Below are 96,936 nucleotides of genomic sequence, written 5' to 3'. Positions count from 1 at the left end.
TCTCGAGCACGAGGAAGACGATGACCGAGGCGCCGATCAGGGTGCCGATCAGCGTCAGCGTGCGCTTGAGCAGGAACAGGCCCATCTCAGCCTCTCAGGTCGCTAGGGGAAAGGCAGGGCGTCATGCTGCCGAGATGCATTCGGCGATCGCGCGGCCCACGTCCACCGTGTTGGCCGTGCCGCCCATGTCGCGGGTGCGCGGGCCTTCGCTCAGCACGGTCTCGATGGCCGAGAGCACGGCGGCGGAAGCCTGCGCGTAGACGGGATCGTCGCCGCCGAGGTGGTCGAGCATCAGCGCGGCCGACCAGATCTGGCCGATCGGATTGGCGATGCCCTTGCCCGCGATGTCGGGTGCCGAGCCGTGCACCGGCTCGAACAGCGACGGGAACTTGCGTTCGGGGTTGAGGTTGGCCGACGGCGCGATGCCGATGGTGCCCGTGCAGGCCGGGCCCAGGTCGGACAGGATGTCACCGAAGAGGTTGGAGGCCACGACCACGTCGAACCAGTCGGGGTGCTGCACGAAGTGCGCGCACAGGATGTCGATGTGGAACTTGTTCGTTGCCACCTCGGGATAGCGCTTGGAGATCTCGGCCAGGCGCTCGTCCCAGTAGGGCATGGTGATCGAGATGCCGTTCGACTTGGTCGCGGCCGTCAGGCTCTTGCGCTTGCGGCGGTTGGCCAGCTGGAACGCGTAGTCGATGATGCGGTCCACGCCGGTGCGGGTGAAGACCGCTTCCTGGATCGCCATCTCGCGCGGCGTGCCCTCGAACAGGCGGCCGCCCACGGAGGTGTATTCGCCCTCGGTGTTCTCGCGCACCACCAGGAAGTCGATGTCGCCGGGCTTGCGGTGCGCCAGCGGGCCGGGCACGCCGGGCATCAGGCGCACGGGGCGCAGGTTCACGTACTGGTCGAAGTCGCGGCGGATCTTGATCAGCAGGCCCCACACGGCGATGTGGTCGGGCACCTTGTCGGGTGCGCCCACGGCACCGAAGTAGATGGCGTCGTGGCCCTGGATCTTGTCGGCCCAGTCGGCCGGCATCATCAGGCCGGTGCGCACGTAGTGGTCGGAGCCCCAGTCGAAGTGGTCGTAGGAGAAGTCGATGCCGAAGCGGCGGCCGACCGCGTCGAGCACGCGCAATCCTTCGGGCATGACCTCGACGCCGATGCCGTCTCCTGGAATCACGCCAATCCTGTGCTTTTTCTGCATTGACTCAACCTGTTCAAAGTTCGTTCGTTTCGGGGGACACCGGCGCTCGTGACGCGGGCTTTCGAAAAAATTCTAGAAGCGAGAAACGGGCCCGCGCAGGGGGTTCGCACCCAGTTGGCCTTGACAAAATAAGAAGGTCATGCAGCTGCGTTTTCCTCTGTGGATGGAGGAATCTCGTGTCACGAAACCGACTTCGAATTCGAATAATTAGAAGGCTGAAGCTCCCGATGGCTGCCGCGCAAAGGCCCTTGAGCCTCCTTCATGAAGGCTTTCTGAAGCAGGCCGCGCGGCCCTGCCGGATACTCCGCGCGCTCGCGAGGCGCTCCGCAGAGAACGCTCGCCAGGAGAACCATGAACTTCTTGTCCGTTGCCGCGAAGGCGATCGCACGCCGCATCCGACGGTGGCTCCAGCCCTCGCTGGTGCGGCGCCTGCTGTTCGCGCAGATCGCGGTGGCGGGGCTGCTGTGGAGCGCCACGCTGGCGTTCTTCCTCTACGACTCCAATCGCCTGCCGGAGCTGGTGCGCTACGACAGGATATTCCTGAGCATCATGGCCTGCGCGCAGAACCTCGCCTTCGACCCTGCGCGGCAGCAGCAGACGCTCAAGGCCTTCGACATGGCGCTGCAGGAGACGTCGAGCGACTTCAAATCCGATCAGGACCGGGCGCCCGTGCTGCAGGTGTGGCAGCAGGGCCGGCTCATCTACAACTCCACGCCGAGCGTGCCGCTCATGCACACGCAGATGCCCGGGCGGGTGGAGCGGGTGCGTGCCGGCGAGCGCGTGTGGCGCGCCCGCGCAATGACATCGCCGCTGCTGGACACGCGCGTGCTGTTGGCCGAACCCGACGTGCTGCGCTTGAACTTCACCATCGAGCACCGCAGCTACTACCTCCTGCCGCTGGCCATCAGCCTGCCGTTCATCGTCTTCCCCGCCTGGCTTTCGGTGATGCTCGCGCTGCGGCCGTGGCGGCCGTGGCGGCAGGTGACGAAGGAGACCGCGGAGCGCGGCCCGGCCGATCTTTCCCCGCTGACCTTCGAGCCGCCGCACAAGGAGCTGCAGCCGCTGGTGAACGGCATCAACGGCCTGCTGCGCAGCGTGCGCGACCGGGCATCGCGCGAGCGCGGGCTGATCGCCGACGCGGCGAACGAGCTGCGCACGCCGCTCGATGCGATGCGGATGAACGTCGAGGCGCTGAAGGCGCAGACCGCCGACCCCGGCCAGCGCGAACTCATGGCCAACCTGCTGCGAAGCAACGACCGCGCTGCGCGGCTGGTGGGCCAGCTGCAGCAGCTGATGAGAAGCGACGAGATGCCGCGGGACGCATCGCCCGCGACCCTGGCCTTCGACGAACTGGTGCAGTACCGCATCCGTCTCGTCGAGGCGCTCGCTCGGGCACGCGGCATTGCGCTGGAGTTCACGCACGACGAGGCAACGCCTGTGGCGGTGCATGGCGAGCGCGAGAGCCTCATATCGATGGCGGGCAACCTCGTGGAGAACGCCATCAAGTACAGCCCCGATGGCGGCATGGTCAAGGTACGCGTCTGGCGCGAGGCATCGGAAGCCGTCCTGCAGGTGACCGACGAGGGGCCGGGCATCCCGCCCGCGCTGCGCGAGCGCGTCTTCGACCGCTTCTTCCGCAACCCGGACCAGACGCAGTCGGGCAGCGGCCTGGGGCTGGCCATCGTCAGGTCGGTGCTGGAGAAGCATGGTGGCCGCATCGCGTTGTCCGATGGTGAGGGCGGACGCGGCCTGTGCGCGACGGTGTGGCTGCCTTCGTCCGGCTGACAAGCGGGCGCATCCCTCTTAGGATGGGCCGATGCGAACACTTCAACTCCCCACCGGCGGCGAGATGCCGGTACTCGGCCTCGGCACATGGCGCATGGGCGAAGACGCGAAGCGCCGCGCCGACGAGGTCAAGGCCGTGCGCGAAGCCATCGCGCTGGGCTATCGCCTCATCGACACCGCCGAGATGTACGGCGAGGGCGGGGCCGAGACCGTGATCGGCCAGGCGATCGGCGAAGCACTGCGCGCAAACGACGCGCGGCGCGACGAGCTCTTCATCGTCAGCAAGGTCTATCCGCACAACGCCAGCCGGCGCGGCACGCGCGACGCCTGCGAACGCAGCCTGAAGCGGCTGGGGCTCGACGCCCTCGACCTCTACCTGCTGCACTGGCGCGGCAGCCATCCGCTGCGCGAGACGGTGGCGGCGATGCACTCCCTGGTCGCGGATGGGCGCATCGCCCACTGGGGCGTGAGCAACTTCGACGTCGACGACATGGAAGAAGTCGAGGAAGCCATCGGCGCCGAAGGCCCCGGCTGCGCTGCCAACCAAGTCTACCTGTCGCTGGGCGAACGTGGACCCGAGTTCAGCCTCCTGCCCTGGCAGCGCGAGCGCGGCATTCCGCTGATGGCCTACAGCCCCATCGACCAGGGGGCGCTGGCGGAGGACGACGGACTGGCCGAACTTGCCGCCAGGCTTGGCGTGACCGCCGCGCAGCTCGCATTGGCCGCCGTGATCGCGCGGCCCGGCGTGGTTGCCATTCCGAAGGCGGTGCGCAGCGCGCACCTGAAGGAGAACCTGGCCGCTGCCGAGTTGAAGCTCGACGCGGCGACGCTGGCGGAACTGGATCGCCTGCATTCGCCCCCGCGACGCAAGACGCCGCTGGCGATGATCTGAGGGCTCAGAGAAAGGCAGAACGGTCGTAGGCAGAGGGCGCCAAGGTTTCGCCAAGGGCCCGAAAGAAATACCAGGTAGGTCTTTCTTTGTGTTTTTTGCGCCCTTTGCGGATTCTTCGCGTCCTCTGCGTCCGGCCAACCGATCCCGTATTCAGTGAGCGTCCGCATGCTTGGCCGCAGCGATCACCGCCTGCTCGTCGTGCTTCGCGCCGTTGAGGAACAGGTTCAGCAGCACCGCGGCGACCGACGCCAGCAGGATGCCCGATTCGATCAGCGAGTGGATGGCATGCGGCATCCACTGCTTGAAGTTGGGGGCGATCAGCGGAATCATGCCGATGCCCAGCGACACCGCGACGATCATCGCGTTGTGGCGGTTGTTCTTGAAGTCCACGCCCGACAGGATGCGGATGCCAGTGGCGGCCACCATGCCGAACATCACGAGGCCCGCACCGCCGAGCACCACCGTGGGCAGCGATTCCACCAGCGCCGCCATCTTGGGCAGCAGGCCCAGCACGATCAGGATGATGCCGCCGGCCACGCACACGTAGCGGCTCTTGATGCCGGTGACGGCGACGAGCCCCACGTTCTGCGAGAAGCTGGTGTACGGGAAGGTGTTGAAGATGCCGCCGATCAGCGTGCCCAGGCCGTCGGTGCGCAGGCCGCGCGCCAGGTCCTTCTGGCTGATCCTGCGGTCGGTCATTTCGCCCAGCGCGAGGAACATGCCGGTCGATTCGATCATCACCACGATCATGATCAGCGTCATCGTGAGGATCAGGATCGGGTCGAACTGCGGCATGCCGAAGTGGAAGGGCAGCACGATGTCGACCCAGGCGGCCTTGCCGACCTTCTCATACGTCATGAGGCCGGTGAGCGAGGCCACGACGGCGCCGATCACGATACCCAGCAGCACCGAGATGTTGGCGACGAAGCCCTTGGCGTACTTCACGATCAGCAGGATCGAAACGAGCACCAGTGCAGCCACGCCGAAGCCCGAGAGGTCGGCGTACTTGGGGTTGGGCACCGTGGGCAGGATCGCGAAGCCCTTGGGCACGGCGGGAATGGAGCTGCCGGGCGAGGTCACTTCCGCAAGCCACTTCGCATAGACCGGGTCGACAAGCGCCGGCGCGGTCGGGCCCACGGGGTTGCCGAAGATCCAGTTGATGCCCACGCGCATCAGGCTGATGCCGATGACCGCGATGATGGTGCCGGTGACCACCGGCGGAAAGAAGCGCAGCATGCGGCTGACCAGCGGCGCGATCAGTATCGACACCACGCCCGCGCCGATGATGGCGCCGAAGAGCAGCTGCGCGCCGTTCTGTCCGGGGTTGGCGTTGGCGATGGCCACCATCGGCGCGACGGAGGCGAAGGTCACGCCCATCATCACCGGCAGCTTGATGCCGAAGAACTGCGTGGCGCCCAGCGCCTGGATCAGCGTGGCGATGCCGCAGCAGAACAGGTCGGCCGAAATCAGCAGCGCGACCTCGTCGGGGCTGAGCTTGAGCGCGCGGCCCACGATCAGCGGCACCGCGACGGCGCCCGCATACATCACCAGCACGTGCTGAAGGCCCAGGGCCGCGAGCTTGCCGGTGGGAAGCCGCTGGTCCACGGGATGGACTGTGGAGGGAGTGGTGTCGGCCGTCATCGTGTGTCTCCTGCTGCGGCGAGAGAGGGATTGATCGAGGAGAGGCGGGCGACACGGCTGGGCATGCGCACACCTCATTGTGTACGCCAAACTGTATACAACTTATGCAACAATCCGGATTCAGGAAAACCCGCATCCGGTGCGGGGCCTTGCCCCCATTTGTTTCAGTGCGTTGCGACGGGGTAGGGGCCTTCGTCGAAGACTTCGGCGTGGTAGCCCTTGCTGCCCACGTCGAGCGCGAGCTGGCTGCGGAAATCGCGGCCCTCGCGCAGGCAGCGCAGCACGTGCGCGAAGTCGTGCTGCGGCTTCCATCCGAGCTCGCGCCGCGCGAGCTCGTTCACGTAGACGCGGTCGAGCTGCCGCGGCAGCGTCCAACCCCGCTTCGCATAGAGTGCCTCCGCCTCGGGGAAGAGGCGGCTCAGCACGGCGGCCGCGTCCTCGCGCAGCATCGGCAGGTCGCCGCGCGTGAAGGGCGTGGTGGCCGAGACGATGTAGCGGCCGAAGCCGATGCGCCGGGCGTGGCGGACGGCCAGAAGATGGGCTTCCACCACGTCCTCGATGTCGGCGCGGCGGTGCAGCAGCTCGTTGGCCTGCGCGTTGTCCAGCGAATGCAGGCTGCGCGCCGCCGCGTCGTCGTCCTCCTCGGGGAAGAAGCGCGATGTCTTCAGCACCACGACGGGCAGGCGCTGCCTGCGGTGGAACAGCTCGCACAGGCTCTCGGCCGATGTCTTCGTCACGCCGTAGATGTTCTTGGGCACCGGCACCACGTCTTCGGTGATCCATGCGGCGGGCATGCCCTGCGCGGGCGTGAGCGCGGAACCGAAGGTGCTGGTCGTGCTCGTGAACACGAACGACTCGACGCCCGCGGCGACAGCCTCCTCCAGCAGCCCCAGCGTGCCCGTGATGTTGGTGTCGACGAACGCCTGCAGGCTGTGCGTCGCCACGTGCGGCTTGTGCAGCGTGGCGGCGTGGATGACGCTGCGCACGCCCCTCATGCAGTCGCGCACGAAGGCGCGGTCGGTGATGGAGCCGGTACGGTCGGTGAAGGCGGAGGGTGCGATGTCGATGCCGCGCGCGTCCTGCGAGGTCGAGCGCAGGGTACGCATCAGCGCCTCGCCGAGGTGTCCGGCGCTGCCGGTGATCAGGATGGTCATGGCCGCGAGACTATCGCCGGTCGCCTGGACCGTCCACGCATAAGTTATGCGCGATTCTCAGCCTCGCGGCCTGGCCTCGCGCACCGTGAGCCCGGAGGCCGCCTGCTTGGCGTCGTGCTTCGCGATGGAGGCCTCGCCCGCCACGTCCTCGGCATGCCTGAACATGCCCGGCGGGATGCGTACTGCGCCGATGGCCAGCGTGGCGAAAGGCGTGAAGCGGACCACGCCGTGCCGGTCTTCGCCCTCGATGCCGCCGGCCTGCCGGTCGGCCTCGTCGTAGAGGCCGGGTGCCTGCTGGTTGAAGGCCTCGATCAGCCGCACGCAGCGCTGGTGCCAGTCGGGGCTCTGGAACAGCATCAGGAAGTCGTCGCCGCCGATGTGGCCGACGAAGTCGCGATGGGCATCCGCATGCAGCGCCGCGAGCCGCGCGAGCAGCAGGATCATCTCGTCGCCGCGCCAGTAGCCGTAGTGGTCGTTGAATACCTTGAAGCTGTTCAGGTCGGCGTAGCAGGCCGCGAACTCGGCACCCCTGTCGAGCAGCCGTTCGATGTGGATGTTGATGGGGATGTTGCCCGGCAGCGATGTCAGCGGATTGGCGTGCCGCGCCGCCTCGATGCGCGCCTCGGTGACCGCGCGCACGAGCTGGTCGCCGGTGCCCAGGCCCGCATAGCGCTTCTTCTCCGTCACGATGAAGCCTTCGTTCAGGTAGCGCTGGTCCTCCGACATCAGGATGCCGAGCAGGCTCTCGACGTTCTCCTCGCGCTCCACGATCAAGGGCGTGCTGCTGCCATAGGCCAGGCAGGGACGCCGGCCATGCACCTCGCGGAAATACAGCCGCGCATAGTCGTTCATGAACGACTGCCGGTTGATCAGCGCGACCGGCGTCGCGCCCTCGACCACGGCCAGCGCATGCAGCTGTGGGTGCTTCTGGAAGACGGTCGCGACCTCGTCGACCGGCGTCAGCGGGTGGAGTGCGGGCGCCTGGATGATCGACAGGCTGCGCAACACATTGGGCTGCGAGGTTTGCGATGCGTGCGGCATCACCGCGATGCGGCTGTCGGTGATGGCGGCCGATACGGGCTCGGGCAGCGCCGGCAGCAGCCGCGGCGCCGGCGGGCCGAACAGGAAGCCCTGGCCGTGGGCGATGCCGAGGTCTCGCAGCACGCGCAGGTCCTTGGTGTTTTCCACGCCTTCGGCGATGAGTTCGCTGCCCATCGCGGTGCCCAGGGCGACGATGGCACGCACCATCGCCACGCTCTGCGGGGAGTCGCAGATGCCCTGGGTCAGCAGCTTGTCGAGCTTCACGAAGTCGGGCTGCAGGTCCTTCCAGCGCTGCAGGTTGGAGTGGCCCTGGCCGAAGTCGTCGAGCGCGACGCGCGCACCCAGCGCATGCAGCGCCTTGACCGCATCCTGCAGCGCTGCTGCATCGGCAGCGGCAGATTGCTCGGTGAGTTCCACTGTCACGTCGCGCGCCGCGATGCCGTGGTCCGCCGTCATGCGTTCGAACCGGCAGGCGCCGCCGGAGGCGTCCATGGCTTCGATCAGGGTGTCGGCGCTCATGTTCACGAAGAGCCGGCCCGGCTTGTCGAGCCGACCCCAGTGGGCGAACACCGCCTCCACGCAGTGCAGCTCGAAGCCCGTCAGCCGGGATTCGGCGGCCGCCTGTGCGAGCATCGCCTCGGGGCCGGGAAGGGCGATGCCGGCGCCGCTGCGGATCAGGGCCTCGTGACCGAAGATCGTTCCCTGGCGCAGGTCCACGATCGGCTGGAAGAACGGAGCGATCGCAGGATGCGACGGGGCGCTGGGCGGGGAGGGCCGGGGCATGCTGTGGAGGTTGTTCGTCGGCGGCTCTCGCGCGGAAGAAAACAAGCAAGTAGCCTTTTTGGGCTACAGAATGCCGTATTTATATGACAGGTGCACGGGCCGCCCTGCCACCGCCAGGGTCAGGCGACGGTGGTGACGATACGCCCCGCGCGCCCGTCGGACAGCGCGATGCGCTCCCACAGCACACGTCCGGGAAGGATCGGCACGACGCGGTCGGTGTTCGGCCCGGTGGCGATCTCCAGCGACGACAGCTCGCCCGCGTGCCAGCCCAGAGCGTCGAGCGTGGCCTCGGCTTCGAGAATCTCCTGCGAGGCGTAGCCGATCAGCGAGCGGCCCATGAATTCGCTGGCGTCGGCGCGCCATTCGGACTGGCGCGAGGGCGATGCGGCCAGCAGCCGGTGTGTTCGGTCGCAGATCAGGTGCACCTTGCGCGTGGACGACTCGACCAGCCGCTTCAGCGCGGCGTCCTGCGCCGAATCGCACGCTGCCGCAAGCAGCCGGTGTGCCACGGCCTGCTGCGCCGGCGATAGCGCAAGCTGTCCGCGCTCCCAGCGCGACACGGTCGCCTGGCTCACGCCCATCAGCTGAGCGAAGTGAGCCTGCTTGATGCCGCGCAGCAGCCGCATCTGACGCAGCGCGAGGCCGAGGTTCCTGCGCATGTCAGGCCAGCAGCGCCTTGACCAGGTCGAGCTGCCGGTCGGGTTTTTCGGTGCCGAGTTCGAGGCTGGCCTCGATGCGCTCCAGGTGCTCGGTCATGCTCTTCACCGCGGCTTCGACGTCGCCCTTGCGGCACAGGCGCAGGAACTCCGCGTGCTCGTCCGACGAGCAGTGCGGGTCGTTCGAGGAGTGGTAGAGCATCGCGATCAGCGAGCTGCGTGCCACCAGTTCGCGTACCAGTTCGGCCAGCGTGCGGTTGCCCGTGGCCTCGGCCAGGGTCACGTGGAAATCGCCCAGCAGCTTCTCGCGCACCGTGCCCATGGTGGTGCTCTGGCGCAGCGCGGTGCGTTCGAACTTGATGTGCTGCTCGAGCGCCTGGTAGTCGCGCGCCCGTGCACTGGCGATGAAGAGGCGCACCACCTCGCTCTCGAGGATGCGGCGCACCGCGAACACCTCGCGGGCTTCCTCGACGGAAGGCTGGCTCACGAACGCGCCCTTGTCGGGAATCATCTCGATGAGCTTGTCCTTCGACAGCATCAGCAGCGCCGCTCGCACCTTGGTGCGGCTCACCGAATACACGCGTCCCAGCGCCTCCTCGCGCAGCCAGGTGCCCGGCGGCAGGCGCTTCTCGACGATCGCGGTGGCGATGTCGTTGGCGATGCTCTCGATGGAGCTGTTCTTGTCGGCCGGTGCCGCGCCGTTCTCTTCCGGAACGGCGGCGGTGGCAGCAGGGGCAGGAGATCTGGTGGAACTGGCGCGGGGCATGCGCGGATTGTGGCCTACCGCGCGAGGGTGAAGCCTTCGAGTGCGCCAATGATGGGCTTTGGCAGGGGCTTTGCGAGTTCGCCGCGCTTGCTGGTGCGCAGCTTCAGCGTCACCAGCGACTCGATGAGCTTGGTGCCCGCGGCCACGCCGTCGATCACCGGTACGCCCAGTACGCCCTCGATGTGCTCGCACAGGTCGGTCATGCCGGCGCAGCCGAGCACGATGCAGTCGCTGCCGTCTTCTTCGAGCGCGCGGCGGCACTCCTCGACGATGCGCTCCCGGGCGCGCGAGCCGGGCTCCTCCAGTTCCAGCACCGGCAGCTCGCAGGCGCGCACGTTGGCGCAGAAGCGCTCCATGCCGTAGATCTCGGCCAGGTGCCAGGCCTGCCCGATGGTGCGGCCCAGCGTGGTCACCACGCTGAAGCGGCTGCCGATCATGCTGGCCAGGTGCATCGCGGCCTCGGCGATGCCCACCACCGGGCCGCGCGCCAGTTCGCGTGCGGCCTTCAGGCCCGGATCGCCGAAGCAGGCGATCACGTAGCCGTCGATGCCGTCGCGCTCGCCCGACGCGATCTCCTGCAGCAGGCCCGGAACGGCGAGCGCCTCGTCGTAGTGGCTCTCGATGGACACCGGCCCCATGGCCGGGCTCACCGCGACGATCTCGGTGCCGCCCTGCGCCACCGCGCGGGCGCAGGCACCGATCTTCTCGGTCATGCTCCAGGTGGTGTTCGGATTGATGATCTTGATGCGCACGGCGCGGTCCCTTTCTTTCTGTCTATCTGACTAACCGGTGGTTCAGGTCTTGTTGCTGCGGTTCAGCACGGCATAGATGATGAAGCCCAGCGCCATGCCGATGAACCATGCATAGTTGGCGGCGCCGCGCAGCGTCGGCACCATCACGCAAAGAATGGGCACGATGGCCGCCGGCACCAGCGCCTGGATCGCCTTCGGGTTGTAGCCGCCGCTGTACCAGTATTCGCCCTTCGGGCTCATGCTGTAGAGCGCGTCAACGTCGATGCGCTGCTTGCGCACGATGTAGTAGTCGGCAATGAGGATGCCGAACAGCGGGCCGATGAACGAGCCGAGCACGTCGAGCGTGTAGTGGATGACTTCGGGGCTGTTGTAGAGGTTCCATGGCGTGAGGAACACCGAACCCACCGCGGCGATCATGCCGCCCGTGCGCCAGCTGATGTGCTGCGGCGCCACGTTGGAGAAGTCGAACGCGGGCGAGACGAAGTTCGCGACGATGTTGATGCCGATGGTGGCGATCATGAAGGTCAGCGCGCCCAGCACGACGGCGGTGGTGCTGTCGATCTTGCCCACGGTGTGCACCGGGTCTGTGATGAGCTCGCCGAACACCGGCAGCGTGGCGGCGGTGGTGATGACCGTCAGCAGCGAGAAGAACACGAAGTTCACCGGCAGGCCCCAGAAGTTGCCCTTCTTCACCGCCTCGAAGCTCTTGCCGTAGCGCGAGAAGTCGCCGAAGTTGAGCATCGGCCCGCTGAAGTAGCTCACCACCAGCGCGATGGCCGAGAGCATCACGGGCAGCGCGTCCCAGCCCTGGAACTTGATGCCGCCCAGGTTCAGGTCGATGTTGCTCCAGCCGGCCTTCCACACCAGCCAGCCGCACAGGATGGCCATGACGACGTACACGGCAGGGCCGGCCCAGTCGATGAACTTGCGGATCGCATCCATGCCGTGCCAGAACACGAAGGCCTGCAGCACCCACATGACCATGAACGCGACCCAGCCCAGGGCGGACAGGCCGGCGAAGCCGTACTTGGTGACCTCGGCGTAAGGCGCCAGGCCGGGCGCCATGTGCAGCGCCAGCACCATGAAGGCGGCAGAGGCGAGGTAGGTCTGCACGCCGTACCAGGCCACCGCGATCAGTCCGCGGATGATGGCCGGAATGTTCGCGCCCAGCACGCCGAAGGGTGCACGGCACACCACGGGGTAGGGCACGCCCGTCACCTGGCTGGGCTTGGCCACGAGGTTGCAGAAGATCTGCACGATCACGATGCCCACCAGCAGCGACACCAGCACCTGCCAGCTCGAAAGGCCCAGCGCGAAGAGGCTGCCCGCGGTGATGTAGCCGCCCACGCTGTGCACGTCGGACATCCAGAAGGCGAAGATGTTGTACTGCCCCCAGGTCTGCTTCTTCAGCGGGGCGAGGTCTTCATTGGTCAGGCGCGGGTGGTATCCGGGCTTGATGACGGCATTCGATTCTGCGTGCGGCGCAATGCCGGCTTCGCTCGCCCCCGTGGGGGCCTGGCTGACGACTGTGCTCATGGTCTTACCTCTTGCGGGTGGGTGGATCAGAACCTGTTTTGACGCAAATTTCGCGCCGGATTATCGGGTGCGTTATTTGTATACAAAAAACGAACGCAATCAAGGTCATTCGAGAACTCATATATCGGTGTAATCCCTGAGGTCTTCGCGTTGGCGTCGGGCGCGGCGCGGGCTCACGGGCGTGTCCGTCCCTGCGCTGCTGGCCGTGGGCAAGCGCGGACCGAGGGAATAAGGGGGCGGGGAGGCGGATGCCTCGGGATGGGGCGAGACCGCGTAGCGGCGCACCCGGGAGGTGCACCGCTACGCGGCCAGTGCTGCACGATGCGGCGGCGTGCAGTGGGAAAGCTTGACCGGCCTTACTGGCGGTGCTCCTTCTTGTGCGGGGCGGCGGCCTGTTCGTGGGGAGCCGGAGGATGCTCGGGATGCCCATGCGAAGGCCCGGGCGGGTGCGGTCTCGGTGCGGGAGCAGGTGCCGACACCGGCCTCGGTGGCCGCTGGGGCCTCTGCTCGCCTCCCTCGTGCACTGCAACTGGCGGGCGCCCTTCATGCGCCATTCGCGCATCGTCGGCGGGCGGCTTCGGTCGTTGAGGCAGCTCGGCGCGGGCCTGCGCCGGCGTCGGTGAGGCCACTGCAGGCTCGGGCCTCCTGGCAGGGGCCTCGGACATGAGCGGCTCTGGACGCGACTGCGGTGCAGGGTGCGAAAGAGGCTCGCCATGCGCCTGCGCCTGCGCCTCGGCGCGGCCCTGTGGTTCAGGGCGCGACTGAGGCGCAGAGGCCGGCTGCGGTTGCGAAGGTGGGCGAGCCGCAGCAGCCTGTTGTGCGGCAGGAGTCCCGGGAACCGCAGGGCGGAGCGCCTCCGCCGACCGTGCCGCGGGCGGCGGTTGACGGTCGGCCGGCAGCGCGGCGACCGGCTTCGCGCTCGCCGGAACCGGCGCCATCGCGCGCACGACGGGCGGGAGCGCAGCGGCAAGGTGGGCACTTGCCGGAATCGCGGCTTCGAACGGCCTGCCGCTCGCGGTCGCGCTGGCGGGCGCCACCACCTTCACTGCCTGGCTGTTGTTGTTGATGTTCGTGACGTTGGTGATGTTGTTGACCGTCGTGTGGTTCGTCACGCTGTTGATCGTGGTGTTCTGCACGCGCATGCCGACGTTGTTGACCGGCGGCGCGCTGACGACCACCGCCGGCGGCGTACCGATCGGGGCAGGCACGATCAGGCCGAGCCGCGAACCGGGAGGCGCGGGAACGAACACGCCAGGCGGCCCGATCGGAGCGAGCCCTGCCACCACGCCGGCCGCCGCCACCGACACTGCAAGGCTCAGCCCCAGCGGCGGCGGCACGAACGCGACGCCCGGCGGCGACCAATGGCCTGCGACGAAGACCACCACGTTGTCGCGGTGCTCGTAGTAAGGCTGCACCCATCCATAGCCGGGTTGCGGGGGTGCGGACCAGCGGCCTGCGGCCCACACCCAGTTGCCCTGCCACGTCCAGTAGCCGCCGGTCCACACCGCGCCCGCGAAAGGCGGGGGCGGCGGCACTTCCACGAGCATCGGCGGCGGAGCCCATGCCACCGCGATCGGAGGAGGCTGATACAGCGGCGGATCGACGTACACGCTCACGACAGGCGGTGCGGCGACAGCGACGTGCGCGGGCTGCACGACGGTGCGGACCACCGGAGCCGGCGGTTGAACGACACAGCCTGCAGTCAGGCTCACCACCAGAACTCCTGCAATCTGAAGTGCGGGGAGAGAAGAAGGTGCTTTTCTCATTCGATATTCCCGAGGACGTGCACGAATGGCACAGGGAACGACCTAACGGGCCCTCGAAAACAGTCGATGACAGCGCCAGGATGAATTTCATGCGGTAACGATATTTCGTTCGTCGAGTCGACCCATGTCAGGCTGCACTCAGGCCGAATATCGTCCGTGAATGAAGGGATGAACGACTCAGGTGCAGGAAGACGAAAAGACCGATCGTCTTCCTAAGTAATGAATTAGATCAATGATCTACAGCAAACATATAAGAACACGGTAGCTCCACTCTGGCGCGTTGGAAGGAGAAACCGTGCGGCTTCTGGATTCAAAACTTTCTCTCGACCACGCATCGAGCAGTGAAATCGTCGACACCGAAAAAGGACGAGTTAAGGAGGGCGTCGAAGATATCGATGCCACCCGGATACTGCTCGTCGATCACCGTGCCAGCTTTTGCGATTCGATGAATCAGGCGTTGCAGCAGAAGGGTTTGCTCATCGACGTATCGCGCGGTGCCAACGCGGCAGCGACGCCTGCGCTCGCGCGGGACTACTCGCTGGTTCTGTTGAATTCCATGCAGCCCGGCATCGCTGGCCTGAGCGCTGTGCGATCGATCCGGCGCAAGACGAACGCGCCCCTGCTCGTTCTGACCGAGCGCGACAGCGTTGCCGTGCGCCTCGCGGGCCTGGAGCTCGGAGCGAGCGACTACCTGGTCAAGCCTTTCACGATGCCCCAGCTGCTGTCGCGCATCAGGGCGTTGGCACGCAACTGCGCTGCGCGCCCACAGCCGATACTGTGGCTGGGCGATCTGGAGATCAACGAATGCGATGCGACCTGCTGCCGCGACGGCAAGGACCTCGGCCTGACCAGGATGGAGTTCGTGCTGCTGCTGGTGCTGCTTCGCAATCAGGGTCAAGTGCTGTCGCGCGATACGCTCGCCCGCGAAGTCTGGGGCACGGAGTTCGATCCCGCCACCAACGCGATCAACGTCGCCATACTGCGCCTGCGCAACAAGCTCGATTCACCGTTCGAAGTGAAGCTGCTGCATACGGTGCGAGGCAAGGGCTATGTGCTCGAGCAGCGGACGCGGTCGTGAAGGGCCCGATCGCCACCTGACGGATCGAAGCGCTGGCGGCCAGCGAACCTGGTTCGTGCTAGGGCAGTTCGCGCGCACTGACCGGGTCCGCCGTCGGCGGCAGCGCGCCGCGCAACGGGCTCGGCGGTGCCAGGTTGCGATCATCGATGGCGGGTCGCGGTGGCGGGATGAGTTCGGTGCCCTCCATGCGCGTGCTGCCGCCTCGGCTCGGTGCGCGCGCCAGCGGCGCATCGGGCAGCAGCGGCGCGGCATCCACCGCACGCAGCATGATGTTGCCGGTGTCCGGCTGCGTGCGCTTCTGCATGCTGCGGATCTCGTCGTAGCGGCCGTAGGAGAAGGACTCGATGGACTCCGCATCGCGCATCACGGCGGGGCGCAGGAACATCATCAGGTTGCTCTTGGCGCGCGTGCGGTTCTCGTTCTTGAAGAGGTTGCCCACCACCGGCACGTCTCCTGCCAGCGGCACCTTCTCGATGGTGTTGTTGTAGGTGTCGGAGAGCAGGCCGCCGAGCATGACCAGGCCGCCGTCTTCCACCAGCACGTTCGACTCGATCGAGCGCTTGTTGGTGGTCGGACCGTTCTGGTTGTTGACCGTGTTCTGGTCGACTGTCGATGCCTCCTGGAAGATGGTGAGCTTCACCGTGCCGTTCTCGTTGATGGTCGGGCGCACGCGCAGCGTGAGGCCCACGTCCTTGCGCTCCACGGTGGTGAAGGGATTGACGCCGACCGAACCGGCGGCGCTCGCGTACTGGCCCGTGACGAAGGGCACGTTCTGGCCGATCACGATGCGGGCCTCCTCGTTGTCCAGCGTCAGCAGGTTGGGTGTGGACAGGATGTTGGCGTCGCCGTCGCTGCTGAAGAAGTTGGCGATGGCGCCCAGCACGTACAGTCCGCCGATCCTGCTGCCCACGCCGATGTTCAGGCCCGGCGCGATCTGGCTCGCCACGCCGGCGGCATCGCGCGTGGCCAGCGCCTGGGTGAGCGCGAGGATGTTGTTTCTGTTGAGGCTCGAATTGGTGCCGATGACGGCGTTGCCGCCCAGTGCATTCTGCCACTGCACGCCGAAGCTCGAGGCCTTGCTGGCGTTCACCTCGACGATCAGCGCCTCGATCATCACCTGGGCCCGCCGGCCGTCGAGCCTGTCGATCACCGCTCGCATCTGCCGGTATTGCGGCTCCGGCGCGGTGATGATCAGCGAGTTGGTCGACGGATCGGCCTGGATCTGGCCCCCGGTGGAGGGCTGGTTCGCGTTGTTCAGGGGCGCGTCGGCCGCGCTCGAAGTGCCGCCCTGGCCTCCCCCGTTCGGGCCCGCCTGCGAGGCTGGCTGTTGCCCCTGCGCAGCCGCGCCGCCACCTGCAGCCTGGGCCGCGTTCTGCTGGCCCGCCGCCATCGCGGCACGCAGCGTGACCGCGAGCCGCACCGCGTCCGCGTTCTTCAGGTAGACCACGTAGATGTTGCCGGCGGCGCCGTTTCCGGTGTCCGCCGGCGGGCGGTCGAGCTTGTCGACCAGCGCGCGCACGAGCTGCATGCGCGCCGGGTTGGCCGCCCGCATGAGCACGGAGTTGCTGCGCGGGTCGGCCATCAAGGTGGTGCGGAACGACGTGTCCGGCGCGTTCGAGATGGGTGCCGCATTCGGCGACTCCGACATGCTCGACATGCCTGATGCGGCCGACAAGGCCGATGCACCCGAACTGCCGCCGTCGATCAGCCGCTGCAGCATCGGCACGATGTCGGTGGCGAGCGCGTATCGCAGCTGGATGATCTCGACGTCGGACGCGTTCGGAACATCCAGCGACGCGATGACGCGCGCGAGGCGACGCATGTTGTCTGCGTAGTCGGTGATCACGATCGAGTTGGTGCCCGGGTTCACGTTGATGCTGTTGTTCGGCGCGATCAGCGGGCGCAGCACCGGCAGCAGGTTGTTCGGCGACTCGTAGTTGAGCCTGAAGATCTGCGTGACGACCTGGTTGCCGGCGTTCGCCGGGATGGCGCCGATCGAGGTATTGACGGTGCCGCTCTGCAGCTTGGCGCTGGCCTCGGGCACCACCTTGTAGAGCCCCTCGGCTTCCACCAGGGCGAAGCCGCGCAGTCGCAGCGCGAGGGCGAACTGGTCGAAGGCCGCGGCCGGAGGGATCGCTCGCTCGGTGACGAGGTTCATCGTGCCCTTCACCCGCGGGTCGACCGCCACGTCGCGGCCGGTGACCACCGCCATGGTCCGCGCCACCGCCTCGATGTCTGCGTTGAAGAAATTCAGCGTGACGGGTTCGCTGCCGGCAGGCACTGCCCTGGCGCTGGCAGGCGGGCGAGCCTGCGTCGGTGAGGCTGCAGCGCCGGCGGACTGCAGCTTGACCCTGAGCGTACTGCCTTGGATCTCGGTCTTGTACGAAGCGGGTTGCCAAAGATTCAGCACGACCCGGCTGCGCTCTCCCGCCTGCACGACGTTGATCGAACGCAGGTTGGCCTGGTTCACTTCGACGGCCGCGCGGCCCACCTCGCTGGCGACGCCGGGAAAGTCGAGCGCGATGCGCGCGGGGTTCTGTATGGCGAATCCGCCGGGCAGCTCGTCGAGCGGTTGCGCCAGCTCGATCTGAACGACCGTGGCTCCATGCTGAACGTAGCCCGACACGGCCTTGATGGTGTTCTGCGCTTGGGCCAGCCCCAATGCGCTGCAGAGCAGCAGGCCGAGGCATGCGGCGCGAACGCTTCGCGCGCCATCGAACCGTGCGCTCATGCGTCAGCGCCTGCACAACCTGCGGTGGCAGGGGTACCTGGCAGGGACAAGGCTCCTTCGCCCGCGCATGGCGCGGGCCGGAACGAACGGCCGCGTTCGGGGCTGACGGCCGACCGGTTCATCGTGCAGGTTCGAATCGCAGGGAAAAACGGCATCAGGGGCCGACAACGATGGTTTGAGTTTCCGCACCGATCCACATCGTTGCTGCTAAAGGCTATGCCGGAAGAGGGATGCGCCGTCAGGTGCCTCCGGGCATGCATGCTCGCTGATTCGCTCTGCGGCCACTAGCCATTCAAATGAGATGGAGAACCTCATTTTTGTATGCAATCGTTGGGCGCCTGGCGTGGCCCAGGATGACCGGCGATGCCTTCAAGGACTTCTTTACGGAATGCGGCAGCGACGGGACGCTCGCGGTATCGGCCGGCGTTGCGGCCCTCTGGCGCGTAATGGCCCATGAGGCGAGGGGACGCTGGCGCCCGGCGCGCGGGGACCCGTAAGATGCGCTCGCCCGCAGCGGCCGCCGGCCGCACGTGCTGCAACCGCGCCGTTCCATGCTCGAACTTCTTACCGACCCTCAGGTCTGGATCGCCTTCGCCACCCTGACCGCGCTGGAGCTGGTCCTGGGGATCGACAACATCATCTTCATCTCGATCCTGGTCGACAAATTGCCTCTCGCCCAGCGGGAGTTCGCGCGGCGCATCGGCCTTTTCATGGCCATGTTCATGCGCATCGGGCTGCTGCTGGTGCTCGCCTGGATCGTGGGGCTGGTGGCGCCGCTCTTCACCGTCTTCAACCAGGAGATCTCGGGGCGCGACCTGATCCTCATCCTGGGCGGGCTGTTCCTGATCTGGAAGAGCACGAGCGAGGTCCACCAGTCGCTCGAAGGCGAGCAGGAGCACAAGCAGAGCGCCGTCAAGGCGACCTTCGCTTCGGTGATCCTGCAGATCATGATCATCGACCTGGTGTTCTCGCTCGACTCCATCATCACCGCTGTCGGCATGGTGGACGACGTGCGCGTGATGATCGCGGCGGTGATCGCCTCGGTGCTGCTGATGATGCTGTTCGCCGGCCCCATCGGCCGCTTCGTGTCGGCCCATCCGACCATCAAGATGCTGGCGCTGTCCTTCCTGGTGGTCGTGGGCGTGGTGCTCGTGGCCGAGGGCTTCGACCATCACGTGCCCAAGGGCTATGTGTACTTCGCGATGGCGTTCTCGCTGATCGTGGAGATGCTCAACATCCGCATGCGCACCAAGGCCGCCCGGCGCGTCGAGCTCAACCCGCCGCGCATGCCCGGCGATTGAACCGCGGGCCGCACGGCGTTCGTCCGCCGCTCTACTGTGCAGCGACTTTCACGAACACCGGGTTCGAGTAGAACCACAGGTCGCTGTAGTTGCGCGCATTGATCGCGTTGAAGCGGGCCACGTTGTCGGTGCCCGTGGTCTGCGCGTCGGGCAGCGGCTCGCCGCCGGCGGTCTCGTTGGGCACGTCGGTGCCCAGGTTGGTGCCGCGCAGGCGGAAGTACTGGTTGTTGCCGGCCTTCACCGTGTAGCTCACCGCGAAGTAGCCGTCGGCGTCGAGCTTCCAGTCGCTGCGCGTGAAGCGCTTGAGCACGCGCGTCGACGGGTTGGTATCGCGCGAATAGCCCGCCGTGCCGGGCTGCTCGGGGCCGGTCACGTCGCCCGCGATCAGGTCGATGTGGTCGACCACCGGCTTCACGTTGGCGAAGATGCCGCTGCCGAGCTGGTATTCGAAGTTGTTGCGCTCCGGGCTCTTGAAGCGGATGGTGATCGTCAGGTCTTCTCCGGCCTTTGCCGCCACTTCCGAGCCCATCTCGCCGGCGGCCTTGGCACTCCGGACCTTGAAGTCGAGCGCATCGATCAGGCCGCCGTTCACCGCGAAGAGCTTGCCCGAGCGCATGGCCGCGAGCAGCGACTTCGGGTCCTTGATGTCGCCGAACAGGTGGTTCTTCGCATATTCGCCCGGGGCATAGCCGCTGCTGTACTGGCCCTTCGAGATGGTGAAGTGGTAGTCGGAGTCGGCCACGTTCCAGATGTGGCGGCCTTCGGAGAGCAGCGCGTCCCAGGTGCCGCCGAGCCTGGCGACCAGGTAGTCCACGCCCCCGTAGGTGCGCGATGGCAGGTTGGCGTCGGTATAGGCGCTGTTGTAGCCGCCGCGGTCGGGCTCCATCTGGTTGCCGACCATGCCTTCGAGCGAGAACACGATGTTCGGCGCCAGGTCGTTCATCTCGCGCAGCTGGGCGATGGTGTACTTGCCGGGGTTGCGCGAGGGGTGGTTGATCTGCAGGTAGCTGGTGTCGGGGTAGTTCTTCTTGAGCCAGGCGATCGCGGCCAGGGTCTCGGCGTGCGTGTTGTAGCCGGTGCCCGCTTTCGGGCCCCAGGCCGCCACGTCGGCGGCCGGGAAGAGCGCCGCGTCGCGGTTGGTGAAGAGGTATTCGAACTGGCTCGCCGCCTTGAGGGCGGCGTCGGACATCGGGTTGTCGGTCAGGATGCCGACGTTGCCGTGGTCGTGCGAGGGCATGTCCCATTCGAAGGCCGCGAAGATGGTCTTGTCGGCGTACTTGCCGCTGGCCTGCAGCGCCTTGATGCGCGGCACCTGGTACTTGGCCATGCCTTCCGAGAAGGGGATCGAGGCGGCCAGCTTGTTGCCGTCGTTGTCGTAGGAGGACAGGCGCAGGTGGTCCGAGATCGCGGCCCAGTCGAGGCCGAACTTGTCGAAGGCCTTGGACAGCACCTGGTCGAGCGTGGTGACCTGCTGGGTGTCGTCCGACTGCATCGTGTGGACGTGCAGGTCACCGACGGTCCAGCGGCCGGCCGGGGCGGGCGCCGCCGGCGGAGCCGCAGCGGGGGCGGGTGCCGGCGCCGGAGCCGGGGCGACCGCCGCGGGGGTGCCGGTCGCCGTGGGGAAGAATGCGGGGATGCCGGAGCCTCCGCCGCCGCTGCCGCCGCAGCCGGTGAGCATCAGGGTGCCGACGGCGAGCGTGGAGAACAGGGTGCGGCGCAACGGAAGCGCGGGCGTGAAGGGAGGCGGGGTGGTCGGAAGCTTGGACATGGCGGGCTGAAAAGGGCGACGCGCACCTGGGTGCGCGCCTCGCAAAAAGCCGCGAGTCTGGGCAGAGGCGATGACGCTCTGATGAAACTCGAACGAAAGTTCGTTGTCACCACGCACCATCCAGGCGCGAAGAGGGCCTTCGCTCTATAAACTGTGCCCTTTCATGATTCCCAGCGCACCTTCTTCACCGATCACCGCGTCCGTCGACGATCAGGTGCTCTCCCGCATGGTGCGCACCGACCAGTTGGTGGCGGTGCGCCGCAGCGTGCTTGCGGCCATCCCCATCAACATCGTGCTCAGCTGCGTCGTGGCGCTGGTCGCCCTCAACGCCGGCCGTGCCTTCGAAGGCCTGTGCTGGCTGCTGCTGTCGCTCATGGTGAACGGGGTGCGCAGCTATATCTGCCGCTGGCCCTTCGCGCCGTGGCCGGGCGTGGCGCCCGAAAGCGGCGTCGCGACGTCGCCGCAGGCCCGGCCGGTCGAGTGGCACCTGCGGGTCACGACCGCCATGGCCGCCTTGTCGGGCTGCGTGTGGGCGCTCATTCCGCTGCTGTGCGACGGCTATTCGTCGCCGCAGACCGTGTTCTACCTGACGGTGGTGTGCGGCATCTGCGCAGGGGCCGTCACCTACGGCATCGCCTATGCATTCGTGCCCGTCGCCTTCATCGTGCCGGCGCTGCTCTCGGTGGCCGGCTGCCTGGCCTATGCGGGCGGCTTCGACAACCTGAGCCTGGCGGCAATGGTGCTGCTGTACCTGGCGGCGCTCGTGCGCGGCGCGCTGCACAGCGACAGGAACTTCCGCGAAAGCAGCCGCATCCGCAACGAAGCCACGGCCATGGCGGTGCAATTGCGCAAGGCGCACACGCAGTCGCTGGACGCGACCCAGCAGCTGGCCTTCCGCGCCTCGCACGACTCGCTGACCGGCCTGCTCAACCGCGAGGGCTTCACCGACGCGGCAACGCTGCACCTCGCGGCCCCCGACGGCCGCCGGCACGCGCTGCTGCTGCTGGACCTCGACGGCTTCAAGGCTGTGAACGACGCCTTCGGCCACAAGGTCGGCGACCGCGTGCTGCAGGACGTGGCCCACTGGCTGCAGCGGGAGACCGCCGAGATGCAGGCCGTGCTCGGCCGCTGGGGCGGCGACGAGTTCGCGCTGCTCTACTGCCTGCGCGAGGAGCGGCAGGCACCGCCCGAGATCGCACAGGCGCTGATCCGTTCCATCTCGTTCGCCACGGCGCACTACGGCGGCCACCTGGGCGTGAGCATCGGCATCTCGGTCTCGAGTGAGGCCGAGGTGGCCGACATGATCAGCTTCGCCGACGAAGCCCTCCACGAGGCCAAGCGCACCGGGCGCAACCGCTACCAGGTCTTCGACGGCGCGCTCAACCAGCGCCTGGCCACGCGCCGCGACGTGGAGCGCGACCTGCTGCAGGCCATCGGCTCGCGCGACATCGGCGTGTGGTACCAGCCGATCATGAGCAGCGACGGCAGCGAGGTGCACAGCCTCGAGGCCCTGATGCGCTGGAAGCATCCGCGCCATGGCTACATCTCGCCGGAGGAGGTGATCTCCGCGGCCGCGAGCACCGGTGTGGCCGAGCCCCTGCTGCGGCACCTGGTCGATGAAGTCTGCCGCGGCATGCGGCAGCTGGAAGCCGAGGGCTCGAGCCTGGCGGGCGTGCCGGTGGCGATCAACGTCTCGCCGCGCGAGATGGCGCAGCTTGCGGTCGACGACATCGTGCTGGGCATGCTGAAGCTGCGCAGCATCGCGCCGCGGCGGCTGCAGCTCGAGATCACTGAAGAGGTCGCGCTCGACACCCACGCCACGCGCGGCCGGCTGAGCGCGCTCTCGGCCGCGGGCATCGCGATCGTGGTCGACGACTTCGGCGTGGGTTTCTCTTCGCTGGCGTCGCTGCGCAGCGAATATGTGCGGCAGGTGAAGATCGACCGCAGCTTCATCCTCGACCTGTCGTCCTCGCCGAGCAACGAGGTGCTGGTGGATGCCATCGTGCAGCTCGGCCACTCGCTGGGCGTGCAGGTGGTCGCCGAGGGCGTGGAAACCCAGGCCGAACTCGACGTCCTGCGCAGCCTGGGCTGCGGGCTGGTGCAGGGCTATCACCTCGCGCGGCCTGCGCCGCTTGCCGAGGTGATGGCGTGGGCCGCCGCCCGCTCGGCGCCTCCGTCCGCAGCGGCACCCGCGCCCGTTCCGGCAGGCTGAACGGCCCGCCTCTTCAGTGGGTCAGGCCAGCAGGTCGCTGAGCGTGCGCGCGATCACCTTGGTGGCGCGGCGCAGGTCTTCGAGCACCACGCGCTCGTCGCTGCGCTTGGCGTGCGATTCGAGCACGGTGCGCGGGCCGGCACCATAGATCACGCCGGGAATGCCGGCTTCCACGTACAGGCGCACGTCGGTGTACAGCGGCGTGCCCATGGCCTTGATCGGCTCGCCGAAAAGCTCTCCGCCGTGCTTCTGGATCGCGTCGACCAGCGGCTTGTTGCCCGCCAGCGGCTTCATCGAGTTGGCCAGCAGCAGGCGCTTGATCTCGACCGTGATGCCTTCGCTCTCGGCGGCCGCGTCCGCGATCACCTTGCGGATGGTGGCTTCCACTTCCACCGGGTTCTCCTCGGGGATCATGCGGCGGTCGAGCTTGAACACCACCTTGCCCGGAACCACGTTGGTATTGGTGCCGCCCTCGATGCGGCCGACGTTGAGGTACGGGTGCGTGATGCCCTCGACCTTCGAGGTGACCTGCTTGTAGAGCGTGTTCTGCGCATACAGCGCATTCAGGATCTTCGTCGCGCCCTGCAGCGCGTCGATGCCCGTGGCCGGCACGGCGGCGTGCGCCATCTTGCCGTGCACCGTCACTTCCATCTGCAGGCAGCCGTTGTGCGCGGTGACCACTTCGTAGCTGAAGCCCGCCGCGATCATCAGGTCAGGCTTGGTCAGGCCCTTCTGTAGCAGCCAGCCCGGGCCCAGGATGCCGCCGAACTCCTCGTCGTAGGTGAAGTGAAGCTCGATGCTGCCCTTGGCCGGCTTGGCCACCGCTTCGAGCGCGCGCAGCGCGAAGGTGAAGCTGGCGAAGTCGCTCTTGCTCACCGCCGCGGCACGGCCGTAGAGGCTGCCGTCGACGATCTCGCCGCCATACGGGTCGTGCGTCCAGCCCTCGCCGGGGGGCACCACGTCGCCGTGGGCATTGAGGGCGACGGTTCTTCCGCCGTCGCCGTACTTGCGGCGCACGATCAGGTTGGTGATCGACTCGAGCCCGTAGTCCTTCACTTCCTGCGCGGGCACCGCGTGCTTCTCGGCCGTGAGGCCGAAGTCGTTCAGCAGCTCGGCGGTGCGCTCGGCATGGGGCGCGTTGTTGCCCGGCGGCGTGTCTGTGGGCACCTGCACCAGTTGCTGAAGGAACTTCACTTCCTCGTCGAAGTGGGCGTCGATCCAGGCATCGAGCTTGGCGTAATCGGTCATAGAGAGCCTCTTCAAATAGCTGATTCAGTTTCGGATCGCTGGTCGCTTGCCGAGAATTCTTTTCGCGAAACACCGTGGAACCGGCCTTGCCGGGCCACCGGTGTTACTCCCTCGAGGGGGTGAGCTCATTCAGCGGCGAGGTTTTCCAGCAGGAGCTGGAAGGCCTGCACGGCGAGCTGGATGTCGTCGTTGGTGCTCGATTCGAGCGGGTTGTGGCTGATGCCCGAGTTGATGCCGCGCACGAACAGCATCGCCTGCGGCATCACCTCGTGCAGCTTCATGGCGTCGTGGCCTGCGCCGCTGGGCATGCGGAAGAGCGGGATGCCCAGCGCGTCGACGGCCTTCTCCCAGCGCTGCTGCCAGGCAGGATCGCTCGGGGCGGCGGATGCGCGCATCGTTTCCTCGAGCTCGTAGCGCACGCCGCGGCGCTTGCAGATGTCCTTCAGCGCCGCGACCACGTCGCTGGCCAGCGCGTCGCGCTGCGCGTCGTTGGGCGCGCGCAGGTCGAGGCTGAACTTGCAGCGTCCCGGTACCACGTTGATCGAGCCGCTAGGCACTTCGAGCATGCCGACCGTGCCGACCGAGTCGCCGTCCTTGGCCGCGCGCTGCTCGGTGTAGAGGATCAGCTCGGCCACGGCCGCCGCCGCGTCGCGGCGGCGGTCCATCGGCGTGGTGCCGGCGTGGCTGGCCATGCCGATCACCTCGCCCACGTAGCGCACGCTGCCGTTGATGGAGGTGACGATGCCCAGTGGCAGGTCGAGCTCGCTGAGCACCGGCCCCTGCTCGATGTGCACCTCGACGAAGCCGAGGTAGCGTGCCGGATCGCGCTGGATCTTCGGGATGTCTTCCAGCTTCAGGCCCGCATGCTGCATGGCCTCGCGCATGGTGATGCCGTCGGCGTCCTTCTGGTCGAGCCAGCGCGGGTCGAAGTGGCCGATGAGCGCGCCCGAGCCCAGGAAGGTCGCCTTGTAGCGCTGGCCTTCCTCCTCGGCGAAGCCCACCACCTCGAAGGCGAAGGGCAGGCGCTTGTTCTGGCGCTTGAGTTCGCGCACGCAGGCCATCGGCACGAAGATGCCGAGGCGGCCGTCGTACTTGCCGCCGTTGCGCACGGTGTCGTAGTGGGAGCCGGTCAGCAGGGTCCTGGCGTCGGGCGTGGCGCCTTCATAGCGGCCGACCACGTTGCCGACCGCGTCGATGTGCACCGAATCGAAGCCCACGTCGCGCATCCAGCCCGCGATCTGCGCGGCACAGGCGCGGTGCGCGTCGGTCAGGTAGGTGACGGTGAGCTGGCCCTTCTCGGCATAGCCGGGGTCGGTGTGCACCGAGAGCTGCTCGTGCCAGTCCCACACGTCGTTGCCGAGCGTGATGTCGGCGGCGAACTTGTCGTCCAGGCGGATCTCGGCGATGCGGTGGATGTTGCGCAGCGCCTCGCCGAGCTCGAAGTCGGGGTGGTTGTGCAGCCGGCGCGCGAAGGTCTCGATGATCTCGCGCTTGGCCAGCCCGGTGCCGCGCGGGCCGCGCACGGCGAGGATGAAGGGGAAGCCGAACTTCGCGTTGTAGTCCGCGTTGAGCTGCTGGATCTTCGCGAACTCCTCGGGCGTGCAGTCGGTCAGGCCGGCCTTGCTCTGCTCGTTGGTCGATTCGGCCGTGAGCGTCTTGCTGACCATGGCCTTGCCGGCGAGCTCGGGGTGGGCGCGGATCAGGCCGACCTGCTCTTCGGCCGACGAGGCGGCCAGCGCCTGCACCAGCGCGTGCTTGAGGTGCGGCAGCGAGCGGAAGGGGCGCGCAGCGAGCGCACGTTCCGCGATCCAGGGCGAATGCTCGTAGATGCCGTCGAGCAGTGCGACGGCCTCGGCCGGCGCCGCGGCGTTGAGTTGGGCGATGGTGAGGCTCATGATGCGGCTCCGGCTTCAAAGGGATGCGCCTGCTTCCAGTGGCGCGCGATGTCGACGCGGCGGCAGACCCACACCTTGTCGTGGCTGGCGATGTGGTCGAGGAAACGCTGCAGCGCGGTGATGCGTCCCGGCCGTCCGAGCAGGCGGCAGTGCATGCCGATGCTCATCATCTTGGGGCTGTCGTCGCCGTCCGGGTCGCCTTCGGCGTAGAGCGCGTCGAAGCTGTCCTTCATGTACTGGAAGAACGGGTCGGCGTGCGAGTAGCCCTGCGGCAGCGCGAAGCGCATGTCGTTGCAGTCGAGCGTGTAGGGCACGATGAGCTGCGGCACCACGGTGCCGTCGGTCTTCTGCACCTTCATCCAGAAGGGCAGGTCGTCGCCGTAGTAGTCGCTGTCGTACTCGAAGCCGCCGTAGTCGGCCACGAGGCGGCGGGTGCGGGGGCTGTCGCGGCCGGTGTACCAGCCCACGGCGCGCTCGCCGGTGAGCTTCTCGATGGCTTCCATGCCCAGGCGCATGTGCTCGCGCTCGGTGGCCTCGTCGATGTTCTGGTAGTGGATCCAGCGCCAGCCGTGGCAGGCGATCTCGTGGCCCAGTTCCTTGAAGGCGGCGGTCAGCTCGGGGTGGCGCTGCAGCGCCATGCCCACGCCGAACACGGTCAGCGGCAGGCCGCGCTTCTCGAACTCGCGCAGGATGCGCCACACGCCCACGCGCGAGCCGTACTCGTAGATGCCTTCCATGCTGATGTGCCGGTCGGGAAAGCTCGCCGGGTTGAACATCTCGGAGAGGAACTGCTCGGAGCCCGCGTCGCCGTGCAGCGTGGCGTTCTCGCCGCCTTCCTCGTAGTTCAGCACGAACTGCACGGCGACGCGCGCGCCGCCGGGCCAGCGGGCATGGGGCGGGTTGCGGCCGTAGCCGATCAGGTCGCGCGGGTAGGGCAGGGTGGAGTCGTAGACGGTCATTGTGTGGATCAGGACAGCGCCAGCGAGATGTCGTTGGTCGGGACCTTGCGGTCGAAGGTGAGGTTGGCCTCGACGTGCTCGAGGTGTTCGGTCATGAGGCGCACGGCGCGCTCCTCGTCGCGTGCCGCCAGGGCCTTCACGATGTCGGCGTGCTCGTCGTTGGAGTGCTCGGCCGCGCTGGCGCTCTGGTACATCAGCGTGATGAGGGCGCAGCGCGAGATGAGCTCGCCCAGGATCTGCGCCAGCACCTGGTTGCCCATGAGCTCGGCCATGCGCACGTGGAAGTCGCCGAGCAGCTCGGTGCGCCCGGAAACGTCTTCGCCCGACACGGCGGACTTCTCCAGCGCCACGTGCTCCTTCAGCGCCTTGATCTTGGCGGGCGTGACGGTGCGCACGAACTCGCGCGTCATTTCGGCCTCGAGCATGCGGCGCACGGCGAACACCTGCTTGGCCTCGTCGACCGCGGGCGCCGCCACGAAGGCGCCGCGCGCGGGCTCCAGCCGGATGAGCTTGTTCTGCGAGAGCTGGAACAGCGCCTGGCGCACCAGCGTGCGCGAGACGCCGAAGTGATCGGCCAGCTTCTGCTCGGCCAGCTTGGTGCCGGGCTGAAGCCGGTGCTCGACGATGGCCTTCGTGAGGGCATCGACGATCGAACGGGTGGTGGAGGACTCCATGTTTTTCATGATAGACCCAAAGCCGGTAACTGTATACACTTTTGTCCACCGGAATTTCCCGCACCCACCGATCCGAGTTCTTCGGACTTTCAAGGAGCGCCCCATGGGCCTGAGCACTCACGTACTGGACACGATGCATGGCGGCCCCGCGGCCGGCATGGAGGTCGCGCTCTACACCACCGACGGCGAAGCCGCCACGCTGGTGAAGCGCTTCACGCTGAATTCGGACGGCCGCAGCGACGGGCCCCTCTACGACAACAACTCGCTGAAGGTCGGCACCTACCGCCTGGTGTTCGACGTGGCCGGCTACTTCAAGGCCCTGGGCGTCAAGCTGCCGGAGCCGAACTTCCTGAACAAGGTCTCGCTGGACTTCGGCGTGGCCCACACCGACCAGCACTACCACGTGCCGCTGCTCGTGAGCCCGTGGAGCTACTCCACCTACCGCGGCTCCTGAGCCGGGCGTCAGTCGCCTTGTTGCTGGCCTTCGGTCAGGGTGTCGAGTTGGAAACGTCCGCTCTCGTCCCACAGCCAGGTGTCCGTCCAGGTGACGGAACCCAGGCGCGTTGCCGGAGGGAAGGGCGACGCCTTCAGCACCGTGCGCTCGATCTCGGCGATCACTTCGGGCGCATGCTTGGGCGCGCGCAGCCAGTGCATCGAACGCACCTTGCCGCCCGCGTCGATGTTCACCTCGAGCGTGCCGACCGCGTACAGCACCGGCGGCAGCTGTCCCTTGTAGATGCGCGAGCGGTTGGCGTCGTAGACATGGCGCGCGGCATCGCGGCGATAGGCGCGCGCGGAAGAAGCGCTGGACGCGGACGGCACCGGCCCGGCCCCGACATCGGCGCTGGCCCCGCTCAACTGGCCGGGAACCGACCCGGTGGAACCGCAGCCTGCGAGCCACAGGGCCGAAACAACAGAAGCTGCAAGTGCGAGGCGGCGAGGCGTAAGCTGGCGATTCATGGCCGGGTTTATACCGTGAGTCGTCGCGCGCCCGGCAACCGAAGGTATCGATGACGATGAGCGGTGCGGTCGATCAATTGCTGGCGCGCCTGCGCCACGAAGACGCGGTGCTGGTGCGCGTCGAGTCCACGCAGGGCTCGGCGCCGCGCGAGGCCGGGACCTGGATGGCCGTGTGGGCCGAGGGCCTCACCGCCACCATCGGCGGCGGGCAGCTGGAGTTCCAGGCGACCAGGGAAGCGCGCGAGCTGCTGGCCGGCACGCGCAAGCCTTTCGACGGCATCCAGCGCTATCCGCTCGGGCCCAGCCTGGGGCAGTGCTGCGGCGGGGTGATGTTCCTCTCCTACGAGCGCATCACTGCCGCCGATGCGCCGAGGCTGCAGCAGGCTCTGGTCGCGCAGCTCGAGCCCGTGGCCCTCTTCGGCGGCGGGCACGTGGGCGCGGCGCTCGCCCGGCTGCTGTCGGCGCTGCCGTTCTCGGTGCGCTGGATCGACAGCCGCGACGGCGTCTTCCCCGACGAACTGCCCGTGCAGATCGACACCGAGCACTCCGAGCCGGTGCAGGACGCCGTGGCCTCGCTCGCGCCGGGCAGCCGCGTGCTCATCATGAGCTTCAGCCACGCCGAAGACCTCGACATCGTCATCGCCTGCCTGAAGCGCCTGCGCGAGCGAAACGACCTGCCCTACGTCGGACTGATCGGCAGCAAGACCAAGTGGGCCACCTTCAGCCACCGGCTGGAGGCGCGCGGCTTCACGGCGGACGAACTGGCCCGCATCACCTGCCCGATCGGCGTGCCCGGCATCACGGGCAAGGAGCCGGAGGTCATCGCCGTGGCGGTGGCGGCACAGTTGTTGCAATCGCTGGGCTGAACAGGGTTTTCCCGGCGGTCGCGCCCTAAAAAAGCACCCCGTCTCTTGCCAAAACTGTATACACTTCCGGTCCACAACAAGCCGCAGCGGAGCGAGGCCCATCTTTCCATGGAGCCTGCGTTCGCGGCACTTTCTCTGCTTACAGCGCCCGCGGTGGTGAGCAGGCTGAAACCCGTTCCTGGCGTCCCCACGCGCCAATCGGGTTGAGAGAGAAGCATATGGAAAGCTACTACCTCGACTGGGCCAACCTGCTGCTGCGCTGGGTCCACGTCATCACCGCCATCGCCTGGATCGGCGCCTCCTTCTACTTCGTGATGCTGGACAACAGCCTCGAGAAGCCGCAGGACCAGGAATCGCTCGACAAGGGCGTGGGCGGCGAGCAATGGGCCGTGCACGGCGGCGGCTTCTACAACATGCAGAAGTACGCGCTGGCGCCCAAGAAGCTGCCGGACCACCTGCACTGGTCGTACTGGGAGAGCTACTCCACCTGGATCACGGGTTTCTCGCTCTTCACGATGTCGTACCTGTGGAACGCGAGCACCTACCTCATCGACAAGTCGAAGATGGACTGGCAGCCCGGCGCCGCCATCGCGGTGGCGCTGGCCTTCTTCGTCGTGTTCTGGATGGTCTACGACGGCATCTGCCAGATCTTCGGGCGACGCAAGCACGGCGACACCATCGTCGGCGTGCTGATCGCCGTCTTCATCGCCTTCGCGACCTGGCTGGCCTGCCAGTGGTTCGCGGGCCGCGCGGCCTTCCTGCTGGTGGGCGCCATGATGGCCACGACCATGAGCGGCAACGTGTTCTTCTGGATCATCCCCGGCCAGCGCAAGAACGTGGCGGCGCTGCGCGAAGGCAAGCCGGTCGACCCGGTGCACGGCCAGCGCGGCAAGCAGCGCAGCGTGCACAACACCTACTTCACGCTGCCGGTGCTGTTCGCGATGCTGAGCAACCACTACAGCTTCGCCTACACGCACAAGTACAACTGGATCGTGCTGCTGCTGATCATGCTCGGCGGCGCGGCCATCCGCCAGTTCTTCGTGGTGCGGCACCGCTTCAAGCTGGGCAATGCGGGCAATCCGCTGCCTTACGCGCTGGTGGGCATCGTGGTGCTGGGCCTGACCATCGTCTGGATGAAGCCCGAGCCGGTCGCCGCGCCCGCAGTGGCCGCCGCCGCACCCGCGGTGCAGTTCAAGGACGTGCAGAAGGTGCTCGAGCAGCGCTGCTTCATGTGCCACGGCCCCGCCGTGCAGATGAAGAACGTGCGGGTCGATTCGCCCGAACAGGTTGCTGCCCACGCCCAGGCCATCTACCAGCAGGTGGTGGTCACCAAGATCATGCCGATGAACAACGCCACGGGCATCACCGACGAAGAGCGGGCACTCATCGGCCGCTGGTTCCAGGGCGGCGCAAAGACCAACTAGTCAGACGGAAGTTGACCGGCGGCAAGCGGGGCCGGTCGCGGTCCGCAGCACAATCGCCGGATTGGAGACAAAGCAGCAATGACGACCGCATCGACCCCGGCCCCCGATCCGCGCGAAGCCCCGCGCGCCTTCCTCGAACATCTCTACCGCGTGGCGGTGGACCGCGCGCTGCCGCTGTCCACGCTGGGCGCCCATCTGCCGCCGCCACCGAAGAAGGGCCGCACCCTGGTGCTGGGCGCCGGCAAGGCCGGCGGCTCTATGGTGCATGCGCTGGAGGCCCTGTGGCCGGCCGATGCGCCGCTCTCCGGCCTGGTCGTCACGCGCTATGACCACATTCCGCCGCGCCCCGAGGGCGTTCCGCAGCGCATCGAGATCGTCGAGGCCGCACACCCCGTGCCTGACGAGGCGGGCCAGCAGGCGGCGGAGCGCATCCTCGCGCTGACGAAGGGGCTCACGGCCGACGACCTCGTGCTGTGCCTCATTTCCGGCGGCGGCTCGTCGCTGCTGGTACTGCCGGCCGAGGGGCTGACGCTGGCCGACAAGCAGCGCATCAACAAGCAGCTGCTCGAAAGCGGCGCGAACATCGGCGAGATGAACTGCGTGCGCAAGCACCTCTCGCGCATCAAGGGCGGCCGTCTGGCCGCGGCATGCGCGCCGGCACGGGTGGTGACGCTGACCATCAGCGACGTGCCCGGCGACGATCCGGCCGTCATCGCCAGCGGCCCGACCGTGCCCGACGCCACCACCTGCGCCGATGCGCTCGCCATCCTCGACCGCTACGGGATCGAGGTGCCTGCCCCCGTGCGTGCACGCCTCGAAAGCGGCGAACTCGAGACGCCCAAGCCGAACGACGCAGTCTTCAAGGGCCACGAGACGCACATGATCGCCACCCCGCAGCAGTCGCTCGAAGCGGCGGCCAGGGCGGCGCGCGAGGCCGGTGTCGAGGCGCACATCCTCAGCGACGAGATCGAGGGCGAATCGCGCGAGGTCGGCAAGGTGCACGCCGCGCTGGCGCGCGCGGTCGCGCATCGCGGCGAGCCTTTCGCACGGCCCTGCGTGATTCTTTCGGGCGGCGAGACCACCGTCACGATCCGCCCCCGCCAGCCGGGCCAGGCCAAGGGCCGGGGCGGACGCGCGGGCGAGTTCTGCATGGGACTGGCCGGCGCGCTCATGGGCCAGCCGCAGGTGTGGGCGCTGGCCGCCGACACCGACGGCATCGACGGCGTGGAGGACAACGCCGGCGCCTTCGTCACGCCCGACACGCTGGTACGCGCCGGTGCTGCGGGAAAGAAGCTGTCCGATCACCTCGACCGCAACGACGCCTATGGCTACTTCGACGCGATCGGCGACCTGTTCGTGACCGGCCCGACGAACACCAACGTCAACGACTTCCGCGCGTTGCTGATCCTTTAGCGGGGGTGTTCGCCGTCCTCCGGCGGCCTTGCCGAACTCGGGTTAATCTATGCCCCTGGCGGCCTTCGGGCCGCCGCTTGTCGCCTGCGCACCGCTTCGGTGCCGCGCCGGACATCCAGATTCCCCTTTCAATCTCCAGTCTTCGAAGGAAAAGCTCGCCATGACCTACACCGACACCCGCCTGCTGATCGACAACGAATGGGTCGACGCCACCGGCGGCAAGACGCTGGACGTCGTGAACCCTGCCACCGGCAAGGCCATCGGCAAGGTGGCGCATGCCAGCATCGCCGACCTCGACCGCGCCCTGGCTGCCGCGCAGCGCGGCTTCGAAGCCTGGCGCAACACCCCCGCCAACGAGCGCGCCGCCGTCATGCGCCGCGCCGCGGGCCTGATCCGCGAACGCGCCGCCGAAATCGCCAAGCTGCTCACGCAGGAGCAGGGCAAGCCGCTGGGCGAGGCCAAGGTCGAGACCATGGCCGCCGCCGACATCATCGAATGGTTCGCCGACGAAGGCCGCCGCGTCTACGGCCGCATCGTGCCCTCGCGCAACCTGGCCGCGCAGCAGCTGGTGCTGAAGGAGCCCCTGGGCCCCGTCGCCGCGTTCACGCCCTGGAACTTCCCGATCAACCAGATCGTGCGCAAGCTCGGTGCCGCGCTGGCCACCGGCTGCTCCTTCCTGGTGAAGGCCCCCGAGGAGACCCCGGCCTCGCCCGCCGCGCTGCTGCGCGCCTTCGTCGACGCGGGCATCCCGCCCGGCGTGGTCGGCCTGGTGTTCGGCAACCCCGCCGAGATCTCGAACTACCTGATCGCCCACCCGATCATCCGCAAGGTCACCTTCACGGGCTCGACCCCGGTCGGCAAGCAGCTGGCCGCGCTGGCCGGCCAGCACATGAAGCGCGTGACGATGGAGCTCGGCGGCCATGCCCCGGTGATCGTCGCCGAAGACGCCGACGTGGCGCTGGCCGTGAAGGCCGCCGGCGCCGCCAAGTTCCGCAATGCGGGCCAGGTCTGCATCTCGCCGACCCGCTTCCTGGTGCACAACAGCCTGCGCAACGAGTTCGCGAGCCTGCTGGTCAAGCACGCCGAAGGCCTCAAGCTCGGCGACGGCCTCGCCGAGGGCACCAACATCGGCCCGCTGGCCAATGCGCGCCGCCTCACCGCCATGGCCCACGTGCTGGAAGACGCCCGCAAGAAGGGCGCCACCGTCGCCACCGGCGGCGAGCGCGTCGGCGATGCCGGCAACTTCTTCGCGCCCACCGTGCTGACCGACGTGCCGCTGGACGCCGACGTGTTCAACAACGAACCCTTCGGCCCCATCGCTGCCATCCGCGGCTTCGACACGCTGGAAGAAGCGATCACCGAAGCCAACCGCCTGCCTTTCGGCCTGGCCGGCTACGCTTTCACCAAGTCGATCAAGAACGCGCACCTGCTGAGCCAGAAGCTCGAGCTGGGCATGCTCTGGATCAACCAGCCCGCAACCCCCTCGCCGGAAATGCCTTTCGGCGGCGTGAAGGATTCGGGCTACGGCTCGGAAGGCGGCCCCGAGGCGCTCGAGGCCTACCTGAACACTAAGGCGGTTTCGATCCTCGGCGTCTGACGCGCTTCACTCCTCGGCGGTGGCATTCCAGAAGGCCTGCTGCACGCCGTCGAGCGCTTCCAGATCCGCGATGACGCGGTCGAGCTCCGCGGGCTCGACCGCCGTCGCATAGAGCGTCGCGCCGATCTCGGTGTCGGCCGGCCCGAAGGGGTGCTGGTCGACATCGCGCACCGGATAGTTCGCGGCCTCCAGCAACACCAGCAACTGGTCGAGCACCTCGGGCCGCGCGGCGCGCGAGCAGATCACGCGCACCACGTAGGTCGCTTCGCTGCTTTCCTCGCTGATCGGCTGGCGGTTGATGCGGTTCACCACCGGACGCAGAAGCGTATTGCTCGCCAGCACGAAGAGCGCCGCGATCAGCGCCTCGCCCAGCAGGTCGGCGCCCGCGCAGGCGCCCACCGCCGCCGACCCCCACAGCGTCGCCGCCGTGTTCAGCCCCGTGACGTTCGCGCCCTCTTTCATGATCGCACCGGCGCCCAGGAAGCCGATGCCCGACACCACGTAGGCCACCACGCGCACCGCACCGCCGCTGCCATCGAGCCGGTAGGCCATGTCGACGAACACCGCCGCGCCCACGGCCACCAGCGTGTTGGTGCGAAGACCCGCCGTGCGCTGCCGTATCTGGCGCTCCAAGCCGATCACCGAGCCGAGGATGAACGCAGCGGCCACGCTGACCAGGGTGTCGAGCAGCGAGGCCAGGTTGATGTTGTGGATGACTTGCATCGATGGGTTCCTTCTTCTTGTTGATGTCGGTCCGCAGTTTGCAGCCGCCCGGCTTCATGAACATGTCATGAAACCGGACGGCCTCGATAGGTCACTGCCACCCATACCTGCGCGCATACCACCCCTTCACCGCCTGCGTCAGCAACGCGTACCCCACCAGCATCGCCACGAGCCACGGGAAGTACGCCAGCGGCAGCGCCTGCAGCTTGAAGTAGTGCGACAGCGGCCCCATCGGCAGCCAGATGCCCGCGGCGGCGATCGCGGCGCCCATGATGAGCAGCGGCCATGCGGCGCGGCTTTGCAGGAACGGGATCTTGCGGGTGCGGATCAGGTGCACGATCAGCGTCTGCGACAGCAGGCCTTCGACGAACCAGCCCGACTGGAAGAGCGTCTGGTGCTCCACCGAGTTGGCGGCGAAGACGAACCACATCACCGTGAAGGTGAGGATGTCGAACACCGAGCTTAGCGGGCCGAAGAACACCATGAAGCGGCCCAGGTCGGCCGGGTTCCAGCGCTGCGGGCTCTTGAGGAACTCGTCGTCGACGTTGTCGAACGGAATGGCGATCTGCGACACGTCGTACAGCAGGTTCTGCACCAGCAGATGCAGCGGCAGCATCGGCAGGAAGGGCAGGAAGGCGCTGGCCACCAGCACCGAGAACACGTTGCCGAAGTTCGAGCTCGCGGTGAGCTTGATGTACTTGAGCATGTTGGCGAAGGTGCGGCGGCCCTGGACCACGCCTTGCTCCAGCACCATCAGGCTCTTCTCCAGCAGGATGATGTCGGCCGACTCCTTGGCCACGTCCACCGCGCTGTCCACCGAGATGCCGATGTCCGCGGCACGCAGCGCGGGCGCGTCGTTGATGCCGTCGCCCATGAAGCCCACCACGTGCCCGTTGGCATGCAGCGCGTGCACGATGCGTTCCTTGTGCGCGGGCGTGAGCTTGGCGAAAACCTGGTGCGCCTCGACGACCAGCTTCACGTCGGCATCGACCATTTCCTCGATCTCAGCGCCGAGAACGATGCGGCCCACTTCGAGGCCCACGTCGGCGCAGACCTTGCGCGTGACCAGCTCGTTGTCGCCCGTCAGCACCTTCACCGCCACGCCGTGCTCGGCCAGCGCACGCAGCGCGGGGGCGGTCGATTCCTTCGGCGGATCGAGAAAGGCCACGTATCCGAGCAGCGTGAGCCCCGACTCGTCGGCCACGCCGTAGGCCGGCTTCTGCTCCTCGACCTTCAGCGAGCGGCTGGCCACGGCCACCACGCGCAGTCCCTGGGCATTGAGCTGCGAGGCCACGCTGTGGATGCGCGCGAGCACGTCGGCGTCGAGCGACAGCACTTCCGCGCCGCGTTCGACCGAGGTGCACACCGAGAGGATTTCTTCCAGCGCGCCCTTGCAGATCAGCAGGTGCTCGCTGCCGCCGTTGGCCACCACCACCGACATGCGGCGGCGCGAGAAGTCGAAGGGCACTTCGTCGATCTTGCGATAGGCGGTCTGCAGGCGGGTTTCGAGCTGCATCTCGGCGTGGCTCAGCACGGCCTTGTCCAGCAGGTTCTTCAGCCCCGTTTGGTGGAAGCTGTTGAGGTAGGCCAGCTGCAGCACGTGGTCGGACTGCTCGCCCCATGCGTTGGTATGGCGCTCGAGCACGATGCGGTCCTGCGTCAGCGTGCCGGTCTTGTCGGTGCACAGCACGTCCATGGCGCCGAAGTTGTGGATGGCCTCCAGCCGCTTCACGATCACCTTCTGGCGCGACATCACCACCGCGCCCTTGGCCAGCGTGGCGGTCACGATCATCGGCAGCATCTCGGGCGTGAGGCCGACCGCGATCGACAGCGCGAACAGCGCCGCCTCCCACCAGTCGCCCTTGGCCACGCCGTTGATCACCAGCACCAGCGGCGCCATCACCAGCATGAAGCGGATCAGCACCCAGCTCACGCGGTTGATGCCGGCCTGGAAGGCGCTCGTGCCGCGGTCGGTGGCCGTCACGCGCTGGGCCAGCGCGCCGAAGAAGGTGCGGTCGCCCGTATGCACGATCACCGCGGTGGCGGTGCCGCTGATCACGTTGGTGCCCATGAAGAGCAGGTTCTCGCGTTCGAGCACGCCTGCTGCGTGGTCGCCGCGGTCGACCACGAACTTCTCGACCGGCATCGCCTCGCCCGTCAGCGCCGACTGGCTGATGAAGAGGTCCTTGGCCGTGATCAGACGGCAGTCGGCCGGGATCATGTCGCCGGCCGAAAGCGCGATCACCTCGCCCGGCACCAGGTCGCGCATCGGCACCTCCACGCGCACCGTGCCGGCGTGCGTGGTGTCGAAGCCTTCGTCGCCCGCCGCGCCCGCCTTGTGGCCCGGGGCGGGGCGCAGCACGGTGGAGGTGTTGCTCACCATCGCCTTGAGCCGGTCGGCCGCCTTGTTGGAGCGCGACTCCTGCAGGAAGCGCAGCACCGTCGACAGCACCACCATGCTGCCGATCACCAGCGTGGCCTTCATGTCTTCGGTGACGTAGGAGACCAGCGCCAGCACTGTCAGCAGCAGGTTGAACGGATTGCGGTAGCACTGCCAAAGGTGCTGCCACCAGCGAAGCGGCTGCTCGTGGCGCACCTCGTTGCTGCCGAGGCGCTTGCGCAGCACCTGCGCATGGCCTTCGCTGAGGCCTCGCGGCGAACTGCCGAGCTTGACCAGCATCTCGCCGGCGTCGGTGCGCGAGGCGGCGTTCAGCGCCTTCGCGATGTCGGGCGGCATGCTGACGGAGCCGGTTCCGACTGGCTTCGAGCCCAGCAGCGTCTGCCAGCGCTCGAAGTGGTGCAGCATGTGGCGGCTGCGCAGGAAGCTTTCGAAAAAGGACTTGAGGACGTTCTTCATGATGTTCTCCTTCGGGGCGGCCGCCACTGCCGCCCGCGGAAGGAGAACCCCGGCGTCGATCAGCCGGCCGGGCGCACCCCTCTGCAAGGCGCGGCAGCGGGCCGCGTCATTGTTGGAATAGGTCTGGACGAAGGGGGCGCGCTATGGCGCCAACAAGAGGCGGGGTCCATGGTGTGCTCCTGGGTTGCTTGCGAGTTGCTTGAAAGTCAGAGGTGTGAAGCGCGGATCAGCGGCGGGGCACGCAGATCGGCTGCAGCAGCAGATAGCTGCGGATGCGGCGCGTGGTCCAGAGCGCCGCAGCCTGGTCGAGCTTGGCATCCACGGCAGGCGCGGCTTCCGCCGCTGTCGGGGCGGCGTGCGCAGGCACGTGCGCCGACGGACGAACACGCGGCTGTTCGTGCGGCTGACGACGAAGATGAAAGTGACGCATGACAAGGCTCCTTCGCACAGAAGGGCCTCGCGCACGGATGCACGCAAGCTGACTGAAATAGTCAGTGACGAAGAACGAAGGGAATCGGGAGGAGGGAGCCGCTCGCCAGGCCGGCAAGCGGGTCACGCTGTGTGCAACGACCGGCACGCAGCGCGGGAGAAGCCTGCGCTAGAGGGCCGGATGTGTCACGCCTGCCGAGGCACGCGTCTTGTCACTGATCCAACTGGCACTGTCCACGCACGGGGCTCCGAAATGAAGATTTCCAGATTGTTGCACCGCGTCACGGATGCGTCAACCATTGGGAATGGCTTCTCGCAATGCGGAAGGGTCTTCTCTCGATCGAGTCGCGATCCGCACAAGACCCTCCGGGCACGTCTATGCCGTCGCCGCTCGCTTTCTCCATGCCAGACCGCCCGCCACTGCCAGAACGAGGCCCAGGCCCAGCAGGAACATGCCGAGGGCATTGCCTCCGATCTCGCTGTTGTTGCTCGCACTGATGGCACGGGCCGCGGCATTGGCATCGGTCGCCGTCATGGCGGTGGCGAAGGCCGACTCCTTGCACCGCCCGAGCATCTCTGCGCCCTGATCTTTCATGCGCTCCTGGCATTTCGCCACCGTCGTGGCATCGGCCGCTGGCGCCGTGCCCCCGAAAGTGAGCAGCGCGCCTGCAATCAAAAGGATCGCGCCGACCACAAGCAGTACCAAAGGGTTTTTCCTCACCTGACCTCCATCGAGTTTTTTCGCGCTCTGTACATCGTTGGCTGCAGCGCGCGACCTCAGCATATCCAGCGCGCGCCGTTCGAGGCGGCCCGGAATGAAGGCCGGAAACCCGTGCGCTTGTAGTCTTCCGGCGTCCGGTGCAGGCACCTGGACGCGATCGATCTCCGCGCAGCCTGCGGATGCGTCGCGGCAAGGTGCTAAGGACTTTGAGGTCGCAGGTAGCCCGCGTAGCACTCGGGACTCTTGTCGCTGCCCTGTACGCAGTCGGAGTGTCGATACAGCGCTTCGATCTCCATCACGGGAACCGGCTTGTCCAGAAGCATCTGTTGCCCGGTCACATGGCCTTCGAGGCTCACCAGCGTGAACTGGGCCACCAGATCCCGGTCGTAGTGTCCCGGGCCGCAGGCAACGAAATTCTGCGCATCGCGCGGCCACTGCAGCACGCCTCGTGCGTCGAAAGTGGCATGCAGCAGGGTGAAGCACTGGCGAGCGTCGTCACGCGACTCGATGGCGTTGATGCCGCCGCTCCAGCGTACCCGGGCACCCCGCGCCCCAGGTGCCAGCGCCTGGGCCGGAGAGAGATCGACGACCGGGTCCTTGGACGCCAGCGCAGCTCGACCGCCATCGAGACCCGCGGTGGCCGCGGAATGCCGTGCGGTTGCTGCCTCGCGATCGGCAGGGGTCGCACAGGCCGCCAGAAGGGCGGCGGTGCAGAGCAGGGCGGCGATGTGCAGGGGGCGATGCAAGGGCATCGTTCCATCCTACTGGCAACGCAGATCGCCGGCGCGGTCGCGGGTCCGGTCGGGCGCGGGAAGTGCTCCGTCTCCGTGGGATGAAAATACCGTTCCACCTTCCTTCTTGCCGCAATTGAAAACTCCGTCGATTCTGTTCATCTGTACTGGCAACATCTGCAGGTCCCCCACGGCCCACGTGCTGCTCATGCACAAGGCCCGCGCGACTGGCTTGGATGTCGAAGTCGACAGCGCCGCCATCTCGGACGAGGAGCGGGGCAATCCACCGGACCGGCGCTCCGTGGCCGAGGCGAAGCGCCGCGGCATCACGATGCACGCTCATGTCGCGCGGCAAGTCCGCAAGTCCGACTTCGATCGCTTCGACCTGATCATCGGCATGACCGCCCAGCATTGCGCCGCGCTGCGCAGGCTGGCTCCTGCTGGAACAGAAGACAAGATCCACCTGTTCACCGAGTACGCCGAGGGCATCGAAGGCGACGTGCCCGACCCGTGGTATGGCGGGCAGAAGGACTTCATCGAAGTCTTCGACCTGATCGACCATGGCGTCGCCGGCCTGCTCGCGAAGCTTCAGGCCGAGGCGCGCTGAAGCCTATTCGCAGAGCGCTCGTATCGATGGCGGAATCGCCACGGCCCGTATCCCGCCGCCCTCGCGCTTCGCCGCGAAGATGCGCACCTCCTCGCACTCGAGGATCAGGTCGTCCCCGCGCGTCACGCGGTAGGTCTGCACGAAGCTCTTCTCGCGCCACTCGATGATGCGCACCGCGACGCTCAGCGTGTCGCCATAGCTTGCGGACTTCACGAAGCGGGTGTGCGTGTCGACCAGCGGCGTGCCGATCACGCCCAGCGTCTGCGTGGTTTCTTCCCAGCGCGGCACGCCGCATTCGGCGAAGAAGTGGCGCGAGGCCGCGTCGATCCAGCGGAAGAAGTTGGGAAACCAGACGATGCCGGCGGGGTCGCAGTCGCCGAACTCCACGCGCACGGTGTAGACGACTTCCTTGGTTGAAGTGGTGCTTGTATTGCTCATCAGCCCATTCTCGTCGGCAGCCACAAGGCGATGATGGGGAACGCGATCAGGATCACCAGCCGCACGATGTCGGTCACGATGAACGGCAGCACGCCCTTGAAGATGGTGGTGAAGCTCACGTCCTTCACCACGCTCTTGATGACGAACACGTTCATGCCTACCGGCGGGTGGATCAGGCCGAGCTCGACGGTCATCACGATGATCACGCCGAACCAGATCGGGTCGAAGCCCAGGTGCACGATCACCGGATAGATGATGGGCACGGTCAGGATGATCATCGCCATCGCATCCATCAGGCAGCCCAGCACCAGGTACATGAGCATGATGAGCGCCAGCACGCCGTAGCGGCCGATGCCCAGGCCGGTGAGGAATTCGGTGAGCTTCTGCGGGCTCTGCGTGATGGTGAGGAAGTAGCCGAACAGCAGCGCGCCGATCAGCACCGTGAACACCGCCGCCGCCGTGCGCGTGGCCGACAGCAGCGCCTCGCGGATCTTCGGGCCGTCGAGCTTGCGCCGCACCAGCCCGAGGATGAAGGCGCCGCTCGCGCCGACGCCGCCCGCCTCGGTCGGCGTGAAGAAGCCGCCGTACAGGCCGCCGATGACGAACACGAACAGCACCAGCGGCGCCCACACGTTCTTCAGGTCCTTCAGGCGTTCCGACCACGGCTTGACCTCGCCGCCGGGCAGCCAGCCGGGCCGCGTCTTCACGATGACCGCGATGGTCAGCACGTACATCGCCATCGCGAGGATGCCCGGCACGATGCCCGCCATGAAGAGCTTGCCGATGTCCTGCTGCGTGAGGATGGCGTACACCGCGAGCACGGTCGATGGCGGCAGGATCGCGCCCAGCGTGCCGCCCGCGGCGATCACGCCGGTGGAGAACGACTGCGGATAGTTGAAGCGCCGCATCTCCGGATAGGCCACCGCCGAGAAGGTGGCGGCCGTGGCCACCGACGATCCGCAGATCGCCGCGAAACCGCCGCAGGCCACCACGGTGGCCACGCCCAGGCCGCCGCGCAGGTGGCCGATCATCGAGTTGGCGGCCTTGAAGAGCTCGCGGCTCACGCCCGAGACCGACACCAGCGCGCCCATCAGCATGAACATCGGGATCACGCCGAAGGTGTAGTCGGTCACCGTGCGCATGGAGGTCTGGCCCACCAGCTTCAGCGCAGGCCCGGGGCCGACGAGGTAGCTGTAGCCCACCACGCCCACCAGGCCCATCGCCATGCCGACCGGCACGCGCAACAGCATCAATACGAAAAGGGCGACGAAGCCCAACACTGCGACTGCATCGGGGCTCATTCGTCGGCCTTCTGTTCTGCGTGAACTTCTTCGAGTTGTTCGGGATGGAAGATGAGCCGGTAGGTGCGGATGGCGATCAGCAGCACGGCGCAGACGTCGCCGGCCCAGGCCACGGCGTAGAAGGGCCAGGTCGGGATGTTGAGGTCGTAGGTCTGCACGTTGTCGACATAGGTGCCGCGCACCTTGTCGAACAGCATGATGGTCTGCACCGCCACCACGAAGAGCAGTACCAGCGTGGCGAACACGTCGATGGCGCGCTTCATGCGCGGGCCCGCCGCCGTCCACACCAGGTCGACCGTGATGTGGCCGCCGCGGTAGCTGGTGGCCGCGATGCCCCAGAAGATCAGGATGCCCAGCAGCATGCGGCCGAAGTCGTAGGCGTCGGGGATCGAGGTGTCGAAGAACTTGCGCAGCACCACGGCCACGAAGATGTTGAGCGCGACGATCCCCACGAAGATGGCGGCAAGCCATTCGATCGTGTTGATCGCACGGTCCATAGCGCTTCGCTTCATTGGCTCGCCCCCCAGGCTTCGCGCACTTCGTGTCGCTTCGCCAACCCCCCTACCGGGGGGCGGGCCGGCCGCTTCGGGCGGCCGTGCGCGGCGGCCCCTTGAAAGAAGACGCCCGACATCACAGGGCTGACTTGTATTTGGTAAGGCTGGCCTTCAGCGCATCCATCACGGCCTTCGGGTCTTCGCCGACCTTCTTCACGCTGTCGGCCCACTGCGCTTCGGAAGGCGCCGCCGCCTTGCGCCATGCGTCCAGCTGCTCGGGCGTGAGCTTGTAGATCTCGTGCCCCGACAGCGCAGCCATCTTGGCGCGGCCGCCGAACTCGAAGTCGGCCCACGGGCCCGCCACCTTCTGCGCCCACTCGCTGGTGCAGTGGTCGTCGATCACCTTCTTCTGCGCGGCGGACATCGCGTCGTACTTGCCCTTGTTCATCACCCACACGAAGGGCGTGACGTACAGCGGCACGTCCATGTGGTACTTCACCACCTTGTCGATGCCGAAAAGGCCGATCGAGCCCCACGGGAAGGTGATGGCGTCGGCCACGCCGCGCTCGAGCATGTCGCGCGACTCGGGCGCCGAGGCCTGCACGTTGGTGCCGCCCAGCGAGGTGATGAGCTGGCCCACGGTGCTGGTGGCCGGGCGCACCTTCATGCCCTTGATGTCGCCGGGCACGGTGATCTTCTTGCGCGAGTGGAAGGTGCCCGGGTCGTGCACGAAGGCGAAGCAGTACTTGACGTCCTTCATCTCCTTGGCCGCGTAGTTGCGGTACCAGGCGTCGATGGCGGCCGAACCTTCCTTGCCGTTGGCGAACAGGAAGGGCAGTGACGCACCCGCCATCACCGGGAAGCGGCCCGGCTGGTAGCCCGGGTTCACGTACGAGAAGTCGGCGATGCCGTCGCGCGCCATGTCGTAGTGGTCGAAGGCCTTGCCCAGCTGCTCCGAGGGGAAGAGGATCGCGGTGATGGTGCCGCCCGACTCCTTCTTGATGTCGTCGGCCCACGCCTGCAGCGCGGGGTTGAGCGGGTGCTGCGCGGGCACCCAGCTCGACAGCTTGAGCTGCACCGGCTTGTCCTGCGCCTGGGTGGCGGGAACGGCCAGCGCGAGGGCTGCGGCGGCCGCTGCAAGGCCCAGGGGCATGCAGCGGGACGGACGGGGTTGGCGAGTGGCTTTCATGGTCTCCTTCGTTGTGTTGTGTGTCTCTACGAGCGAATCCGCAATCTAGGCAGCCGCGTGCGCGGGGTAAATGGAGGCTTTCCCGTGCGTCGGCACGGATGCGTGCGTCGCGTGCCCGACTTGTTCGATCTGCGAACGCGATGCATGCATCTCGACATGCCTGCGCCCGAGTTCGGCGACGCGCAAGGCGCCCAGCAGAGTCATCGTGCGTTCGGTTTCCTGCGCGAGCAGCTGCAGCACCGAGAGCGCGCCCTCTTCGCCGCCGCAGGCCAGGCCGTAGACCGGTGCGCGACCCACCAGCGCCGCGTTCGCCCCGAGCGCGAGCGCCTTGACGATGTCGCTGCCGCGCCGCATGCCGCTGTCCACCAGCACCGGCATGCGCCCGCCGACCGCATCGAGCATGGCCGGCAGTGCGGCGATGGTGGCCGGCGCGGCATCGAGTTGCCGCCCGCCGTGGTTGGAGACCACGATGCCATCCGCGCCGTGGCGCAGCGCACGGCGCGCGTCCTCGGCGCCCAGCAGGCCCTTCACGAGCAGCGGCCCGTCCCAGAGCTTGCGCAGCCAGGCCAGGCTCTCCCAGGTGAGCGTGCGGTCCATGGCGCGCGAGAGCAGCGCGGCCTGGGTCTGCGCCGAGACCGGCGCCCCGTCGTCTTCATCCGGCAGCAGGTTCGCGAACTGCGGCATGCCGCCGCCGGCCAGCCGCAGCAGCCATGCGGGGTGCCGCGCCATGTCGAGCACGGTGCCGGGCGTGAGGCGCATCGGCACACGGAAGCCGTGACGCAGGTCGCGTTCGCGCAGGCCGCTGACGGGCACGTCCACCGTGAGCACGAGCGCCTCGAAGCCCGCATTGCGCGCGCGGCGCACGATGCGTTCGGCGATGGCGCGTTCGCCCATCACGTAGAGCTGCATCCACAGCGTGGCGTCGGGCGCGGTGCTGCGCACCTCCTCGATGCGTGTGTTCGAGGCCGTCGAAAGAATGAAGGGCACGCCCGCCGCCTGCGCGGCGCCGGCCAGCAGGGCGTCGGCGCGCGGCCGCACGAGGCTGGCCAGCCCGATGGGCGCGATGGCGAAAGGGGCGCGCCAGCGGCGGCCGAAGAGTTCGGTGCCGATGTCCACCTTGCTGGTGTCGCGCAGGCATTCGGGGATCAGCGGCAGCGCCTCGAGCGCCTCGCGGTTGCGCCGGAGGCAGCGCTCGTCTTCCGCGCCGCCGTCGATGTAGTCGAACACCAGCCGCGGCAGCGCGCGGCGGGCGCGGCGCCGGTAGTCCTCGACGTTGAGCAGCTGGGCCATCTGCGCTCAGTCCGCGACGATCCGGCGTTCGCGGATCAGCGCGCCGAAGCGCTGGGAGTCGGCCGTTGCGCGCTGCTGGAACGCTGCCGGCGAGCCGGGCTGCGCCTCGCCGCCGATCGACGCGATGCGCTCCTGCACCGCCGGCAGCGCGAGCGCGCGGTTGATCTGCGCGTTGAGCTGCGTCACCACCTCCGGCGGCGTACCGGCGGGTGCGTAGAAGCCGAAAACCGTGTCGGCGTCGAAGCCGCGCAGGCCGGCCTCGTCGAGCGTGGGCACGTCGGGAAAGAGCGGCGAGCGCTTCGGGCTGCCCACGGCCAGCAGCCTCAGCTTGCCCGCGCGCACCTGCGTGAGCGCGATGCCGGGGTCGAAGGCGTAGTCGATCTGGCCGGCCAGCAGGTCCTGCAGCGCGGGCGCGGCGCCTCGATAGGGCACATGCAGCGCGAACAGCTCGGCTTGGGTCTTGAACATCTCGCCCGCGAGGTGCGGGGAGCTGCCGTTGCCCGGCGAGCCGTACGACAGCTTGCCGGGGTTGGCCTTCACGTACGAGATGAACTCCTTCACGTTCGCAGGAGGCAGCGAGGGCCGCGTGACCAGGAACACCAGCACGCGCGCGGCGGCTGCCACGGGCACGAGATCCTTCGCGGGGTCGAAGCTCATGCGCGAATAGAGGTGCGGGTTCACCGACACCATGCCGCCCGAGCTCATCAGCAGCGTGTAGCCGTCGGCCGGCGCGCGCGCCACGGCCTCGCCGCCGAGGTTGCCGTTGGCGCCGGCGCGGTTCTCGATCACCACCGGCTGCTTCAGCGACTCCTGCAGCGGCTGCGAGATCGCGCGGGCGATCTGGTCCGCGGCACCGCCTGCGGGGAAATTGACGATCACCTTGATCGGCTTGGCAGGCCACGCGTTGTTGGCGTGCGCCGGGGCCAGCATGGCGGCTGCTGCCAGCAGCAGGAGGCATCGTCGCCAGGGAAGGGCGGGGCGGGTCATCGGTCTTGTCTCCTTTTCTTGTATCCGGCTGCGTCCGCTCAGGCCTTGGCCGGCGGCGGCCGCTTCATCCAGCGGATCGGCTGCGCCTGCACCGGCCGCGGCGCTGCGCCGTGGGCGGCCAGCGCGGCGTCGAGGGCCTTGCCGCCCTCATCGGCCAGTGCAGCCTCGCGCGCCGCGGCAACGGCCGTGGCCCGCTCGGAGGCCGCCAGCGTGCTGCGGCCGGCCAGTTCGTCGATCACGTGCAGCAGGTTGTGCTTGCCGCGCTCGTTGGTGCTGCCGTAGCCCTTGATGAGCCGTCCGCACAGCGCGAGTTCGTGGCCCAGCGCCCAGGCCTGGCGCGTGCCGGTTTCCACGGCGGCCAGCCAGCGCTCGATGAGGGCCTGCTCTTGCGCAAAGCGGCTGCCGCGCCGGCGCAGCCAGCGCAGCGAAGCCAGCAGCCGCAGCGAGGCCATGCCGAACACCGAATGGCTGCCCACCTTCAGCGGCAGCGCCCACGGCGCGAGGCCGCGCGACTGGCGGCGGCGGTCCCAAGCCGTGACGCGGCTGGCGAGCGACGCGGGCAGCAGCGCCGCGAACTCGGCGGCGCCGGGCTTGAAGTGGTCGTAGACCTTCACGATGTCTTCCTCGCCGGCGCGCACCTCGCGCCGAACGCGCTGCGCACGGCTGGCGCGGCCCTTGAGCGCGGCCACGCGCACGATGTCGTCGAAGGCCATCCACAGCGCGAGCCAGCGTGCGGCCTCGCGGGTGACGGCGAAGTCCCGCGCGCCGGCCGGATCGGCGGCACGCTCCGCATCGAGGACGCGGCCCAGCCGCTCGGCGTAGAGCGAGGCATAGGCGGCGTCCTGGTAGTCGAGCACGCGGGCATGGCCCAGCGCGAGCATGTCGTGCACGGCCGGCGGAAAGCGCCGCGCCAGGTCGGCGGGCAGGGCGGCGACCGGTGGCGGCGCGTCGTTGCCCTCGCCGGCCATCACGCTGCTGACGAAGGCGGCCTGCGTGCGTGGCGCGTCGACCGCCTCGAAGGCCGAGGCGAAGCCGCGCAGGCTGGCGGCGGCCATCCGGTTGAGCTTCTCGGGCGCGCTGCTGTCGCCGCCGCGCACCACGTGCTCGTAGGCCTCGCGCGGGAACGGGAACAGCCCGCTGCCCGCGATGGCGCCCAGCATCACCGCGCTGACCACCGTGCCGCTCTCGCGCGCGACGGCGTTCATGTCGAACACATGGTGCTCGCGGCTGAAGGCCTTGACCACGTCGAGCAGCTGCTGCGCGTCGGCGCGGCCGTCGCCGAGCTGCATGCGCTCGGCCGTCGTGAAGATGCGCGCCGAGGAGCTGATGACCATCGTGCGCTGCGGCGCGCTCATGCCGTTGCCGATCTGGCGCGCGGTCTCCAGCAGCTCCGAGGAGACGATGGCCTCCAGCGCGCCCGGCACCGGGCTCAGGCTGAACACGGGGCGCCTGCCGCCGAGCTGCGCGAGCGGCACGGGAAAGACTTCGATGTAGTAGGTGGTGGCGCCGGTGCGCTGCGCCACGCCGGGGATCGAGGTGCTCTGCGCCGCATAGCCGGCATGGCGCGCGGTGTCGACCAGCCATTCGGTGAGCACGCCGCCGCCTTCGCCGCCAAGGGCGCAGACGAGCAGGGTGATGGGGCGGGTGTGGTCCATGGTTCGGTTCATCGGGTCGCTTCTGTTCTTGTTATTTCCGGATGGCTGTTGCTCCCTCTCCCCCAAGGGCGAGGGAGAAGGAAAGCGTGGTCATGAGGGCTGCAGCGCGCGAACGAACGCGCCGCGCAGGCCATGCAGCAGCCGCTCATGCCACTTCGGGTTCTGCACCACCTCCGCCCGGTAGAAGCTCGGGCACAGCGTGGCCGCATGCGCATTCGCGCCGCACAGGCCGCAGCCCACGCAGCCGTCGATCACGGTGGCCACGGGGTCCACCTTCAGCGGATCTGGGTTGTCGCGCAGCGTGAGCGTGGGGCAGCCCGACAGGCGGATGCAGGCGTGGTCGCCGTTGCACACGTCCTCGTCGACGCCGTACTTCACGCGCACCACGCGCTCGCCTTTCTTCAGCAGGCTGGCGATCCAGGGCTTGATGCGGCGCTGGCGCTCCAGCTGGCATTCGCCCTCTGCGATCACCACCTTCAGGCCGTCGAAGTCGCTGGTGAGCGCCTCGGTCAGCGTCTTGCGCATGCGCTCCACGTCGTAGGTGGTGACGGTGCGCATCCACTGCACACCCAGGCCCTTGAGCGTGGCCTCGATGGTCTGGTTCTTGTCGACCAGGCTCTGCTGCTTGTCCTCGGCGCGTTCCTTGATCTCGTCGTCGGGCGTGGAGATGATGTCCTGCGTGCCGGTGGCCGAGGTGTAGCCGTTCTTGAAGATCAGCAGCACCGCGTCGTCGCCGTTGAAGAGCGCGCTCTGCACGCCGGTGAGCAGCCCGTTGTGCCAGAAGCCCCCGTCTCCCATGATCGAGAGCGTGCGCCGGTTCATCATCGGCGCCACGCCCGCGCGGCTCGCGAGGCTCATGCCGTAGCCCAGGATGGAGTGGCCCATCGAGAAGGGCTCGAAGGTGCCGAAGGCGTGGCAGCCGATGTCGGCGGCCACGTGCACCGGCCCGGTCTCCTGCTGCGCGAGCTTGAGGGCGGAGAACACCGGCCGCTCCGGGCAGCCGACGCAGAAGCTCGGCGGCCGGTTGGGCAGCGGCGAGCTCAGCCGGCGCGCCACGGCCTCGCGGCGCTCGCGGTTGCCCGCCAGCCAGGCCTGGGCCGAGGAGGATGCCTCGTCCGCCTCGATGTACTTCGCTGCGAAGGCGCCGATGCCGCCGGAGAGCACCTCCACGCCGTACTCGCCCGCGGAGGGCAGCATGTCCTTGCCGTGCAGCGGGGTCTGGATGTCGCGCCGGCGCAGCAGCGTGGCGATGTCCTGCTCGATGTATTCGGGCTGGCCTTCCTCCACCACCAGCACCGCGCGCTTGCCCACGCAGAAGTCGGCGACCTGCTCGGGCACCAGCGGGTAGGTCACGTTGAGCACGAGGATCGGGATGTCCGTCTCGCCGAAGGCATCGGCCAGCCCATGCTGCTGCAGGCTGCGGATCAGCGCGTTGTAGAGCCCGCCTTGCACCACGATGCCGAGGTCGGCATGGCGCCGCCCGGGCATCAGCTCGTTGAGGCCGTGCTCGGCGATGTAGCGGCGCGCGGCCGGAATGCGTGCCTCGCCCTTGAGTTTCTCGTGCCTGAAGGTGACGGGCGGGTGTGCGAGGCGCATGTAGTCGAAGCCGGCGGGCTCCTCCATCAGCGCACGGGTGGAGACGGCGGGCCGCACGTTGTCCTTGCACTCGAAGCTGCCGCGCACGTGGCAGGTGCGGATGCGCAGCTCCATCAGGCAGGGCATGTTCGAGCTTTCCGAGAGGCGGAAGCCCTCCTCCACCATGCGCACCATCACGCCGAGGTCGGGCCTGGGGTCGAGCAGGCACATGCTCGACTTGAGTGCGTAGGCGTGTGTGCGCTCCTGGATCACGCTGGCGCCTTCGCCGTAGTCCTCGCCCACCACGATGAGCACGCCGCCTGTCACGCCCGGCGACGACAGGTTCGACAGCGCGTCGGCCGCCACGTTGGTGCCGACGATGGACTTCCACGTCACGGCGCCGCGCAGCGGGTAGTGGATGGAGGCGCCGAGCATCGCCGCGGCCGAGGCCTCGTTGGAGCAGGCCTCGACATGTACGCCCAGCTCGTCCATGTAGGCCTTGCCCTGGACCATCACGTCGAGCAGGTGCGAGACGGGCGCGCCCTGGTAGCCGCCGACGTAGGCCACGCCCGACTGCAGCAGGCCCTTGGTGATCGCGAGGATGCCCTCGCCGTGGAAGGTGTCGCCCGCGCCGAGGCGCAGCATCTCCACTTCCTTGCTGAATGAAACTTCCATCTTGTCTCTGTCTCTTCTTTGTTCTGGGGCCCGATGGGGTTCTGGGGGGCCGGTGGGGAAACGGGAGTGTGGTCGGCGGTGCGCCATACCTCAATAAAATGAGGCAGCTATCCAATATGAACACGGTGCATATCGACACGGTCGACCTCAACCTGCTGCGGCTCTTCGACGCGGTCTACCGCGCGCGCAACGTGAGCCGCGCGGCCGAGGCGCTCGGCCTGACGCAGCCGGCGGCCAGCCACGGCCTGACCCGGCTGCGCCTGCTGCTGGGCGATGCGCTGTTCACCCGCACCCCCGGCGGCGTGGCGCCCACGCCGCGCGCCGACCGCCTGGCGGTGGCCGTGCAGGCGGCGCTGGCCACGCTGGAAAGGGCGCTGCACGAGCCCGACCGCTTCGAGCCGCAGGTGTCGCGCAAGACCTTCCGCATCCACATGAGCGACATCGGCGAAGGGCGCTTCCTGCCCGCGCTGATGGCGCGGCTGCGCGAGCTGTCGCCCGGCGTGCGGGTCGAGACGATGCCGCTGGCGCCGGGCGACATCGCCGCCGGCCTCGACAGCGGCAAGGTCGACTTCGCCTTCGGCTTCCTGCCCGGGGTGAAGGACACCCAGCGCGCCCAGCTGCTGAAGGACCGCTACATCGTGCTGCTGCGCAAGGACCACCCCTTCGTCAGGCGCAGGCGCAGCGGGCAGGCGCTGCTGGAGGCCCTGCAGGAACTCGACTACGTGGCGGTGCGCACGCATGCCGAGACGCTGCGCATCCTGCAACTGCTCAACCTGGAAGACCGGCTGCGGCTGACGACGGAGCACTTCATGGTGCTGCCGGCCATCGTGCGCGCGACCGACCTCGCGGTGGTGATGCCGCGCAACATCGCGCGCGGCTTCGCGCAGGAGGGCGGCTACGCCATCGTCGAGCCGCCCTTTCCGCTGCGCGACTTCACCGTGTCGCTGCACTGGAGCAAGCGCTTCGAGTCCGACCCGGGCAACCGCTGGCTCAGGCAGGTCATCACCGAGCTGTTCTCCGAGCGGGCGTAGCCGGCTCCCGCCTGCCGCGGGCCGGCAGAAAAGAAGCGGGCGACGGCCAACGTTTTTCCGGGGACGGACGTTGAACGTTCATTCCCTGGTCAGGCTCGCCGTGCCACCATCCGCCCCACATGAAGAAACTCATCCCCTCGTTCCTGCGACACGTAGGCCCCGGCGTCGTCACCGGAGCGGCCGACGACGACCCGTCGGGCATCGCCACCTACACCCAGGCCGGCGCCCAGTTCGGCACCGGGCTGCTGTGGACGGTGTTCCTGTCGCTGCCCTTCATGGTGGCGATCCAGCTGGTGTCGGCGCGCATCGGGCGGGTCACGGGCAAGGGCGTGGCGGCCAACCTGCGCGAGCACATGCCGCGCGGCTTCCTGATCGTGCTGGTGTCGCTGCTGGTGGTGGCCAACACCATCAATATCGCGGCCGACATCGCCGCGATGGGCGAGGCACTGCAGCTGGTGGTCGGCGGCGGGGCGCACTTCCACGCGCTGGTGTTCGGCATGGTGACGGTGCTGCTGCAGGTGTTCGTTCCCTACCGCAAGCTGGCGCACATCCTCAAGTGGCTCACGCTCACGCTGTTCGCCTATGTGGCGGCGGTGTTCTCGGTGCAGGTGCCCTGGGCGCAGGTGCTGCACGACCTGGTGGTGCCCAGGCTGCAGTGGCGCGGCGACTACTGGATGATGATCGTGGCGCTGCTGGGCACCACCATCTCCCCGTACCTGTTCTTCTGGCAGGCCTCGCAGGAGGTGGAGGAGCTGCGGCTCAAGGGCGGGCGCAAGGGCTCCGAGCAGGAGGTGCGGCACGACCTGAAGCGGGTGCGGCTCGATACCTGGATGGGCATGACCTTCTCCAACCTGATCGCCTTCTTCGTGATGGTGGTGGGCGCGGCGGTGCTGTATGCGGGCGGGGTGCACGACGTGACCTCCGCCGCCCAGGCCGCCGAGGCGCTGCGCCCGCTGGCCGGCGACTTCGCGTTCCTGCTGTTCGCCGGCGGCATCATCGCCACCGGGCTGCTGGCCGTTCCGGTGCTCGCGTCCTCGGCCGCCTATGCGGTGGCCGAGGCCTTCGGCTGGGAAGAGGGGCTGGAGCGGCACTGGCGCGAAGCCAAGGAGTTCTACGCGATCATCGCCGTGGCCACGCTGGTGGGCACGGCGCTCGACTTCACGCCGATCGACCCCATGAAGGCGCTCTACTGGAGCGCCGTCATCAACGGCGTGGTGGCCGTGCCGATCATGGCGGCCATGATGATCCTCGTGACCCGCGAGAAGGTCATGGGCGTCTTCACCTCGGGCCGCCGCACCCGCTGGCTGGGCTGGGGCGGCACCGCGCTGATGGGCTTCGCCGCGCTGATGATGGGGTGGGACCTGGTGCGCTGAAGAGGGCCCCGGACGCGGCGCGGTATTCTCGGAGCCCGCTTTCTCGCGTTTTTCGCTTCCCGTTCCCCGCTCCCGCCGCCTTCCCCGCTCCCGAATGTCCGTTCCGTCCGTAGCGCTGCGCGTTGTCCGCGCGCGCCTCTCCCACCCTGCGCTTCCTTCCGCCGCACCCTGAGGCCTCCTGCGGTGCAAGCGATCCTTTCCCAGGCCGGCCCCGTGCTGGTCTTCATGGCCTGCGTGGCGCTGGCCACCTACGCGCAGAACCTCACCGGCTTCGCGTTCAGCCTGATCCTGCTCGGGCTGGTGTCGGTGCTGCACGTCGCCAGCGTGAGCGATACCGCCAACGCGGCCACCGTCCTGAGCCTCATCAATGCCTGGACGTATTTCCGCGCCCGGCCGGGCGTGGTGCCCTGGCAGCTGATGAAGCCGGCGCTCAACGGCAGCACGGTGGGCGTGATCGTCGGCCTGATGCTGCTGACCTGGCTCAGCGGCGGCGCGGTCGACTGGCTGCGCGGGCTGCTGGGCGTGTCGATCCTGGGCTGCGCGGTGCTGCTGGTACTGCAGGCCAGGCCTCTGCCGGCGGTGTCGGGGCGCGCGAGCTTCGCGCTGATCGGGGGGCTGTCGGGCGTGCTGGGCGGGCTGTTCTCGAGTTCGGGGCCGCCCATCGTCTTCCACATGTACCGCCAGCCGCTGGACCGCGAACTGGTGCGGCGCGCGCTGCTGCTGATGTTCGCCTTCAACTCGCTGGTGCGGCTGGTGATCGTGGTGCCCACGGGGCATTTCTCGCTGCGCTCGGCACTGCTGGCCGGCTGCGCGATGCCCGTGGTCTACGGGGTGACGCGGCTGCACCACCGCCTGCCCAACAGGCTGCAGCCGCGCACGCTCAAGTGGCTGGTCGGCGGGCTGCTCGCGGTGGCTGGCTCGACGCTGGTGGCCACCGCCTGGGTGGCCATCGTGCAGCGCTGAACCCCGCCCCGGTGCCGCGCCAGGATCGCCGAGTGGCCCGGGAATTGCAACCCCCACGCAAGGGTTTCCCCGTACGTGGCATACCGGCCCCCACATACGCGTTATGGGCACCCGCGTATGCAAGAGGCCGGACAAGCCGCTAACGTCCATGACTGACCCACGAAGGGTCGCCCACGAGCCCTAAAAGCATGAGCACCGACAGCAGCAAGATTCAACCGATCCGCTTCTTCCATCGCGGAAAGATCGTCGACGTCACCGGCGTCCATCCGACCCGTTCCGTGCTCGACTGGCTGCGCGAGGACGCCCGCTGCACCGGCACCAAGGAAGGCTGCAACGAAGGCGACTGCGGCGCCTGCACCGTCGTCATCGGCGAACTGGCCACCGACCCCCAGGCCCCCGGCACCATCGACGGCCTGAGCCTGCAGACCGTCAACGCCTGCATCCAGTTCCTGCCCACGCTGCACGGCAAGGCCCTGTTCACGGTCGAAGACCTCAAGGCGCAGGCGCAGTGCCTGCCGAAGACGCAGACCGGCAGCAACGGCAAGCACGCGGTGCACACGCTGCACCCCGTCCAGCAGGCCATGGTCGACTGCCACGGCTCCCAGTGCGGCTTCTGCACGCCCGGCTTCGTGATGTCGCTGTGGGCCAGCTACGAGCACCACCAGGCCGAAGGCACCCAGCCCACCCGCCAGCAGCTGGCAGACGAGCTCTCGGGCAACCTGTGCCGCTGCACCGGCTACCGTCCCATCCTCGACGCCGGCCAGCGCATGTTCGACCTGCCTGCCGTGCGCCTCGACACGAAGCCCGTGGTCGCCGCGCTCACCGCACTGAAGAACGAGGGCTTCGACTACGCCGCGCCGCTGGGCGCGCGCATCGACCACTTCCACGCCCCGAAGACGCTGGCCCAGCTCGCCGCCCTGCGCGAGCAGAAGCCGCGCGCGCAGCTGCTGGCCGGCTCCACCGACGTGGGCCTGTGGGTCAACAAGCAGTTCCGCGACCTGGGCGACATCATCTACGTGGGCGACGTGGCCGAGCTGAAGACCATCGAGGATCGCCCGGACAACGGTGGCGAGCTCTACATCGGCGCCGGCGCCTCGCTCGAATCCGCTTTCGCGGCGCTGGTGGAACGCGTGCCCAGCCTGGCCGAGGTGTGGCTGCGCTTCGCCTCGCCGCCGATCCGCCATGCCGGCACCATGGGCGGCAACGTGGCCAACGGCTCGCCCATCGGCGATTCGCCGCCTGTGCTGATGTCGCTGGACGCGCAGATCGAGCTGCGCCGCGGCGACGCCGTGCGCCGCATGCCGCTGCCCGATTTCTACCTGGACTACATGAAGAACCAGCTGCAGCCGGGCGAGTTCGTCCAGGGGCTGGCCATTCCGCATGACGCGATGAAGCGGCAGGTGCGCGCCTACAAGATCAGCAAGCGCTTCGACTGCGACATCTCGGCGCTGTGCGCGGGCTTTGCCATCGAGCTCGAGGCGGGCAGCGACACGGTGAAGGCCGTGCGCCTGGCCTTCGGCGGCATGGCCGCCGTGGTCAAGCGTGCCGCGAACGCCGAGGCCGCGCTGGTCGGAAAGCCGTGGACGCAGGCCAGCGTCGCCACCGCCAAGCTCGCGCTGGCTCAAGACTTCAAGCCGTTGTCGGACATGCGCGCATCGGCCGACTACCGGCTGCTGGTGGCGCAGAACCTCATCCAGCGCCTCTGGCTCGAAACGCGGGCGGAGGAGGCGTTGCCAATCGAGGAAACCAGCGTCTGGAGCGTGATGCCCCATGCCGTCAATGCGGCTGCGCAAGGAGTCTGACCATGAACAAACCCATCGACGCCCGCCTGCTGCAGCCCGCCGAGGCCTTTGCCGACTACCTGGCCAACACCGCCGCCCGCATCGACGTGGGCGCCGAAGCGCTGGCGCACGAGCGCGGCATGCGCGTGGGCATCAGCCGTCCGCACGAGTCGGCCCACCTGCACGTGGCCGGCGAGGCCACCTACATCGACGACATTCCCGAGCTCGCCGGCACGCTGCACTGCGCGCTGGGGCTTTCGCCGGCGGCCAACGGGCGCGTCACCGCGATCTCGCTGGACGTCATCCGCGCGATGCCGGGCGTGGTCGCGGTCATCACGGCCGACGACATTCCGGGCACCAACGACTGCGGCTCGATCATCCATGACGACCCGATCCTGCTGCCTGTGAACGACGGCGGGGAGATCCGCTACCTGGGCCAGCCGGTGTTCGCGGTGATCGCCGAGACCCGCGACGCCGCTCGCCGCGCCGCCGCGAAGGCCAGGGACGCGCTGACCATCGAGGCGCAGCCGCCCGTGCTCACGCCGCAGGCCGCGCACGAGCGCGGCCAGTACGTGGTGCCGCCGATGCACATCGTGCGCAGCGGCGGTGCCGCCAATGAGGGCGACGAGGCGGCCGTGCGCGCGGCCATCGCCGCGGCGCCACACCGCCACAAGGCCACCTTCGACGTGGGCGGCCAGGAGCAGTTCTACCTGGAAGGCCAGATCAGCTACGCCATCCCGAAGGAAGGCGGCGCGCTGCACATCCACTGCTCCACGCAGCATCCGAGCGAGATGCAGCACCTGGTGGCGCATGCGCTGCACCTGCAGTCGAACGAGGTGCACGTCGAATGCCGGCGCATGGGCGGCGGCTTCGGCGGCAAGGAATCGCAATCGGCGCTCTTCGCCTGCGTGGCCGCCATCGCGGCGCGGCAGCTCCAGCGCCCGGTGAAGCTGCGGCTGGACCGCGACGACGACTTCATGGTCACCGGCCGGCGCCACTGCTTCTGGTACGAATACGAAGTGGGCTACGACGCCGAGGGCCGCATCCTGGGCGCGGAGATCACCATGGTCTCGCGCGCCGGCCACTCGGCCGACCTCTCGGGCCCGGTGATGACCCGCGCGCTGTGCCACTTCGACAACGCCTACTGGCTGCCCAACGTGGCCATGCACGGCTTCTCGGGCAAGACCAACACGCAGAGCAACACGGCCTTCCGCGGCTTCGGCGGCCCGCAGGGCGCCATCGCCATCGAGAACATCCTTGATTCGGTGGCGCGCGCACTGAAGCGCGATCCGCTGGACGTGCGGCGCGTCAACTTCTACGGCAAGACCGAAAACAACGTCACGCCGTACCGCCAGACCGTGACCGACAACATCGTCCACGAACTCGTGGCCGATCTGGAGGCCAGCAGCGACTACCGCGCGCGTCGCGAGGACATCGCCGCCTTCAACGCGAAGAGCCCGGTGCTCAAGCGCGGGCTGGCGCTGGCGCCGCTGAAGTTCGGCATCTCCTTCAACGTGAAGCACTTCAACCAGGCCGGCGCGCTGGTGCACGTGTACACCGACGGCTCGATCCTGGTGAACCATGGCGGCACCGAGATGGGGCAGGGCCTGAACACCAAGGTGGCCCAGGTGGTGGCGCACGAGCTCGGCGTGAGCTTCGAGCGCGTGCGCGTCACCGCCACCGACACGACCAAGGTGGCGAACACCTCGGCCACGGCCGCGTCGACCGGCGCCGACCTCAACGGCAAGGCGGCGCAGGACGCGGCGCGCCAGATCCGCGAGCGCCTGGCCGAATGCGCGGCCGAGCGCCACGGCGGCAAGGCGAGCGAAGTGCGCTTCGCCAACGACATGGTCGAGGTCAACGGCCGCTCGCTGGCCTTCAGCACGGTGGTGGGCGAGGCCTACCTCGACCGCAGGCAGCTGTGGTCCGACGGCTTCTACGCCACGCCCGGCCTGAGCTGGGACAAGGACAGGATGCAGGGCCGCCCGTTCTACTACTACGCCTACGGCGCGGCGGTGAGCGAGGTGATCGTGGACACGCTCACCGGCGAATGGAAGCTGCTGCGCGCCGACATCCTGCACGACGCGGGCAAGTCGCTGAACCCGGCGGTGGACATCGGCCAGGTCGAGGGCGCCTTCATCCAGGGCATGGGCTGGCTTACCACCGAGGAGCTGGTGTGGCATCCGCAAAGCGGCAAGCTCACCACGCACGCGCCCAGCACCTACAAGATCCCGACGGCCAACGACTGCCCGCCGGTGTTCAACGTGCGCCTGTTCGAGGGCCAGAACTTCGAGGACTCGATCCACCGCAGCAAGGCCGTGGGCGAGCCGCCGCTGCTGCTGCCGTTCTCGGTGTTCTTCGCGATCCGCGACGCGGTGTCGGCCGCGGGCGGCCACAGGGTCGATCCGCCGCTGAAGGCACCGGCCACGAGCGAGTCGATCCTTCGTGCCATCACGGCGGTGCAGGCAGCATCGGCCGAATGACGACGGACCGTGCTCGCACGGTCCGAGCTGAACCTTCCCCACACCCGGTTTCGCCAAATGCCGCGCTGTATAACTGTTCGCACAGACAGGAAAGGTGTGAACAGCCATGAGAGACCAGGCTCTTTTCGACAAGATCGATCTGCACCTCATCAGGGTGCTTCACACCGTGCTGACCGACCGCAGCGTCTCGCGGGCGGCCATCCGGCTGGGCATGTACCAGCCGGCGGTCTCGGCGGCGCTGAAGCGGCTGCGCGAACTCTCGGGCGATCCGCTGCTGGTGCGCTCGGGCTCGGGCATGGTGCCCACCGACGCGGGGCTGCGCATGATCGAGCCGGCCGCCAGCATCCTGCGCGCGGCGGAGATGCTGTTCTCGGATGCGCGCGGCTTCGATCCGCAGTCGGCGGCCACCACCTTCCGCATCGCGGCCAGCGACTACATGGACCCGCTGTTCCTTCCGATGCTGGTGGCGCAGGTCAAGCGCGACGCGCCGCTGTGCCAGATCGAGATCCATGCGCTCACGCCCGACTCGGACTACCACGGGCACCTGGCGCTCGGCCAGGTCGACCTGGTGATCGGCAACTGGCTCAAGCCCCCGGAAGACCTGCACATGGCGCGGCTCTTCGGGGACGACGTGGTCTCGCTGGTCAACAAGGACCATCCGGCGGTGCGCCGCGGCTGGGACCTGGAGACCTGGCTGGCGGCCGAGCACATCGCGCCAACGCCCATGCATCCGGGCGGACGCGGGATCATCGACCAGATGCTCGACGAGCTGGGGCGGCAGCGCAACATCACGGCGCGCTGCGCGCACTTCGGGCTGATCCCCGACATGGTGGCCTCCAGCCTGCTGGTGCTGACGACGGGACGCCAGTACTGCGAGCGCTTCGCCTCGCGGCTGCCGCTGAAGATTCTCGAATGCCCGGTGGCGCTGCCGCGCCTCATGTACTACCAGCTCTGGCACGAACGCACCCATTCGTCGAGCTCGGCGCGCTGGCTGCGCGAATGCATCAAGGAGGTGGCGGCGTCGCTGCGGCCTCCGGTTTCGGCCCTACCCGGCACACCCGGTACGACAGCGCGTCCGCCCGCCGCACCTGAAACCTCGGATCCCTGAGAGAACCCCGTTCGCGCCGGCGTCGTGAGCGGGGCAACGATGAAACCGCCACTACAACAGCTGGAGACAAGCGAATGAGTACGTTTGAACAGGCGCCGAAAGGCGCCGAGCCCCGCACGCCGGGGCATGTCGAGTCCGCGCGCCCGCGCGCGGCTGTGGGCAGCGCAAGCGGCTCGGGTCTGCTTGAACGCCTGTTCAAGCTCGATGCGCACAACACCACGGTGCGCACCGAAGTCATCGCGGGGCTGACCACCTTCCTGACGATGGCCTACATCATCTTCGTGAACCCGTCGATCCTGGGCGATGCGGGCATGCCCAAGGGCGCGGTCTTCGTGGCCACCTGCCTGATCGCGGCGCTGGGCACGCTGATCATGGGCCTGTACGCCAACTACCCGATCGCCATGGCGCCTGGCATGGGCCTGAACGCCTACTTCTCCTACGTGGTGGTGCTGGGCATGGGCTACACGTGGCAGGTGGCGCTGGGCGCCGTCTTCATCTCGGGCTGCCTGTTCCTGATCGTCACGGTCACCGGGCTGCGGGAGCTCTTCATACAGGGCATACCGCAGTCGCTGCGAACGGCGATCACGGTGGGCATCGGCATGTTCCTGGCGCTCATCGCACTGAAGAGCGCGGGCGTGGTGGCCGCATCGCCGGCCACCTTCGTGACCCTGGGCGACCTGCACTCGGCGCCGGTGATCCTGGCGACGCTGGGCTTCCTCATCATCGTGGCGCTGGACAAGCTGAAGGTGCGCGGCGCGATCCTGATCGGGATCATCACGGTGACGGTGCTCTCGTTCTTCTTCGGCGGCAACAAGTTCCACGGTGTGTTCGACGCGCCGCCGTCCATCGCGCCGACCTTCATGCAGCTGGACATCCTGGGCGCGCTCAAGGGCGGCATCCTGAACGTGGTGCTGGTGTTCTTCCTGGTCGAGATGTTCGACGCCACCGGCACGCTGATGGGCGTGGCCAAGCGCGCCGGCCTGCTGGTGCCGGGCAAGATGGAGCGCATGAACAAGGCGCTGCTGGCCGACAGCGGCGCGATCTTCGCGGGCTCGCTGCTCGGCACCTCGAGCACCACGGCCTACGTGGAGAGCGCGGCCGGCGTGCAGGCGGGCGGCCGCACCGGCCTCACGGCGGTGGTGGTTGCGCTGCTCTTCCTGGCCTGCCTGATGATCTCGCCGCTGGCGGGCTCGGTGCCGGCCTACGCCACCGCACCGGCGCTGCTTTTCGTGGGCTGCCTGATGCTGCGCGACCTGGTCGAGCTCGACTGGGAGGACACCACCGAGGTGATCCCGGCCGCGGTGACCGCGCTGGCCATGCCCTTCACCTACTCGATCGCCAACGGCCTGGCATTCGGCTTCATCACCTACGCGGTGCTGAAGCTGTGCACCGGGCGGGCACGGGAAGTGCATGCGATGGTCTGGGTCATCGCAGCCGTGTTCCTCTTCAAGTTCGCCTACATCGGCGGGCATTGAAATGACGGACTGAGGCAAGCGCCGTCGGGCGCCGATGGTCGCGGGGACGCCATTAGACTCATGGCCGTTCCCGCTTTGTTGCTGTTGAACGAGACAAATCCACGAAACCCGGCATGACAACCCCCAGACTCCAGCTCGCTCACATCACCAAGCGGTATCCCGCGGTGGTGGCCAACAGCGACATCTCCCTGAGCGTCGCGCCCGGCGAAATCCACGCCGTGCTCGGCGAGAACGGCGCCGGCAAGTCGACCCTGATGAAGATCATCTACGGCTCGGTGAAACCCGACGAAGGCACGGTGATGTTCGACGGCCAGGCCGTCAGCCTGCGCAACCCCCAGCAGGCGAGGGCGCTGGGCATCAGCATGGTGTTCCAGCACTTCAGCCTGTTCGACACGCTCACCGTGGCCGAGAACGTCTGGCTGGGCCTGGACAAGTCGCTGCAGCTGGCCGAGGTCACGCGCAGCATCGCGGCCAAGGCGAGCGAGTACGGCCTCGACATCGACCCGGCGCGGCCGGTGCACACGCTCTCGGTGGGCGAGATGCAGCGGGTGGAGATCATCCGCGCGCTGCTCACCAACCCCAAGCTGCTGATCCTCGACGAGCCGACCTCGGTGCTCACGCCGCAGGCGGTGATCAAGCTCTTCACGGTGCTGAAGAAGCTGTCTTCCGAGGGCTGCAGCATCCTCTACATCAGCCACAAGCTGCACGAGATCCAGGAGCTGTGCAGCGCCTGCACGGTGCTGCGCGGCGGCAAGGTGACGGGGGTGTGCAACCCGCAGAACGAGAGCACCCAGTCGCTGTCGCGGCTGATGATCGGCAGCGAGCCGCCGCCGCTACAGCACCGGCCGGTGCACGCCGGCGCGGTCGCGCTGCGCGTCGACGGACTGTCGCTGGCGCGAGAGGACCAGTTCGGCGTCGATCTCGACGGCATCTCCTTCGAGGTGCGCGCGGGGGAGGTCGTCGGCATCGCGGGCGTGTCGGGCAACGGCCAGAAGGAGCTGCTGTACGCGCTCTCCGGCGAGGACGTGCGGGCCGAGGCGCCGATGGTGCGCGTGTTCGACAAGCCGGCCGGCCGTCTGCGCCCGCGCGCGCGCCGCGCGCTGGGCCTGCACTTCGTGCCCGAGGAGCGGCTGGGCCGCGGCGCCGTGCCCACGCTGGGGCTCGCGCACAACCTGCTGCTCACGCGCAGCGAGGCGGTGGGCCGGGGCGGGTGGATCAGCACCGGCACGCTGGAGCGCCAGGCCAGGTCCATCATCGAGCGCTTCAAGGTCAAGGCCGGCGGTCCGAAGGCGGCGGCGCGCTCGCTGTCGGGCGGCAACCTGCAGAAGTTCATCGTCGGGCGCGAGATCGACGCCAAGCCGAAGCTCTTCGTCGTCTCGCAGCCGACCTGGGGCGTGGACGTGGGCGCGGCCGCGCTGATCCACGCCGAGATCCTGGCGCTGCGCGACGCGGGCTGCGCGGTGCTGGTGATCAGCGAGGAGCTCGACGAGCTCTTCAACATCAGCGACCGGCTGCACGTGATCGCCAAGGGGCGGCTGTCGCCTTCCATCGACCGTGCCGCAGCCACGCTGCCGCAGATCGGCGAGTGGATGAGCGGCTTGTGGCACGGCGCCGGCAAGACTGCGGAGGCGGCCCATGCTTAAGCTCGAACCGCGTCCGGAGCTCTCGCGCTTCTGGAGCTATGCATCGCCGATCCTGGCGCTGCTGATCACCGTGCTGATCGGCGTGGCGCTGTTCGCCGCGCTCGGCAAGGACCCGGTCAAGGGCCTGCTGGTGTTCTTCTACGAGCCCATCAAGAACGGCTACGCCATCGGCGAGCTGATGGTGAAGGCGACACCGCTGCTCATCATCGCGCTGGGGCTGGCGGTGTGCTTCCGCTCCAACGTGTGGAACATCGGCGCCGAGGGGCAGTTCGTGTTCGGCGCCATCGCGGCGGGCGGCGTGGCGCTGCTGGCCGACAAGAACACGGGGCAGTGGATCGTCGTGGCCATCCTGCTGGCGGGCATCCTGGGCGGCATGGTGTGGGCGGGCATCGTCGCCTTCCTGCGCGACAAGTGCAACGCCAACGAGATCCTGGTGAGCCTGATGCTGGTCTACGTGGCCACGCTGCTGCTGGGCTACATGGTCTACGGGCCGTGGAAGGACCCGCACGGCTACAACTTCCCGCAGACCAAGACCTTCGAGGCGGTCACGCAGATCCCGCGCCTGTTCAAGGGCTCGCGCGTGAGCATCGGCCTGGTGATCGCATTGGTGGGAGCGGGGGCGCTGTGGGTGTTCCTGTTCCGCACGCGCGCGGGCTTCGCGCAGCAGGTCGGCGGGCTGGCGCCCGCGGCTTCGCGCTACGCCGGCTTCTCCGCGCGGCGCGCGGTGTGGGTCGCACTGCTGACCTCGGGCGCCGCCGCCGGCCTGGCCGGTGCGCTGGAGGTGGCAGGGCCGCTGGGCCAGCTCACGCCCTACGTGCCGGCGGGCTACGGCTTCGCGGCCATCATCGTGGCCTTCGTCGGACGGCTGCATCCGGTGGGCATGATCTTCTCGGCCATCCTGATGAGCATGTTCTACATCGGCGGCGAACTGGCGCAGTCGCGGCTCGGCCTGCCCAAGTCGCTGACCGGCGTGTTCCAGGGGCTGCTGCTCTTCACGCTGCTGGCCTGCGACACGCTCATTGCCTACCGCATCAAGCGCAAGGCGGCTGCGAAGGCTGCCTCCATGACCACCGCCTCCTTGCAGGCGAGCACGCCCATTACCGCGCCCGTCGCGCGTGCCACCGAAGGGAGCCACTGACCATGGAAAGCTACGCACTCCTGCTCGGCTCCACGCTGAGCGCGGGCACCGTGCTCGCCATCGCGGCGCTGGGCCTGCTCATCAACGAGAAGGCCGGCATCGTCAACCTCGGCGCCGAGGGGATGATGCTGTGCGCCGCCATCGCGGGCTTCGCGACGGTCGTCACCACGCACAACCCCTGGCTGGGCTTCCTGGCCGGCATGGCGGCGGGCGCGCTGCTCGCGGCATTCTTCGGCGTGCTGGTGATCTGGCTCAACACCAACCAGTACGCGACGGGCCTCGCGCTGAGTCTCTTCGGCGTGGGCTTCTCGGCCTTCGCGGGCATCAGCTTCGTGCAGGCGAAGCTGCCCGAAAGCGCCTCGTACGCCATTCCGGTGCTGGGCGACATCCCGCTGGTCGGGCCGGCTCTGTTCCGCCATCACCCGATGGTGTATTTCGCGGCGGTGCTGACCTTCGCGTTGATCTGGTTCCTCTACCGCACGCGCGCCGGCCTGGTGCTGCGCTCGGTGGGCGAGTCACCGGAGTCGGCGCATGCGCTGGGCTATCCGGTGCGGCGCATCCGCTTCATGGCGGTGATCGCGGGCGGTGCGCTGTGCGGGCTGGCGGGCGCGTATCTCTCGACGGTGTACACGCCGCTGTGGGTCGAGGGCATGGTGGCCGGCCGCGGCTGGATCGCGCTCGCGCTCACCACCTTCGCCACCTGGCGGCCGGTGCGCGTGCTGCTGGGCGCCTACCTGTTCGGCGGCGTGTCGATGCTGGGCTTCCACCTGCAAAGCAGCGGCGTGGACGTGCCGGCGCAGTTCCTCAGCATGCTGCAGTACATCGCACCGATCGTGGTGCTGGCGCTGATCTCGCGCAACCCGGCCTTCATCCGCGCCAACATGCCGGCTTCCATCGGGAAACCGTTCTACCCCGGCTCATAATCGCGTTTCTCTTTTTCCCGCCAACCTGTCCTTTTGAGGATTTCCGACAATGAATGATCTGAACAAGCGCTCCCTGCTCAAGCTGGCCGCCCTCACGGCTGTCGCTTCGGCGGCCCTGATCGGCTGCGGCAAGAAAGAAGAAGCGGCGGCTCCTGCGGCTGCACCCGCGCCGGCCCCGGCACCCGCCGCAGCGGCCCCGGCCCCGGCAGCGCCGCTGAACATCGCGTTCGCATACGTCGGCCCGGTTGGCGACGGCGGCTGGACCTTCGCGCACGACAACGCCCGCAAGGCGCTCGAGAAGGAATTCGGCGACAAGATCAAGACCACCTTCGTCGAGAGCGTGCCCGAGGGCGCGGACGCCGAGCGCGTGTTCCGCGACATGGTCGGCCAGGGCAACAAGCTGATCTTCGGCACCACCTTCGGCTACATGGAGCCCATGCTGAAGGTCGCGGCCGACAACAAGGAAGTGAAGTTCGAGCACGCCACCGGCTACAAGACCTCGGACAACATGCGCACCTACGACAGCCGCACGTACGAGGGCGCGTACATGGCCGGCATCATCGCCGGCGCCATGACCAAGAGCAACACGCTGGGCGTGGTCGGCTCGGTGCCGATCCCCGAGGTGCTGCGCAACATCAACAGCTTCACGCTGGGCGCGCAGTCGGTGAACCCGAAGATCACGACCAAGGTCGTGTGGGTGAACGAATGGTTCAGCCCGCCGAAGGAAACCGAGGCCGCCACCGCCCTCATCAACGGCGGCGCCGACGTGCTGTTCCAGAACACCGATTCGCCGGCCGTGCTCAAGACCGCGCAGGAAAAGGGCAAGCGCGCCTTCGGCTGGGACTCCGACATGACCGCCTACGGTCCCAAGGCCCACCTGGCCTCGGCCACCATCAACTGGGCCCCGTACTACATCAAGGCCACCCAGGAAGCCCTGGACGGCAAGTGGACCACCGGCCAGGCCTGGTGGGGCGTGAAGGAAGGCGCGATCGACCTCGTGTCCATCGCCGAGGACGTGCCGGCCGAGACCAAGGCCAAGGTCGAGGAAGTGAAGAAGGGCCTGAAGGACGGCAGCTTCGTGATCTGGAAGGGCCCGATCCTCGGCCAGGACGGCAAGGAAGTGGTCGCCAAGGACGCGGTGGCCGACGACAAGTTCCTGTCGGGCGTCAACTTCTACGTCAAGGGCGTCGAAGGCAAGGTGCCCGGCGGCGACAAGAAGTAGGCTCGCCCCCAGGCTGCGCGCACTGCGTGTCGCTGCGCCAACCCCCTACCGGGGGCAGCACCTGCGGCCCGGCGAAGCCGGTTCCGCGGTGCTCTCGAATAGGACTTGGCGTGTGATGTAGTTCACACATATACACCGAAAAGTTCTAACAACCCGCACTTGTTGCGGGTTTTCTTTTTTTGAGGGGTTACCTACCTGAAACCTCTCTGCCTCCGCTAAAGTAACAATTAGTGTCACTATTGCGTGCCGCCGCAGGGCGGAACGCGGCCGAGGCGAGTCCCGGAGGACCATCAACGCTCCATCACGACGAGACTGAAATGCAGGACGCAGTCACCAATCCCACGCACCCGGCGTTGCAGCCGAATCTGCCCGATCCGCTGGAGATTCCCGGTTACGAATTGCTGGAGGAGCTGGGCGCCGGCGGTTACGGCACGGTATATCGCGCACTGCAGAAGAGCACGGGTACCGTCGTCGCGATCAAGGTCGTGAAGCTGCAGGTGGGAAGCCAGCGCGTGGCGCGCTTCCATCGCGAGACGAAGCTGTGCGCCTCGCTGCACCACCCGCACATCGTGCAGCTGCTCGACAAGGGCGAGCAGGGCCCTTGCGTCTACGGCGTCTTCGAGTACGTGCCGGGCGAGACACTCACCAGCCTGATCCGCCGCAAGGGCGCGCTCACGGCCACCGAGACGGGCCACCTGATGGCCGAGGTGCTCGACGCGCTGGACTGCGCGCACAGCGCCGGCATCGTGCACCGCGACCTGAAGCCCGACAACGTGATGGTGACCTTCACCGGCGCCGTCCCGCACGCGAAGGTGCTGGACTTCGGCATCGGCACCGTCATTCCGTCGAACCGCAGCGACGAGTTCCCCACGCTCACGATGACCGACGAGGCGCTGGGCACGCCGGCCTACAGCGCGCCCGAGCAGTTGCGCGGCGAGCCGCCCGGCGTGAAGTCGGACCTGTACGCGTGGGGGCTGATGTTCATCGAGTGCCTCACCGGCGCGCCGGCCATCCGCGGCGCTTCGGCGGCCGAGATCCTTCACCAGCAGCTGAGTCCGCTGGAGGTGCCGCTGCCGGCGGAGATCGCCAGCCACCCGGTGGCCTCCGTGCTGCGGCAGGCGCTGCGCAAGAAGGCTGCCGACCGCAGCGATTCCGCCGCCACTCTGCTGGCCGAGCTCGGGCGCCTGCGGCTGGACGATCTCGTGGGCGTGCTGCGTTCGGCCAAGCAGGCGCAGGACGAAGCGCTCGCGCAGACCGTGATCACCGCGCGCGGTTTCTCCGAGAAGCGCCAGCTCACCGTGCTGTGCTGCAGCGTCTCGGTGTGGCCCGACGCGGCCGACGACGACAGCGCCGACGAGGCCCTGCCTTCCAACATCGAGAACCTCGAACTGCTCCAGCGCAACGAGCTGGCCCTGTTCTCCGAGACCGCCACCCGCCGCGGCGGCCTGCTCGCGGGCACGCTGGGCGACCGGATGATCGTGCTCTTCGGCTATCCGCACGCCAGCGACACCGACGCGCGCCAGGCTGGCCGCACGGCCATGGAGCTGATCGCGCTGAGCCGCCAGCGCTCCGCCGCCATCGAGCAGGAGCACGGCGTGCACCTCGGTATCCGCATGGGCATGCACACCGGCATGGCGATCGTCGCAGCCGGAGAGATCCCGTCGGGCCATGCCGTCAACGTCGCGGTGCGGCTCGAGGGCGTGGCCGACACCGGCACGCTGCTGGCGAGCGAGAGCAGCTACCGCCTGCTGAGCCGCCACGCCAGCTTCGACAAGGCCGGCACGGTGACGCTGCCGGGCCAGTCCGGCGGCATCCAGACCTACCGCCTCGGCGGCGACCAGCAGGCGCTCGCCTCCGACGGCTTCGCCGAGCAGGCGCTGCACAAGGCCTGCATCGGCCGCGAGGCCGAACTGCAGCAGCTGAGTACGGCCTGGGCACGGGCCCGCGAAGGGCAGGGCGGCGCGGTGTGGATTCGCGGCGAGCCGGGCATCGGCAAGTCGTGCCTGGCCGATGTGCTGCGCGAGCAGGTCGCCAAGGAAGGGCTGCAGACCGTCGTCGCGCAGTGCCAGCCCGAGAACCAGAACAACGCGCTGACGCCGTTCCTCGCGCTGCTGCGCCAGCGCCTCGACGCCATGCCCGACGCCGCGTCGCCCGAGGCCCGCCGCGAGCGCCTGCGCGAGGCCCTGCAGGCCGCAGGCTGCGACGGCGAGGCCGTGCTGCCGATCTTCTGCGCGTGGCTTTCGCTGCCGCTGGGCGACCGCGCGCCGAGCCAGATGTCGCCGCCGATGCAGAAGGCGCTGCTGCTGCAATCGATCGCGCAGTGGCTGCTGCACATGGCCGAGTCGGCGGCGGTGCTGCTGCTGCTGGAGGACGTGCACTGGGCCGACCCCACGACCATCGAATTCGTCGAGCAACTCATCGCCCAGCTGCCGCAGCGCCGCGTGCTGCTGGTGCTCACCGCGCGCCCCGAATGGGTCAAGCCCGACGCCATGCAGGCCGAGCGCATCGAGGTGCGCCGGCTCGAGGACGCGCAGGCCGCCGAGCTGGCGCGCCAGGCGCTGGCGCCGCGCGTCGTCGCGCCGCAGGTGATCGACAACGTGGTGCAGCGCACCGACGGCGTGCCGCTGTTCATCCAGGAGATGGCGCGCATGATGCTCGACGCCTACCTGGTCGAGAAGGACCATGTCTGGGTCTTCAAGGACACGGCCCAGCCTGCCGCGATTCCGGTCACGCTGCGGGACTCGCTGGTGAGCCGCTTCGACCGGCTCGGCCCCGTCAAGGGCCTGCTGCAGCTCGCCGCCACCATCGGGCGCCAGTTCGATGCCGAGCTGCTGTGCGCCTGCTCGGGCAAGAGCGCCGAGGCGATGGACAAGGACATGGCCGTGCTGCTCGACGCGGGCCTCGTCGCCCCGGCCGGTCAGCCGGGCAGCTTCATCTTCCGCCACGCGCTGATCCGCGACACCGCCTACGAGAGCATGCTGGTCGCGCAGCGCCGGCAGCTGCACCGCAACGTCGCGCAGACGCTGATGGACAGCCAGCCGCAGTACGTGGCGAACGAACCCGGCAACGTGGCCCAGCACTGGGCCGACGCGGGCGAATACGCGCAGGCGGTGGCGCTGGCGGTGCGCCAGCTGCGCATCACGCAGCACCGCTCGCTCAACGACGAAACGATTTCCTACGCCCAGCACATCGACGGCTGGATGGCGCACCTCGAAGGCGAGGCGCAGCGCGAAGCGCGGCTGGACGTGAACAGCTACGTCACGCAGGCCATGATGAACAAGTACGGCTGGGCGCATGCGCAGGTGGTCGACCGCATCGCGCTGTCGCAGGAGCTGCTGTCCGACGAGGTGCCGCGCGAGAAGCAGGTGCAGCACCTGTGGACGCTCATCACCTTCCACCACGTGGCCAGCAACCGCGCCGAGGTGCAGCAGCTGAGCAACCGCCTGCTCGACCAGGCCGTGCAGGCGCAGGACCAGGGCGTGTTCGTCGCGGCGCAGACCTACCTCGGCCTCGCGCACTATTCCGACGGCGACTTCGAGCGCGCCGAGCAGTCGCTGACGGACGCCGTCGATCGCTACGACCCCGAGGCCCATGCGCACCATGCGGCCGACTTCGGCTTCGACACCCGCGTGTGGGCGACCACCGGCCGTGCGCTGGTGCGCTGGTTCGCGGGCCACGACGCGGCCGCGCGCGCCGATGCGACCAATGCCGTGCGCTGGGCCCGCGAGATGTCGCACATCCCGTCGCTGAGCATGGCGTTGCTCTACCAGAGCCTGGGCCACCAGGGCCGCAACGACAAGGCGCGCGCGCTGGTGAGCACCGGCGAGCTGCTGGGCATCACGCAGCGCTACGGCCTGCCGGCGTTCCAGGGCTACGCCGAGATCATCCGCTGCTGGGCCACCGGCGACGTCGGCAACATCGCGCAGGCGGACGGCTGGATCCAGGCGCTGTGGGCCATGGGCTGCCGCTACTGCCAGACCTACTACCGCGCCTTCGCCGCCGACACGCTGGCCGCCAACGGACGCTGGGACGAGGCGCTGGAGCGCATCGACGAGTGCCTGCGCATGACGGACGAGCTCAAGGAAGGGCTCTACCGTTCGGAGCTGCACCTGCAGAAGGCCCGCTACCTGCAGGCCGCCGGCGGCGAGCGCGAGACGGTGGCCGCGTGCTTCGCCAAAGCCGCCGAGGTGGCGCGCGAGGGCGCCAAGTACAGAACCGAATACGAGGCGCTGTCGGCGATGCAGGCACTGGCGGATTCCGCCTCGCCCGACATCGCCGAGCGCCTGAAGAATCTGGCCGGGCTGCGGCCGGAGTTGCCCGCGCGCGTGCCGACGCACGCGACGATTTCCTCTTGAACCAAGGATGAAGTAATCATGACTTTCCAAGTCCAAAGCGGTGATCCGCTGCTCGAGTTCCGCCTGGCCTACCTGCGCGCCATCGCCCGCTCGTGGCAGGACGACGCCTACCGCCGCGAACTGCTCGACCAGCAGGACATCCAGCCGATGCTGCACCGCGACTTCGGCCTGCCGACCGCGTGGCCCCAGCTCGACGTGTCGCTGTTCCTGAGCCCCGACCCGGCCCAGCGCGCCGAATGGAAGCCGATGCTCACCTCCGGCTGGGTCGGCCCCGACGATTCCTTCGTGATCGTGCTGCCGCAGGCCCCGGGCTCCAACGCCACCGAGGCGCTGGCCGCCTACTACCAGCTGTTCCCGAACTTCATGGGTTCCGCCGCCTCCTTCGAAGCGGCCGTGCCGCCGCCCGGCATCGTCGGCGGCGCGCTGCCCACGGGCCTGGGCATTCCCGGCGGCGGCGACGGCTCGCTGCTGGCCTTCGGCGGCGTGGTGCTGCGCGCGATCGCCATCGCGTGGCAGTCGCCCGAGCTGCTCTACGAGCTGACGCGCGACCCCGAGACCGACAAGGCGAACGTGCTGAGCCAATGGCTGGGCTACAACAACCCGTTCAACTTCAAGATCCTGTTCACCACCAACTCGGCCTTCACCTGGGACGCCGCGAAGGGCGAATGGAACCAGAAGAACGCCGACGGCACCGCGATCAAGAACGCCATCCGCCTGAACTACCCGACGGCACCGGTGGAAGAGAGCATGCGCGCCATCGCGCTCACGTCGTACAACAACACGGGCGACCCCTATCCGTTCACCTGCTGAGTCCGAGGCAGCCCCGGGGCCGGCCGCAGGCGCGCTGCAGGGCGCCACGGCCACGCTCCTGCTGACGCTGGCCGCGCGCGCCAATTCCGGCGCCGTGGCCGACGCGTCGGTGTTCTCCGATCCCGAGGCGCGTCGCATCGCCGCGTCGCTGCCCTTCGACATCTCGGCCTATGCGGCCGATCCGGGCTTCGTGCGCAGCATCGTGCTGCGCGCGGCGCTCTTCGATCGCTTCGCGGCCGATTTCCTTTCAGGTCATCCCGGCGCCCTGTGCATCACGCTGGGCGCGGGGCTGTGCACGCGCCGCAGCCGGCTGGGTGCCGCTGCGGCAGGTTCGCGCTGGCTCAACATCGACCTGCCTGAGGCCATCGAGCTGCGTGCGCAGCACCTGCCGCGCAATCGAGACGATGAGTCCGGAAGCGATCTCGCCTGCTCGGTGCTCGACGAACACTGGCTCGACGCCGCCGGCCTGCCCGGCGAGCGCCCGGTGCTGGTGATGCTGGAGGGCGTGTGCCCCTACCTGCCGCAGGCGCCGCTGGAGGCCGTGCTGCGCAGCCTCGCCGGGCGCTTCGAGCAGGTCGCGAACCCGTGCGTCGTGGTGCTCGACCACGTGCATCCGGTCCTCGCCGCGCAGTCGATGGCCGTGGGGGGCATGCGGCTGCCGGTGGTGTCGGGCTTCGAGAACGCGGCGCAGATCGCGCGGCTGCATCCGTCGATGCGGGTGCTCTCGGAGGACCACATCTACGGACAGTTCTCGGACAGGCACCGGCTCTTCGAGGCGGCGTTCCGGGCCACGACGGGCGCATCGCCCTACGGCGTGGTGCAGCTCGCACTGGGGCCGCGCTGCGATGGGTAGCGCCATGGCGCCCGACTTCTTCGCCGACGTCTTCCGCTGGCACGACCGTTTCCTGCCGCCGGTGGTGCTGCAGGACCGCCTGCTGCTGGCCAGCGAGAACGACCTGCTGGTGCTGGGTTCGCCCGGCGTCATGGCGGTGGAGCGCGTGCTGCGCCAGGGCGTCAGCCTCGCCGCGTATTGCAGTACCGGGGAAGGTGCCGCGCAGCTCGCGCAGATGCTCCATGCGCTGGAGACGCTGTCGCGCCAGGGGCTCGTGCGACCCGCAGCAAAGGGCGATGCGGATTCGTGGCTGGTTCCCGACTTCTCGGCGGCGCCCGCGCGCACCGCGCTTTCGGCCGACGTGGACGTCGTCGCGCTGTCGAAGGCCGTCGGCGACGACGCGGCCGCCCGCTGGGCACGGTCGCTGCCTGCGGGCACCGGACTCACCGTCGTCTTCTGCGACGACTACCTCGACCCCAGGCTCGCCGCCATCGACGCGCAGCAGCGCGCCTCGGGCCGTTCGTGGCTGCTGGTCAAGCCGACCGGCGAGCAGGCCATGGCCGGGCCGGTCTTCAGGCCTGACGGGCCATGCTGGCACTGCCTCGCGCATCGCTGGCTCGGGAATCGTCCGGCCCGTGCCTGGTGGCAATCGCGGCATGGCAGCGCCGGCAGCGGCGCGCCGGTGCGTGCGGGCGAGGGGCTCGTCGCCGGGCGGCTCGACCAGTTGCTCCCGGTGGCGCTGCAGCTTGCGAATCAGGCTGATGGTGCCGAGGTGCGGACGCTGGATTCGCCACAGCCGCATGTCGTCGCCCTCCGCCCTCAATGCCCGCACTGCGGAACGCCTGACCTCGTGGCCCGCCGGCAGCGCGAGCGCGTCGTGCTGGCGCCGGGCCTGCCCACGGCGAGCCATGACGGCGGCTGGCGCACCGTACCGGCGTCGGTCACGGTCCAGCGGCTGATGCGCCACGTGAGCCCGCTCACCGGCGCCGTGGCGCGGATCGTGCCGCTGAACGCCGAGGCCGAGGGCGCGCTGACCGTCTACCGCAGCGAGATCTTCAGGACGCCGCCGCCCGGCGACGACGAGATGCCCGGCGTGCTGACCCAGGTGTGCCTGGGCAAGGGCATGTCGATGGAGCAGTCCCGCGCCAGCGCGCTGTGCGAGGCGGCCGAGCGGCACTCGGCCTTCTTCCGGGGCGACGAGGCCTGGGTGGTCGCACCCGCCGCCGACCTGGACGCGCCCCGCATCGAACCGCAGGCGCTGGCGCTCTTCAGCCAGCGGCAGCGCGAGCGCTTCGGCACGCACAAGCCGCCGCATGCCGTGGCCCCGTCCGCTTCGCCGCATGAAGCGCCGACGTGGTGGGCGCCCGCCTGGTCGCTGACCGCCGACGCGCGCCGCTACCTCCCGCTGGGCTTCTGCTTCGCCAATGCGCCGGTGCGGAGCCAGTTCCACGTGGGCTGGACCTCGAACGGCTGCGCGGCGGGCAACACGCGCGAGGAGGCCATCCTCCAGGGCTTTCTCGAACTGGTGGAGCGCGACGCCGCCGCCGTCTGGTGGTACGGGCGGCACCGTCGGCCGGCGGTCGGGCTCGGCAGCCTGTCCGGCGAAATCCTCCAGCGCATCGAGCGCACCTGCGGCCCGCGCTGGGAGCGCTGGGTGCTCGACATCACGCACGACTTCGGCATTCCGGTGGTGGTGGCGGTCGGCCGCCATCTGGACACGGGCGCCTGGGCCGTCGGCTTCGGCTGCAGCCCCGACCGCGCGCTGGCCTGCGAGCGGGCACTCACCGAGATGAGCCAGCTGATCGCGGCGGGCAAGAGCTTCGAGGTGCCGGCGGCCGAAGCAGCCGACGAGGGAGCACCGGCTTTCCTTTTGCCGGCCGGCACCGCGCCGGTTCCGGCCGCGCCCGCCGCCCGCAGCGACATCTCGGAGGAGATCCGCCGCTGCGTGGGCATTGCCGCCTCGCTCGGACTGGAAACCATCGTCCTCGACCACACGCGGCCCGACCTCCCGTTGTGCACCGTGAAGGTGGTGGTGCCCGGCCTGTGCCACATCTGGCCGGAACTGGGCAATCCGCGGCTTTACCGCGTGCCCGTCGCCCTCGGATGGCGCGACACTCCCCTGCAGGAGAGCGAATTGAATCCGCAGGCGCTGTACGTCTGAGATCGCGTAGGAGAATGCGGCGATGGCCATCTTCAGGAACAAGCTCGACCGGCGCGCCATCGTGCTGCGGCCGGTGCATGCCTTCGGCCGGCGCGCCTCTGTCTGCCAGACGGTGCTGCAGGCGCCCGACGTGTCCCAGGTCCACGCGATGGTGCGGTGGAACCGGCAGGCATGGGAAATCGTCGACCAGAGCCGCAACGGCACCACGCTGAACGGGCAGCGCCTGCCCAGCGGCCGCTGGACGGCGCTGCCCGCCGGCGCCGAGGTCCGCATGGGCATCGGCGACGAGTCGGTCTGGACCGCGGAAGACCTCGCCGCGCCGGCCACCTGCCTCTTTCCCTCGGGTGCAGGCGACGGCGGCGCGGGCGACATCGTGGAGCTGAACCCGCGCGAGAACCTGCTGCCGGACGACCATGAACCCGAGGCGAACGTCTACTTCCAGGACGGCAAGTGGATGCTCGAGCACATCGACGGCATCGAGCTGCTGGGCGACGGCGCCATGGTGCGCACATCGTCCAGCACCTGGGAGTTCGTGCTGTGCGACGACCTCGACCTCACCTCCGAGACGCCCATATCGACGCCCATGCCGGTGCCGATGTCGGCCGATGTGGCCCTGCACTTCGAGGTCAGCCAGGACGAGGAGCACACGAGCCTGAACCTGGTGACGCAGGGCAGGTCGGTGCCGCTGGGCGAGCGCATCCACCACTACACCCTGGTCACGCTCGCGCGGCTGCGCCAGAAGGACGCCCAGCGCGGCATCGCGCCGCAGAGCCAGGGCTGGATCGGGCTGGACGAGCTGTCGCGCATGCTGGGGGTGGAGCCCTCGTACGTGAACATCCAGATCTTCCGCGCCAAGCACCAGATCCTGAACGCGCTGCCGCCGCACCTGGTCGAGCCGCCGCTGGTCGAGCGCCGGCGCGGCACCGTGCGCCTGGGCAACTACCCCTTCGAAATTCGTGGCGGGGCGCAACCGCTGTAATCGTATGTAATTCAAATCGCTCCCTGCGCTCCCTAGAGTGACGACCAGTGCGGTGCCGGCGTGGCCCGTGCTGCAGCCATCACTCTGTTTCATTCGGGAAGTCGCCATGGGAATGATCCATTCCGTCACGGTCAACAACCATGCCAGTCATCCAGGCTGCTTCATGGTGTTCCAGAACGACCCGACGCAGCTCGCGCCGAATGCGCTGTCGCTGGCCTGGTTCACGAAGTTCTCCAACCCGGGGCCGACCTCCCGCGTCAAGTTCCAGTGGAGCGTCGACGTGGGCTTCGCCTGGGCCGAGACCGGCGAGCTGCAGCCGGGCGCCCAGTTCATCCCCACCGAAACCTACGAGCCGAGCGGACCCAACAACAAGATCACCCTCGACTGCAATCGCACCTACCGGTTCGTGAACCCCACCCAGGGGCCGGAACAGTCCCGGCTCTATCTCGCTCAGTCGGCGGCCGTTCCGGCCAGGTCGGCCGCCGCCGTGGGCGTGACCATGGGCGGCAGCACCGTGTACGCGGTGCAGGCGCGCACCGGCCAGAACCTGGCCTTCTCGCCGCATCCGAAGTACTTCATCGCCTACGGCGACTTCGAGGAAGGCGACGTGATCGATGCCGGAGCGATCGGCAACCCGCTGGAGCTGGCGTTTCCGCCCGGCGTCTACGCACTGACCACCACGCTCAACGCGGACGGAAGCTGGGACCAGCCGGAGAGCCTGGCCCTTTCGAACGCCAGCCGCCTGCGAATGCTCGCGGCTGCATGAGCGCCAAGCCTGTCACACACCTTGTGGCTTCGTTGAGGACGACGACCATGAAGAAACCAAGCACCCGCCACCCTGACCACCCAGCCACGTCCGGCACGACGCCGGCGGTGGCCATCGAACTCCAGGAGTACGGCCATGTACATGCGGCAAGCAACAGTTGAGAGAGTGGCCATGCGGCGCGTGTGCCTGGTGCCCAGGGGGGCACGCCTGGAGGATCCGCAGGTCGACTGCCTGCCGATGGAGGAGTCGGTCTGGGAGCGCGGCTACACGCTGGTGATCGACGAGGTCAAGCGCGGGGTGCTGCAGGACTTCTGGAAGAACTACTACGGCGCTTCCGCCGAGATGGCGATGTCGGGCAACCGGCTGATGGAACTGCGCAAGGACATCATGGCGATCACGCCCGACTGCCTTGGCGAGCCGGCCGTGTTCCAGTTCCTCGTGCAGCTGACCCGCATGTGCGTGCGGGCCTACAGCCAGCAGGGCACGCTGCAGGTCGTGGCTGAATAAGGCTCTCCCCCAGGCTCCGCACACTTCGTGTCGCTTCGCCAACCCCCTTCCGGGGGCGACACCTGCGGCCCGGCGGAGCCGGTTCCGCGGTGTCCCGCGACTGGAGCAGGGTGAGGCGTGCAGCCGGGGCGGTCAGGAGGCGGGCGCCTGCAGCTGGGCGCCCATCTTCTGGTGGATCAGGTTCACGGCCTTCAGCGGGCGCAGCATCACCTTGAACTCGGTGATCTTTCCTTCGTCGTTCCACTTCATCATGTCGACGCCGTTGATCTGGATGCCGTCGAGCTCCAGTGCGAATTCGAGCACCGCGTCGCGCTCCGACTTCAGCTCTCGCACGTAGCGGAAGCTCTCGTTGAAGAAGACCTGGAACGCCGCGGCCAGGTACTTGTGGGTGATGCGCTTGCCCACCTGGGGCGTGTGCACCACCGGCGAATGGAAGACGGCGGAGTCGTCGAGCAGGGCGTCGAGCCCGGCCACGTCGCGTTCCTTGACGAGCCGGTGCCAGGTGGCGAGGGTGTCGATCGGCATGAGTCTCCTGGGGCTTTTGTGGTCGATGCCCGCCATTTGACGCAGGCGCGGCCTGCATGGCAAGGCGCCGCGCGCACCTAGGCGACTTTGCAGCGACCCGCGCCTCAGGACAGCCGGTCCAGCAGGCTGTACCAGGCCACGCCGCCCGCAATGTAGAAGCGCTGCAGCCCGTGCAGCGGAATCGGCCGGATCGGCGACACCGGGTACGGAAAATCCGCCCCCGCATCCAGCATCCGCGCCGCCACGTGTCTGCCCATGCTCGTGGCCAGTGCGATGCCCCGGCCGTTGTAGCCCAGCGCGATCGTCATGCCCGGCGCCGGCGTGTGCACGTGCGGCATGAAGTCGCGCGTGACGGCGATCCGGCCGGCCCAGCGGTACTCGTAGCGCAGCGGACCGAGCTGCGGGAACAGCAGCTCCAGCGAGCGCTCCAGGTGCGCGAAATCGGCCGGTCCGCCCGGGTCGGCGAAATGGCCGCGCCCGCCCATCAGCAGGCGGCCCTGTGCGTCCTTGCGGAAGTACAGCAGCAGGCGCTGCGAGGTCGAGGCCGTCTCCCCGCGCGGCAGGATGGCGTGGGCCGCCGCGCCCTTCAGCGGTTCGGTCGCCACGATGAAGCTGTTGGCCGCCAGCACCGTGCGCTTCAGGCCCGGCCACAGCGCGCCCGTGTAGCCATTGGTGGCGATGAGCACCTGCTCGGCGGTGACGCTCGCGCCGGTCGACGTGCGCGCATGCCAGTGCGTGCCGCGCCGTTCCAGCGCCGTGACCTCGGTGCTGCCGTGCACCGCAGCGCCCAGGCCCTGGGCGGCGCGCACCAGCCCGCGCGTGTAGGCCAGCGGCTGGATGCCGCCGGCGCGGCCGTCCAGCCATCCGCCGGCGAAGGTATCGGTGCCCAGCCGGGCCGCGACGGCCGCGCGGTCCAGTGCTTCCGTCCTGGCGCCGCGCCTGGCCCATTGCGCGGCGCGCGCGTGCAGGCCGGCCACGTCCTTCTCCGAATAGGAAAGCTGCAGCCAGCCGTTGCGCACCGGCTGGCAGTCGATGCCGTGGCGCGCGATCAGGTCGAACACCAGGTCGGCCGAACCCGACACTGCGTCGATCAGCGGCTCGGCGCGCTCGGCGCCGAAGATCCGCACGAGTTCGTCGGGGTCGTGTTTCAGCGTCGGGTTCACCTGCCCGCCGTTGCGCCCCGAGGCGCCCCAGCCGGGCTCGTGCGCCTCCAGCACGCAGACCTGCGCGCCGGCCTCGGCCAGGTGCAGCGCGGCCGAGAGGCCCGTGAAGCCGCCGCCGACGATCAGCACGTCGGCCCTGCGCGATTCGGCCAGCGGCGGTGTCGGCGGGGCAGGGGGGGCAGTGGCGGCCCAGAGGGACGGTGGCAGTGCGCCAGCGTTCATGCGCGCACCTCCGCGGACGCCGCGGCACCGGAAGGATGCAGCACGCGCCGCAGGAAGTCCTGCGTGCGCGCATGGCGGGGGGCGCCCAGCACCTGTGCGGCCGGGCCTTCCTCCACGATGCTGCCGCTGTGCAGGAAGCACACGCGGTCGGCCACCTCGCGGGCGAAGCCCATCTCGTGCGTGACCACGATCATGGTCATGCCCTCGTCGGCCAGCGCGCGCATCACGCCGAGCACGTCGCCGACCAGCTCTGGGTCGAGCGCCGACGTGGGCTCGTCGAACAGCATGGCCTCGGGCTTCATCGCGAGCGCGCGGGCGATGGCCACGCGCTGCTGCTGCCCGCCCGAGAGCTGTGCGGGCCAGGCCTGCGCCTTCTCGGCCAGGCCGACCTTGGCCAGCAGCGCCAGGGCTTCCTCGCGTGCCTGCGCCGCGCCCTGGCGCAGCACGTGCACGGGGCCTTCCATCACGTTCTCCAGCACCGTGCGGTGCGGGAACAGGTTGAAGCGCTGGAACACCATGCCCATGCGGCTGCGCAGCCGGTGGATGTTGGGCGCGTTGCGGTCCACGCGCTCGCCGAAGGCGCGGATCTCGCCGCCCTCGTAAGACTCCAGCGCGTTGATGCAGCGAAGCACGGTCGACTTGCCCGAGCCCGAAGGGCCGATCAGGCACACCACCTCGCCCTTGTCCACGTGCAGGCTCACGCCCTGCAGCACGCGGTGCGCGCCGAAGCGCTTCTCCAGTCCCTCGACGTGGATCATGGCTGTTTCCTCCCGGCGGCGAAGCGCTTCTCGAGACGGCGCAGTCCCCACACCAGCGGCAGGCTCATCAGCAGGTAGAGCAGGGCGACCAGCGTGTAGACGGTCATGTTCTGGAAGGTGGACGAGGCGATGAGCTGGCCCGCGCGCGTCATCTCGGCCACGGTGATGGTCGAGACCAGCGAGGAGTCCTTCAGCATCATCACCAGCGTGTTGCCGTAGGGCGGCAGCGCGATGCGGAAGGCCTGCGGCAATATCACCCGCCGCATGATCAGCGCCGAGCGCATGCCCATGGCCTGCGCCGCTTCGCGCTGGCCCGGGTCGACCGCCTCGATGCCCGCGCGGAAGTTCTCCGCCTGGTAGGCCGAGTAGGCGATGCCCAGCCCGATCACGCCGGCCTGGAAGGCCGTGAGCTGCACCCCGAAGTCCGGCAGCACGAAGTAGATGTAGAAGAGCTGCACGATGATCGGCAGCCCGCGGATCACGTTGATGACCGCGGTGGCCGCCATCGACAACGGGCGCACCGGCGAGAGCTTCATCAGCGCCAGGCCCAGGCCGAGCACGCTGCTCAGCAGGAAGGAAAGCACGGTGACCTGCACGGTGACGATCGCGCCCTGCAGGAGGATCGGCAGGAAGTCCTGCGCGTGCTGCAGGAAGGTGGGAGCAGCCATCCTCGTCATTCCTTTCGCTCGACGCGCGGCACGTCAAATCGGCCGGCCGACGCAATCGGGCCCGTTCTCGGAACACTCCGGAACCGGCTTTGCCGGGCCGCAGGTGTTGCCACCTGCGAGGGGGGCGGCGCAGCGACACGAAGCACGCGAAGCCTGGGGGTGTGCATCAGATGCCCCACTTCTGGACGATCTTGGCGAGCGTGCCATCGGCCTTGATCGCCGCGATCGCCTTGTTGATGCGTGCCAGCGTCTCGGTGTCGCCCTTGCGCACCACCAGGCAGACGTCGCCCACGTTCACGGCCTTGTAGCTGTCGACCAGCTTCACGCCGGGGAAGGTGTTCTGGCGGATCTGGTAGGCCATGATGGGCTGGTCGCCGAGGCCGGCCTTGATGCGCCCGAGCGAGAGGTCGCGCGTCATGTCGGCCACCGAGTCGTAGCTGCGCACCTCCTTGAAGATGCCCTTCTTGTTGAGCATGTCGAGGAACACGGTGCCGACCTGCGCGCCCACCACCTCGCCCTTGAGCTCGTCGAGCGAGACGTAGGCGCGGGTGTCGTCCGCCTTGACGATCAGGCCCTCGCCATAGGAGTACACCGGGTCGCTGAAGTCGACCACCTCCTGGCGCGCGGGCGTCTTCAGCATGGCGGCCGAGACGATGTCGATCTTGCGCGCGGTGAGCGAGGGGATGAGCGCCGAGAACACCGTCTGCTGCACGTTCACGTTGAAACCGCCCGCCTTGCCCACGGCGGTGACGGTGTCGACCATCATTCCCTGGATGCTGTTGGTCTTCACGTCGAGGAAGGTGAACGGCACGCCGGTGGCGGTGGCGCCCACGTTGAAGGTGGGCGCGGCGCCCTGCGCGGCCGCCAGCGAGGCGGCGCCGGCGAAGCAAAGACCCAGGGCCAGGCGATGAAGGCGGCGAACGATGCGATTCATGGAAGCACTCCTCGAAGGAAGGGAAGTTGAAGAAGAAGGTGAGTGGAGATGAGCGAATACGGTCGGTGGCCGAGATGCAACATGCATGCCAATATTCGATTCTTTTGAATCTCTCATCAATAAATGAAAACCACTAGTCGAATCTAAAGTATCGATATTCGATATTTAGATCGGCTGTCGCTATACTCCCCAGCCATGGACGCCACACCCGACACAGCCCCCGAAGACAGCCAGAGCCTGCTTTTCAACCAGTCGCTGGAAAAGGGCCTGGCGGTGCTGCGCGCCTTCAGCGCCCGGCGCCGCACCATGACGCTGGCCGACGTGGCCGAGGCCACCGACATCACCAAGAGCTCGGCCCAGCGCATGGTCTTCACGCTCGAGAAGCTGGGCTACGTGCGCAAGCATCCGAAGACGCGGCGCTACCAGCTGACGCCGCGCGTCATGGAGATCGGCTTCAACTACCTCGCGGCGCACTCGCTGATCGACGTGGCCAACCCGTTCCTGTCGGAGCTCACCAAGGTGACGACCGAGACCTCCTGCCTCACGGAGCCCGACGGGCTGGACATGGTCTACGTGGCGCGCTTCGTGAGCGCGCAGTTCGTGCCGGTGCACATGCCCATCGGCAGCCGCATCCCCATGTACTGCACTGCTTCCGGGCGCGCCTTCCTGAGCGCGCTGCCCGAGGATGAGGCACGCGCGCTCATCGAGTCGTCCGACCGCGTGGCCCACACCATGCACACCCGCACCGGCGTGGACGAGATCATGGAAGAGCTGCGCCAGGCGCGGCAGCAGGGCTTCGCCACCAATGCCGAGGAACTCTTCCTGGGCGACATGACCATCGCCGCACCCGTGCTGGGCGCGCAGGGGCGGCCGGTGGCCTCGGTGCACGTGGTGGCGCCCACCAGCCGCTGGACGCTGGAGGAAGCGGTGCGCAAGCTGGCGCCCACCCTGCTGCTTTGCGCGCGCTCGCTCACCAGCTCGGCGCGCAGCGTGGATTGACGGCATAAGCTTTCCGGCATGGCGCCGGCCGCTGCTGCCCTTATGCTTTGCGAAGTCCCAACGCAGCATCCGCAGCCCCCACCATGACCGATTTCCGCCCCGCCTACGACAAGAGCTTCGACCGCATCGCCGCCGACCGCCTGCCCGCGCTGCTGCGCGCCATGCCCAAGGCGGAACTGCACATGCACATCGAGGGCTCGCTGGAGCCCGAACTCATCTTCGCGCTCGCCCAGCGCAACGGCGTGTCCATTCCCTACGCCAGCGTCGAGGAGCTGCGCAAGGCCTACGCCTTCACCAACCTGCAGAGCTTCCTCGACATCTACTACGCCGGCGCCAGCGTGCTGCTCAAGGAGCAGGACTTCTACGACATGGCCTGGGCCTACCTGGAGCGCGCCGCCGCCGACAACGTGGTGCACACCGAGATGTTCTTCGACCCGCAGACGCACACCGCGCGCGGCGTGCCGATGGAGACGGTGATCGACGGCCTGCACCGCGCGTGCACCGACGCACGCTCGAAGCTGGGCGTGAGCGCCGCGCTCATCCTGTGCTTCCTGCGCCACCTCAGCGAGGAAGAGGCCTTCGAGACGCTGGAGCAGGCGCTGCCCTACCGCGACAAGTTCATCGGCGTGGGGCTCGATTCGAGTGAAGTGGGCCATCCGCCCGAGAAGTTCGCCCGCGTGTTCGCGCGCTGCCGCGAGCTGGGCTTCCACTTGGTCGCCCACGCCGGCGAGGAGGGCCCGCCCGAATACGTGTGGAGCGCGCTCGACGTGCTGAAGGTCGAGCGCGTCGACCATGGCGTGCAGAGCACCAAGGACCCCGAGCTGATGAAGCGCCTTGCGAAGGACCGCATTCCGCTGACCGTGTGCCCGCTGTCGAACCTCAAGCTCTGCGTGTTCCCCGACCTGTCGAAGCACAACCTCGGCGCCCTGCTGGACGCGGGGCTGGTGGCCACCGTCAACTCCGACGACCCGGCCTACTTCGGCGGCTACATGAACCAGAACTTCACTGAGACCTTCTCGGCCACCGGCCTGAGCGTGCAGCAGGCCTGGCAGCTCGCGGCGAACAGCTTCGAGGGCAGCTTCATCGACGAGGCCGCCAAGCGCGCCTACGTCGACCGGCTCAACGCCGTCTTCGCGAGCTTCTGATCGGCGGCGGCGGGCCGCGCCACCAGCAGCGGCATCGCCACCAGCGCGCAGGCGCTGGCCGCCAGCCACACCATCGGCCAGCCCTGCAGCGCCAGCAGGTGCGGAATGGAGAAGGGCGTGACGAAGCACACCAGGAACACGCTGGTGTTCGCCATCCCCAGCGCGGTGCCGGCACGCGATGCGCCCGCCAGCGTGGCGAGTTCGGTATAGGCCACGCCGTGCCAAGCCGACACGCACACGCCGCTCACGCCCAGCAGCACCACCAGCGCGATGCGAAGCGCCTGTGAGTCGGCAGCGTGCGTGCCCGCGGCCAGTGCCAGTGCAGCGAGGCCTGCGAACAGCACAACGGTGAGCCCGCTGCAGGCGCGCAGGTAGGCCGGCCGGTTCCTGTTGCGGTCGGTCCAGCGGCCGCTCCACACGCGCATGACCATCGCGCCGACCTGCACGAACACCATCGTCGCGGTGATGGTCGCCAGGCCCGCATGGCCGAAGTCGTGCAGGAACACCGTGCCGAAGGACAGCACCGCGAACTGCGGCGCGCAAAGAATGCCGATGCCGGCCACGATGCGCCACACGCGCGCGTCGCGCAGCGGTCCGCTCTTCGGCACGGCGGCTGCAGTCGGCACGGCCTTGTCGCCGCCCGCCGCGATGGGCGGCTCGTGCACCCACGCCCAGCTCATCGCCGCGCTCAGCGCGCACAGCAGCGCCAGCAGGCCGTAGAGCGCCGCGAAGCCGAAGTGCAGCGCGACGAAGGGCAGCACCAGCGCGCCGATGCCGCCGCCCATCGGCACGGCGGTCTGGCGGATGCTCATCGCGAGGCCGCGCTCGCTCGCGTCGAACCAGGTCATCACCGCGCGACCGCTGGCGCCGTTGACGCTGCCGCCCAGCAGCCCCACCAGCAGCAGCCCGCTGCCGAGCCAGCCCAGGCCCGGAATGTGCCCTGCGGCGGGCGCGGCCCACAGCGCCATTGCGACCAGCGCGAGGGCCGTGCTGCCCAGGCCCGCCAGCAGCACGGGCCGATCGCCCCAGCGGTCGGTCAGCAGGCCCCAGGGCAGCTCGCTCACCGCGATGCCCAGGCCCATGAGGCCCAGCACCAGCCCGAGGGTGGCGTTGTCGAGCTGGTAGCCGGTGCGCATCAGCACGGCCGTCATCGGAATGCCGCTGAAGGCCACCGAGAAGGCGGCGTTGGCCGCCACGCCTGCCGCCAGCACCTTCCAGCGGTGGCGCGGGGTGAATGAAGAAGAGGAGGGGGGGGTGGAGAGGGAGTGGGTCATCTTGCCGGGCAGTTTCCGCTTCGGCAAAGGTTTTGAAAATCAGAAAATAATTGGCGAATCGTCCTGAAAAACGGGATGATCGCCGTCAACCCCCAAAACCGGAAAGAGCCGCAATGAGCCAGGTGATGTTCGATCTCGACGTGCTGCGCACCTTCTCCACCGGCATCGCGCTCGGCAGCTTCGCGCGGGCCGCCGACAAGCTGGGGCGCTCGACGTCCGCCGTGAGCGCGCAGCTGAAGAAGCTCGAGTCGCAGGCCGGCACCGTGCTGTTCCGCAAGGCGGGCCGGGGGCTGGAGCTCACCGATGCCGGCGAGACGCTGCTGGCCTACGCCCACCGCATGCTCGAACTCAACGACGAAGCCAGCGCCGCCATGCGCGGAGCCGACCTGCAGGGCTCGGTGCGCCTGGGCCTTCAGGAAGACTTCGGCGAGACGCTGCTGCCGGCCGTGCTGGGCCGCTTCGCGCGCGCGCATCCCAAGGTGCGCATCGAGGCCTGCGTGGCGCGCAGCGGCGAACTGCGCGAGCGGCTCGAACTCGGCCAGCTCGATCTCGCACTGGCGTGGGACGTGGGCGACCAGCCGCTGTCGCCGTACGCCGAGCGCGTCGCGCGGCTGCCTCTGCTGTGGATCGGGCCGCGCACGCCGGAGCGGGTCGAGGCGCCGTGGTGGACGCAGCGCGAGCAGCGCGCCGGTGGCGCACGCCAGCCGAAGAGCAAGGAGCCGCTGCCGCTCATCATGCTCGACGCGCCCTGCCCGCTGCGCGAGATCGTCATCACCGCGCTCGACAAGGCCGGCGTGCCATGGCGTCGCGCCTTCGGCAGCGCGAGCCTCGCGGCGCTCTGGGCGGCGGCATCGGCCGGGCTGGGCCTGACGGTGCGCACGCCCTTCGGCCTGCCTTCGCATGTGCGCGTCGTCGACCGTTCGACGCTGGCGCTGCCCGCGCTGCCGCAGATATCGCTCGTGCTCTATCGCGCGCAGGCCCTGCCCGAGGCGCCCGCGAGCCGCCTTGCCGGGCTGCTGCTGGAGGCCGTGCGCCAGCACGTGCAGCCGGTCGTTTTGCCGATGCGGGAGAATCCGCCGCTGGAGACAAGAACAAGAGCGGTACGGCATGGCAACGCAAAACTTCCTGCACCTGTGGGATGACAGGTTCCTCTACATCACACCGGCCATCCAGTCGGGCCTGACGGCCCGCTCTTCGGCCACGCTGCTGGCATCAGTCAGCGGGCACCCCTTCACGCTGGAGGCGGTCGACGGCACCCGCGTGCGCTGCACCGCCGCGCTGGTCGCGCCGCACGTGTCGCGACGGCTCGACGTCGACGGCTGCGGGCTGCTCTCGCTCAACCTCGACCCCGCTTCCAGCGCCTACCGCATGCTCGCGCGGCGCATGGGCGGCCACGGCATCCAGCCCATCGACGCGCGGCGCTTCGGCGCGCTGCGCGACGACTTCGAACCGGCGCAGTGCGGCGCCTTGTCCAGCGAGAGACTGCAGTCGCTCAGCGCGAAGATGGTCGAGGCCATCACCGAGAGCCCCGAGTTGCAGGCGCCGCTCGATCCGCGCATCGACCGCGTGCTGCAGGCCATCCGCGCGCATGCGGGGCAGATCGCGCTGCGCGATCTCGCGGCCGTGGCGTGCCTGTCGCCCGACCGGCTCACGCACCTGTTCGCCGAGCAGGTGGGCGTGTCGGTCAAGCGCTATGCGCTGTGGACCAAGGTGCGCCGCACGGTGCAGCAGTTCACAGGGCAGCGTTCGCTGACCGACGTGGCGCTGGTCAGCGGCTTCACCGACGCGGCGCACATGAGCCGCACCTTCCAGCGCTACTTCGGCCTGCCGCCTTCGTTCCTGGCCAGCCAGGTGCGCGTGACGGCCGACGAGCAGGCCTCGCACGCGTGGGGCCAGAACGCGCCGCTGCACTGACGCGATCGGCCGTAACGGCCACCGCATGCAATGCAGCGGCTGCGTACAAGCCGCCAGCGGCGAGGCTGCCTAAGCTCCGGGACGCTCCGCCAAGAGAGCATCAGCATCAACTGGAGACATCATGAGACTTTCGATCCGTCGCGGCGTCGTGCCGCCGTCGTTGCTCGCGCTCGCCGCCGCCGCGCTCACCGCCTGCGGTGGCGGTGGTGGCGGAGGCAACGGCTTCGTGTTCTTCCCTTCCTCGCCGTCCACGCCGACGAATCCGCCCGCGGAGGCCACCTACAAGGCCGAGATCCGCCGCACGTCCATGGGTGTGCCGCACATCAAGGCCGACAGCTGGCCGGGCGTGGGCTATGGCTACGGCTACGCGCAGGCCGAGGACGACCTGTGCACCATGGCCGACTCGTTCCTCACCTACCGCGGCGAGCGTTCGCAGTATTTCGGCGCCGACGCGAAGCTGGTGGCCAGCAGCACCATCGGCCTGCCGAAGAACATCGACTCCGACTTCTTCCACCGGCACGTGATCTCGGCCGACGTGCTGCAGAAGATGATCGACGCGCAGCCCGACAACCTGAAGAAGCTCGTCGTCGGCTTCGCCGCGGGCTACAACCGCTACGTGCGCGAGGTGAAGGCAGGCGGCACGGCGCACGCGGCCTGCCGCAACGAGGCGTGGGTGCAGCCGATCACCACCGACGACATCTATCGCCGCATGTACGCGGCCAACCTGGCGGGCGGCTACAGCAACTTCCTCGCGAACATCGCCAACGCGACGGCGCCTGCCGTGGTGGCGCCCACCAAGGTGTCGGCGCACCGCCCCGGCTCCAGGAAGGCGGCGGTACAGATGGCGGCGCTGAAGATCGACGGGCCCGAACTGCAGGTCGGCGGCCATGAGGGCGTCGGCAGCAACATGATCGGCTTCGGCACCGCGGCCACCGGTGACTCGAGCCCGCTGCTCTTCGGCAACCCGCACTGGTACTGGCGCGGCCCCGACCGCTTCTACCAGGCGCAGCTCACCATCCCGGGCGAACTGAACATCAGCGGCACCTCGTTCCTCGGCATTCCGGTGATCCTCATCGGCTTCAACGACAACATCGCGTGGAGCCACACGGTGTCGACGGCGCGGCGCTTCGGTTTCTTCGAGCTGAAGCTGGCAGCGGGCGACACGACCAGCTACATGCGCGACGGCGCCGCCGTGAAGATGCAGCCCTCCACCATCACCGTGAAGGTGAAGGGCACCGACGGCTCGATGACGCAGATCACGCGCACGCTCTACAAGAGCGAATACGGCCCGATGGTCAACCTGGCGTCGATGAGCCCGGCACTGGCCTGGAGCCAGACCACGGCGTTCGCGATGCGCGACATCAACGGCGAGAACTACCGCACCTTCCGCAACTGGCTGCGCTGGAACCAGGCGAAGTCGCTCGACGAGTTCATCGCCATCCAGCGCGAGGAAGCCGCGATTCCCTGGGTCAACACCGTCGCCGTGGGCCGTGGCAGCGCCAAGGCGTGGTACGCCGACATCGGCGCAGTTCCCAACGTGTCGCTCGCGCAGGTCACCGACTGCACGACGCCGACGGGCGCGTCGATGCAGTCCGCGCTGCCGCGCGTGCCGGTGTTCGACGGCTCGCGCAGCGCCTGCGACTGGCAGACCGACGCCGACTCGGCGCAGAAAGGAGCGATCGGCGCATCGCGCATGCCGAACCTGATGCGCGACGACTACGTCGCGAACATGAACGACAGCTATTGGCTGGCCAACCCGAAGGCGCCGATGACTGGCTTCCCGCCCATCATGGGCCCGGCCGGTTCCGACCCCGTAAGCTTCCGCACCCGCATGGGCAACGTGCTGGCGCAGGGTCGCATCGACGGCTCCGACAGCTATGGCGCGAAGGGCGCGACGCCCGACAACGTCAAGCGCATGGTGCTCGACAGCCGCGTGTTGACGGCGGAGCTGTTCAAGGCCGACGTGCTGCCGATCGTGTGCGACGGCACGCCCATCGCGGTCACCAAGGACCCGCTGACCACCGACGCGATCGGCCCGAGCGTCGACGTGAGCGCCGCCTGCACCGCGCTCGCGGCATGGGACGGCACCGGCGTCACCGGCGCGAGAGGCGCGCACCTGTGGGACGAGTTCTGGAGCCGCGCTTCGCAGATACCCGCAGCCTCGCTCTATACCGTGCCCTTCGACCCGGCGGACCCGATCCACACGCCTCGCGGTCTGAACGCCGCTGCCGCCACGCAGCTGCGCGAAGCCTTCGGCGCGGCCGTGGTTCGCGTGCAGGCCAGCGGCTACGCGGTGGACGCACCCCGCGGCGACTACCTGTTCGCCACGCGCGGCGGCAAGAAGATCCCGCTGTACGGCGGCTGCGGCGGACCGGGCTACTTCACCATCGCCTGCTCGGAGAACCGTCTCGACAAGGGCGGCTACACCATGGACGGCAACCCGAACGGCAACAGCTACATGCAGGTCGTGCGCTTCCCCGATGGCGGCGTGGAAGCCCACACCTTCCTGACCTTCTCGCTCTCGGACGACCCGGCCTCGGCGCACAACGGCGACTACACCCGCGCCTACAGCGAGGGCAAGTGGCTCAGGGTGCCGTTCTCGGAGTCGGAGATCAAGGCCGATTCGAGCTACACCAGCAAGTCGATCGCCGAATAGCCGATCGCCGGATGAGCGATGAAGACGTAAAGGAGAAGTGAAGAAGGGCGCGCGCGTGGTGCGCATCCCCCGCCGCTCTTAAGATCGGCGGCGAACGCGCCACGCACGCCATTCGTCGCCGACGCAGCTGCGTTCCTCATTCAAAACAGGAACTCTTCATGCGCCCGAAACTTCAAGGCGGCCTGGTGCCGCTTCTTCTCGTGCCCGTCGTCACGGCCCTCGCGGCCTGCGCCGGCATCACCGACCGGTCGGCTTCTTCCGCAGTCGATCCCCAGGCTTCGCAGCCTCGCGCCGGCTACCAGGCCGAGATCCGCCGCACCGCCATGGGCGTGCCGCACATCAAGGCCGACGACTGGGGCGGCGCGGGCTACGGCTACGGCTACTCGCAGGCACAGGACGATCTGTGCACCATGGCCGACGGCTTTCTCACCTACCGCGGCGAGCGCTCCGAATTCTTCGGCGCGGAGGCCCGGCTGCCGGCGGCCAGCACCATCGGCCAGCCGACGAACATCGACTCGGACTTCTTCCACAGGCAGGTGATCGGCGCCGACGTAGTCGATGCCATGGCCCGTGCGCAGCCGCCCGCCATCCAGCGCATGGTCGAAGGCTTCGCTGCGGGCTACAACCGCTACCTGCGAGACCTGAAGGCCGGCGTCGCCGGCAACGCCCATGCGGCATGCCGCAACGAGGCATGGGTGCGGCCGGTGAGCGCCACCGACATCTACCGACGCATGTACGCCACCAACCTCGCGGCGGGCTACAGCAACTTCCTCTCGAACATCGCGAACGCGGCGCCTCCTGCTGGCGGGGTGTCCCCGAACGGAGCGCCGCCGCAGCCGCTGGCGCTGCAGGTCGGAGGCACGGCAGGCGTCGGCAGCAACGTGATCGGCTTCGGCACGGCCTCCACCGGCGATTCGAGCCCGCTGCTGTTCGGCAACCCGCACTGGTACTGGCGCGGGCCCGACCGCTTCTACCAGGCGCAACTCACCATCCCGGGCGAGCTGAACGTCAGCGGCACCTCGTTCCTCGGCATCCCGGTGATCCTCATCGGCTTCAACGACAACGTGGCCTGGAGTCATACGGTGTCCGCCGCGCGGCGCTTCGGCATCTACCAGCTGCAGCTCGCGCCCGGCGACGCCACCAGCTACATGCGCGACGGCCGGCCCGTGAAGATGCGGCCCTCGACCATCACCGTGAAGGTGAAGGGCGCGGACGGCACGACGAGACAGCTCACGCGCACGCTCTACGCCTCGGAGTACGGCCCGCTGGTGAACCTCGGCGCCATCGATCCGGCACTGGCCTGGAGCCGCAGCACCGCCTTCGCCATCCGCGACATCAACGCCGGCAACTACCGCACCTTCCGCACATGGCTGCGCTGGGCGCAGGCGAAGTCCCTCGACGAGCTCATCGCAGCGCAGCGCGAGGAGGCAGCCATCCCGTGGGTCAACACCGTGGCCGTGGGCCGAGGCAGCGCGAAGGCCTGGTACGCGGACATCGGGGCCGTGCCCAACGTCTCGCCCGAGCAGGTCGCGAGCTGCACCACGCCCGCCGGCAAGGCGATGGCGGCGGTGCTGCCGCGCGTGCCGGTGTTCGACGGCTCGCGCAGCGCGTGCGACTGGCAAAGCGATGCCGACTCGGTGCAGAAGGGGGCAGTCGGCCCCTCGCGCATGCCGAGCCTGCTGCGCGATGACTACGTCGCCAACATGAACGACAGCTACTGGCTCGCCAATCCGAAGGCGCCGCTCGAGGGCTATCCGGCCATCTTCGGTCCGGCGGGCAGCGATGCACAGACCTTCCGCACGCGGCTGGGCCACCTCATCGCGCAGGGGGCGGGCAGGGGCGCGACGGTCGATACCGTCGAGCGCATCGCACTCGCCAGCCGCGCCTACACCGCCGAACTGTTCAAGGGCTCCGCACTCGACATGGTGTGCGGCGTGCCCCGCATCGAGGTGAAGGGCGACGCGCAGACCGGCGAGGTCTTCTTGCCGCCGCGCGGCGTCGACACCGCTTCCGCCTGCGCGGTACTGAAGGCCTGGAACAACACCGGCGCCGCCACGGCGCGCGGTGCCCATGTGTGGGACGAGTTCTGGGCGCGCGCCTCGCGCCTGCCCGCCGACAGGCTCTATGCGGTGCCCTTCGACGCCGCCGACCCGATCGGCACGCCGCGCGGTCTCAAGCCCTCTGCGGCCGATGAACTGCGGCAGGCCTTCGGTGCCGCCGTGCTGCGCGTGCAGGCCAGCGGCTACACGCTGGACGCGCCGCGAGGAGAAACCCTGTTCGTCACGCGCAACGGCCGCCGGATTGCTTTATCCGGCGGCTGCGACACCCAGGGCTACTTCACGGTCGTGTGCTCGGAGAACCGGCTCGACAAAGGCGGCTACACGATGGACGAGAACCCCAACGGCAACAGCTACATGCAGATCGTGAGGTTCCCGCCGGGCGGCGTGGAGGCGCATACCTTCCTCACCTACTCGCTGTCGGACGATCCGGCGTCGCCGCACCATGCCGACTACACGCGTGCCTACAGCGCCGGCAACTGGCTGCGCATGCCGTTCTCGGAGGCGGAGATCGGGGCCGACGCCGGCTACAGCAGCCTGACCATCCGCGAGCAGCGCGAGTGAGGCTTTCTCGGCGAGGCTTCCTCAGCGTCGCTTCGCCAGCCAGTTCCATGCGGCACCTGCCGCCATCAGCACGCAGGTGCCCAGGAACACGGCGCGCATGCCGATGTGCCCGCCCACGAAGCCGCCCAGCAGCGGCCCAGCGACCTGGCCCGTGTACTGCGCCGAGGTCGAGTAGCCCAGCATGTTGCCGGCCACGCGCTCGGGCACGTTGTGGCGGATCACGCTCGCGATGCACGGCAGCAGCCCGCCGAGCGACAGCCCCATCAGGAAGCGCAGCACCACCAGCTGCCAGCCGGAGGTGACGAAGGCCTGCGGCACCAGCAGCAGCGCCGACACTGCGAGGCAGCCGACGATCACGTTCCAGTGCCCCACGCGGTCGGCCAGCTTGCCCAGCCGCGAGGCCGACAGGATGCTGCCGAGCGCCGCGGCGGACATCACGAGGCCGGCCATCATCGTCACGCGGCCCGGGTCTTCCACGAGGGTGGCGACGTAGACGGTGATGATCGGCTCGATCGACATGTTCGCCAGCATCAGCAGCATGCCGGTGAAGAGCATCGCGACCAGCGGGCGCTTGTCGGGCACTGCGGCCCAGCCGGTTTGCTCGGCCGCGCTGCCGCCATCCTGCTTGCGCGCGGCAGGCGCCTTGCGCTCCTCGCGAATCAGGAAGGCCGTCGCGAGAAAGGCCACGAAGATGATCGCGCCCGCCGCGAAGAAGGTGGCGCGGATGCCGATCAGCGGCGGCAGCGCGCCACCGACCAGCGGCCCCACGAGGTTGCCCGCCATGATGGCCGACGACATCGTGCCCAGCGCCCAGCCGGTACGGTCCTTGGGCGTCTGCGTGGCCACCAGCACCATCGAGCCCGACGCGTAGCCGCCCAGCAGCCCTGCCAGCAGTCGAAGGCCCACCAGCTGCCACACATTGCCCGCGACGCCGATCAGCGCCATCGCCACCGCCATGCCCAGGCTCGCGCGGATCAGCATCGGCTTGCGCCCGTAGCGGTCTGCCAGCCGGCCCCACAGCGGCGCCACCAGCGCGGCGCTCAGGAAGGTGGCGCCGTACGCCGCGCCCGACCACTGCACGATGGCCGCGTGGTCCGTCACCCCGAGCTGCTCGACGTACAGCGGCAGGAAGGGCAGCAGCAGCGTCATCGCGATGATGGTCGTGAAGGAGCCGAACATGCAGACGGCGAGGTTGCGCTGCCAGTGGAGATTGCCACCCTGCTCGGCGGAAGGGGCGGTCGTCGTTGCGGTTGTCGTCGGACGCGTCATGGGGAACACCCATTGTGGGACGCCGAACGCAGACTGGCGCTTGCCGATTGGCGGCGGCGGCCATCGCAGCGCGGCAAGGCGTGCCGCGAATCCCTGACGCCCGCGCGGTTGGACCAGCTCGCGTAGTCTTGCGTCCTGCATCGCTTACAAACCTCCTTTCAGGACATCGCCATGAAACGCATCGGCGTGCTCGTCTTCCCCGGCTTCCAGATCCTCGACCTCGCCGCCATCGCCGCGTTCGAGCTTGCGAACATTCACGCCGGCAAGCCGGTCTACCAGGTCGAGCTGCTGTCGGAAGAGGGCGGCCTCGTGGTCAGTTCGTCGGGCGTGAGCACCGACAGCAAGCGCTTCGGCACGGCCAAGTACGACACGCTGCTGCTGAGCGGCGCGCTCTTCATCGCACCCACCTCCGAGAAGATGTGCCGCTTCCTGCGCGCCGGGCTGCGCAATGCGCGCCGCGTGGCCAGCATCTGCACCGGCGCCTTCGGGCTGGCCGACGCCGGCCTGCTCGACGGCCGCAAGGCGACCACGCACTGGTCCTTCGCGGGTGAGTTGCAGAAGCGTCATCCCGCCGTGAAGGTGCAGCCCGACCGCATCTTCATCAACGACGGGCCGGTGTGGACTTCGGCCGGCATGACGGCGGGCATCGACCTCGTGCTGGCCCTGGTGGAGGAAGACCTCGGCGTGGAGGCGGCGCGCTTCGCGGCGCGGAAGCTGGTCGTCTACCACCGCCGCGCGGGCGGGCAGTCGCAGTACTCCGCGCTGCTGGAGCTGGAGCCGAAGTCGGACCGCATCCAGAAGGCGCTGGTGCATGCGCGGGCCAACCTGCGCGACACGCTGTCGGTGGAGGAACTGGCCGAGGTCGTGCACCTGAGCCCGCGCCAGTTCAGCCGCGCCTTCAAGGCCGAGACAGGCCAGTCGCCCGCGCACGCGGTCGAGACGCTGCGCGTGGAGGCGGCGCGCGCGCTGATCGACGAAGGCAACCTCGCGCTCGGCGTGGTCGCGCGCGAAACCGGCTTCGGCGACCCCGAGCGCATGCGCCGCGCCTTCCTGCGCACGCTGGGGCAGCCCCCGCAGAGCGTGCGCCGCGTGTCGCGCCGGGAGGCGGCCGTGGCCTGAGCGGCAGGATGTCCTGAAAAGTGGCTTATATGACATTTACGCCATAGCCACGCAGGAGGAGACTTTCCCCATGGCCGCACACATCGACGCGGCGAAAAGGAAAGCTCCATGACTGCCACCGTTACCGCTTCAACAAACTCCCCCAAGGGCACGGCCCTCGTCACCGGCGCGTCGTCCGGCATCGGTGCCGTGTACGCGGACCGCCTCGCGCGGCGCGGCTTCGACCTCATCCTGGTGGCGCGCAACCGCGAACGCCTCGAGGCGCTGGCCGCGAAGCTCGTGCGCGAGACCGGCCGCAAGGTCGAGGTCCTTCCGGCCGACCTGACGAACCGCCAGGACATCGCACAGGTCGAGGCCGCGCTGCGCACCCGCGGCGACATCACCATGCTGGTGAACAACGCCGGCTTCGGCGCCGCCGCGCCGCTGCTGGCGTCGGACGTCGACAAGATGGAAGAGATGATCGCGCTCAACGTGAGCGTGCTCACGCGACTCACCTACGCGGCCGTGCCGGGCTTCGTCGAACGCGGCACGGGCACGCTGGTGAACATCGCCTCCATCGTGGCGATCTCGCCGGAGACGCTCAACGGCGTGTACGGCGGCAGCAAGGCCTTCGTGCTTGCGTTGAGCCAGTCGCTGCAGCACGAACTCAAGGACAAGGGCGTGCGCGTGCAGGCGGTGCTGCCCGGCGCGACGGCCACCGAGTTCTGGGGCGTCGCAGGCGTGCCGATGGAGCACCTGCCCAAGGAGATCGTCATGACCGCGCAAGACATGGTCGACGCCGCCCTGGCGGGGCTCGACCAGGGCGAGCAGGTCACGATCCCCGCACTGCCCGATCTGGCCGAGTGGGAGGCCTTCGATGCGGCGCGGCGGGCGATGTCGGGGCGGTTGTCCAGCACCGCTCCCGCTGCGCGCTACCGCGTCGGCGCCGGCCCGGCGTGAGGTCGAACCGGGTCTTCCAGTTCAGATGCGGTGGGTCCGGCGCGCGTAGAGCGCGGCCAGCGCCAGCCCCGTGGCCGCCGCGCCGCACCAGGCGAGGGCAGGGCTGCGCAGCATGCCTTGAAGGCGCGCGTGGCGGCCCGGTTCGGCGTGCATGCCGCGTGCGGCACGTTCCTTGGGCGTGAGCGGCCGTGCCGCGTTCGGGTTTTCTTCGCCTTCAAGCACGGCTTGAGAGATGTCGAGCGGGGTCAGCGAATCGTTGGCGGTGGATGCGGTCATGGTGGCTGGCCTTTCTTGCCTTTCCCGATGGTGAATCGATCAGTGGTGCAAGACTCGCGCAAACCCGGGGCGTCGGATCTGAGGCGAAGCACCGACATTGAAGTAGGTCAATGCCGCGCCCGCATTGCGGGCCACGGCGCCGTTTAGAATCCCGCTCCCTCGCGATCGGGCGCCCCGGCCTGCTGCGGGTTTCACATCTCCGGGGCCATGTAGAGGAACACCATGTACAAAAACCTCGCGGGCCGCGCCGTTCTGGCGCTGGCAGCCGCCGGCTTTTTATCTCCCGTTTTTTCGCAGCAGCAGCAACAGGCCCAGGCGCCGCTGAAGATCGGCTTCGTCTACGTCACGCCCGTCACCGATGCGGGCTGGGTGCGCCAGCACGAGGAAGGCCGCAAGGCCGTCGATGCGGCGCTGGGGGCGAAGGTCAGGACCACCTACGTCGAGAACGTGGCCGAGGGTGCCGATGCGGAGCGCGTGATCCGCGACCTCGCGCAGCAGGGCAACACGCTCATCTTCACGCCGAGCTTCGGCTATATGGAGCCGACGATGAAGGTGGCGAAGGACTTCCCCGACGTGAAGTTCGAGTCGATCACCGGCTACAAGACCGCGCCCAACGTGGCGACCGCCAATGCGCGCTACTACGAGGGCCGCTATCTCGCGGGCATCGCGGCCGGACGCATGACGAAGACCAACATCGCGGGCTACGTCGCGGGCTTTCCGATTCCGGAAGTGCTGCAGGGCATCAACGCCTTCACGCTGGGCATGCGCTCGGTGAACCCATCGGCGCAGGTGCGCGTGGTGTGGCTCAACGAATGGTTCGATCCGCCGAAGGAGCGCGACGCCGCCATGGCGCTGTTCAACCAGAACGCCGACGTGATCGCCTTCCACACCGGCTCCACCGCCGTGATGGCGGCGGCGCAGGAGCGCGGCAAGCTGGCCATCGCGTACCACTCCGACATGCGCAAGATCGCACCCGATGCGCAGGTCGTGGCGGTCACGCACCAGTGGGGCGGCTACTACACTCAGCGCGCGAAGGCGGTGCTCAACGGCAGCTGGAAGAGCGGCAAGCTCTGGGGCGGTGTGAAGGAAGGAATGATCCGCGTCGGCGACTTCGGCACCAAGGTGCCCAAGGCCGTGCAGGACGAGGTGCTGGCGCGTCAGAAGGACATCGCCGCAGGCAGGCTGCAGCCCTTCCGCGCCGCGGCGGCCGATGTGCGCGACAACGAGGGGCACACCGTGATCGCCAAGGGCACCCAGCTGGGCGACGATCAGATCCTGACGATGAACTGGCTGGTGGAAGGCGTGCAGGGGCGCGTGGCGCGCTAGTCTGTCGGGCGGCTGGTGTGCGGAGCACGAGGAAGCAAGTCCTTGATGCGCTTGCGAAGCACAGTGGGTGTCGCGGGAGGTGTCATCTGCAGCACGGCCATGCAGCGGTCCAGGCGGCCCGGCCGCGCAAGCAGTGTCTCGGCGGCTCTTGTGAGATCGGCATCGATGCTGTTGCCGTAGGCGCGACTGGCCTTGATCGTGGCTTGGCGCAAGAGCGATGCGCCGGGTTTCATCATGGCCAGATCGATGACGTCGCGGCTGAAGACGCTGTCGTCGGCCCAGCGGTCCGAGTTGGCGAGCAGCTTGCTTGCCGCCATGTCGAGAGGGGTGAGTGTTGCGACATCCTCGATCCGGTCCTCCGGGCCTGGCAATTCAAGTTCGATACGTGCTTCCAGCACGATCTCGAACTTGATCTCGGTGTCGCCCACAAGAACCGACGATCGGATGCCGTAGTGATCGGCACGTAGTTCGGTCGATTGCCGGATCTCGCGGCCTGGTCGCGCAAGTGCGCCGAGGCCTTGAGTTCCCGTCAGCAACTGTCGCAGGTGCCGATATCCATCGATGTCGGATACGAGGAGTCGATGTCCACGGATTCGCGGTACTCGCCATGGCGAAGTGCCATGGCGGTGCCTCCCCCGAACAGGCAATGGCTTTGAGCGAGCAGGTTCGCGTCGAGCGAGGCAAGCACGTGTGCGATGCGCTGGTGGTGGGGTCGTTCAAACATTCAGCGGCTTTCTGCCGAGCGTGCGTGCCAGGTCCTCCAGCAACTGACGCTCTCTCGCATCGAGGGAGGACGTGTCGACGTGGCGCCAGTTGCGCTCGTAGGTTCCCCAGGCCTCTTCAGGCGTGAGTTCGGTAGCCGGGGCCAATTGCCAGGCAAGCCGGCGCAATTGGGGGTAATCGGCAATCCGGATGCCTCCGGGCAGCGGGGCGAGGGCAGGTGGCTCCGTGGACGTCACCACGTCAACGTCGAGACCCAGGGCTCCCAGCGCATTCATGTAGGCGCCCATCGTGACCGACGGTTCTCCGCGCTCGATTCTGTGCAGTGTCATGCGGGACAGGCCCGCCGCCTCTGCGGCGGTGGTGGCGCTGACCTTCAAGGCCTTGCGACGCGTGTGGATGCGGTGGCCGAGGGCTGCGAGGCGTTGGCCTGTCGCGGGGGTTGTTGCTGGAGAGGGGGAGGGCATGGCGTATCTCATATTAGACAATTTCAAGTATTTGTCCAGAATGAGAGACGCAGGTGCCGCAAGCATCGGCAGCTTGACCTGAGCCGGCACCGTGTTCCATTCCTCCGTTTCTTAAGCCCAGCCGCTCCACCACGAAGTCCACGAATGTCCGCAACTTGGCGCTCGGTCGCGCCTCCGGCAGCCGGACGATTTGCACCTGCCGCGTGGGCAGTTCCCAGTCGGGCAGCAGCTGCATCACCTGACCCGATGCGAGGGCGGGGCCCAGCAGCGCATCGGCCTGCACGATCACGCCCACGCCGGCCATGGCCGCGGCCAGCAGCGCCTGTCCGTTGTTGGTGGTGAGCGGCCCGCGCACCGGCACGTGCACCGTCTCGCCGTCGCGGGTGAAGCGCCATGAATGGTTCGGCCCCCAGGCAGCGAATCCCAGCAGCGGGAAGGCTTCCAGCTCCGAAGGGTGCTTCGGCTGCCCGTGGCGCGCGACCCATGCCGGGCTGGCCACCGCGTACATGCGCGCCAGGGCAAGCGGTCTGGCGATGAGCCGTTCGTCGATGGCCGCGCCCGAGCGGATGCCGCAGTCGAAGCCTTCCTCTGCCAGGTCGACCACGCGGTCGTTG

General features: G+C 68.4%; 78 protein-coding genes (1 of these 78 only partly in view). 38 read left to right on the top strand and 40 right to left on the bottom strand.

Going from position 1 to position 96,936, the window contains the following annotated elements:
* Positions 1-121: 121 nt before the first annotated feature.
* On the bottom strand, positions 122-1,207 hold the full coding sequence (locus ACTJLF_RS09995) for a tartrate dehydrogenase (RefSeq protein ID WP_440882989.1): 1,086 nt from the start codon (positions 1,205-1,207) through the stop codon (positions 122-124).
* Positions 1,208-1,558: 351 nt separating this feature from the next.
* Here ACTJLF_RS09995 and ACTJLF_RS09990 point away from each other — a divergent pair, with 351 nt between their 5' ends.
* On the top strand, positions 1,559-2,992 hold the full coding sequence (locus ACTJLF_RS09990) for a sensor histidine kinase (protein ID WP_440882988.1): 1,434 nt from the start codon (positions 1,559-1,561) through the stop codon (positions 2,990-2,992).
* Between the two features lie 31 nt (positions 2,993-3,023).
* Entirely contained in the window at positions 3,024-3,884 is an 861-nt protein-coding gene (locus ACTJLF_RS09985; RefSeq protein WP_440882987.1) for an aldo/keto reductase, read from the top strand.
* Between the two features lie 150 nt (positions 3,885-4,034).
* Here ACTJLF_RS09985 and ACTJLF_RS09980 read toward each other — a convergent pair whose 3' ends face one another.
* From ACTJLF_RS09980 to ACTJLF_RS09945, 8 genes are all read right to left on the bottom strand, one after another.
* On the bottom strand, positions 4,035-5,525 hold the full coding sequence (locus tag ACTJLF_RS09980) for a nucleobase:cation symporter-2 family protein (RefSeq protein ID WP_019655063.1): 1,491 nt from the start codon (positions 5,523-5,525) through the stop codon (positions 4,035-4,037).
* Between the two features lie 164 nt (positions 5,526-5,689).
* Positions 5,690-6,679 (bottom strand): NAD-dependent epimerase/dehydratase family protein, encoded by a 990-nt coding sequence (locus ACTJLF_RS09975; RefSeq protein WP_440882986.1) that lies wholly within the window; start codon positions 6,677-6,679, stop codon positions 5,690-5,692.
* Positions 6,680-6,736: 57 nt separating this feature from the next.
* Complete coding sequence (locus ACTJLF_RS09970) at positions 6,737-8,503, bottom strand: phosphodiesterase (RefSeq protein WP_132752725.1); 1,767 nt, start codon at positions 8,501-8,503, stop codon at positions 6,737-6,739.
* A gap of 119 nt (positions 8,504-8,622) precedes the next feature.
* On the bottom strand, positions 8,623-9,162 hold the full coding sequence (locus ACTJLF_RS09965; RefSeq protein WP_132752724.1) for a helix-turn-helix domain-containing protein: 540 nt from the start codon (positions 9,160-9,162) through the stop codon (positions 8,623-8,625).
* A 1-nt stretch (position 9,163) separates the two neighbouring features.
* Positions 9,164-9,925, bottom strand: coding sequence for a GntR family transcriptional regulator (locus tag ACTJLF_RS09960; protein WP_019655067.1), 762 nt, complete (start codon positions 9,923-9,925; stop codon positions 9,164-9,166).
* A gap of 14 nt (positions 9,926-9,939) precedes the next feature.
* Positions 9,940-10,677: an aspartate/glutamate racemase family protein gene (locus ACTJLF_RS09955; RefSeq protein WP_440882985.1), complete on the bottom strand. Its 738-nt coding sequence runs from the start codon at positions 10,675-10,677 to the stop codon at positions 9,940-9,942.
* A gap of 42 nt (positions 10,678-10,719) precedes the next feature.
* Positions 10,720-12,213, bottom strand: a complete 1,494-nt coding sequence (locus tag ACTJLF_RS09950) for an NCS1 family nucleobase:cation symporter-1 (protein ID WP_019655069.1) — start codon at positions 12,211-12,213, stop codon at positions 10,720-10,722.
* Between the two features lie 356 nt (positions 12,214-12,569).
* On the bottom strand, positions 12,570-13,925 hold the full coding sequence (locus tag ACTJLF_RS09945) for a hypothetical protein (RefSeq protein ID WP_440882984.1): 1,356 nt from the start codon (positions 13,923-13,925) through the stop codon (positions 12,570-12,572).
* Between the two features lie 349 nt (positions 13,926-14,274).
* On the opposite strand from ACTJLF_RS09945, the gene ACTJLF_RS09940 reads away from it, so the two are divergent.
* Complete coding sequence (locus tag ACTJLF_RS09940) at positions 14,275-15,057, top strand: winged helix-turn-helix domain-containing protein (RefSeq protein WP_440882983.1); 783 nt, start codon at positions 14,275-14,277, stop codon at positions 15,055-15,057.
* 58 nt (positions 15,058-15,115) lie between these two features.
* Here the strand turns inward: ACTJLF_RS09940 and gspD are convergent, their stop codons facing one another.
* The gene (gspD, locus tag ACTJLF_RS09935; RefSeq protein ID WP_440882982.1) at positions 15,116-17,788 is read right to left on the bottom strand and encodes a type II secretion system secretin GspD; all 2,673 of its coding nucleotides are present in this window, start codon (positions 17,786-17,788) and stop codon (positions 15,116-15,118) included.
* A 551-nt stretch (positions 17,789-18,339) separates the two neighbouring features.
* Here gspD and ACTJLF_RS09930 point away from each other — a divergent pair.
* Complete coding sequence (locus tag ACTJLF_RS09930) at positions 18,340-19,089, top strand: TerC family protein (RefSeq protein WP_019655075.1); 750 nt, start codon at positions 18,340-18,342, stop codon at positions 19,087-19,089.
* 31 nt (positions 19,090-19,120) lie between these two features.
* Here ACTJLF_RS09930 and ACTJLF_RS09925 read toward each other — a convergent pair whose 3' ends face one another.
* The gene (locus ACTJLF_RS09925) at positions 19,121-20,857 is read right to left on the bottom strand and encodes an S-layer protein (protein ID WP_440882981.1); all 1,737 of its coding nucleotides are present in this window, start codon (positions 20,855-20,857) and stop codon (positions 19,121-19,123) included.
* Between the two features lie 163 nt (positions 20,858-21,020).
* Between ACTJLF_RS09925 and ACTJLF_RS09920 the strand changes: the two genes are divergently transcribed.
* A complete protein-coding gene (locus tag ACTJLF_RS09920) occupies positions 21,021-23,069 on the top strand; it encodes a putative bifunctional diguanylate cyclase/phosphodiesterase (protein WP_126185320.1) in 2,049 nt (682 codons plus the stop codon).
* Positions 23,070-23,090: 21 nt separating this feature from the next.
* Here the strand turns inward: ACTJLF_RS09920 and ACTJLF_RS09915 are convergent, their stop codons facing one another.
* From ACTJLF_RS09915 to ACTJLF_RS09900, 4 genes are all read right to left on the bottom strand, one after another.
* Positions 23,091-24,317: a M20 family metallopeptidase gene (locus tag ACTJLF_RS09915; RefSeq protein WP_126185319.1), complete on the bottom strand. Its 1,227-nt coding sequence runs from the start codon at positions 24,315-24,317 to the stop codon at positions 23,091-23,093.
* 125 nt (positions 24,318-24,442) lie between these two features.
* Complete coding sequence (uraD, locus tag ACTJLF_RS09910; RefSeq protein WP_440882980.1) at positions 24,443-26,212, bottom strand: 2-oxo-4-hydroxy-4-carboxy-5-ureidoimidazoline decarboxylase; 1,770 nt, start codon at positions 26,210-26,212, stop codon at positions 24,443-24,445.
* Positions 26,209-27,171: an allantoinase PuuE gene (gene puuE / locus ACTJLF_RS09905; protein ID WP_019655079.1), complete on the bottom strand. Its 963-nt coding sequence runs from the start codon at positions 27,169-27,171 to the stop codon at positions 26,209-26,211. Before puuE ends, uraD begins: the two co-directional genes overlap by 4 nt.
* 8 nt (positions 27,172-27,179) lie before the next feature.
* Complete coding sequence (locus tag ACTJLF_RS09900; protein WP_019655080.1) at positions 27,180-27,854, bottom strand: GntR family transcriptional regulator; 675 nt, start codon at positions 27,852-27,854, stop codon at positions 27,180-27,182.
* Positions 27,855-27,948: 94 nt separating this feature from the next.
* Between ACTJLF_RS09900 and uraH the strand changes: the two genes are divergently transcribed.
* Positions 27,949-28,299, top strand: coding sequence for a hydroxyisourate hydrolase (uraH, locus tag ACTJLF_RS09895; RefSeq protein WP_019655081.1), 351 nt, complete (start codon positions 27,949-27,951; stop codon positions 28,297-28,299).
* 8 nt (positions 28,300-28,307) lie between these two features.
* Here uraH and ACTJLF_RS09890 read toward each other — a convergent pair whose 3' ends face one another.
* Positions 28,308-28,805 carry a hypothetical protein gene (locus tag ACTJLF_RS09890; RefSeq protein WP_126185318.1) on the bottom strand — a complete coding sequence of 166 codons (498 nt, stop codon included), beginning with the start codon at positions 28,803-28,805 and terminating at the stop codon, positions 28,308-28,310.
* A gap of 56 nt (positions 28,806-28,861) precedes the next feature.
* On the opposite strand from ACTJLF_RS09890, the gene xdhC reads away from it, so the two are divergent.
* From xdhC to ACTJLF_RS09870, 4 genes are all read left to right on the top strand, one after another.
* Positions 28,862-29,671, top strand: a complete 810-nt coding sequence (xdhC, locus tag ACTJLF_RS09885) for a xanthine dehydrogenase accessory protein XdhC (RefSeq protein WP_440882979.1) — start codon at positions 28,862-28,864, stop codon at positions 29,669-29,671.
* A 218-nt stretch (positions 29,672-29,889) separates the two neighbouring features.
* The gene (locus ACTJLF_RS09880) at positions 29,890-31,095 is read left to right on the top strand and encodes a urate hydroxylase PuuD (RefSeq protein WP_019655084.1); all 1,206 of its coding nucleotides are present in this window, start codon (positions 29,890-29,892) and stop codon (positions 31,093-31,095) included.
* A 78-nt stretch (positions 31,096-31,173) separates the two neighbouring features.
* Entirely contained in the window at positions 31,174-32,508 is a 1,335-nt protein-coding gene (locus tag ACTJLF_RS09875; RefSeq protein WP_126185316.1) for a glycerate kinase type-2 family protein, read from the top strand.
* A gap of 160 nt (positions 32,509-32,668) precedes the next feature.
* Positions 32,669-34,105, top strand: coding sequence for an NAD-dependent succinate-semialdehyde dehydrogenase (locus ACTJLF_RS09870; RefSeq protein ID WP_020723101.1), 1,437 nt, complete (start codon positions 32,669-32,671; stop codon positions 34,103-34,105).
* 6 nt (positions 34,106-34,111) lie between these two features.
* Here the strand turns inward: ACTJLF_RS09870 and ACTJLF_RS09865 are convergent, their stop codons facing one another.
* From ACTJLF_RS09865 to ACTJLF_RS09850, 4 genes are all read right to left on the bottom strand, one after another.
* Entirely contained in the window at positions 34,112-34,828 is a 717-nt protein-coding gene (locus ACTJLF_RS09865) for an MgtC/SapB family protein (RefSeq protein WP_440882978.1), read from the bottom strand.
* Positions 34,829-34,919: 91 nt separating this feature from the next.
* Positions 34,920-37,685 carry a magnesium-translocating P-type ATPase gene (mgtA, locus tag ACTJLF_RS09860; protein WP_440882977.1) on the bottom strand — a complete coding sequence of 922 codons (2,766 nt, stop codon included), beginning with the start codon at positions 37,683-37,685 and terminating at the stop codon, positions 34,920-34,922.
* An 805-nt stretch (positions 37,686-38,490) separates the two neighbouring features.
* Complete coding sequence (locus tag ACTJLF_RS09855) at positions 38,491-38,982, bottom strand: hypothetical protein (protein WP_440882976.1); 492 nt, start codon at positions 38,980-38,982, stop codon at positions 38,491-38,493.
* 50 nt (positions 38,983-39,032) lie between these two features.
* Positions 39,033-39,587, bottom strand: coding sequence for a hypothetical protein (locus tag ACTJLF_RS09850; protein WP_440882999.1), 555 nt, complete (start codon positions 39,585-39,587; stop codon positions 39,033-39,035).
* Between ACTJLF_RS09850 and ACTJLF_RS09845 the strand changes: the two genes are divergently transcribed.
* Complete coding sequence (locus tag ACTJLF_RS09845) at positions 39,562-40,173, top strand: low molecular weight protein-tyrosine-phosphatase (protein WP_440882998.1); 612 nt, start codon at positions 39,562-39,564, stop codon at positions 40,171-40,173. The genes ACTJLF_RS09850 and ACTJLF_RS09845 overlap by 26 nt on opposite strands.
* Positions 40,174-40,176: 3 nt before the next feature.
* Here ACTJLF_RS09845 and ACTJLF_RS09840 read toward each other — a convergent pair whose 3' ends face one another.
* The 8 genes from ACTJLF_RS09840 to ACTJLF_RS09805 all read right to left on the bottom strand — a co-directional run bounded on the left by ACTJLF_RS09840 (position 40,177) and on the right by ACTJLF_RS09805 (position 49,777).
* Entirely contained in the window at positions 40,177-40,611 is a 435-nt protein-coding gene (locus ACTJLF_RS09840; protein WP_126185312.1) for an acyl-CoA thioesterase, read from the bottom strand.
* Positions 40,611-41,912, bottom strand: coding sequence for a TRAP transporter large permease (locus tag ACTJLF_RS09835; RefSeq protein WP_019655093.1), 1,302 nt, complete (start codon positions 41,910-41,912; stop codon positions 40,611-40,613). Before ACTJLF_RS09835 ends, ACTJLF_RS09840 begins: the two co-directional genes overlap by 1 nt.
* Positions 41,909-42,409, bottom strand: a complete 501-nt coding sequence (locus tag ACTJLF_RS09830; protein ID WP_019655094.1) for a TRAP transporter small permease — start codon at positions 42,407-42,409, stop codon at positions 41,909-41,911. Before ACTJLF_RS09830 ends, ACTJLF_RS09835 begins: the two co-directional genes overlap by 4 nt.
* Before the next feature lie 133 nt (positions 42,410-42,542).
* On the bottom strand, positions 42,543-43,595 hold the full coding sequence (locus tag ACTJLF_RS09825; RefSeq protein ID WP_309937900.1) for a TRAP transporter substrate-binding protein: 1,053 nt from the start codon (positions 43,593-43,595) through the stop codon (positions 42,543-42,545).
* 45 nt (positions 43,596-43,640) lie between these two features.
* Positions 43,641-44,885, bottom strand: coding sequence for an alpha-hydroxy acid oxidase (locus tag ACTJLF_RS09820; protein ID WP_440882975.1), 1,245 nt, complete (start codon positions 44,883-44,885; stop codon positions 43,641-43,643).
* 6 nt (positions 44,886-44,891) lie between these two features.
* A complete protein-coding gene (locus ACTJLF_RS09815) occupies positions 44,892-45,872 on the bottom strand; it encodes a Bug family tripartite tricarboxylate transporter substrate binding protein (RefSeq protein ID WP_354327571.1) in 981 nt (326 codons plus the stop codon).
* 38 nt (positions 45,873-45,910) lie between these two features.
* The gene (locus tag ACTJLF_RS09810; protein WP_440882997.1) at positions 45,911-47,527 is read right to left on the bottom strand and encodes an indolepyruvate oxidoreductase subunit beta family protein; all 1,617 of its coding nucleotides are present in this window, start codon (positions 47,525-47,527) and stop codon (positions 45,911-45,913) included.
* A 90-nt stretch (positions 47,528-47,617) separates the two neighbouring features.
* Positions 47,618-49,777: an indolepyruvate ferredoxin oxidoreductase subunit alpha gene (locus ACTJLF_RS09805; protein ID WP_354424597.1), complete on the bottom strand. Its 2,160-nt coding sequence runs from the start codon at positions 49,775-49,777 to the stop codon at positions 47,618-47,620.
* Between the two features lie 116 nt (positions 49,778-49,893).
* Here ACTJLF_RS09805 and ACTJLF_RS09800 point away from each other — a divergent pair, with 116 nt between their 5' ends.
* From ACTJLF_RS09800 to ACTJLF_RS09715, 18 genes are all read left to right on the top strand, one after another.
* On the top strand, positions 49,894-50,808 hold the full coding sequence (locus ACTJLF_RS09800; RefSeq protein WP_440882974.1) for a LysR family transcriptional regulator: 915 nt from the start codon (positions 49,894-49,896) through the stop codon (positions 50,806-50,808).
* A 119-nt stretch (positions 50,809-50,927) separates the two neighbouring features.
* A complete protein-coding gene (locus tag ACTJLF_RS09795; protein WP_440882973.1) occupies positions 50,928-52,181 on the top strand; it encodes an NRAMP family divalent metal transporter in 1,254 nt (417 codons plus the stop codon).
* Between the two features lie 183 nt (positions 52,182-52,364).
* Entirely contained in the window at positions 52,365-53,144 is a 780-nt protein-coding gene (locus ACTJLF_RS09790; RefSeq protein ID WP_126185307.1) for a sulfite exporter TauE/SafE family protein, read from the top strand.
* Between the two features lie 188 nt (positions 53,145-53,332).
* Complete coding sequence (gene xdhA / locus ACTJLF_RS09785; RefSeq protein ID WP_354413253.1) at positions 53,333-54,946, top strand: xanthine dehydrogenase small subunit; 1,614 nt, start codon at positions 53,333-53,335, stop codon at positions 54,944-54,946.
* A gap of 2 nt (positions 54,947-54,948) precedes the next feature.
* Positions 54,949-57,408: a xanthine dehydrogenase molybdopterin binding subunit gene (gene xdhB, locus ACTJLF_RS09780; RefSeq protein ID WP_440882972.1), complete on the top strand. Its 2,460-nt coding sequence runs from the start codon at positions 54,949-54,951 to the stop codon at positions 57,406-57,408.
* 106 nt (positions 57,409-57,514) lie between these two features.
* The gene (locus tag ACTJLF_RS09775) at positions 57,515-58,516 is read left to right on the top strand and encodes a LysR family transcriptional regulator (RefSeq protein WP_440882971.1); all 1,002 of its coding nucleotides are present in this window, start codon (positions 57,515-57,517) and stop codon (positions 58,514-58,516) included.
* 74 nt (positions 58,517-58,590) lie between these two features.
* Positions 58,591-59,991, top strand: a complete 1,401-nt coding sequence (locus tag ACTJLF_RS09770) for an NCS2 family permease (protein WP_019655106.1) — start codon at positions 58,591-58,593, stop codon at positions 59,989-59,991.
* A 113-nt stretch (positions 59,992-60,104) separates the two neighbouring features.
* Complete coding sequence (locus ACTJLF_RS09765) at positions 60,105-61,634, top strand: ABC transporter ATP-binding protein (protein WP_354424604.1); 1,530 nt, start codon at positions 60,105-60,107, stop codon at positions 61,632-61,634.
* The gene (locus ACTJLF_RS09760; RefSeq protein ID WP_440882970.1) at positions 61,627-62,772 is read left to right on the top strand and encodes an ABC transporter permease; all 1,146 of its coding nucleotides are present in this window, start codon (positions 61,627-61,629) and stop codon (positions 62,770-62,772) included. The genes ACTJLF_RS09765 and ACTJLF_RS09760 overlap by 8 nt, the downstream gene beginning before the upstream one ends.
* A 2-nt stretch (positions 62,773-62,774) precedes the next feature.
* Positions 62,775-63,695, top strand: coding sequence for an ABC transporter permease (locus ACTJLF_RS09755; protein WP_440882969.1), 921 nt, complete (start codon positions 62,775-62,777; stop codon positions 63,693-63,695).
* Between the two features lie 49 nt (positions 63,696-63,744).
* The gene (locus ACTJLF_RS09750) at positions 63,745-64,917 is read left to right on the top strand and encodes a BMP family ABC transporter substrate-binding protein (RefSeq protein ID WP_019655110.1); all 1,173 of its coding nucleotides are present in this window, start codon (positions 63,745-63,747) and stop codon (positions 64,915-64,917) included.
* Between the two features lie 317 nt (positions 64,918-65,234).
* Positions 65,235-69,272: a TOMM system kinase/cyclase fusion protein gene (locus ACTJLF_RS09745; RefSeq protein ID WP_440882968.1), complete on the top strand. Its 4,038-nt coding sequence runs from the start codon at positions 65,235-65,237 to the stop codon at positions 69,270-69,272.
* An 18-nt stretch (positions 69,273-69,290) separates the two neighbouring features.
* Complete coding sequence (locus tag ACTJLF_RS09740; protein WP_019655112.1) at positions 69,291-70,082, top strand: BMA_0021/BMA_0022 family TOMM bacteriocin; 792 nt, start codon at positions 69,291-69,293, stop codon at positions 70,080-70,082.
* Between the two features lie 34 nt (positions 70,083-70,116).
* Positions 70,117-70,935, top strand: coding sequence for a class I SAM-dependent methyltransferase (locus tag ACTJLF_RS09735; protein WP_440882996.1), 819 nt, complete (start codon positions 70,117-70,119; stop codon positions 70,933-70,935).
* A 4-nt stretch (positions 70,936-70,939) separates the two neighbouring features.
* The gene (locus ACTJLF_RS09730) at positions 70,940-73,075 is read left to right on the top strand and encodes a TOMM precursor leader peptide-binding protein (protein WP_440882967.1); all 2,136 of its coding nucleotides are present in this window, start codon (positions 70,940-70,942) and stop codon (positions 73,073-73,075) included.
* Between the two features lie 22 nt (positions 73,076-73,097).
* Positions 73,098-74,054 carry an FHA domain-containing protein gene (locus tag ACTJLF_RS09725; RefSeq protein ID WP_019655115.1) on the top strand — a complete coding sequence of 319 codons (957 nt, stop codon included), beginning with the start codon at positions 73,098-73,100 and terminating at the stop codon, positions 74,052-74,054.
* Between the two features lie 106 nt (positions 74,055-74,160).
* Positions 74,161-74,820, top strand: a complete 660-nt coding sequence (locus tag ACTJLF_RS09720) for a hypothetical protein (RefSeq protein WP_026346424.1) — start codon at positions 74,161-74,163, stop codon at positions 74,818-74,820.
* Positions 74,821-74,991: 171 nt separating this feature from the next.
* The gene (locus tag ACTJLF_RS09715) at positions 74,992-75,327 is read left to right on the top strand and encodes a hypothetical protein (protein WP_019655117.1); all 336 of its coding nucleotides are present in this window, start codon (positions 74,992-74,994) and stop codon (positions 75,325-75,327) included.
* A 132-nt stretch (positions 75,328-75,459) separates the two neighbouring features.
* Here the strand turns inward: ACTJLF_RS09715 and ACTJLF_RS09710 are convergent, their stop codons facing one another.
* From ACTJLF_RS09710 to ACTJLF_RS09690, 5 genes are all read right to left on the bottom strand, one after another.
* Positions 75,460-75,852, bottom strand: coding sequence for a nuclear transport factor 2 family protein (locus ACTJLF_RS09710; protein WP_019655118.1), 393 nt, complete (start codon positions 75,850-75,852; stop codon positions 75,460-75,462).
* A 104-nt stretch (positions 75,853-75,956) separates the two neighbouring features.
* A complete protein-coding gene (locus ACTJLF_RS09705) occupies positions 75,957-77,237 on the bottom strand; it encodes an NAD(P)/FAD-dependent oxidoreductase (protein ID WP_184606748.1) in 1,281 nt (426 codons plus the stop codon).
* Positions 77,234-77,995, bottom strand: a complete 762-nt coding sequence (locus ACTJLF_RS09700) for an amino acid ABC transporter ATP-binding protein (protein WP_019655120.1) — start codon at positions 77,993-77,995, stop codon at positions 77,234-77,236. The genes ACTJLF_RS09705 and ACTJLF_RS09700 overlap by 4 nt, the downstream gene beginning before the upstream one ends.
* Complete coding sequence (gene ehuD, locus ACTJLF_RS09695; RefSeq protein ID WP_126185297.1) at positions 77,992-78,663, bottom strand: ectoine/hydroxyectoine ABC transporter permease subunit EhuD; 672 nt, start codon at positions 78,661-78,663, stop codon at positions 77,992-77,994. Before ehuD ends, ACTJLF_RS09700 begins: the two co-directional genes overlap by 4 nt.
* Positions 78,664-78,829: 166 nt before the next feature.
* Positions 78,830-79,597, bottom strand: coding sequence for an ABC transporter substrate-binding protein (locus ACTJLF_RS09690; RefSeq protein ID WP_019655122.1), 768 nt, complete (start codon positions 79,595-79,597; stop codon positions 78,830-78,832).
* A gap of 195 nt (positions 79,598-79,792) precedes the next feature.
* Between ACTJLF_RS09690 and ACTJLF_RS09685 the strand changes: the two genes are divergently transcribed.
* Positions 79,793-80,596: an IclR family transcriptional regulator gene (locus tag ACTJLF_RS09685; protein ID WP_019655123.1), complete on the top strand. Its 804-nt coding sequence runs from the start codon at positions 79,793-79,795 to the stop codon at positions 80,594-80,596.
* A gap of 83 nt (positions 80,597-80,679) precedes the next feature.
* Positions 80,680-81,741 (top strand): adenosine deaminase, encoded by a 1,062-nt coding sequence (locus ACTJLF_RS09680; RefSeq protein WP_126185296.1) that lies wholly within the window; start codon positions 80,680-80,682, stop codon positions 81,739-81,741.
* On the opposite strand, the gene ACTJLF_RS09675 is transcribed toward ACTJLF_RS09680, so the two are convergent.
* Positions 81,702-83,015 carry an MFS transporter gene (locus ACTJLF_RS09675; protein ID WP_440882966.1) on the bottom strand — a complete coding sequence of 438 codons (1,314 nt, stop codon included), beginning with the start codon at positions 83,013-83,015 and terminating at the stop codon, positions 81,702-81,704. The two genes, ACTJLF_RS09680 and ACTJLF_RS09675, sit on opposite strands and share 40 nt — an antisense overlap.
* Before the next feature lie 113 nt (positions 83,016-83,128).
* Here ACTJLF_RS09675 and ACTJLF_RS09670 point away from each other — a divergent pair, with 113 nt between their 5' ends.
* The 4 genes from ACTJLF_RS09670 (at position 83,129) to ACTJLF_RS09655 (ending at position 90,206) form a co-directional block, all read left to right on the top strand.
* Positions 83,129-84,157: a LysR substrate-binding domain-containing protein gene (locus ACTJLF_RS09670; RefSeq protein WP_126185294.1), complete on the top strand. Its 1,029-nt coding sequence runs from the start codon at positions 83,129-83,131 to the stop codon at positions 84,155-84,157.
* On the top strand, positions 84,123-84,929 hold the full coding sequence (locus ACTJLF_RS09665; protein WP_019655127.1) for a helix-turn-helix domain-containing protein: 807 nt from the start codon (positions 84,123-84,125) through the stop codon (positions 84,927-84,929). Before ACTJLF_RS09670 ends, ACTJLF_RS09665 begins: the two co-directional genes overlap by 35 nt.
* A gap of 121 nt (positions 84,930-85,050) precedes the next feature.
* Positions 85,051-87,585 (top strand): penicillin acylase family protein, encoded by a 2,535-nt coding sequence (locus ACTJLF_RS09660; RefSeq protein ID WP_440882965.1) that lies wholly within the window; start codon positions 85,051-85,053, stop codon positions 87,583-87,585.
* A gap of 158 nt (positions 87,586-87,743) precedes the next feature.
* Positions 87,744-90,206, top strand: a complete 2,463-nt coding sequence (locus ACTJLF_RS09655; protein WP_440882964.1) for a penicillin acylase family protein — start codon at positions 87,744-87,746, stop codon at positions 90,204-90,206.
* A gap of 21 nt (positions 90,207-90,227) precedes the next feature.
* Here the strand turns inward: ACTJLF_RS09655 and ACTJLF_RS09650 are convergent, their stop codons facing one another.
* Complete coding sequence (locus ACTJLF_RS09650; RefSeq protein ID WP_051127591.1) at positions 90,228-91,475, bottom strand: MFS transporter; 1,248 nt, start codon at positions 91,473-91,475, stop codon at positions 90,228-90,230.
* A gap of 171 nt (positions 91,476-91,646) precedes the next feature.
* Here ACTJLF_RS09650 and ACTJLF_RS09645 point away from each other — a divergent pair, with 171 nt between their 5' ends.
* Together ACTJLF_RS09645 and ACTJLF_RS09640 are read left to right on the top strand one after the other, a co-directional pair.
* The gene (locus tag ACTJLF_RS09645; protein WP_019655131.1) at positions 91,647-92,594 is read left to right on the top strand and encodes a GlxA family transcriptional regulator; all 948 of its coding nucleotides are present in this window, start codon (positions 91,647-91,649) and stop codon (positions 92,592-92,594) included.
* A 108-nt stretch (positions 92,595-92,702) separates the two neighbouring features.
* Complete coding sequence (locus ACTJLF_RS09640; protein ID WP_020723107.1) at positions 92,703-93,533, top strand: SDR family NAD(P)-dependent oxidoreductase; 831 nt, start codon at positions 92,703-92,705, stop codon at positions 93,531-93,533.
* Between the two features lie 21 nt (positions 93,534-93,554).
* On the opposite strand, the gene ACTJLF_RS09635 is transcribed toward ACTJLF_RS09640, so the two are convergent.
* Positions 93,555-93,809 carry a hypothetical protein gene (locus tag ACTJLF_RS09635; RefSeq protein WP_019655133.1) on the bottom strand — a complete coding sequence of 85 codons (255 nt, stop codon included), beginning with the start codon at positions 93,807-93,809 and terminating at the stop codon, positions 93,555-93,557.
* Between the two features lie 222 nt (positions 93,810-94,031).
* On the opposite strand from ACTJLF_RS09635, the gene ACTJLF_RS09630 reads away from it, so the two are divergent.
* Positions 94,032-95,135, top strand: coding sequence for a BMP family ABC transporter substrate-binding protein (locus ACTJLF_RS09630; protein WP_019655134.1), 1,104 nt, complete (start codon positions 94,032-94,034; stop codon positions 95,133-95,135).
* Here the strand turns inward: ACTJLF_RS09630 and ACTJLF_RS09625 are convergent.
* The 4 genes in view from ACTJLF_RS09625 to ACTJLF_RS09610 are tightly spaced (at most 13 nt apart) and all read right to left on the bottom strand, a layout consistent with a single transcriptional unit that may run on beyond the window.
* Positions 95,132-95,671 (bottom strand): nucleotidyl transferase AbiEii/AbiGii toxin family protein, encoded by a 540-nt coding sequence (locus ACTJLF_RS09625; protein WP_244164331.1) that lies wholly within the window; start codon positions 95,669-95,671, stop codon positions 95,132-95,134. The two genes, ACTJLF_RS09630 and ACTJLF_RS09625, sit on opposite strands and share 4 nt — an antisense overlap.
* On the bottom strand, positions 95,665-95,859 hold the full coding sequence (locus ACTJLF_RS09620; RefSeq protein ID WP_244164332.1) for a nucleotidyl transferase AbiEii/AbiGii toxin family protein: 195 nt from the start codon (positions 95,857-95,859) through the stop codon (positions 95,665-95,667). The genes ACTJLF_RS09625 and ACTJLF_RS09620 overlap by 7 nt, the downstream gene beginning before the upstream one ends.
* Positions 95,852-96,322 (bottom strand): helix-turn-helix domain-containing protein, encoded by a 471-nt coding sequence (locus tag ACTJLF_RS09615; RefSeq protein ID WP_026346426.1) that lies wholly within the window; start codon positions 96,320-96,322, stop codon positions 95,852-95,854. Before ACTJLF_RS09615 ends, ACTJLF_RS09620 begins: the two co-directional genes overlap by 8 nt.
* Before the next feature lie 13 nt (positions 96,323-96,335).
* Positions 96,336-96,936, bottom strand: the 3' portion of a protein-coding gene (locus ACTJLF_RS09610) for a LysR family transcriptional regulator (RefSeq protein WP_440882963.1). It continues 380 nt past the right edge of the window; the window shows 601 of its 981 coding nt (coding positions 381-981); the start codon falls outside the window, past its right edge — the gene reads right to left on this strand; it ends in the stop codon at positions 96,336-96,338.

The sequence above is a fragment of the Variovorax sp. 22077 genome, assembly GCF_052044195.1.
In the GTDB taxonomy this organism is placed as follows: Bacteria; Pseudomonadota; Gammaproteobacteria; order Burkholderiales; family Burkholderiaceae_C; genus Variovorax; species Variovorax atrisoli.
Note: the sequence above shows the minus strand (reverse complement) of the source record. Positions and strands in the feature narration are given on the sequence as shown.

Coding starts and splice junctions, on each gene's coding strand:
- ACTJLF_RS09750 (WP_019655110.1), top strand. CDS start 63,745: ATGAATGATCTGAACAAGCGCTCCCTGCTCAAGCTGGCCGCCCTCACG.
- ACTJLF_RS09710 (WP_019655118.1), bottom strand. CDS start 75,852: ATGCCGATCGACACCCTCGCCACCTGGCACCGGCTCGTCAAGGAACGC.
- ACTJLF_RS09755 (WP_440882969.1), top strand. CDS start 62,775: ATGGAAAGCTACGCACTCCTGCTCGGCTCCACGCTGAGCGCGGGCACC.
- ACTJLF_RS09630 (WP_019655134.1), top strand. CDS start 94,032: ATGTACAAAAACCTCGCGGGCCGCGCCGTTCTGGCGCTGGCAGCCGCC.
- ACTJLF_RS09765 (WP_354424604.1), top strand. CDS start 60,105: ATGACAACCCCCAGACTCCAGCTCGCTCACATCACCAAGCGGTATCCC.
- ACTJLF_RS09795 (WP_440882973.1), top strand. CDS start 50,928: ATGAAGAAACTCATCCCCTCGTTCCTGCGACACGTAGGCCCCGGCGTC.
- ACTJLF_RS09995 (WP_440882989.1), bottom strand. CDS start 1,207: ATGCAGAAAAAGCACAGGATTGGCGTGATTCCAGGAGACGGCATCGGC.
- ACTJLF_RS09685 (WP_019655123.1), top strand. CDS start 79,793: ATGGACGCCACACCCGACACAGCCCCCGAAGACAGCCAGAGCCTGCTT.
- ACTJLF_RS09960 (WP_019655067.1), bottom strand. CDS start 9,925: ATGCCCCGCGCCAGTTCCACCAGATCTCCTGCCCCTGCTGCCACCGCC.
- ACTJLF_RS09715 (WP_019655117.1), top strand. CDS start 74,992: ATGCGGCGCGTGTGCCTGGTGCCCAGGGGGGCACGCCTGGAGGATCCG.
- ACTJLF_RS09740 (WP_019655112.1), top strand. CDS start 69,291: ATGACTTTCCAAGTCCAAAGCGGTGATCCGCTGCTCGAGTTCCGCCTG.
- ACTJLF_RS09645 (WP_019655131.1), top strand. CDS start 91,647: ATGAAACGCATCGGCGTGCTCGTCTTCCCCGGCTTCCAGATCCTCGAC.
- ACTJLF_RS09930 (WP_019655075.1), top strand. CDS start 18,340: ATGCTCGAACTTCTTACCGACCCTCAGGTCTGGATCGCCTTCGCCACC.
- ACTJLF_RS09720 (WP_026346424.1), top strand. CDS start 74,161: ATGGGAATGATCCATTCCGTCACGGTCAACAACCATGCCAGTCATCCA.
- ACTJLF_RS09650 (WP_051127591.1), bottom strand. CDS start 91,475: ATGACGCGTCCGACGACAACCGCAACGACGACCGCCCCTTCCGCCGAG.
- ACTJLF_RS09890 (WP_126185318.1), bottom strand. CDS start 28,805: ATGAATCGCCAGCTTACGCCTCGCCGCCTCGCACTTGCAGCTTCTGTT.
- ACTJLF_RS09770 (WP_019655106.1), top strand. CDS start 58,591: ATGAGTACGTTTGAACAGGCGCCGAAAGGCGCCGAGCCCCGCACGCCG.
- ehuD (WP_126185297.1), bottom strand. CDS start 78,663: ATGGCTGCTCCCACCTTCCTGCAGCACGCGCAGGACTTCCTGCCGATC.
- ACTJLF_RS09865 (WP_440882978.1), bottom strand. CDS start 34,828: ATGCAAGTCATCCACAACATCAACCTGGCCTCGCTGCTCGACACCCTG.
- ACTJLF_RS09760 (WP_440882970.1), top strand. CDS start 61,627: ATGCTTAAGCTCGAACCGCGTCCGGAGCTCTCGCGCTTCTGGAGCTAT.
- ACTJLF_RS09615 (WP_026346426.1), bottom strand. CDS start 96,322: ATGCCCTCCCCCTCTCCAGCAACAACCCCCGCGACAGGCCAACGCCTC.
- ACTJLF_RS09745 (WP_440882968.1), top strand. CDS start 65,235: ATGCAGGACGCAGTCACCAATCCCACGCACCCGGCGTTGCAGCCGAAT.
- ACTJLF_RS09925 (WP_440882981.1), bottom strand. CDS start 20,857: ATGTCCAAGCTTCCGACCACCCCGCCTCCCTTCACGCCCGCGCTTCCG.
- ACTJLF_RS09700 (WP_019655120.1), bottom strand. CDS start 77,995: ATGATCCACGTCGAGGGACTGGAGAAGCGCTTCGGCGCGCACCGCGTG.
- ACTJLF_RS09850 (WP_440882999.1), bottom strand. CDS start 39,587: ATGCCCTTGCATCGCCCCCTGCACATCGCCGCCCTGCTCTGCACCGCC.
- xdhC (WP_440882979.1), top strand. CDS start 28,862: ATGAGCGGTGCGGTCGATCAATTGCTGGCGCGCCTGCGCCACGAAGAC.
- gspD (WP_440882982.1), bottom strand. CDS start 17,788: ATGAGCGCACGGTTCGATGGCGCGCGAAGCGTTCGCGCCGCATGCCTC.
- ACTJLF_RS09655 (WP_440882964.1), top strand. CDS start 87,744: ATGCGCCCGAAACTTCAAGGCGGCCTGGTGCCGCTTCTTCTCGTGCCC.
- mgtA (WP_440882977.1), bottom strand. CDS start 37,685: ATGAAGAACGTCCTCAAGTCCTTTTTCGAAAGCTTCCTGCGCAGCCGC.
- ACTJLF_RS09635 (WP_019655133.1), bottom strand. CDS start 93,809: ATGACCGCATCCACCGCCAACGATTCGCTGACCCCGCTCGACATCTCT.
- puuE (WP_019655079.1), bottom strand. CDS start 27,171: ATGACCGTCTACGACTCCACCCTGCCCTACCCGCGCGACCTGATCGGC.
- ACTJLF_RS09725 (WP_019655115.1), top strand. CDS start 73,098: ATGGCCATCTTCAGGAACAAGCTCGACCGGCGCGCCATCGTGCTGCGG.
- ACTJLF_RS09915 (WP_126185319.1), bottom strand. CDS start 24,317: ATGACCGATTACGCCAAGCTCGATGCCTGGATCGACGCCCACTTCGAC.
- ACTJLF_RS09970 (WP_132752725.1), bottom strand. CDS start 8,503: ATGCCCCGGCCCTCCCCGCCCAGCGCCCCGTCGCATCCTGCGATCGCT.
- ACTJLF_RS09775 (WP_440882971.1), top strand. CDS start 57,515: ATGAGAGACCAGGCTCTTTTCGACAAGATCGATCTGCACCTCATCAGG.
- ACTJLF_RS09820 (WP_440882975.1), bottom strand. CDS start 44,885: ATGGCCCAGCTGCTCAACGTCGAGGACTACCGGCGCCGCGCCCGCCGC.
- ACTJLF_RS09705 (WP_184606748.1), bottom strand. CDS start 77,237: ATGAACGCTGGCGCACTGCCACCGTCCCTCTGGGCCGCCACTGCCCCC.
- ACTJLF_RS09870 (WP_020723101.1), top strand. CDS start 32,669: ATGACCTACACCGACACCCGCCTGCTGATCGACAACGAATGGGTCGAC.
- ACTJLF_RS09815 (WP_354327571.1), bottom strand. CDS start 45,872: ATGACCCGCCCCGCCCTTCCCTGGCGACGATGCCTCCTGCTGCTGGCA.
- ACTJLF_RS09665 (WP_019655127.1), top strand. CDS start 84,123: ATGGCAACGCAAAACTTCCTGCACCTGTGGGATGACAGGTTCCTCTAC.
- ACTJLF_RS09950 (WP_019655069.1), bottom strand. CDS start 12,213: ATGAGCACAGTCGTCAGCCAGGCCCCCACGGGGGCGAGCGAAGCCGGC.
- ACTJLF_RS09660 (WP_440882965.1), top strand. CDS start 85,051: ATGAGACTTTCGATCCGTCGCGGCGTCGTGCCGCCGTCGTTGCTCGCG.
- ACTJLF_RS09675 (WP_440882966.1), bottom strand. CDS start 83,015: ATGACCCACTCCCTCTCCACCCCCCCCTCCTCTTCTTCATTCACCCCG.
- ACTJLF_RS09845 (WP_440882998.1), top strand. CDS start 39,562: ATGTGCAGGGGGCGATGCAAGGGCATCGTTCCATCCTACTGGCAACGC.
- ACTJLF_RS09990 (WP_440882988.1), top strand. CDS start 1,559: ATGAACTTCTTGTCCGTTGCCGCGAAGGCGATCGCACGCCGCATCCGA.
- ACTJLF_RS09835 (WP_019655093.1), bottom strand. CDS start 41,912: ATGAGCCCCGATGCAGTCGCAGTGTTGGGCTTCGTCGCCCTTTTCGTA.
- ACTJLF_RS09880 (WP_019655084.1), top strand. CDS start 29,890: ATGGAAAGCTACTACCTCGACTGGGCCAACCTGCTGCTGCGCTGGGTC.
- xdhB (WP_440882972.1), top strand. CDS start 54,949: ATGAACAAACCCATCGACGCCCGCCTGCTGCAGCCCGCCGAGGCCTTT.
- uraH (WP_019655081.1), top strand. CDS start 27,949: ATGGGCCTGAGCACTCACGTACTGGACACGATGCATGGCGGCCCCGCG.
- ACTJLF_RS09670 (WP_126185294.1), top strand. CDS start 83,129: ATGAGCCAGGTGATGTTCGATCTCGACGTGCTGCGCACCTTCTCCACC.
- ACTJLF_RS09975 (WP_440882986.1), bottom strand. CDS start 6,679: ATGACCATCCTGATCACCGGCAGCGCCGGACACCTCGGCGAGGCGCTG.
- ACTJLF_RS09805 (WP_354424597.1), bottom strand. CDS start 49,777: ATGGAAGTTTCATTCAGCAAGGAAGTGGAGATGCTGCGCCTCGGCGCG.
- uraD (WP_440882980.1), bottom strand. CDS start 26,212: ATGAGCCTCACCATCGCCCAACTCAACGCCGCGGCGCCGGCCGAGGCC.
- ACTJLF_RS09920 (WP_126185320.1), top strand. CDS start 21,021: ATGATTCCCAGCGCACCTTCTTCACCGATCACCGCGTCCGTCGACGAT.
- ACTJLF_RS09800 (WP_440882974.1), top strand. CDS start 49,894: ATGAACACGGTGCATATCGACACGGTCGACCTCAACCTGCTGCGGCTC.
- ACTJLF_RS09690 (WP_019655122.1), bottom strand. CDS start 79,597: ATGAATCGCATCGTTCGCCGCCTTCATCGCCTGGCCCTGGGTCTTTGC.
- xdhA (WP_354413253.1), top strand. CDS start 53,333: ATGAGCACCGACAGCAGCAAGATTCAACCGATCCGCTTCTTCCATCGC.
- ACTJLF_RS09730 (WP_440882967.1), top strand. CDS start 70,940: ATGGCGCCCGACTTCTTCGCCGACGTCTTCCGCTGGCACGACCGTTTC.
- ACTJLF_RS09825 (WP_309937900.1), bottom strand. CDS start 43,595: ATGAAAGCCACTCGCCAACCCCGTCCGTCCCGCTGCATGCCCCTGGGC.
- ACTJLF_RS09620 (WP_244164332.1), bottom strand. CDS start 95,859: ATGTTTGAACGACCCCACCACCAGCGCATCGCACACGTGCTTGCCTCG.
- ACTJLF_RS09980 (WP_019655063.1), bottom strand. CDS start 5,525: ATGACGGCCGACACCACTCCCTCCACAGTCCATCCCGTGGACCAGCGG.
- ACTJLF_RS09840 (WP_126185312.1), bottom strand. CDS start 40,611: ATGAGCAATACAAGCACCACTTCAACCAAGGAAGTCGTCTACACCGTG.
- ACTJLF_RS09680 (WP_126185296.1), top strand. CDS start 80,680: ATGACCGATTTCCGCCCCGCCTACGACAAGAGCTTCGACCGCATCGCC.
- ACTJLF_RS09900 (WP_019655080.1), bottom strand. CDS start 27,854: ATGAAAAACATGGAGTCCTCCACCACCCGTTCGATCGTCGATGCCCTC.
- ACTJLF_RS09640 (WP_020723107.1), top strand. CDS start 92,703: ATGACTGCCACCGTTACCGCTTCAACAAACTCCCCCAAGGGCACGGCC.
- ACTJLF_RS09875 (WP_126185316.1), top strand. CDS start 31,174: ATGACGACCGCATCGACCCCGGCCCCCGATCCGCGCGAAGCCCCGCGC.
- ACTJLF_RS09985 (WP_440882987.1), top strand. CDS start 3,024: ATGCGAACACTTCAACTCCCCACCGGCGGCGAGATGCCGGTACTCGGC.
- ACTJLF_RS09965 (WP_132752724.1), bottom strand. CDS start 9,162: ATGCGCAGGAACCTCGGCCTCGCGCTGCGTCAGATGCGGCTGCTGCGC.
- ACTJLF_RS09810 (WP_440882997.1), bottom strand. CDS start 47,527: ATGGACCACACCCGCCCCATCACCCTGCTCGTCTGCGCCCTTGGCGGC.
- ACTJLF_RS09830 (WP_019655094.1), bottom strand. CDS start 42,409: ATGGACCGTGCGATCAACACGATCGAATGGCTTGCCGCCATCTTCGTG.